This is a genomic window from Larkinella punicea (assembly GCF_003334855.1).
In the GTDB taxonomy this organism is placed as follows: domain Bacteria; phylum Bacteroidota; class Bacteroidia; order Cytophagales; family Spirosomataceae; genus Larkinella; species Larkinella punicea.
In genome coordinates, this window is sequence record NZ_QOWE01000032.1 from 1 (window position 1) to 104,978 (window position 104,978).

Here is a 104,978-nt window from a genome sequence, read left to right on the forward strand (position 1 = left end):
CTTCAATGCCAAGATCAAAGCCTTCCGGGCTCAGTTCAGAGGGGTAAGAAACGTCGAGTTTTTCCTTTATCGATTAACGCAGTTATATGCTTAAACCAAGATGCTCCACAACTTTTGCTCTTGATCCGACGTAAGTCCTAAACGAAAACGAATTGGGAAGCGTTTTAACCGCCAATCAAGACGGTGGAGAGGCCGAGCACGATGGTGCCGCCGTGGGCCGTCGTATCGCCTACGCGGGCGGCTGGTTTTCCGGCAATCAAAACCGTTGCCGATCCTTTGATGATGGAATCCGGCGGGCCTGCGCAGGTACACAAATCACCGACACCGGCTGCGGGCTGGCCGCCAATCAGAACGACAGCCTGACCGGGCGGCAAAATGGGGCCACCCACGTGGGGTACGGTGCCCGTTACCATCGGGCAAACGTGCAGATCTCCGACCCGGGCGGCTGGCAATCCCATGGTGTGATTAAATCACTTTGATCAGTTTGAGAACCATGTATACACCACTGGGGCTGGCAGCGCCTTTTTTGTGGCTGAAGATGGTTTTGGAGTTGATGACGCCCAGATTTTTAGAACGCACCTGTTCCCGGCCCAGGGTGGTGAGCCCCAGTCCAACCAGCAGGTAAAAAGCGGCCAACATCAATCGATTTCTGAATAGCTTTTTCATCGTATCAGGTCAACTATTTGCTCCCCATTCCCTGAAAGACCAGGATCAAAACCGGTGGAGAGCGGACAATTCGTTTCGATGCCCAAAAGTACACGGTTGTTTGGAAAGAATAGTGCGTAGTTTCCCCTGTTTTGCGAAGTGAAAAGTACCTTTTTTACGCCATCAGGAAATGCGGCCGGGGTTTTCGTTGGCAAAAGCCGACCAGGCTCCTTTCTTCGACTTCTTACCCGTCGATTTTGTTCCCGGCAGCGCATTTTTGTGGAAATGGTGGCAAATCGCAATCGCCAGGGCATCGGTCGCGTCGAAAAACTCGGGGTTCAGTTCGGCATGCAACAGGTGTCCAACCATGTGGGAGACCTGCTCTTTGGACGCGTTGCCATTGCCCGTCACCGACTGCTTCACCTTCCGGGGGGAATATTCCACGATCGGAATGCCGCGTGACAGCGCAGCGGCCATAGCCACTCCCTGCGCGCGCCCCAGTTTCAGCATCGCCTGGACATTTTTTCCAAAAAATGGATCTTCAATCGCCATTTCATCGGGCAGGTGTTCCTCGATGAGCTGAATCATGCGATCAAAGAGTTTCTTCAATTTCAGTTCGTGGGTGCTATATTTGCTCAGGTGAATGACGCCGTATTGCAGCATACTCATCTGGTCTTTCTGGATTCGGATGACGCCATAACCCGCAATCTGCGTTCCGGGATCGACCCCCAGAATAATTTTGTCGTACGCTTCAAGTTCGGTAGCAGCAAGTGGAATGGGCATGGAAGGTCGTACGGATTTTTAGCAAGGAAACTATGCAAAGTAACGGGTTCGTCCCTCAAAGAACATATTCCAGGACCAAAAAAATCGTTTTTTGGTCGAAAATCGGCATTCTTACCCTGATCGTCAGTTACATCGGTATTACCCTGAATCGCCAGCAACACGACCTGCAATCCGTCTTCACCTACTGGAAAACCGCCAACTGGCTCAGCATTCCGGCTTTGCTGTTGCTATTGCTCACGCCCGCCAACTGGCTGCTCGAAGCCCTGAAATGGAAAATCCTGGTTCAACGGGTCGAACCCATTACGGTAAAAGAAGCGACCCAGGGCGTGCTGGCCGGTCTGGCAATGGGGTTTGCCCTGCCCGCCCAACTGGGCGACACCGCTGGCCGGCTGCTGTCGCTCCGCTCCGACCAACGCTGGCAGGGCATCGGTGCGGCTCTTGTTTCGGGCGGAATGCAGTTTCTGGCCGCCGTCTTTTTCGGAACCATCGCTCTGTTCGTCCAGCTTCAGTTCGAGACGGAAGCGTGGCCCGTTGCGCAGGGCGTGCTGTTCTGGCTCCTGGTGCTGACGATGGGGCTGGCGGTTTTGGCGGCCCGGCAGCGGCACCGCCTGGTTCATCTGCCCATTCGCTGGCTGCAACGCTGGGAAAAATACTGGTCGGTCGCTTCCTATTATACAACGACAGAATTGGTCCTGGCTTTCAGTGCGGCCTCGCTCCGCTACCTGACTTTCTCGCTGCAATTTTATTTTGCCTTGCTCATTTTCGGCATTCAGTTACCGCTTCGGGAAACCGCTACGGGGATCGGGCTGGTGTATCTGGGAAAAACGATTATTCCGGCCTTTAACCTGCTCAGTGATCTGGGTGTTCGGGAAGCTACATCCATGTGGGTGTTCGGCCAATGGCAGGTTCCGGCTCCGCAAATTCTGTCGGCGACGCTCACGCTCTGGTTGTTCAATATTCTGGCTCCGGTGTTGGTCGGGCTGTTTTGGGTCTGGAAACTAAAGCTATCAACGAACTGACCGACAATGGTTTACACTCTTCTTTTTATTTCTATCAGTTACGCTTTCTTCACGCTTATTCTGGCCGTTACCTGGTGGCGGATGACCGTGTTTACGGTTCCCGCAATGTCCCAAAACGCCAGTTCACCCCGAATCAGTGTCATCATTCCGGTTCGCAACGAAGAACATACCTTGCCCCTGCTGCTTCGTGATTTGCAAAACCAGACCTATTCTCCCGACGGTTTTGAAGTCATTGTCGCGGACGACTCATCAACGGATAACACGCTGAAAATCACGCAGTCGCTGGTTGGACAGATGCCGTATTCCCTCCGTCCGCTGCCACTGGCCAACGAACCGACCACGTCGCCGAAAAAACGGGCGATTCGGCAAAGCATCGCGATGGCCACCGGCGATCTGATTGTAACGACCGACGGCGACTGCCGCATTGGACCAAAGTGGCTCGAAACGATTGCGGCTTTTTACCAGCAAACCGGCGCCCAACTCATCAGTGGCCCGATCAGTTTCAACACCGATCATTCCGCTTTTGGCAACCTGCAAACCGTTGAAAGCAGCAGCCTCATCGGTGCAGGGGCCTGCACGATGGCGCTGGGCTTTCCGACGATGTGCAACGGAGCCAATCTGACTTACGAAAAACGGGCTTTTGAAGCCGTAGACGGTTTTGACGGCATCGACCATGTGGCTTCCGGCGACGATGAACTGCTCATGCACAAGATTGCCAGCCGCTATCCAGCGGGCGTAAAATTCCTGAAAAGCCCGGATGCGATTGTCCACACTGCTCCGCAGCCGACGCTGGGAGCATTCTACCACCAGCGGAAGCGGTGGGCCAGCAAATGGCGCGCGTACCAGAGTGTGTTGCCGTCGGTTTTGGCGGTTTTTATCTTTGCCAGCAACCTGGCGTTGCCCGTCGCCCTGCTCGCTTATGGCTTCGGGAATCTGTCGGCGCCCCAACTTATCGGTATCGTGGCCTTGAAAGCTGTGCCGGAGTGGCTATTTTTGGGCTCCGTATTGGTGTTCCTGAAAAAAAAGCCGGTACTTTTCTGGATTCCGGTCACGCAACTAGTTTATCCGTTGTACGTGGTATTTTTCGGGCTGGCGGCTCAACAAAAGGGATTCCGCTGGAAAGACCGGACGTTGCGTTAATCCCACCAAAAACCGCATCAGCGAACTGATTCTATGTTTTTACATAAAACAAATTTTCTGCTTCGGGCCCTCTACCCCCGGTTTGAGTGGCGCGTTCCGACTCAGGAGAAGGTGATTTACCTGACGTTTGACGACGGCCCTATCCCGGACGTCACCGAATTTGTGCTGGAAACGCTGCAAAACCACCAGGCCAAAGCGACGTTTTTCTGCATTGGCGACAACGTCAAAAAGCATCCCGGGATTTTTCAGCAGGTACACCAGGCAGGCCATTCCATTGGCAATCACACCTTTAACCATTTGAATGGTTGGAAAACCGAGGACGAACCGTATCTGGAAAATGTTCGACAGTGTCAGCAGCAGTTGGACCTGCCAACCCGGCTTTTTCGTCCGCCCTACGGCCGTATGAAACGCAGCCAGGGGCACGAAGTCCTCAAAACGCATGATGTCATCATGTGGGATGTGCTGACGGGCGATTTTTCGCTGTCGCTGCAGCCGGAAGTGGTTTTGCAGAAAACGCTGAAATACACCGAACCCGGTTCCATCATCCTGTTTCACGACAGCCTGAAAGCCTGGCCCCGCATGAGTTACGCCCTTCCGCGGGTCCTGTCCCATTTTTCAGAACGGGGGTATCGCTTTGACGGTTTACCCCAAACGTCCGGTTTCAGGACTTTGGTGGCGTGAATATCGACGTCAGCATTCTGATTGCCGCCCGCAATGAGGAGGACACGATTCTCCGCTGTCTTCAGGCCGTCGGGCAACTTCGGTATCCGCCGGATCGCTACGAAGTGCTGATTGGCAATGACCAGTCGGAAGACCAAACCGGGGAACTGGTGGCCGGTTTTATTCGCAACAAACCGCAATACCGTCTTTTTACCATCAAGGGAAAAATAGGAAAACAGGCCGGAAAAGCCAATGTGCTGGCGCAGTTAGCCCAACACGCGCAGGGCCGGATTCTGTTGTTTACCGACGCCGATTGCGAAGTTTCGCCCGACTGGCTTTCCGGGATGCTACAACCGTTTGAACAGGAACGACTCGGGATTTTGACGGGCTGCACGCAGATTGTCGGACAAACGGTTTTTCAGAAACTACAGGCCGTCGACTGGTTTTATGGTCAGTACCTGATCAAGCAATTGACCGATCTGAACATTCCGGTGACGGCAATGGGCAACAACATGGCGGTGCGTCGAACGGCTTACGATGCGGTGGGCGGGTACGAAAATCTGCCTTTTTCGGTGGTGGAAGATTACCAACTGTTTACGGAGATTGTTCATCACGGTTTTTCGTTTGGTAACCTTTTCCATCGGGAAGTCCTGGCAACCACATTGCCGTTACCGGATTGGCGAAGCTGGTTGCACCAACGAAAACGCTGGATGGTCGGGGCGTTGCAGTTACCGCCGTACTTCATCGTTCTTTTTCTCCTGCAATTGCTTTTTTATCCCTTGCTGATCGTTCTGGCGTTCTGGTTTCCGACCGCAGCGGCAACGATCTGGCTGATTAAGTTTGTTACCCAGACGGCCCAGTTGCTCTGGATTCTGAACCGGTTTCGCCGGTGGGACCTGTTACCGTATTTGATCGGCTTCGAGTTTTATCTGCACATCGGCTATTTTATTTCACTGATTTATTATTGGTTACCCACGAAGCTGGTCTGGAAAGGCCGAACGTATTCATGATCGACACCCACGCCCATATTTACGATTTACAGTTTGAGAACAAGGAAGCCATGCTGTCGGCGGCTGAAGCCCAGGGCGTTGCCCAAATCTGGATGCCCAATTGCGCCACCGAAACCATCGACGCCATGATGGCCCTGGCCGGGCGGTTTCCCGACCGTTGTCTGCCCATGATGGGACTGCACCCCTGCTATGTTACTGAAACCGTCGAGGACGAACTGGCGACCGTCGAAAGTTGGCTAAACCGCTATCCATTTTTTGCCATCGGCGAAATTGGTCTGGATTTTTATTGGGATCTGACCCACGTCGACCGCCAGTTTGAAGCCTTCACGGTTCAGTTGCAATGGGCCTCGCAGCGAAATTTGCCGATTTCCATTCACAGCCGTTCTGCCGCTAATGGCGGTCGAAATGCCTTTGCCGAAGCCGCCGATCTCATCGAAAAACTGGCTTTGCCCAACCTGAACGGCATTTTCCACTGTTTTGTCGGAACCGTTGAGGAAGCGCACCGCGCCATTGAACTGGGTTTCAAATTGGGTATCGGTGGCGTTTCGACTTTTAAAAATGGCGGTTTGGATAAAGTGCTTCCGTTCATCGACCTGGAGCATCTGGTGCTCGAAACCGATGCGCCGTATCTGGCTCCCGTCCCCTACCGGGGCAAACGAAACGAACCGGCGTACCTAAAGCTGATTGCCCAGCGGGTCGCCGATTTGAAGCAGATTCCGCTCGCCCAGGTCGATGCGCAAACCACCAAAAATGCCCAACAGCTTTTGATCCGCTAACATGTATCGCACCATTCATATCAATCCGGTCATGCCCGGTCAGTCCCGTTCTTCGGTTTTGGTCATCTACACTGGCGGCACGCTGGGCATGGTTTACGACCGCCAGAATGATCAGCTCGTCCCGTTCGATTTTGAGCAGATTCTGGATCGGGTTCCCGAAATCCGGCGGCTCGATTTTGAAGTAACGGTCATTGTGCTGAGCGAACTGATCGACTCTTCGAATATGAAACCGGGAAACTGGATTCATCTGGCCCGCATCATTCGGGACAACTACGATGCTTACGACAGTTTTGTCATCCTGCACGGAACGGACACGATGGCCTACACGGCCTCAGCCCTCAGCTTTTTGCTCGAAGGATTGAACAAACCGGTGATTCTGACGGGCGCGCAACTGCCCATTGGTGTGGCCCGGTCGGATGCACGGGAAAATTTTATTACGGCGATGGAAATTGCCGCTGCGCAGGAAAACGATCGGCCGATGGTGCCGGAAGTCTGTATCTACTTCAATTCGATGCTGCTCCGGGGAAACCGGGCGAAGAAAAAGGAAAGCGTGCATTTCAACGCGTTTCATTCCGAAAACTACCCACATCTGGCGATGGCCGGCGTCAACATCGAATACAATACGCCGTTTATTCGCCCCTATGTACCGGAATCAAAGCTGACGGTTTACGAGGAAATGGACACGAACGTGGTGGTTCTGCCGTTGTTTCCCGGCATCAACCACCAGATTATCAGCGCCATTCTGGGCATTCCGGGTTTAAAAGGGCTGGTACTGGAAAGTTACGGTTCCGGAAATGCCCCCACGGAAACCTGGTTTCTGAATGCGCTGGAAAGTGCCATCGAACGCGGTTTGGTCATTTTCAACGTTTCCCAGTGCGACGGCGGCCGGGTGACGCAGGGCCGGTATCAAACCAGCAAAGCCCTGGACCGCATCGGTGTGTTGAGCGGCAGCGACAGTACCGTCGAAGCCGCGATCACCAAATTGATGTTCCTGCTCGCCAACGAGCCGGACCCGGACCGGCTGAAAAAACGCCTGGTTACGCCGATTTGTGGAGAAATGAGCCTGTAAGGATCAAAAACCGGTTGTAAGTTTCAGGAATTACCCGCATCTTTGCATCCCGTTTCGACCCAGAGAGATGTCCGAGTGGTTGAAGGAGCACGCCTGGAAAGTGTGTATACGTCTAAAGCGTATCGCGGGTTCGAATCCCGCTCTCTCTGCGAAAATAACCCACTCATTCTGAGCGGGTTATTTTATTTTACGACCACCTGAATTTGCTACCGGATTGTTTGGCTATCAATTCGGATAATGTCTGCTGTGATTTTGCGAATCTGACTCTGGCAGGTTTCGGTTGGCAGTTCAATTTTTCTCCCAAAATTGACAGGATCATTCCCAAATTGGACAGCTTTGATCCAGAGGGGCCCGTACTTTTAGCCTATACATTAGGTTAATGAATTGGAAAGTCATTGTCTGGTTAGGCAGTGACTTTTTTGTTGGTACAATCGTTCTAATTTTACGATTCACAAAGTCTGTTCAATACCGCACAAAATGTGTGATAACGAACCGATATCGCTGCTTACCATTTCAGCAATCTATTGTATTTTAACCACTTAGTATATGGTATGATTTTCGATATAATTCGATTTAACAAGATTATTTTCACCTAAAACCCTAACCCCATATGACTTATTTCCGGACTGTAATGGCCCTAATCCTCATTTTATCGGGTTCCTTACAAGCGCAGACGACTGCGTCGTATTTGAATCAGAATCCGCCCGGCAGGACACCCATCTTATTTGCCCCGGATGTGGTTTCATTGAAAGATCATTACGAATACGGGTCGGTTTTTTCGAGCGATGGTACGGAATTTTATTACGCGGTTATTATCAATAAGAAGCCACAAATTCGGTGCATACGGTTTGAAAACAATACCTGGACCGCGCCGAAAACCGTCATGGGCAGCGATCAATACGAGTACAATGATCCTTTTCTGTCGCCGGATGAAAAGCGGTTGTATTTTATTTCGGATCGGGCGAACGACGGACAGGGTGAGAAGAAGGATTTTGACATCTGGTATATCGAGCGAAAGAAAGACGGTTGGTCGGCAGTGCCGGTGAATGCCGGACCGGGCATCAATACCAGCAAAAATGAGTATTACATGTCCTTCACGAAAGCAGGTACGATGTACTTTTCGTCGAATGGCGGCACGGATCAATCTACCGATAACAACTATGACATCCGGTTTTCCCGGTATGCCAGGGGGAAATTTCAGCCTTCCCAGCCCTTACCTCCTGGCGTCAATACCGCACATTACGAAGCCGATGTTTTCGTGTCACCGGATGAGCAATACCTCATTTTCTGCGCCGAGCGACCGGAAGGGTTTGGAAAAGGCGATTTATACATCAGCTTCAAAAGCAAAACCGGTGAGTGGCAAAAAGCAAAAAACATGGGTTCTGTAATCAATACCGATGCCTATGAGTTTTGCCCCTTCATGACCAGCGATGGCAAATACCTGTTCTTTTCCCGAGACGGCGATATTTTTTGGGTGGAAACAGCGGTAATCGACGGATTGAAGGATGCGCGTTGACTCTTCGGTTAAGATTAAATTCACTCTACAGCCAGAATAAAAATAGATTGATTCAGGATAGTCGAGAACACAAAGAATCCGAAGGATGCGCTCGACAGCGGTGTTCAAAGCGTAAAAGCAGGGATCTTTACCGTTTGCTAAATACAAGGCATAATCCTTTAAAAAGTTTTTGTACGTTTAGTCATGATCATCAAACGATCAGGAATTATGAAGTACCTAAGTGGTCATTATTCCGCTTATAATAGTTTAAAATACCGTGAATAAAAGAAAAAATCAGATACCGGTTAACTACAGCTACCTTATTGTTGGTAATTTTTAACGTATACCGTAAAACTGTTCATTCCTCTTAAAAGGAGCTGCATTTACTCAACGTTATTTTTACTTCATTCCTTTTCGGTACACTATTGCTGACTACGCACGTCCAAACCGGGCCATTTTCCATCTACATGGAATCCCATTTGCAAAAAAGTATATTTCTTCTTCCAACGCACCGTACCCATGCAAGTTCTCAAACAAAACAGCAAAGGAGCCGACGTTAAAAAATGGCAATTATTCCTGATCGGGCAGGGTTTTGAACTCGGTGTGGCCGATGGTAAGTTTGGCCTGCGGACGCACGAAGCGACGGTGGCTTTCCAAAAGAAAAATAACCTGCTGGACGATGGCGTTGTCGGCAACAAAACCGTCGGTGTTGCCATGCAACTGGGCTTCCCGGTTTTGACCAACCCCGACCCGGCGAAAGAAGGCCCCAACTGGCCGCTGAAACCCGATTTCTCCCCACTAGCTGGCATTGCCGCCCGTCAGGCCCTGTTCGGGAAGTTTAAATTTGCGGCTGCGCCCGTTCCCGGAAACCCGGAAAACATCAAGATTCTGGACGACTGGGAATCTAAAAACATTGTCAAAGTGACCATTCCGCAACTGATCGGAAAAACCGGTGCCCCTGCCAGTGGCACCATTCGATTCCACCATCTGGCTACTCCCCAACTGGTGTCTATGTGGGCCGAATGGGAGAACGAGGGCTTGCTCGATCTGGTGTTGAGCTATGCCGGGTCGTTCGTCCCCCGCTTCGTTCGCGGTAGTCGCACCGAATTGAGCAACCACGCTTTCGGTACGGCTTTCGACATCAACGTACCCCAGAACATGCTTTCGACCATGCCCGCGCTCGTCGGGAAAAAAGGGAGTGTGCGCGAACTGGTGCCGATTGCCAACAAACATGGTTTCTACTGGGGCGGCCACTTCACCCGGCTCGATGGCATGCACTTCGAAGTGGCCAGGGTGATGTAAGAACCAACACTCTCCAGACGTTATTTCCGGTAATCCAGCGGTGGTTTCCGATCCCCGGCCAGCGATTTATACACAAATCCTTCGCCCCGCGCTTTGATTAGTTCAACTTTAGCCTGCTCGATGACAGCCGGTTGCTGAAAAAGATCGATGGCCGTCAGCGAAATAGTTTTGGCCGCCACCAACATGCCTTTGAAACCGATCGACATGCCGTCGCAGGCCACCGCCTGCCAGCTATGCGCCGGAACGCCCGGCACCCAGGTAGCCGCCGACAGTCCGACCGTTGGCAGCACCCAACTGACATCCCCGACATCCGTGGACGCCGAACCTACGCCATTCAGGGCATACGGCTGAATGTCGGAAGCGCGACTTAAGGGCGGCAGACTTTCCGAATTGACGGTTTTCCGGATTTTGTTGGCAAATTCCGTTTCGGCGGGCGTATACTTGTTACCCCCCACCTGCTCCAGATTCTTTTGCATCAGTTTCGCCAGGGTTTCATTCGGCAGCAGATTATAGAGCCCCGCCATCACTTCGTGGGTCATCGTCGTTTCGGTGCCGAGCGCAGCCGCCTGAGCGGTTTTCATCAACCGCGCCCAGACTTCTTCCAGGCCTTTTGCCGACGGGTGACGAATGGTGTATTCCACCTCGGCGTAGTCGGGAACGATGTTGGACGTCAGACCGCCCTTCTTGATGACGTAGTGAATCCGGGTGCTGGACGTCACGTGTTCGCGCATCATGTTGACCATGTAGTTCATCGCTTCGACGGCATCGAGGGCCGACCGGCCTTTTTCGGGAGCAGCCGCAGCGTGGGCCGCCAGTCCGTTGAACTGAAACGTGGCGACGCGGTAGGCCAGAGAGGACGACGGACTCGCGCTGTTGTTATCGCCCGGATGCCAGTGCAAAACCGCATCGACTTTATCGAATAGACCCGCCTTCACCAGATACGTTTTACCACCGCCCGCGCCTTCTTCGGCCGGGGTGCCGACCAACTGAATCGTACCGGATTTGCCGGACTGCTGCAGGTAGTTTTTGGCCGCAATGGCCGCAGCCACCGAACCTACCCCGAACAGATTGTGCCCACAGGCATGACCATAGGCATTCGGCACGAGCGGTTTGCGAACCGGCACGGAATCCTGTGACAAACCCGGCAGGGCATCCATTTCGGCCAGGATGCTGATCACCGGTGCGCCTTTCCCGAAACTGGCAACGAATGCCGTGGGCATATCCGCCACGCCCGTCGTGATGCTGAAACCCTGATCCTGTAGTTCTTTTTGAAGCAGTTTACTGGTCTCATTTTCCATGTAACCGGGTTCAGCCAGTTCCCAGATTCGCTGCGCGAGAGCCGAATAATGGGAATATTGTTTGTCTAATTGAGAAATTGCCGCAGCTTTTTCTTTTTGAGCGAGTACAGTTTGCCCAAATAATACGACCACCAACAGCGCAAATACTGGCTTTACCTGAAACATAAATAGAAATTTTAGACGTAAAATTTGGAAATATTGCTAAAAATCAAAATTATCAATTGAATTAGGCTCAATATAAACGGTTGCGGTAACAATGGCAACAATTCCATTCCTGCCTCAGCCACCTCCAGAGGGTTTTAGGGGCATTCTGGACCTGCCTTTTTTCACTTTCAATTCAAACCGGGCATTTTCAATAGAAGAATGACAAAAAATCATTGCACTATTTACCTATTACTTTATATTATTCTGCAAAACTTAAACTTAATATAATTAAATTCTGCATAATCTTGAAATCGCAGGCTTTGCTTGCCATATTTAACGGCTATTTTACAATTGCTCTCCTCCATCTCTACGTCCTTTTTAAATTCCTTCCATGCGTTTAACCCTACTTGTATGAAATGCCCCAGATCGCTCCCTTTGATTCTGCTGATTGGTTTGGCAGTTACCTCTTTCAAAACCGCCCTGCGCGCCCAGTCGATTGATGAGACGTATAACCAGAAGATCAGGGAGTACACAACCGACCCCAAATTCTTACCGTCTTCGGTGCTCAACCTGGTCGATGACCCGAAGATCACCTCGCCCCGTAAGCATTTCGGCCAGATTATCGGCACACCCGGTATTCTTCATCACACGAAAGAGATTTACGCGTATTACCAGAAACTGACCCAGCTCTCGCCGAATATCACAATGCAACAGGTGGGAACCAGTGAGGAAGGTCGCCCGATTCACCTCATTGCCATTGGCAGCGAGGATGCCATGAAACGGCTCGATCATTACAAAAAACAACTCGCAACCCTGGCCGATCCCCGCAAAGTGGGCAGTCAGGATGTCAGCAAAATCATTGGCGACTCGAAGCTGGTGTATTACCTGAACGGCGGTTTACACTCTCCCGAAATGGGCTCGCCGGAAATGCTGATGGAACTGGCATACCGGCTCATTACCGGCCCATCGGAAGAAATCAAGGCGGTTCGGGACAACATCATTGTGCTGATCAACCCGGTTTCGGAACCCGACGGCTGGGACAAGCAGGTGGACTGGTATAACCGCTACAGCAAAAACCGCAAAGAGTTTGACGACGGTTTTCCGCGCGTGCCGTACTGGGGAAAATATACCTACCACGACAACAACCGCGACGGCTTGCAGGTCTCGCAGGAGTTGACGAAAGCGATTTTTAAAATCTATTACGACTGGCACCCCACGGCCATGCTCGACCTGCACGAGTCAGTGCCGCTCCTCTACATCTCGACCGGAACCGGGCCTTACAACGAAACGATCGATCCAATTACGATTGGCGAATGGCAGATTATGGCCAACCACGAAATCACGAGTCTGGCGGCTCAGGGGCTGCCGGGCGTGTTCGACTGGGCATTTTACGACGGCTGGTATCCCGGTTATGCCCTCTGGATTGCCAACAACCACAACTCCATCGGGCGGTTTTACGAAACCTTCGGCAATGGCGGGGCAACGACGTATCTGCGCGATCTTTCCAACCAGAAATACGCCGGTGATCCGGCTACAAGCAAGGAATGGTATCGTCCCAATCCACCTACCGAAAAAGTCTACTGGTCGTATCGGAACGGGATCAATTACATGCAGGCCGGGGTTTTGGCCGCGCTTTCGTATGCCGCCGACAACAGCAAACAGTTGCTGAAAAACTTCTACCAGAAGGGCGTCAACAACATCCGGAAAGGCATGGAAGAGTCGCCCAGGGCGTTTGTGATTCCGAAAAGCCAGCGCGACCCGGTGATGGCGACCTACCTGGTCAACCAACTCCGGGCGCAGGGCATTGAAGTTCACAAGGCCGAAACCGGCACCAACCAGGGCGATTATGTGGTGCTGCTGAACCAGCCGTATCGCAACCTGGCGGTGTCGTTACTGACCAAGCAGAACTACCCGAAAGAGGCCAAATTTCCGCCCTACGATGACATTGCCTGGACACTGGGCTATCTGTATGGCGTGGAGGTAAAGGCCGAAGACAGTGTGAAATACGTCATGAACGACCTGAAAATGTTGCAGGCCGACGCGAAGTATGCCGGTAGTCTGGCGGGTGAAGGCGCGAATTACGTCCTGCATTACAAAGCGCAGAATACCGTGTTACCGGCTCTGTACTGGCTCAAGGCACAGAACAAAAATGCCAAAGTGGTGGTGCTGGACGAGAAGCTTGCCTTGTCGGGCATCAGGGATACGCTGTCGGCCGGGTCGCTGGTGATAAAAGGTGCAACAGCCGATCAGGTGAAGAAAATGATGGCGCAGTTTGGGCTGGACTTACAACAGACGGCCGCCAATCCGACCGGCAAACAGCACGAAGTCAGTTTGCCGCGCGTGGCCATTTACCACAGTTGGTTCAACACGCAGGATGAAGGCTGGGCGCGGTTTACGTTCGACCAACGCGGTATTCCGTATACGTCGATCAACAAAGATCATTTGAAAGCCGGTGAATTGCGGAAGAAGTTCGACGTCATTCTGATTCCGCGGATGCGCGGTACGGCCAGCAATTTCATTCACGAACTGGACAAGAAATTTGGCCCGCTGCCCTACACCAAAACCGCCGAATTTCCGTCGCACGGTTTTCCCGATGCCACGGCGGATATGACCGGCGGCCCCGGTTTCGACGGGGTCAATCACCTCAAATTGTTCGTCGAAGCTGGTGGTGTGCTGGTGACGCTGGATAATACGTCGTCGATGATTGCCGAAGCCGGAATTGCCCGCGAACTCCGACCCGCCGAAGTACCGGGACTGTTCCACCCCGGTTCGGTGGTGCAGGTGAAAGTTCGCAAGGCCGACAGCCCGGTTCTGTACGGTTTTCCGGAAACGTTCCCGATTTTCCGGGGCATTGCTCCGCTGTTGCAGACCGACAAATACGACCGCGATATGATGTTACTTCAATATGGCACCAAGCCGTTGAAAGATGAGGTCGAATACAAAGGCCCGATCATGGGAATGCCCAACCGGAAACCGGTGAAAGAACCGGAAACCAAAACCGCTCCGAAAGAAACGCCCTATGTCATTTCGGGCATGGTGCGGAACGAGCAGGTGATTATCGGTCACGGCACGGTTTTCAATGTTCCGGTGGGTTCCGGGCGGGTCATTGCATTCACGTTCGATCCCCTGCACCGGTATTTGAACCACCACGATGCGCCGATGGTCTGGAATACCCTTATCAACTGGAATCACCTGCAATCCGGAACGGCAGAAACCGCTGCGGCTGGTGCAGGAAATGGGGCGACGGGGAAATAAGAGGGGAATTTTAAATTTCAAATGATGAATGTTGAAGGTAAAGCGTCCGGATGTAATGCCGTCACCTATGACGACTCCCGGCCACTCTCCTGTTTACCAAAAATCAGTCCTGATTTTACACATGCAAAAGGCCGGCTCCGGACAGGGTCGGCTTTTTGCATAAGCAAGATTGAATTTATATCCCTAAGTTGTACACTACCTATATTTCGTTTTAATATCTTTATAATCAAAGGATTAACCATCTAATTCAACACTAATTCAAGCAGCAATTAATACATCATATTTAACGTTAAAAATAACGGTATTTCTTACCAGCTATTCATGTAACCTACCCCATTAACAGAATAAGTCAAACAGCCAATCGACGGTAGCCGCAACGTTTACAACGGATAGCCCCATCCTGCATTTGACGTTAAATAAGACGTTTTTTATAAGGTGATTCTTTACAGTATATTTGACGTTTTAATCAACGTTAACCGGAATAGTATGATTTTTACTTTAGGCGGAATCAAGGGGGGAAGCGGGAAGTCTACCATTGCTACGAACCTTACCGTATGGTTGTCCAAACAGGGTTTTGATGTGTTGCTGGTGGATGCCGATGAACAGCAAACAGCCACCAAATTCACCAAATGGCGGGAAGTGAACACCGACGGAAACAGCGGTTATACCGCAACGGTTTTGACCGGTGATGCCGTCCGTCAGCAAGTGGCAAAATTCAAACCCAAGTTCGATCACATTGTCATCGACTCCGGGGGCCGCGATACGATGAGCCAGCGGGCGGCCCTGTTCGTGTCGGATGCGCTGCTGGTTCCTTTTAACCCGCGCAGTTTCGATTTGTGGACCATCGCCGACGTCGAGACGCTGGTGAAAGAAGTCCGTGCGCTGAAACCCACCGACCTTCACGCGTTTGCCCTTCTGAACCGGGCCGATCCGAAAGGCACCGACAACAAAGACTCGGCGGAGTTGCTCCAGGAAAGCAGCGTCATCGAATACGTGGGGCCGCCCATCGTTTCACGCAAGAGTTTTGCCAATGCCTCCAGCAATGGTCTTGGCGTCATCGAAAACCAGCCTGCCGACCAGAAAGCCATTCACGAAATCACTATGGTTTTCAAGATAATCATGGAAAAATTAGGCGCAGAAATAAACGTCTGAAATAACGTTGAAATATACGTTATTTTTAACCTCTAAAAAAACGTCTTTTATGGCCATATCGAAAGCACCGGAGCCGCCAAAACCGGAACAAACAACCCGAAAAGTATCCGAGAAAAAGATCCAGCAATTCATTAGCCAGGGGGGCAGTCCAACCGCAAAAAACCGCATGGGTCAGGACGAACCGGAGGAGATGAAGAGTATTAAACTCATTATGACTGCCACCGAAATGGAGACCATCAAACAACTCCGAGACAAACGCCCCCGGAGCCGCAGCCGGAAAATTACGATCTCCGTTCACGACTGGGTGATTGAAGCTATTCAGGAAAAGATCGAACGCGAAAAGAAGAAGTATAATTTGACGTCATTTTAGATGTCTTTTTTAGCGTTGAGAACGACGTTATTTTTGGGATTAAAACAACGTCATTCTCAACGCTAAGTTTACGGTTATACCATACAGGCCAGTAAATTTCTGATAGTTTCAGGCGGCTTTAAGCCGCTCGGCCCAGTTCGCCTGGCACAAAATGAGATCGCCATTTGCTAGTTTTATAAGCCCTCCATCCTCTGCCTTCCTCGCTGCTGCTCTCGCCCAAAAGCAAAAAAGATCGATTTCCAGGCGCCTGCCTGATCAGATGTTATAGCTAACCATCGCTTGATAGCTTCCTTTTTCGGGTGAATTCATCGTATGACGGGCTTGTTAAGATTTCTGCCAGATTTAATAGGATTAAACCAAAGGCGAAAGGTTGATACCGTGTTGGAGCGGTCTTTTGTAGTGCACTCCTCCGTGACCTTATGTCTGGTATTTATTTAGAATTTGCAGAGGTCGACCGTGATTGTTATGAGGAAAAATACTTAATTTGTTGAAAATAATTTACAAGTAATCGTGCGAATTATTTTAATTACTATTTAATTTGCATTCTCATCGTTTTTTTAATAGATGAAACCATGCAATCTGCTTAAGATTGCCACCATCGTACCGTCTTACTTGAGAAAAAGTCTTTTTTTAATACAAGCACATCGCATGTCACAACAAACCCAAGGGTTTGTATGTGCATCTCATTTCCGTACTACTATTTAACGATTAAAAGGTTTATTCGGGATTATATCCGTTCACGTTACTGTCTTTTTCGCAATACTAAAAAGTACGATTGTACCTTCATCCGGGACGAATTCTGTACATTCCTGAACGTTTTAAAATCAATATTGAATGGAACGATATGATACTGATACCATCGAGATTGTTTTACAGCAACAGGCTGGCATCCGGCAGGCAATCGTACTAAAGCGGAAAAATCAACTAGTTCAGACAACGTTAGTTGCTTACCTGATTGCCACCGAAACGGAGCTGGAAACCTCCGCCTTTCGGTCTGCTTTGGCACAGCATTTACCCGATTCTATGATTCCTTCCCATTTTATCTGGCTGAAAGATTTCCCCCGAACCAGCACGGGAGAAATTGACAAATCGGCTTTGCCAATCCCTGATTTTATGATTCCATTTCCAGAAAATAAAACTGTGGTAACCTTATTTCGTGAACAGGTCGAAAGAACGCCGGATAAGGTAGCCATGACTTTTAATGATAAACAAATAACGTATCAACAACTGGATGATAAATCCAGTCAACTGGCTAATTATCTCAAAAAAAAGAACATAAAAGCCGGAACCCTCGTCCCCATCTGCCTGAATCGCTCGCTGGAGTTGCTTGTGGGGATTCTGGGGATTCTGAAGGCCGGCGGGGCCTATGTACCTATCGATCCGGAATACCCGCAGGACCGGGTCGCCTACATGCTTTCCGACAGTGATAGCTGTCTGGCAGTTACGGATGTTCCCGCCAGTGTTCTACTGAAGGGCCGGGAAAAATTGGAACCGGTGTTTATCGATCGGGACTGGGAACTGATTGCCCGGGAGTCGACCCAGCCCCCTTCCGATGCGTTCACGCCCCAGGATCTGGCCTACGTCCTCTACACCTCAGGCTCCACCGGCAAACCCAAAGGCGTGCTTATCGAGCACCACAACCTTGTGAATTTCCTCTGGAGCATGATCGATAAGCCCGGCATCACGCCCAGCGATACCATTCTGGCGGTTACCACCATTTCGTTCGACATTGCCGGCCTCGATCTGTTCCTGCCGCTGATCGTGGGAGCCTCCGTCCGACTGACTGACCTGGCTACCTCCCGCGATGGCCGGGCGTTACTCAACCTGATTGAGAACCACAACATCACCATCATGCAGGCCACCCCGTTCACCTGGCGGATGATGCTCGATTCGGGCTGGAAAAAATCCCTGCCACTGAAAGTCCTCTGCGGGGGCGAACCAATGGCGCAAGACCTGGTGGAAAAGCTCACCGGCAAAGCGGCTGAAATATGGAACTTGTACGGACCTACGGAAACAACGGTTTGGGCCACTGTGAAACAAATCCGGCTGGGCGAAACGATCACCGTGGGCCGTCCCATCCACAACGCCCTGGTCTACATCCTGGATGAACAGCAACAACCGGTAGCGGCCGGCGAGGTCGGGGAATTGTGGATTGGAGGGGCTGGCGTCGCCCGGGGCTATCTGAACCGTCCCGAGTTGACGCAGGAACGCTTTGTGGCCGATCCGTTTGCCGGAACACCAGGAGGGCGAATGTACGGCACGGGTGATCTGGGGCGGTTTCTGGAGAACGGCGAGATCCTCTGCCTGGGACGCATCGATCATCAGGTAAAAATCAGAGGCTATCGGATTGAACTCGGCGAGATTGACAACGTCCTGCATCAGTTTCCCGGCGTCAAACAGTGTGTCGTCGATGCCAAGGAAGGACCGGGCGGAGACAAACGACTGATCGGATACATTATTCCCGAAGGCGAATTTAATAAACAGGAAGCGATCCAGTTTTTGCAATCCAAATTGCCGGACTACATGGTTCCGCAATTGTTGATGGAACTGGCCGAAATTCCGTTGACCAGCAACGGCAAGGTCGACCGCAAGGCGTTACCCAACCCCGATGCCTCCGAACTCCTAACGAGGGAATTCATATCGCCGGGCACGAAAGTTGAAAACAACCTGGTGGACCTCTGGAAAGAACTCCTGAAGGTAAGCCACGTCAGCATTCAGGATAACTTTTTCGAGTTAGGCGGCAATTCGTTTCTGGCATTGCGGATGGTGCTCAGCCTGAAAGAAAAGTATGCTTATGAGTTGCCCGTTACGACCATCTATCAATACCCGACGGTGGCCGGGTTGGCCGGTTTTCTGGAAGGTAAAAAAGGAAATTCCGCCCCAAAACGAAAGACCGTAAACCGGTCGGGCAGTACGGGTGACATCGCCGTCATTGGCATGGCCGGGCGTTTTCCCGGCGCCAATACGATTGAAGAGTTGTGGACGGTTTTGAAGGAAGGCCGGGAAACCATTTCCTTTTTTACCGACGAAGAACTGGACCAATCGTTGCCCGCCGAACTGACGCAGGACGAAAACTACGTGAAAGCCCGGGGCGTCGTTTCAGGTGCCAGTCAGTTCGACCCCCGCTTTTTTGGCCTGAATCCGAAACTGGTAGAACTCATGGATCCCCAGCAACGGATTTTCCTTGAAATTGCCTGGGAGGCCCTGGAACATGGCGGTTATTTACCCCAAAAATATGACGGATTGATTGGGGTTTATGCGGGCTGTGGCAACAACACCTATTACTACAACCATGTGCTGACCAATCCATTCCTGATGAATCAGGTCGGTAGCTATCAGGTGATGACCGCGAATGAAAAAGATTACATCGCCACCCGGACGGCCTACCAACTGAATTTGACGGGGCCGGCGGTCAGCGTTCATTCCGCCTGTTCAACGTCCCTGTTGGCGATCGCGCAGGCCGTCGACAGCCTTCGCAACGGCCAGTGTGATGTTGCTTTAGCAGGCGGGTCCAGTATTCGGGCTCCGTTGAACAGTGGTCATCTCTACGAAGAAGGGTCCATTTACAGCCGCGACGGGCATTGCCGCTCGTTCGATTCGGATGCGCAGGGTACGGTTTTCAGCGATGGTGCAGGCGTGGTGTTGTTGAAAAATGCCGAAGCCGCCCGACAGGATGGGGACACCATCTACGCCATCATCAAAGGAACCGGTGTCAACAACGATGGAAGCGGCAAGGGAAGTTTTACGGCCCCCAGTGCCGAAGGACAGGCGGGGGCCATCCGAATGGCGATCGACGATGCCCGCATCGATCCGGCGACCATCAGCTACATTGAAGCCCACGGAACGGCCACCCCAATTGGCGATCCCATCGAAATTGAAGGATTAAAAATGGCTTTCGGGAATCAGGTTCCCACCCAATATTGCGCCATCGGTTCCATCAAAAGCAACATGGGGCACCTGGACGCTGCCGCCGGGGTTGCCGGATTTATCAAAACGACCCTGGCACTGCATCACAAACAGATCCCGGCCACGCTCCATTTCTCGACGCCAAATCCGGCCATTGATTTTGCCAACAGCCCGTTTTTTGTCAACACCGGGTTTGGGGCCTGGCCAGCGTCGGTTTCAAATCCTGATCAACCCCGCCGGGCGGGTGTTAGCTCTTTTGGAGTGGGTGGAACGAATGTTCATATCGTATTGGAGGAGTTTGTCAGTGACGTTCCAGTGCCCGCTACCGATCCGGCAGAACCGCAACGCCCGGTTCAATTGATTACCTGGTCGGCCAAATCGACGGCCAGCCGGGACGCGTATGGGCCGTTTCTGGCAGCGCACCTGCAGCAAAACCGGGCCTTGAATTTGGCGGATGTGGCGTATACCCTGCAAACCGCCCGGGCCGATTTTAACCACCGGCGATTTGTAACCGCTACGTCAACGGAGGCACTGGTCGGGCAATTAAAAAATGAAAATATCCCGGCATCGAGCCAGAAAACGCTGCAGGAACCACCGGGCGATGTGGTCTTTCTTTTTCCGGGCCAGGGCGCGCAATATCTCAACATGGGCCGCGACCTGTATGAGAACGAGCCGGTTTACAAACAGGCCGTAGACCACTGTGCCGACCTGCTTGGGGAACACCTGGGAGTCGATATCCGCCAGGTTCTTTTTCCCGACGAAACCAACCGCGAATCGGAAGAACGACTCAAAAATACGCGGTTTACGCAGCCCGCCATTTTTGTCACCGAATATGCCCTGGCGAGGGTATGGCTGAGTTGGGGCATCGAACCCACGGTTTTCTGTGGCCACAGCATTGGTGAATTTGTCGGTGCCCATCTGGCCGGTATTTTTTCGCTGGAAGATGCCATCCGGCTGATTGCGGTTCGCGGCCGGTTGGTGAGCGAACTTCCTGCGGGCAGTATGCTTTCGGTACGGGCCGGCGCGGAGCAGATGACCGCCCTGATGCCCGAAACGTTATCCGTGGCGGCTTTCAACAGCCATTCCCTGTGTGTTGTTGCCGGTGAAGATGAAGAAATCGCCTGCTTTGCCAAACTCCTGGATCAAAAAGAAATACCGAATCGGGTGCTGGCAACGAGCCACGCTTTTCACTCAAGCATGATGGATTCGGTCGTTCCCGTCTTTGAAAAAACCGTTCAGCAGGTTCGTTTACACCATCCCCGAAAACCGGTTATCTCGACCGTGAGCGGCACCTGGTTGACGGATGCGCAGGCGACGGACCCGGCCTACTGGGCCACCCACCTGCGCCTGCCCGTGCGCTTCGCCGATGCCCTGGACTCTGTTTTTGAATTGAACCGGCCGGTTCTGCTGGAAGTGGGCCCCGGCAGCGGCTTGACAACCCTGGCCCGCCAGCAGGCAGGTTCCAAACCGGCCGCACTGGCCACCAGCCTGGACCGAAAAGGCGTGTCAACCGATTATCAGGCGTTGCTAAATGGTCTGGGTCAGGTGTGGCTCCACGGCCTGGAACCCGACTGGGATGCTTTCTACCGCCATCAAAACCGGGCAAAAGCAGACCTGCCCACGTACGCTTTCGATCGAAAACGGTATTGGGTCGATCCACCAAAACCGGCTGCGTCCGCGATCAGTCCATCGCTGGTTTCGGGGGAGCAATCGCAACTGACGGCCAACCGGCCTGAGGTCGCCCGGCCCCAAACCACCAGCCGCAAAGAGGTTCTTCTCCAAATCGTGCGGGAAAAGCTGAAAAACGCATCCGGCATTGCGGTGGACCAGATGCGACCGGAACTGAGCTTCTATGAAATTGGGCTCGATTCGCTGCTGCTGACCCAGATCTCCTCTACCCTGAAAAAAGAGTTTGGATTGCCCATTACATTCCGCCAACTGAACGAGGAATACAGCACACTGAATGGCCTGGTTTCTTACCTCGACCGGGACTTGCCCGCGGGAGCCTACGAGCCGCAGCCGCCCGCCCGGGAACCCCAAACCGCCTTGGCTCCCTCCCATCCGGGAACTCCCGTCGTGAGTCCCGATCCGGCCCTGGCTCAGATGGCCAGGCAGTTGCAGCTACTGACCGAAAAAATTGAGTCCCTGCAAAATACCCTTCAGAACCTGCCATCCCTGGCAACTCAGGCCGTGCTTCCGGGCCTGAACGGAGCCGGTAAAGCCAATTCCGTCACTCCCCCGGAAGCGGTCTTGGAAAGGCCGAAATCCGTACTGAAAATGCCCCGATCCGATCGGGCTGTCCCGGACTATGCGTTTACCGAACCGCCCGTTCCGGGAGCCCGTCTGGGCAAAGACCGGGATGGAAATCCAGCGTGGTTCATTTCAGATCCCGAGAAACCCGGGAGCTATTTACAGATCATACTCTAACCAGAATGGTAGCAAATTTTACGATGCCTAAAACGATAGCGGTTGATTTTGACCCTTTTGCCGGTCCCGAAATTGCGCAAACAGCACCGTCTACCGGGCCGCAAACCGAGATTTGGATCGCTTGTCTGCTGGGGGGGGATAATGCCAACCGATCCTATAATCTAACGAACTCGCTGCGGTTGGAAGGGGCATTGGATCGCCGGGCCATGACCCAGGCGGTTCAGGCGGTGGTTGACCGACATGACTCTTTACGGTCCGTCGTCAGTCCCAATGGCGAACACATCTACGTCTATAAAGAGCTGAGAATTGAAATTCCCTATCAGGATCTTTCCCGCAACCCGGCCGCCCAGAAAGACCGCTTGCTCGCTGACTATCTGGAGCAGGACACGATGCATGTATTTGACCTGTTGCAGGGTCCCTTACTGAAAGTGGGTCTGTTCAAGGTATCGGAAAATGTACATGAACTGGTGCTGACCACGCACCACATCATCAGCGATGGCTGGTCGATGGGCGTCATTCTGAACGATTTGAGCGTATTTTATTCGAGTTTTGTCAACGGCACCCTTCCCGATTTACCCGAAGCGCCTTCGTTTGCGGAATATGCCACCCGGCAGTTTCAGTATCTGAGCAGTGATGACTACCTCCGGACGGAAGCGTTCTGGGTGAATCTGTACAAAAAGAAGATACCGGTTTTTGACCTGCCCACCGATTTCCCCAGACCAGCCTCCCGCACCTTCGACTGCCACCGCCTGGATTATACGCTCGAACCGGCCCTGGTGACCGCCGTCCGGAAAGTGGCCGCAAAAGCCGGGTGCAGCTTTGCCACCACCCTGCTGGCGGCTTTTGAGGTATTGATTCACCGGTTGACCGGGCAGAATGATGTGATCATCGGTTTACCGACGGCCGGCCAATCCATCACGGATTATCAGCAATTGGCGGGACATTGTGTCAATTTGTTGCCCTTGCGCAGCCAGATCGAAACGGGCCTCGGTTTTTCTGACTTTTTAAAACAGTGTAAAAAATCGGTTCTCGATGCGCATGAGCACCAGCGCCTGACGTTTGGCAGTCTATTGAGAAAGCTGAACGTTCCCAGAGATATTTCCAGGGTGCCGCTGGTGCCGATCATCTTTAATTTTAATCGAAAAGACGGCGATTTTAGCTTTGTCGGCCTCTCCCACCGGGTCGTTTACCAACCCAAAAAGTACGAAAATTTCGAGCTGTTTCTGGATGTCAGTGGCGACGATCAGGCACTCATGCTGAATTGGACGTATAACACCGGGTTGTACAAGGCGGAGACCATCGATCAGATGATGAGCGGATTGGTTCGGATTCTGGAAACCGTGGTGGCCGATGCATCCATTGCCATTCGTGACATCGATTACAAAGCCGGGAAACCGCTGAAAAAAAATTGGGTTCCATTAAACTATACCAAAACCGATTACCCCTATCATACACCGACACAGACCCTGATTGCCCAAACCGCCCGACAGCAGCCGGATAAAATAGCACTCGTCTTTAACCGGCAAAAAATAAGCTACCGGCTGTTGAACGAAACGGCCAACCAGCTTGCCCGCTACCTGACCCAACAAGGCGTTCAGCGCGGAGACATCGTTGGCATTATGCTCGATCGGTCGCCGGAAATGGTCATGATTCTGCTGGCGGTTCTGAAAGCTGGTGCCGCCTATCTGCCGCTGGACCCCGACTACCCCGCGGATCGTCTGCAGTTTATGCTGGAAGACGCGTCGGCCAAAACGCTGATTACCTCTGAAAAATACCACCACTACCTGAATACGGACACCCCGGAAATTCACCTGGAGACCGCGTTACGGGAGTCAAAAAACCATTCAAAAGAGGAGCCGGAACAAGTTGTGGAAGGGAACGACCTGGCGTATGTTCTCTATACCTCCGGCTCTACGGGCAAACCCAAGGGCGTGCTCATCGAACACCACAACCTGGTGAATTTCCTCTGGAGTATGATCCAGCAGCCCGGCATCACGCCGAACGATACCGTTCTGGCGATCACCACCATTTCCTTCGATATTGCCGGCCTTGAACTGTTTCTGCCCCTGATTGTGGGTGCTTCCATCCGGCTGGCCGATCAAGCCACCGCCCGCGATGGCCGGGCCTTACGCGAACTGATCGAAACCCAGACCGTCACCATCATGCAGGCCACCCCCGCCACCTGGCGGATGGTGCTCGATTCGGGTTGGGACAAACCCCTGCCGCTGAAAGTGCTGTGTGGGGGCGAACCGCTGGCACCGGACCTGGCCGATAAGCTCATCGAAAAAACCGATGAGCTCTGGAACGTATACGGGCCAACAGAAACCACGGTCTGGGGCACCCTGAAGCACGTCCGGAAGGGCGAACCGATTACGATCGGCCATCCCATCCACAACACCTGGGTCTACATCCTGGATGAACAGCAGCAGCCGGTTGCCGACGGCGAAATAGGGGAACTGTGGATTGGTGGCGCGGGGGTAGCGCGGGGGTATCTGAACCGCCCCGAGTTGACGCAGGAGCGGTTTGTGGCCGATCCGTTTGTGGGAACGCCGGGAGGCCGGATGTACCGCACCGGCGATCTGGGGCGGTTACTGGAAAACGGCGAAATCCTCTGCCTGGGCCGCATCGACCATCAGGTAAAAATCCGAGGACACCGCATCGAACTCGGCGAAATTGAGAATACCATCCATCAAATCCCGGAAATAAAAGAAGTGGTGGTCATTGCCAGGGAAGACCGCCCTGGCGACCAGCAGTTGGTGGCTTATGTCGTCTCCGAATCTCCGGAAATTAACCACGCCCTCCCGAAGGAACTGGTTCAGCAGTGGAAACAGCAGGTCCGGCAGCAGCTTCCCGACTACATGGTTCCCCGCGCATTTGTGGCACTCTCGAAATTCCCGATCACCGCCAACGGCAAAATTGACCGGAAATTACTACCCGCGCCCGCGCTGAGCGAACGGGATAATGAAACCGGTTTTATGGGTCCGCGAACGGATGTAGAAAAACTGGTGGCCGAAATCTGGACCGAGTGTTTGAAAATTGAAAACATCAGTGTGTTTGATAACTTTTTTGAACTGGGTGGCCATTCGCTGACGGCCGTACAGGTGATGAGCCTTCTGGAGAAAAAAACCGGCAAAAACCTGCCGCTGGCAACCCTCTTCGAATATTCAACGATCGAAAAACTGGCGTCGATCCTGCACATGAATGGCCGGTCGGTCACCTGGGATTCGCTGGTACCGATCAAACCGCACGGATCCAAAATTCCCCTGTACATTGTCCACGGCGCGGGCCTGCACGTGCTGCTGTTCAACACCCTGGCCTTGAGCATGGACCCCGATCAACCGGTTTATGGCTTGCAGGCCAAAGGAATCAACAGCGAGGATCAGCCGCTTGAAAGTATCGAAGAAATTGCGGCCTATTACATCGATGCCATCAGGGCCCAGAATCCGGAAGGCCCATATGCCTTAGCCGGTTATTCGTTCGGGGGGATCATCGCGTATGAAATGAGCAAACAACTCCGCAAAATGGGGAAAGAAGTAAAAATGCTCGCGATGTTCGATACATATGCCTATCAGTCCAATTTTTTCGACCCCTGGCCCGCGAAAGCCTGGCAGAACACCATCACCGCGATCAGAGAGCGGCTGTATGTGCTGACGTTACTGAAAGAAAATCCCCGGGAAACCGTAGTCAATGTAACCAAATCTATACAGAAAAAAGCAAACCGGTTTTATCGAAAAATTCGCTACAACGAAGACCATCTCAAAGTGTTCCATGGCAATTACTATAAAGTAAATGAAGCCAACGAAATCGCGTCCCGCAAGTACCGGCTGGAACCCCAGGAGATTACGGTAACCTTGTTTCGGGCTAAAAAACACAGCTATTATGTAGACGATTTTGAATACCTGGGCTGGAAACCGTTCGCTTTGAAAGGGATTACCATTCACGAAGTTCCCGGCGACCATTTCAATTTGTTTACGTCGCCCAACGACAAAGAATTTGCCCGGATCTTGCAGGAAGTTCTGGATCGCTTAACCTAACACCCGGTTTTTACCTTTTCACTTCGGTAGACGATGGCCATCATTACGAATCTTGATCCCGAACGAAGAATTCTACCCCACGGAACCCTCTTGGTCGAAGAAGTTTCGATGGACGAGGAGGTTTGGTGTGCGGTGGAAGAATTTCTGGAGAAAAACGGGAAAGTCAATGAACTGTATTTAAATACGAATTTCCACATCAACACCGAAGGCAAGTGTATCGTGCATTTGTCGAAGAAAGCCTCGGCTTGAGGGCGGAGATGCGGGCGGTTTGGCGTTCAGACTCCGGCCTTAACGCCACTGCATCAGGGCCGAATTCAGTGCTTCTTCGACCCGTCGGCGGGGTTTGTGAAAATAGATCATGCCGTGACCAGGCAGCATCAGATCGGTGTCCACTTTGGCAAACCGGCGCAGCGACTCCGTGTAGCTCTTTTTGTCGAAATCAATGGAGCCACTCCAGCCAAAATCTCCGCTCAACAGCGTCCCGATCACGTCGCCACTGATGACGACCCGCTTCTGCTCCCAGTTGAAGAGATAGGCCGTGCAACCCCGGCTGTGGCCGGGCAGGTGCATCACGTCGATTTCTACGCCCAGTAGCGGTAGTTTCTGGCCGTCGGCCACCCGTCGATCCACCGCAAAAGGCTGGAATGTTTTGTGGTAAAGATACCCGCAGCAGCGTTCGTCGCCGGAAGCAACGGCATCCGCCGTTTCGCCCAGGGCGATGAAGTGAACACCCCGCTTCTTCAGAAGGTGGCCCCCACCGGCGTGGTCGAAATGGGCATGCGTCAGGAGGCAGTACCGAATGTCGTCCGGCGAAAGATCCCAATAGCGCATGTTGGCAAAAATCTGCTCCATCGTATTCCCGCAGCCACAATCGAACAGAATCAACCCCTGCTCTGTCTTTAAAACGTACGAATTGGCATCGTTCCACAGCGCCCCCGGCTGGTCGTAGGTGATGCCGTTCAGGTCACCGCCGACCTGAAACAGATTTTTTAGGATTTGCATAGCAATTGGTTTGTCGTGGGTGAACCCGCCAGGATGTAATACGGTTTTGCCCTGCCATTCGGGCTATTCAGGATGTTTGAAAAACGAAGCATTCGCCACAATTCCACTTTGCCTTGTGAAGTCAGTATTATTTTTAGACCAAATCCTAAGTAAGTTGCCGGGCTGTCCGCAACATTTCTTACTTTTCCGGCTTAAACACAAACATCCACTTTATGGAAATCAAACGCAATGCCACCGCCCATTGGGAAGGTTCAGGCAAAGATGGTAAAGGTACCGTCAGCACCGCCAGCACCGTTCTGGACGGAACCCAATATTCTTTCAACACCCGTTTTGCCGATGGCGTAGGGACCAATCCCGAAGAACTGGCGGCTGCGGCCCACGCCGGCTGTTTTGCCATGCAACTCGCTTTTAACATCCAGGGAGCCGGTTTTACGGCCACGTTCATCGACGCCAAAGCCGTTGTTTCGCTCGACACCGCCAGCAGCAGCATCAGCAGCTCGAAGCTGACCGTGAAGGCCAGTGTTCCGGGTCTTGAGAAAGATAAATTTGACGAACTCGTCGAGCATGCCGAAAAGAACTGCCCGATTTCGAAGTTATTCAATACGGCCATCAGCGTAGACGCGACGCTGGAATAAGGTCATCTGTTTATTGCCAAACCGCCTTCTTGATTGGAATAAGAACGTTTCTTATTCCAATCAAGAAGGCGGTTTGCTTTTCGGGGCCACATAAGCGGATTAACAACCAATTAATACAATTATTATCATTTTTAATTTTATTTATAACACATTCCAACGATTACGAATAAAAACATGTCTATCTGTAAAAATCTATATCTATCCCTTACTTAATCTTTTTGTCCTATGCACTCCATGTACCGCTTCCTACTGCCCACTTGTTTTATCTTCCTGCTTGGATCCTGCACCGTTCAGGATCACCTGAATCCCGAAGAGTCGAACCCGTGCCGGGTTAGTTATACGCTGAATCGACTGGATACCTACCTGATACCACCCGGAGAAACCGTCACCCTGGGGCAGCAAGTAACCGGCATTTCCGGAAGTTATTTTATAGTAGCTGATATTCTGGATCTCAATGGTCAGCAATATGCCGTAAATGGTAAATCCGAAGATTTACGATCGGGTGGTGAAGAAAGCAATGCTGCCTTTGAGTATGATTCGCAGGGAAGGCTTTCAAAGGCCGTCATTCGCTACCGGAGACCGACCGCTACCATCACCACCGCCTACGAGTACCTTTCACCTACGGAACTCCAGATAACCCAAACCGATGATTACGGGCATTATCCGGTTCCCCCTTCCTTTACCAAAATAGTGCCCCTGAATAGCCTGGGCCTGGTAATCGACCCTAACGTAACCTACGATGCCGAAGGATATGTTATCCGGCGGGGCTCCACCAACTACAACATCGTGAACGGAAACAATGTTGGCAACGATGCCGAGCGGTATGAATACGATCTGACCAAACCCAACCCGATCCCAAATCCATTTTTTTTCTACGGTAAAAAAGATAAAAATCTTCGCACTGATATCATTTCACTCGACACCAGCACAAAAATCGAGTTCGATCTGAAGTATATTTATGACGAGCAGGGAAATCTAAAGTATGACATTCTGATGTTTAATTATCCCGATACCGATCCCCGGGTGCGCGTTCATATCAACAAATACGAATGGAGTTGCCCGCAATAGCGCTGGCGCAGTATCCCCCCTCCCCGTCGTCTTTGGCGGATACCTGGAACACGATTAATTTTCATTGAATATTCCCATTTCTGGCGTATCATTTGTGGTAGAATATATTAGACAGGCCATCGATTTCGTTCTATAGCGAAATGACCTATTATCTATGTATTTTCAACCATTGAAAAACCTAAAGGGCACAATGAGACTCATCGTCGTTTTTTTCATCCTCGTAGTGGGTATATCTTCCTGTAAAAAAAGCGATTCTGAAGCGGATAATGTCGATCCAAGAGAACAGTATTACGGAACCTACGACATTGATTATTCGTCAAAAACCATCATCGGATCCATCGATTTTAATGAAGACAGCGGCAAGGGCGTCCTGACCTTCAGCAAGGGAGACGCTTCGAATGAATTGAAAATGACCACCGAATTTCCGGGTTTCAGCACGGCAACGGATGTCGTTAAACTGGATGGAACCAAGTTTACAGTTAACCGAACCCGCGACCAGATGACGCTGGGCAACAAACAATATGATGCCGAATTCCTCGGTTCAGGCCTGTTTGAAGGCAAGTTGGTCACCGTCACCTCAGTTACGACCCTGAACCAAAATGGCACCGTAGCCAAATGGACGCGTTCGTATAAAGGAATGAGACGATAATCCCGCTTCATTTTACAGAAAGTCCACCCGGTATAAATCGAACCGGGTGGACTTTTTTGTTTACCGACGTTTTTAGCGGTATTTTTACTTCCATCACAACCTTAACCTCACCGACTCAGTGGCTGTCTATACCGACCATATCCGCCTGCTTTTTGGACTGAAATTAAAACAGATTCGGTTGGATAAAGGGTTATCGATCAGTGAACTGGGACAAATTTCCGGGCTTTCGGTTTCATATCTGACCGAAATCGAAAAAGGCCGAAAATACCCCAAAACGGACAAAATTGCCGCCCTCGCCAAGGCGATGGACGTGGACTACGACACGCTGGTTTCGCTCAAACTCAGCAAGAAACTCGAACCCATTTCCGAACTGCTTCGCTCCCGGTTTTTAACCGAAATCCCGCTCGAACTCCTGGGCATCGACCCCTCCGATCTGCTGGAATTGCTGGCAGAAGCCCCCGCCAAAGTCAGTGCCATGATTTCGACGGTGATGAACATCGGGCGGAGTTACCACGTCAGTGTCGAAAGGCTTTACATGGCGGTGTTGCGGTCGTACCAGGAAATGCACGATAACTATTTTGAAGACATCGAGCAGGATGGCGACCGGTTTTTGACGGAGTTTGCCTCAAGCCATTCGCTGGTCGATGAGAGCCTGTTAAGCAGCCTGTTACGAACCCGGTATAATTATAAAATCGTGAATTTTAGCCGGGAAAGCCACCCGGAACTGGCGGCCCTGCGCTCCGTTTTTCGCCCGGAATCCGGCACGCTATACCTCAACAGCCATTTGTCGATTGAACAAAAAACGTTCATTCTGGCCCGCGAAGTGGGATTTCAATACCTCAATCTGAAAATCCGGCCCTATACCTACTCATACGTGGAAGTGGAGTCGTTTGAGCAGATTCTCAACAACTACAAAGCGTCTTATTTTGCCGGAACGATTCTGATTCGGCGGACGGATCTGATCACGCGGTTACAGGCCATTTTCGACCAGACCAACTGGAGCAACGAAGCCTTTCTCAACCTGATTCAGTCCTTCAACGCCACACCCGAGCGGTTTTTCTACCGGCTCAGCAATCTGCTTCCCAAATACTTCGGCATCGATCAGTTGTTTTTTTACCGGTTTAACAATACCGCCGGGCAAACCAATTTCCACCTGACCAAAGAAATGCACCTGACCCGCCAACAGGGGCCGAAAAGCATGGTCGATGAGCATTACTGCCGCCGTTGGGTGGCCCTGACCATTCTGCAGGAACTGGCATTTCTGCAAAAAAACAAAAACCACGTGGGGGCCTTGTGCCAGGCCCAGCTTTCGACCTACGCCGATACGGGCAACACCTTCCTGATTGTGTCGGTCGCCCAGCCCTATCAGCCTCACCAGCAGCAGAATATGAGTGTGTCGATGTGTTTTAAAATGACCGACACGCTCAAAAGTAAAATGCGGTTTTTAAATCCCACATCCCCCAATATCTCCCAGCGCATCGTCAACGAAGCCTGCGAACGCTGCGGTATTTTCGACTGCCGCGAACGCGTGGCCGCCCCCACCGGATTGCAGAAAAAGCGCCAGGTCGATGCGATGAAAAAGGCGCTGGAGGAGTTGAAATAGTTATGAGTTAAGAATTAAAAGTAGAATGCGTCAGCCAACTCATAACTCTTCACTCATAACTCTTCACTTAAAAGCCGCTATGCCTGTGATTTCGTTGCCCAGAATCAAGAGGTGAATGTCGTGCGTTCCCTCGTAGGTGACCACGGATTCCAGGTTCATGAGGTGGCGCATGATGGGATAGTCGCCCGAAATGCCCATGGCTCCGTGAATCTGCCGGGCTTCCCGAACCACGTTCAGGGCCATTTCGACGTTGTTCCGCTTGGCCATCGAAATCTGCGCCGTAGTCGCTTTTCCTTCGTTTTTCAACACGCCTAGCCGCCAGCAGATCAACTGCGCCTTCGTGATTTCGGTGAGCATCTCGGCCAGTTTTTTCTGCACCAGTTGAAAAGCCGCAATGGGTTTTCCAAACTGCTGCCGTTCCAGCGCATACCGCCGGGCGGAGTCGTAACAATCCATAGCCGCGCCAACCACGCCCCAGGCAATTCCGTACCGCGCCTGATCGAGGCATCGCAGCGGACTTTTCATGCCGTTGCTGTCGGGCAGCAGGTTTTCCTTCGGCACTTTCACATCCTGAAACACCAGTTCACCCGTCGCACTGGCTCGCAGCGACCATTTGTGGTGAATTTCGGGCGTCGAAAAGCCTTCCATTCCGCGTTCGACCAGCAGACCCCGAACGCGGCCCTGCTCGTTTTTCGCCCAGACCACGGCCAGATCAGCCACCGGCGAATTGGTGATCCACAATTTGGAACCGTTGAGCAAATAATGGTCGCTGTGTTCCGTGAAGGCAGTTTGCATACCGGCGGGGTTGGAACCGTGGTCGGGTTCGGTCAGGCCAAAACAGCCCAGCCATTCACCCGTCGCCAGTTTCGGCAGATACTTCCGTTTTTGTTCCTCGGAGCCAAACGCATGAATCGGCCACATCACCAGCGAGCTTTGCACCGAAACGCAGGAGCGCATGCCCGAATCACCCCGCTCGATTTCCTGCATCATCAGACCGTACGAAATGGCATCGAGCCCGCCCCCGCCGTATTCCGCCGGAATGGTGGGTCCAAACGCACCGATTTCGCCAAACTTTCGGGGCATCTCGGCCGGAAAAACCGCCCGCTGGGCGCACTCTTCGATAATCGGACTGATTTCCCGGTTCACGAAAGCCCGCATGGCCGACCGGACCAGCTTCTGATCGTCCGTCAGCAGTTCGTCGATCCCGTAAAAATCCGGTGCTTCAAAATCGGTGGTGTTGTGAATTGCTGGCATAGTGTGTCTTGCCCCATAAACCTGTCAGGTCTTGAAGACCTGACAGGTTTATGGGTGGTTTATGGCTCCAAACAGGTTTTACGTTTTCGATTTCGTCACCTTACCTGACGATGACCCCAACCTCAGCCGCCGACGCCCAGTGTTCGTTTTCATTCACCGATGAAAGTGCCACCAGTTTGATGAATTTTGCGGTCTGAGGAGCCGGAAAAGCCACCTCCTGTTTTACCGGATTGTTTTTAATGTTGGCAAAAGAACGATTTTCCAACACCGGTTTCCAGTAGGTTCCGTTTTCGCTTACGTAAAAACTATACTGGTAAATCGTGCCGCCCGATTGGCCATCCTGCCGGGGGGTGTAGGTAAACCCTTTCAAATTCAGACTTTCGCCCAGATTGACGACCAACTCGTGCGGATGTTTCCTGCTGCCCTCCTGCCGGGCGGTTTGCCAGACAGTGCCGGGGTTCGAATCAATGGCCCGGCTGGCTGAATTCCGGCTGCTTTCATCACCAACAACCGACCAGTTGGCGGGAGCCAGATCGAACGAAGCCGGGATGGTTTCCGACGCTTCCGCGCCATTTTTGATAAAAGCTTTTGCCTTGATTGTACCACCTTTGGCGTAGTTGAATGGGGCCGAATAGCGCGCTGATGCCAGCGTTGGCTCCGTTCCGTCCGTGGTGTACCGAATAACGGGATCGGCAACTTCCGACGTGATCGTCACCAAACCCTGTTTGCTCCGGGCAATTTCGGGGTTCGACAACAGCTCCGGTGCTTTGTAAATACCGACCGACGACAGCACCGGGCAGGCGTTGGCGTCGAGAATCGTGACCCGCACTTTGGCGGTTTTCAGCGTCGGGAAAACCAGAATCCGTTTGTAGCCAATGGTCGTTTGCTGGTCGATGGTTTCGAACCGGTTGCCATTCCAGGCTTCCACTTTGAACGACTTGACGCGTTGCCCGAGCGGGATGTATTCCTGCAACACCACGCGGTTGATTTCGGTCGGTTTTCCCAGGTCAACCACAAACGAAGCCTGCCGAACGGCGTCATCCGTCGTCCAGTAGGTGTCGTAGTTGCCATCCAGCAAATTACCGGCCGCAAACTGTTTATCTTTTCCCCGGACTGTAGACGCCGTCACGGTTTTTCCAAGAGCCAGGTTCGTCTTGAAGGAAGCATCGACGGTTTTCCGGAATTCCATCAGCCGCGTCGAGTCGTTGGGATGAATCAGGCCTTCGCGCGAAACCGGCACATTCAGCAGTAGATTGCCGTTGCGGCCCACCGACGAATAATAAATCTTCATCAGGTGCGTCAGGGTTTTCACGCGGTCGTCGGTGTCAGGACTGTAAAACCAGCCCGGCCGAATCGACACATCCACCTCCGCCGGAATCCAGTATTTGCCGTTTTCATTGCCGGTATTCAACACCTGCGTGGAGGGCGCGGCACTGCCCATGCCAAAACCGTCGGTGTTCAGCGTCGACCAGTTGGTTTCACCGGCGATACCGGATTCGTTCCCCATCCACCGGCAACCCGGACCTATATCACTGAAAATGATGGCCTTCGGCTGGTGTTTGAACACCACGCCCCGGAACAGATCCCAGTCGTATTCGTGGCGTTTTCCGTTCGGCCCTTCGCCGTTGGCCCCATCGAACCACTGTTCAAACACGTCGCCATAGCTGCTCAGTACCTCATCGAGCGTGTTGGCAAAAATCTGATTGTACTCCGGTGTGCCATAAGCGGGGTGGTTGCGGTCCCAGGGCGAGAGGTAGACGCCAAATTTCAACCCGTATTCTTTGCAGGCAGCGGACAACTCGCGCAGGACATCGCCCTGGCCGTTTTTCCAGGCACTTTCCCGCACCGTATGTTTGCTGAATTTGCTCGGCCACAGGCAAAAACCGTCGTGGTGTTTGGCCGTGATGATGATGGCCTTCATGCCAGCCGCCTTGGCGGTTTTGGCCCATTGGCGGGCATCCAGACGCGATGGATTGAAGACTTTCGGATCTTCGTCGCCGTGTCCCCATTCCTTGTTGGTAAACGTGTTCGGACCAAAATGGATGAACATGTAATATTCCATTTGCTGCCACTGCACCTGCTGGGGAGTCGGCAGGGCACCGTAGGGCGCGGGGGGCGCAGTCTTTTGCGCATTGACGCTTAACGCACTGAGTAATCCTAAATAAAGAATTTTTTTCATTGATAAGAGATTGACATCATGCCCACCGCTGTCAGCGCCGGGCCGACGAATCGGTCGAAGACCCTGACCGCGGTGGCAAACCGGGTTACTTGTTTTTCAAACACTCATGGAGCTTTTGACTGATCAAACACTCCTGAAAGGTTGGTAAAAGTAGTGCGGTTTTTATCAATTCATTACTTAGGTGACTGGTTTTTTCAATGCGGCATTTTGGATCGCAAAAGCCACCACGGTCAGGATCTTCGACCGCTGACCGGGTTACATTCGCTTATTTGACTAATTTTACCAAAAAATACCTAAATAATATAAGAAATACCTGCGAACCCGGAACACGGTGGTGTTGTTGATAAAGCAGGAATTTTCATGTATGATTCATTCGCTTTCGTTAACCCTCGAACCCGATATTGCCCTGGATGATGCGGCTTTCGAGCGGGAAGTCTATAACCGTTTATTGATTCCGTCGGATCTGCTGACCGGAGCGGAACCCGAACGTCCTGTTGTTCGGAAACTGCGCCAGTCCATCGACGCCCGATCCCGGCACGTCAAAGTTCATATCGATGCCGAAGTGTACGTCGGCGAAAAACCGCATCCCCTGATTGCCTACCAACGCACGTATCCGAACGTCAGCAATGCCCGGCAGGTGGTGGTGGTTGGGGCCGGTCCGGCGGGGCTTTTTGCGGCACTGCGGCTGGTCGAACTCGGGATCAAACCGGTGGTGCTGGAACGCGGCAGCGATGTCCGGACCCGTCGGCGCGACCTGGCAGCCATCAACAAAGAGCACGTTGTCAATCCCGAATCCAATTACTGCTTTGGCGAAGGCGGTGCCGGAACCTATTCCGACGGCAAGCTCTATACCCGCTCCAAAAAACGGGGCGATGTTCGCCGGATTCTCGAAATTCTGGTCGCCCACGGGGCCACGGAACAGATTCTGGTCGATGCCCATCCGCACATTGGTACCAACAAACTGCCCGATGTGGTGATGGCGCTGCGGCAAAGCATTCTCGATGCGGGGGGCGAAATCCGGTTTGATACCCGCATGGTCGATTTGCTGGTTGAACAAAATGAAATCAAGGGCGTTGTTACTGACCGGGGCGAGGAAGTAACCGGCCTGGGGGTCATTCTGGCCACCGGCCATTCTGCGCGGGATGTGTTTGCCCTGTTGCAGCAGAAAGGTATCACCATCGAAAGCAAACCGTTTGCGATGGGCGTCCGGATCGAGCACCAGCAGTCATTCATCGACCAGGTGCAGTACCACCGCCCGAATCGGGGAGATTACCTGCCGGCGGCATCGTACAGTCTGGTCACACAAACCCGGCACAAAGGCATCGAGCGGGGCGTTTTTTCGTTCTGCATGTGTCCGGGTGGCTTCATTGTGCCAGCCGCCACCGCACCGGGCGAACTGGTGGTCAATGGCATGTCGCCTTCGCGCCGGGATTCTAAATTTGCGAATTCGGGCCTGGTGGTAGCCATTCACGAAAACGATTTGAAAAAATACCGGGAATACGGCCCGCTGGCCGGTTTGCAATACCAGAAAGAACTCGAACAACGCGCCTGTCAGTTGGCCGGGGGCGATCAAACCGCTCCGGCCCAACGGGTTTCGGATTTTGTCAACGGGCGTGTTTCCAACAGTCTGTTGCCAACGTCCTACCAACCCGGTCTGAAAGCGGCCGATATGAGTACGGTGTTGCCGGAAGCCATTGCCGGCCCTCTGAAAGCCGGTTTGAAACAGTTCGGCCTGTCGATGCGTGGATATGTTACGAATGACGCCCAATTGATTGGAGTGGAAAGCCGGACGTCGTCGCCCGTTCGGATTCCGCGGCAACCCGACACGCTCGAACACGTGCAGATTGGGCGGCTGTTTCCGTGTAGTGAAGGAGCCGGGTACGCGGGCGGCATTGTGTCGGCGGCTATGGACGGTGAAAAATGTGCTGAACAACTGATTAAACGCTATGGTTGATCCTTCGTTTCATAGCTTCGCCAGCGCCCTGCGGGAACGACTGGCCGAACCACTGCCCGGCCCGGATGCCCACCTGAAAATGGCAGCCCGGTCGCGTTTGCGAATGGCCATGCAACCGAACGAACGGACCCGGCGGAGTGCCGTCCTGATTGTCTTTTATCCCTACCAGAATTCAATTTTTTTACCCCTGATTTTGCGACCCCAGTACGATGGTGTTCACGCCGGGCAAATGGCCTTTCCCGGAGGCCGCATGGAACGTACCGACGAAAGTCTGATTCGGACGGCCCTGCGGGAAGCTCAGGAAGAAGTCGGCATTCGGGTGACGGATGTGAAGGTGTTGGGCAAACTGACCGAGATCTACATTCCCCCCAGCAATTTCTACGTCCAGCCCGTGGTGGGCATCCTCCCCTACCGCCCGGATTTCTACCCCGACCCGCGCGAAGTCGAACACGTTGTCGAGGTATCGTTAGACGAACTGATGGACGAAAGCATCATCGGCGAAAACGGTATTGAAATCAAAGGCACCCTCATCGACGCTCCTTTTTACCAGATTCAGGGTTTCAAAGTATGGGGCGCAACCGCCATGATGATCAGCGAATTGCTGACGGTTATTCATTCCGTTCCGAAGTAAAATAGTGAAATCCGATCTGGAATTCTATTTGAAAATTATTATATTTGTGATATAAGTATCATATACCCTGGATCGCCAAATGAATACGACCGAAACCTTTGCAAAACCGGGAATTGTGCCTTTCTAGGCCTGACTGAAAAACCGGCACCTCTTTTGTTCTTTTTTGCCCGGCGACGTAAAGACACGTCTCGAAAACGGCCTAAATCCCGCATTTTGCTTCAATCGGGCCTGTTTTCTTGAAAACTATTGTATCTTTATGAAGCTATCGACGGAGCCATTCCACCCGCCGACCCAATCAAAACGATAGCATTTACCATTGATTTTTATCTGTATCCATTCGAATGAGCGAAATTCTGGACCCAACTGATTTACCGGAAGATCAAAATGAAAACACCCTCCACCAGCAAACCGTGGTGTCGGGCCTTTACGAAAACTGGTTTTTAGAGTACGCATCCTACGTCATCCTGGAGCGGGCCGTTCCGGCCGTTGAAGACGGTCTGAAGCCGGTGCAACGCCGGATTCTGCACGCCCTGAAAGAAATGGACGACGGGCGCTTCAACAAAGTGGCCAACGTCATCGGCCAAACCATGCAGTATCACCCGCACGGTGATGCCTCGATTGGTGATGCGCTGACGACCATCGGCCAGAAAAATCTGGTGTTCGACACGCAGGGCAACTGGGGCGACATCCGCACCGGCGACGGCGCGGCAGCTCCCCGCTACATCGAAGTCCGGCTCTCGAAGTTCGGTAACGACGTCATTTTTAATCCGCAGACCACTGAATGGCAATTGTCTTATGACGGCCGGAAAAAAGAACCGGTTACGCTGCCCGTTAAATTCCCGCTGCTGCTGGCGATGGGCGTGGAAGGGATTGCCGTAGGGCTTTCGACCAAAATTCTGCCCCATAACTTCATTGAACTGGTTGAAGCGTCGATCAACATTCTGAAAGACAAACCGGTCACGTTATATCCTGACTTTCTAACCGGCGGTTACATCGACGTCAGCAATTACAACGACGGTGGCCGTGGTGGCAAAGCCCGCATCCGGGCGAAAATTGAGGAATTTGACAAGAAAACGCTGATCATCCGCGAAATACCGTTCGGAACCACGACGACGTCGATCAAGGATTCGATCATCAAAGCCAACGACGACGGAAAGATCAAGATCAAGAAAGTGGAAGATCTGACGTCGAAAGATGTCGAAATTCACGTTCACCTCGCCCCCGGCGTTTCCCCCGATATTACCATCGACGCGCTCTATGCCTTCACCGAGTGTGAGGTGTCGGCGTCGCCCAATGCCTGCGTCATTATCAAGGACAAACCGCACTTTGTGACGGTGACCGACATTCTGCGGGTGAACACCCTCCAGACGGTCGACTTGCTGGAACGGGAGCTGCAAATCCGGCGGGCGGAATTGCTGGAAAAACTACTGTACAGTTCCCTCGAAAAGATTTTTATCGAAAACCGGATTTACCGCAAAATCGAAGAGTGCGAAACCTTTGAGGCCGTACTGGAAACCATCGACAAAGGGCTGAAACCGTTTAAGAAGCAATTTTACCGCGAAATTACGCAGGACGACCTGCTGCGTCTAACCGAAATCCGGATCAAGCGGATTTCGAAATACGACGGTTTCAAAGCCGAGGAATTGATGCGGAGACTGGAGCAGGAACTGGCCGAAGTGGACGACAACCTGGCGAACCTGACCCGCTACGCCATCAACTATTACCGGGATCTGCTGAAAAAATACGGCAAAGGCCGCGAGCGAAAAACTGAAATCCGGGCTTTCAACACCATTTCGGCCAACGTCGTGGCGGCTGCCAATGCCAAACTGTATGTCGACCGCGAAGGCGGTTTTGTGGGCTCCGGTCTGAAAAAGGATGAGTTTGTTTCCGACTGTTCCGACATCGACGACATCATCGTTTTCCGGCGCGATGGCAAATGTCTCGTGACCAAAATTCAGGATAAAACCTTCGTCGGCAAGGACATCATTTACTGCGCGGTTTTCAAAAAGAATGACGAGCGCAAGGTCTATAACCTGCTTTACCTCGACGGGAAATCGGGGATTACGATGGCCAAACGGTTCAGCGTCACCGCCGTCACCCGCGACCGGGAATACGACCTGACGATGGGCAATCCGAAGTCGAAAGTGCTGTGGTTTACGGCCAACGACAACGGCGAAGCCGAGGTGGTGACGATCAACCTGACGGCGCAGAGTACGGCCAAAATCAAGCAGTTCGACTACAATTTTGCGGAAGTTGGCATCAAAAACCGCTCGGCGCAGGGCAATATCCTGACCAAGTATCCGGTGCGGAAAGTAAGCCTGAAATCGGGCGGGGTTTCCACCCTCGGGGGCGTCGACATCTGGTATGACGAGCACCTCGGCCGGTTGAACCGCGACGAGCGGGGAAAATATTTAGGGAATTTCGACAACGGCATGAGCATTTTGGTGGTCTATAAAGATGGGCAGTACGAACTGACCAACTACAACCTGACCAACCGCTACGAACCGTCCGAGATTGCGGTTCTGGAGAAGTTCGACAGCGAGCGGATTCTGTCGGCCATCTATTACGAAGTCAACCAGAAATCGCATTACGTGAAGCGGTTTAAGGTTGAAACCACGACGCAGGACAAGAAATTCAGCTTCATTGGCGACACAAAAGGCTCGAAGCTGTTGGCGGTTACGGCCGACCGGTTTCCGCGTTTCGAAATTGCCCACCAGTTGAAAGACAAGGGGCCGCTCGAAAAAATGGTGCTGGAGCCCGAAGGCTTCATCGACGTGCGGGGTTGGAAGGCTTTGGGAGCGAAATTGCCGTTTGCCAAGGTGAAAGAAGTGAAATTGCTCCCTCCCCGGCGCAATAATGAGCGGGATATAGCGGAAAATACCGCGATAACGCCTAACTTAATCGTCGTGGAAGCGGAAACGGACGAACCGGTGGATGAAACACCCGAAACGGAAGACAACGGAACCGAGCCATCCGCCAAACAATTAGGCTTGTTTTCATGATATGAATCCAATGTCGTACACGACTGACCGGGAATCCGGCAATTACAAAGGAGTCAGACCCCGGGTTCGGGTGTCGCGGATGAAGCGTCTCGTTAAGGGTAGCATCACCCTGGCGTTTGTGGGCGTGACCATCGTGCTCCTTTGTAATTTCTGGGTTGTCTACAGTACCCGGAGTCAGGTCTATTTCGACATGGATTCCCTGCCTTCCAATGAAGTTGGTCTGGTGCTGGGCACCAGCAAATCCGTAAAAAGCGGGAATGAGAATCTGTTTTTCCGTTACCGGATGGAAGCCACCGCCCGGCTCTGGAAAGTGGGCAAAATCAAACACATCATCCTGAGCGGCAACAACGACTCGGAATACTACAACGAACCGTCCGACATGAAAAAAGCCCTGCTGCGGATGGGCATTCCGGAGGCCGACATGACCCTCGATTACGCCGGCTACCGCACCTTCGACTCGGTGGTTCGCTGCAAACAGGTGTTCAATCAGGACAAAATCACGATTATCTCCCAGAATTTTCACAACGCCCGCGCCCTCTACATCGGCAATCACCAGGACATCGACGCCATTGCCTTTGCCGCCCAGGACATTCCCGGCGGTTATTCGTTCCGCACCCTGATTCGCGAATACCTGGCCCGCCCCCTGGCCGTTCTGGATGTATACGTCGTGCATCCAAAACCCCAAATGGAGAATATAGAGATTCGATAGCGTCATCAATTTCTCTGGAATACGGTTAAAAACCGCGAGTTATGCGCTCAATCCCACCGGCTATTCATTTCAAATAGGTGATCGCTGAAGGCTTCTTTACCTTTGAAGTGCTTTCAAATACGCACACCAAACATGAAATTCGTCTATTTAATCCTATCGGTTCTGGGCTTCAGTTTCCTGCTCTCGTGTAAGAAATCCGGCTATGAAACGAAGAATGGCGCCGTCTACTACAAAGGCAACAAGGTCAATCTGGAAGACCTCGATTCGTTTGAGGAATTAAACTCCGTTTTTGCCCGGGATGCCGTGGCAGCTTATTACCGGGGAAGCTACATCGAAGCTCACGGAGCCAGTTTTGAAGCGCTGGACGAACATTATGCCAAAGACAAATCTACGGTTTATTACTGCGATAATTCCCTGGATGGCCAAACCTATTTTACCTCCCGGAAGAATAGCATCAAACGATTACCAAAAGCCGATGCGGCTTCTTTCGAATTGTTGTCGAATGGGTATGCCAAAGATAAATTACATGGGTATTCGAATGGCGTGCTGTTTCCGGTTCATGATATTGCTTCTCTCCAGCCCCTTGACTACAGCTTCTGCAAGGATAAAATAACCGGTTATTACGCCCTCACCATGATTCCGAACAGTGACGGGCCTTCGTTTGAAGTCGTGGGAAATAGCTTTGCCAAAGACCGAAACCAGGTTTTTTATTGCTGGATCAATTACGCCGATCCGAAGGTCCGCAACTTGCCGGTAGCTCAGGTTATTCCCGGAGCAGACCCCCAAACGTTTGCGGTTTTGGATCTTGCGTATTCCAAAGATAAAAACCGGGTATACTACAAAAATCAACCGCTAAACGGTGCCGACCCGCTCACGGCCCGGCTGGTTGAACCCAACTACCAAGACTATCTATCGGATACGACACAGGTTTTTTACCAGAACACCCTCATTTCCGAAGCGGACGGGGCCTCTTTTGAGTTGCTGAATGACTTTTATGCCCAGGATCACAAAACCGTCTTTTACCAGGATAAGCCGCTAAAAAACAGTGACCGGGCGACCTTCACCGTCCTGGAATCCGGTTACGCAAAAGACAACAAGCACGTTTATTTCGAGGGAAAAGAGGTAAAAGGAGCCGATTCGGCCAGCTTTAAATTGGTTGAAAACGTGTATAACCAGGATGCCGCTGATGCAAAACACGCATACCATGCGGGCAAAATTAAAAAACCGGGCGATGATAATTTATGAGTTGGATCCCTTCGCTACTTTTTTCTTTTTATAACCCAACTTAACCTTATACGTTACGCCAATTACCGCCCCACTGCTTTCTTCCGATCCGCTCAGGGCGGCATCTTTAAAAACCGTTACATCCAGGCTCTGTGATTTCGTTAAGTCGGCACTCACACCCGCTTTATAGCGGATTTGATCAAATTCGACGCCGACCAGATAAAATAAATCAGCGGAGATAAAAGGAGTCAGTCGGGAGGAGCTTTTATACGATAATTCGACTTTATTCCGCAAATAACTCCCGGCCGCCAACAGCCCGTCAACATCATCTTTAAACTGGTTCTGGTACCGAAGCCGGTAATCCAGTTTCAGGTTTCGCCAGATTTTATGATCGTACGTAATCTGCCCGTAAAACCGGTGGTAGGGACGGTAGTAGTAGGCATCGGTTTCCTTGTTCCACTTCCGGCGGCCCGTATAACGGTAAAAACCGCTGATTTCCCAGGATTTGTTGAGCTTGTAGGATAGCCCCGCTTCGCCGAGGAATGCCCGGGTGACCGATACATTTTCGCTGAAACGAAGCTGTGTGCTGATTTGCAGGGCAAACTTCTTGCTGAATTTTTTCTCCACACTCACCCCCGACCAGAGTCCCAAACCGGTGGTTTGTGACCAGCCCAACACGGGCAACATGATCAGCCAGACGATCAGGCCGGCCTGAAGTCGGTTAGCGGAGAAGCGAAGCGGCTGCTTTTTGAACGGATTCGTGTTTTGCATCGTCCTGGTAATAATAGATGGTGATTTGAGCGGAATCTTTGAGAAAGTCAATACCCTGAATGTCAACCCGGTGAATATCCAACCCCGTCCGGTTTTCCAGGTCCAGCAACAGATCCGGTCGCCGACCCGGCACGATCAGATCCACCCGGTCGTAGAAGACGGTTTTGCTGAATTCGCGCCGGAAAAGCCAGTTTCCCTCCAGGAGTTGCACACAAAGCAGAATCAACCCGTTGATGATCGCCAGTTGGTACCCGCTTCCCTGGCTAACCGCCGAAATCAGACCGACGGCAATCACCACGAACAGGTACGTCATGTCTTTGGCCGAAAGCCCCTCGGTCCGGTAGCGGAGCATCGAAAAAACCGCAAATAGCCCAAAAGCCGCCCCAATCGACATCTGGACCTGATTCAGCAGAAAAGTGATCAGGAAAATGATGAGGTTGAACGTAAAAAAAGTCAGGAACAGATCGGTTTTTCGGTAAATGCGGTAGTAGACCAGCCGGATCAGGACAACCACCGTAAACAGATCGAGGCCCAATCGGGTGAACACGCCATCCGGCAGGTTGGCAAATCCCGAACTGTCAGGCGTAGAGAGGTGTTGCAACAGGAGCGTCATCGGCAAGGAGTTTGTGTAATTGTTTTAATTTAGGTTTGAAAAGATTTTGCTTCAGGGTGTGGTCGAGGCTGATCAGGCCGAGGCAGTATTTGCTCAGCGAGCCTTCCCGCAGTCGGTATTGCTTCATCAGCTTCAGAAATTCCGACGCTTTCAGCGCATCCTGTTTCAGTTCGGCAATCACGACCTGCGGATAGCCGCGCTGCTGCGTTCCATTCCGAAAGCGGACATCCAGATCAATCGTCAGGCGCTCAGCCGTCGTCTGGCTGACGAGCGTCAGACGGGTATAATTCACCCACAAAACCGGCCTCAGATGGGCGGTTTCATACCCGGTATTTTGCATCAGAAAAGCCGCACTGGCTTCGTCGAAACCCATGCCGGGGCGGCTGGCGTTCGGAATGCGGGTTTTGATGGTTCGTCCCTTGTTATTTTTCAGCTTGACTTCCGTGAACGTGAGGTTCGACTGCACATAATGCCGTTGCCGGATTTTGTAGCGGTTGAGCCGCCGGGTGCGGTGATCATGGTAAAACCGCAACTCATCGGTGTCGAAATACAGCGTTTCGTAGGTGCAAAGCCGGTTGCCATCAATCTCCAGCCAGGCATAATGGGGCTGCAACGCCGTCAGCAAGTGGGGCAACTGGTGCAGGGGCAGCATGAATTTGGTATCCGTGCGGTTCATCAGCCGGACGCCCTCCATGTCGGCCAGCGCAATGGGTGCAAACGAACTCGCCTGGGCTTCGATTTCCCGGACATCGACTTGAAAAAGGGTTCGCATGGACACGGTTATTTTAAAAACGTACTGACTTCCTGGTTGCGGGTGACCACGTGGGCTTTCAGGACACCCAGCGCACTGGTAAAGTTGGCCGAACTGCTCAGATTCGAGTATTTTCCGGTCTCGGTAGCCTGCGGACCAATGACATACGGCGAAATGAGATTGGTATTTTTCTCAAAAAGCGCGTTCATGTTGGCGGTTGTAAACACGGTTTCCAGAAACGTTTTGGCGTGTTCTTTGTAGCGGGCGTAATACACCGGATCGTTGGCCACGTAGCGGAGCAGCGGCCAGCTACCCGTCACTTCGGACATGGAAATCGAAACCGCCCGCATACCGCCCCCGCCATTGCCCGGGTTGCCACCCCCGCCCGCTGTGCTGGTCATCGACATGTTGTGATCCCACGGAATCCAGGTCAACTTGCCCGCCGGGGCGTTGTAGAGGTAATAATTGTGCGCCATCGCGCCGTAGGTGTCCCAGTTGACGATGGTGTTGTTGACCGCCAGAAACTTCAGGTAGTGGTCGACGTTGAACGTTTTTTCGAGATTGGCCCGCCATTCGGCGGCATTGGTGGTGCGGGTGGTGGCATTGAGGGCCGTTACGAAAGCCTGGGCATCGGACCAATCGGCCGCCGTTTCGTTGTTTTTCTTTTCAAACTGGCTTTGCGTAAACTGCTGAAAGGTCGATTCCGGTTTATAGATATTGCCGTCGTCTTCGCCAAACTGGTCTTTCACCATTGTATCGTCGATCACTTCGACCATCGTATACACCCCACAGTATTTCTGACCTTCGCCGAAATCGATGTATACTTTGTAAAAAGCCGTTTGGGCCGCCGGAACACCGGCACTGCGAAATATATCCGCCACCACTTTCTCCCGAATCAATGAATTATCACTGTAGGCCGGCGACATTGACAGTTCCTTAAAACCGTAGAACCGCTGGTTTTTGATGTCGGGGAAGTCGTCTTCAAATTTATCGAAGTGCAACCGGAACGGGAGTTTGTAGATGCCGGATCGCCAGGTCGACGATAAACTGGAGTTCCCTTTCAGCCGAAAACCGACCTTGTTCCAGACTTTTCCGTTAAATTTGACCGGCAGGGCGACATAATCGGGGTCATCGGAGCCAAAACCGCCTGCCCCTCCCATGCCTCCGCCGGTTGTGCCACTGCCGCCAAAATCGCTGCCGAACTTGGTTTTCATGTCCGCCCGGATCGCGGTCCAGTCGGCGGCAGTCATGGTTATTTCCAGCGTGTTAACCTGTTCCTGCGGAAAAACGACGGCATAATTCGGATCGACCTCGTTGCTGTGCGACTCGGTGGTCCAATCCGAATTGGTCGAACCCGGATCGATGTCGATGGCTTTTTGCTGGCAGGAAAAACCGGTACCAACCAAAGCGAGGATTAAAAGTAGGCGAGATGGTGTCATGCACATGTACGGTTGGGAATCATTATTTGACCGTACGTACAAATTTCTGAAAGCGTTGCAAGGGTATTTCGCTAATTTTGTCCGCTCACGAAACTACTTTGGTGGTTCACTCCCCTCGTTCGTCGCTTCGTAGGGTTGGACTGGGAACCGTGTTCTGATGGAATTAAATTGCGGGCAGCATTGTCATGTTAACCAATCCAGTACCGTGACGCTATGACCTTTGTTTACCACAAAAAAGAGAAGCCTGAAATCAGCCCGTATTTTCACCTGGCTTTTGCACAGGAAAACCTACGGCGCGAAAAACAACGGGCGGGTTTGCTGGCCAGTGTTTTCGGTGTCGGCGTTCTGATTGCCTCGTTTTTTCACTCGTTCATTCCCGAGTCGGCCTTTCCACACCAGGCCAAGATGGACGTCCTGCGGGTGGTTTTCAGCTTTATGCTCTTCATGGGCCTCTATGAACTGAGTATCTGGAATCTGTTCCGCCGATGGCTGCAAAAAGGCATTCACATGCCGCAATTCACCAAATTCCTGAACGCGACGTTTGAAGTGACCTCCATATCGCTGTTGATGTATTTGATTTCGGACAAATTCGACCACCCGATTCTGGTCATGCTGTCGCCCTTCGCCACGCTCTATTACTTTTTCATTATCCTTTCCACCCTCCGGCTCAACTTCTGGATTTCATTTTATACGGGTCTGGTAGCTGGTTTCGAATATCTGCTGCTGAGTGTGTATTTGCTCGAACAGCCGTCGCTGGTGGCCGACTCGCTGGATCTGTACATGTCCGTAGCGTTTGCCTACGGGGTGAAAGCGGGCATTCTGGTGTTGTGCGGGGCCTGTGCCGGTTTTGTTTCCCGACAAATTCAGAAAAGTATTAAAACCTCCATCGAAGGCAACGAAACGCACAATCAGTTGATTACCTTCTTCGGCCAACAGGTTTCCCCCGAAATCGCGGATCTGATCATCAAGGAAAAGGGGATGCTGAAAAGCCAGCACATGAAAGTAAGCGTGCTGTTTCTGGACATTCGGAATTTTACCAAATACGCCGATAAACATACCGCCGATGAGGTCGTAGCCTATCAAAATTCGTTTTTCAGAATTATTGTCGACGTGGTCAACCGTCACGGCGGCATTGTCAACCAGTTTCTGGGCGACGGCTGCATGATTACGTTTGGCGCTCCAATTCCGCTGGACAATCCCGCCGAAAACGCGGTCAAAGCCGGTCTGGAAATCATCGATGAAATCAAAAAAGCGGTATTTGCGAACCTCATTATTCCCACCAGCGTCGGCATTGGGGTTCACGTGGGCGATGCCGTGATCGGCAACATTGGCACCGAAACCCGGCAACAATTTTCCATTACCGGCAACGTGGTCATTCTGGCCGCCCGCATCGAACAACTCAACAAAGTCTATGGCACCAACATGCTGGTGTCGCAGGATGTGATCAACGAACTGTCCGAATACCCGGCCCTGACCGAACTGCTGGGTGTGGTCGATGTCAAAGGCATGGAAGATGGCGTCGAATTGTATAAACTATCCTGACCTCAAAACAGGAACCCAACCCGCAGCATCGGGAGTCTTTCTTCTTCCGAAAGGGCATACAGAAACGAGATAACGGTTTGTTTATACGGCGACAGCCAGACGCCCCCGCCGTAGCCGTGGTGCCAGGTGTTCGACTTTTCGCCCTTTACCCACACCCGGCCCACGTCGTTGAAGGCCAGCACGCCCAGATAAGCCGGGAACAGGTACGTGCGGATCGTGGCCACTTTCAGCCGCAGTTCCGTGTTGTTATAGAGTGTGCTGCCCCCTGCAAAACGCGTTCGCCGAAAACCGCGCAGGTTCGACAGACCGCCGAGCGTGTTGGCCTGAAAAAATTCGTAGTCCGAAAAATTCACCCCGCCCCCCACGCGCGAAGCGATGGTCAGCGTGGTTGGTAGCCGCAGACTGGCATAAAATGCCAGATCCGACTGAAGCCGCGTGAGCCCCTGGGAGTGGGTTGAAATGCCTTCGTACAGGCGTAGTTCCGTTTTCCAGTAGGTTCCGCGGGTTGGCAGGATTTTGCTGTCGCGATTGTCGATCAGAAAACCGGCTTTCAACCCGGCATACCACCGGCGACTGAACAGATTCTGACCGTCGGGCAGGGTATTGGCAAACTGATTGATAAACCGCTTTTCATTTTCCTCCACCTCGATACTCTCCACCGCCGGGCCATAATACACGTTCAAGCTGCCTACTTTGTGTTGCAATAAGGCGCTGACCGCCATGTTTTCAAACCGCGTTCGGTAGTATTTAATGCCTTTCTCTTTATCAAAAACCGTGTTGTTGCCCAGTCCGAAAAAGTTATAAACGTAGTTGGGAGCCTGTAAATCGGCGTCCAGCCGCAGGTCGGCTTTGCCAATCACATCCGTGAACGTACCGTCATAATTGAAATTGTAGGCTTCGGTGGCAAAGGCATGGTTGACCACAAACCGGTGTTGCTGGGCAAACGGCTCTTTCCGAAAACCGTGTTTGGTATATAAAAAACCGCCCCCTAGAAAAAGGCCATCGTCGGGGTTGTACTGCACCGAAACCTGCGGAAACAAAACGTCGTACTTGAACGATTTCCGGTCGTAGGCATTGATTTTCGATTTTCCCGACAGCCGCACCCGCGTTTCGGAGCCGGGGTCCACCACCGTTTTTTTCGAATCATAGACCACCGTTTCCCGCCGAAGCCCCGACGCCGAGGAGCTATCCGTCACCTGATCGCGTCCTTTGCCGCCAATGATTCGCAGCAAGATTCCGTCGTTGGTTTTTCCTTTCACGATAAACTCATCGTCGCCCCCTAGGCCAAACAACCGCACCTCGCGGGTTTCGTCCACCTTGAAAACCCGCCGATAGAGTTGCTCCCCGGTTTCTCCGGCTTTTTTCAGTTTAGACACCACCACCGTCATCTGCCCATCCGGCAGCCGCTCCACCTCGAACCGTTCTTTTTTGTCGCTGCCGGTAACCTCGACGGTTTTGGCCAGAAAGCGGTAAAGTTCACCCGCATAATGCGCCAGATCGGCCCGGCGGCTTTGCAGTTTGGCTTTGATGGTAGCCGCCGTTTCCTGATAGGCAGCTTCCGGCAGTTGCTTCAGAGCTTCATCGATGACGGCATCCGTGAGTTGCCGCGATAAACTGTCAGCGGTTTGCAACCATTCTTCCAGCGACGGTTCGGTCAGGAAACTGCGGTCGAAATACCGGGCGTTGAAAGCCAGACCGGGAACATCCCGGATGGTGTTGCTGAATCCCTGGAACTTGGGCATGGCCCATTTCCGGCTGACAACCTTCGGAATGATGCCCATATTCACGAAAAAAGCCTGGTCGCGGTCGCGCGGAATGGGTTTGAACTGCAATCCCTTATTGGTTTTGAAACTCGCCCAGCGCCACTGGTCATCATGACGATCCCAGTCGCCCAGCCAGATGTCGAAGAGTCGCGCCTTCAAAACCGCCTGCTGGTCTACCTGATTGTCGTTGTCGTCCGCCAGTTTATCGAGTAACTTGGTGGTGCTGAGTATTTTTTTGGTCCCGCCAAACTGCGAGCTATTGGCATAATTGCCATCTACCCGTTCTTCAAACAGTGCCAGCGACCGGGCGAACGTCCGGCGATACGGCCCCAGCAGCGAGTCGTCGGGAACAATGACCAGTTTGGGATTCGTATGAAAAACACCCACGGCATCGGCCAGCGGTGGCACCACCAGGGCGGCAAACGGGTGCGAAGCCGAAATTTGATCCTGCACCAGGTCATTGACAAAACCACTGCGTAACGCTTTCGGAATGGCATTTTCGGCGTACTTTTCAACGGATCGCAGCACGTATTCCTTGCCGTCCTGCCCGGCCATCCGCAAAGAAAACGTTTGCATCCCGCCCCCGCGCTGCAAGGGTTTCAACCCGCCGGCTTCCTGCCGCAGGTTCAATACCGGAACCGAAACCGGACTCTGCCAGACATCCCGGTAATTTTCGCCTAAAAGCATCCGGTGCAACGGCGATGCGGCATATTGGCCACTGGCAATGACATTCTGCTCCGTGGGTGCCGTCGTAGACTCGGGCGTTGGCAGGGGCTTGACGGGCAAGGTGAAGGCCGTTTCGAACAGGAGTTTACCGGTTTCCGATCCGCCGTCGGGTGCAAAAAACCGGACCCGCGTCTTTCCATTTTCCTCAAAATCGAGCCGGGCAAATCCTTTCGCCGACGATGCAAATAAACTGTGTCGCCCCTTTTTAACCGGTACCGATTTGGAACCGCTGCCGCTGGTGACGTAATAGATCGAATCGCGAAGAATCAACTGCTCGTTGTGGTCATGCCCGTTGACATACACGACATTCCGGTATTTTTTCAGCAGCGAAACCATGCCGTTTCGCATCAATTTGTACTTCGGATGCTGAATATCCTGAATATTACCAATCAACGATCGATAAACCGGGTAGATCGACCCCAAAACCGGCAAGGGAATGTAGAGGGAAGGATTGAGGTCCGTTAACGGAAAAAGATGGTCTTTGAGTGTAAAATACCCGCCGTGTTCGCCGTGGCTATACATTGGGTGATGGCCGGCCAGCACCACTTTTTTGTTCTGATTTCGGGCCAGCACATCGTCCAGCAGCAGCAGAAAAGAAGGCAGATCTTTCGCTTCACAATCCGATTCTTCACCCGGTTTGTCCCAGGGATGAAGCCACCATTGGGTATCGATCAAAACCAGGGTAATCTCGTCATTCAAAGCCACTTCGACCGGCCCCGGACAGCCGTCTTTCGGAAAAAACACGTCTTCACGACCCAGTTCGGCGGTTACGAAGGCGGCCTGGTTCCGCACCCGGTCCCAGCCTTCGCGTTTGCCCTGCTGCCAGTCGTGGTTGCCCGGAATGACGAAGGCGCGTCCTTTAAAACCGGACAGAATGGCGAGTTGATCCCGCATCCGGCGTTCGGCATCGGCGCGGTCGGCATGGGAAGAGTCGGGCAAGCCCCGGGGATAGATGTTGTCGCCGAGGTAAATCAGGCTGCTGTTGGCACCGCTGGTTTGCAACTGGCTTAGAACGGTTTTCAAAACCACATCCCCTTCCGGCTGGGGTTCGCCCGCGTCGCCCAACAAAAAAACCGTGTAGGGTTTCGACTGGGCGACAATCCGGAAGGGAAGGCATACAAGCAAAAGAAAGGCCGTGTAGAGTATCTTCATACGCCTATTACAAATCGAAATTACGGCTGGTTCGCAAACTCGAGAATATAACCGGGTTTTCCGTCCCCTTCGCTGGCGATGTAAAGCGTTCCATCGGGCGCAAAGCAAATGCCTTCGGGCTGGCGGTACAGTTTCGGGTCAAGGGCTTCGGTGGCAACGACCTTCCCTTTCCGGTTGAGCACGACGACCATTTTTCCAACCGAAGTCAGGAAATACAGGTCGCCGGTTTTTGGATGAACAGCCAAACCCGACGGTTTGAATTTGTTGAATGGCACGCCAGCCTGGGTTAGCAGGTCATCCTTGATGGTCAAGCCTTTATAAACCACCTTCGTTTTAATGTCGTACGTATAAACCGCCTTCTCGTTCTTCTTGGGGTTTTCTTTCACCGCAATCAGCAGCCGTTCGGTTTCGGCATCATACGCCAGGCCTTCCACCTCCGTTTTGGCCGGCAAATCCGTGGGCGTGCGGGCGATTTCCTTCGAAAACGGTTTAAAATGGTACAGATCGCCGTTGCTTTTCAGGGTATAAATCTCACCTTTGGCCCATTCGATGCCTTCATAATCGCCGTAGCCCCCAAAAACCGACGAGTCGGTCACGGCTTCTTTTTTCAGATCGTAGATGTAAGCAACCGCCTTTTCGTCCTGCACACAGAGCAGTTGGTTGTCTTTGTAATACGATAGTCCGGAGATTTCTTCCAGATCGGGCGGAAGTGTAAAGCGACGGGTGGGTGTAGTCAGGTCGTAGGCCAACGGCTGTTTTTCAGCCGTAGCCTCTCCGTTAACAGCCTGATTTCCGGTATCATCCTTGCTTTTTTTGCCCGTACATGCTCCTAAAAAACAGAGCAGGGCGAGAACAACAACTTGCGATTTTTTCATTCAAAGAAGTTTCAATTTACTTGACCGGGAAATAATAGGCCGCCAGGCCAAACGCCAGGACGGAGGCTGCAAACCCGAACATAAAAGTGGTGTAGGAAATTCGGAGCAGGCGGTATTTTTTACCCAGTACTTTTCCCAGAAAATAAATATCCCGGGTCATGCTGCTGTAGAGAAAGTCGCTGTCGTTCATCATTTCCCGCATTCCCCACTCGTAATCGGCCAGATCCATTTTGTGAAAATTACCAAAAAACAGCAGATTCGCCTGTTTCTGGTGAATGTCTTCTTTGGAAAACCGCCCGCTGGTGATGGTGGGACGGGTGGCCAGAATGGCAAAAATGGTCGCCACCAGGCAACTGGCGGTCAGCATAATGGTGGGAACAACCAACTGTGGCCACTCTTCCAGTTTCCGAATCAGAATACTGATGATCAGCGAGACAATGATCGTATTGACCGAAATCATGATGTTGGCCTTGTTGTCGGCCATGGCGCTGAGCTGGAAGTGGTTTTGGGAAGTCACGCGGAACATGGTTTCGATGCCGCGTCCCGGTTTTTTAACCTTATCGGTCTCCTCTTCCGATTTGTGTTTATCCGAGGGTTTCCCGTCTTTCTCGTTTTCTTCGGCTTCCAGTTCGGCCAGTTTGCGACGGGCTTTTTTCAGATTTTTTTCTTTCTGCGGGGTTAAAACTAGTTTCCCGTATTCGGTAAAATAATGGTGTTTTTCCATGAGGACGATGGAGCCCTGCATCCACTTCCGTTTGCCTACTTTCCCGTAGATACTTTTCACTTCCTGCCGCAGCATCTCGCTCCGCTCAAAAAAACGGTCGGAACTCAGGTGAAACAGATCGGCATCGCAGAGCACTTCAGCCATTTTTGACCTCGGATTCTGGGGCATCCGGGTGGCCAGAATGTTGTCGACAACCACCTGAACCCGCTCTGGCCCCAGGGAAAGTGATTCCAAAAACGGCTTGACCATTTCGGCACCGATCGTTTCGTGTTCCTGACAGGCTTTCGCATAACCGAGATCATGTAACCAGGCTGAAATCAGCACGTTTTCCAATTCTTCCGGGCTCAGGTCACTTTCTTTTCCAATCAATTCGGCGGCTTCAACCACCTCGCGGGTGTGTGTCAGGTTGTGGTAAACCAACGCAGCCGGCATTTCGTGAAGCAACGTTTCAGCGTATTCCCGCGTACGGGTAACTGACGATCGATCGGTAGGCATAATCAAGTTTCTGAGTTTAACGGAAAAAGTGGTTGCAGATTGTGACAAAAAATGGGATATAAAGTCTAAGTGATACCGGTAAATGAATCCAACGCGGACAATTTATAGGATTATTCTGATGATTCATCTATACATTTCGGCGATTCGTCTTCAAATGAAATAAAATCAATTTACTTGGTAAACTCTGTTGACTAGATTTGTGTTAAACCGGTATGATTCATACCACTTGCCTTTCCGAATGAAGCACGTTATACGGGAGCGGTTCAGTATAGTTTTCGTTATTCTGAATACACTCTTTTTTCCTGTTCTTGCACAAACAGCCTACAAGATCAGTGGTCGCGTCACCGACGCTGGTACCGGAGAAGGCATTCCGTTCGCCAATATAGCCATTAAAGGCAAAACCGTTGGAACAACGTCGGATGAAAATGGCAAGTTTTCACTGACCTCCACCCAAACCGGTGATTCTCTCCTTTTCTCCAGTCTGGGTTATCAGAACCGGGCCTACCGCATCATTCCGGTGGCTACTCAGACCATCGACGCCGTTCTGACCTCCTCTGCCACCAAACTTCAGGAAGTAAAAATATACGCCAAAGGCGGGGATCCGGCCTACCGCATCATCAGGGAAGCAATCCGACGGCGCGACCAGTTCGACCCCGACCAACTGACGGCTTTCCAATACGAAAGTTATTCCAAAGTGGAAGCCTACGTCAACAATTTTGCCAACGAGCGCAAAAATGGCCGCAAAGGAGGCCCGGTTGGCCGATTGCTCTCCAAACTCCCGGCCATATACGACAGCCAGGGGAAACCGGCGGTTCCGGTGTTTGTTTCGGAAACTTTTTCGGAATACTACCAGCGGGCGAACCCCCGTAAAGTGAAAGAACGGATTTTGAAAAGCCGCGCTTCGGGTGTGGGCATCAGCGACGGCGGGGTTTCGGCCCAGTTAACCGGTTCGTCGTTTCAACAATACAATTTTTACCAGAATTACATCAGCCTGTTGCGGAAAGACCTGCCTTCTCCGCTGGGACAGGCCTGGCAAACCATTTATAAATTCCGGCTGATCGATACGATTACCGTTGGCGGACTCGTCTGTTATCAGGTCGACTTTGAACCCAAACGGCCTACCGATCTGGCGTTTTCCGGAACGGCCTGGATCGATACCACCCGCATGGGTCTCACGCAGATCGACGCCAAAATCGACCAGCGCGCCAACATCAATTTTGTCGATGAAATCCGGATTGAACAGGAATGGGAAGATGTGGGCGACAGCACCCAGACTTCTATGGTTCGGTTGCCGGTTTTAACGCAACTGTTGATCGATACCGACGAGCCGACGCCCAATGCGCCCGGTGCATTGGTCCGAATGTATGTAGCAGCCCGGAATGTAAAAGTCAATGTGCCCAGGGAGTCGAAATTTTACGAACCGCCCCTGGAACTGGCCGAAAACTACAGCGAAAAATCCCCGGCTTTCTGGCAAACGATTCGCCCCGAAGGACTAGATCCGAACGAACTGCGGGCTTTTACCATTGTCGATTCCGTCCGGAACGTGCCTTTCATGAAATTTCTGGGGGAAGTCGTGAATCTGACGGCTGTGGGTTATTACCCACTCGGATCCCTGCACCTCGACGCCGGTCCGCTGCTGAACAGCTACGCCTTTAACAACGTCGAAGGGCATCGCCTGCGACTGGGCTTGCGAACCAATTCGGGGTTTAGCCGCCGGTGGATTCTGGGCGGTTATCTGGCCTACGGAACACGCGACCAGCAGTTCAAATACGGTATGAACATCGACTACGTGGTTAGTAAAAAACCGTATACGATTGTCGGTATTCAGAAAAGTTATGACATCGAACGATTGGGGACATCGTCGGAAAACCTGGGCGGCAACACGATTTTTGCGGCTTATACCCGTTTCGGAACGCTGCGCCGTCCCTACATGCAGGAATTTCACAATACCTACCTCCGAAGTGAACTGGGCAAGGGAATAACGCAAACGATCAGTTTACGAAACCGGTCATTCGAGCCGCTCTTTCCGTTCGCCTACAACACCAATGATCGGGAAACGATTACGGCCAGTCAGTATCGCACCACTGAATTGCTGTTCGAAACCCGGTTTGCTCCTGGTTCGCTGATGATTCAAAGCGACAACGACCGGTTCAGCGTGGAAGGTAACAACAATCCGGTGTTTACCTTTCGCTACCAGTTGGGGATGCAGGACGTTCTGCACGGCGATTTTTCTTACCACCGGTTTAGCCTGAATGTGCGCCATTCGTTCCGGATGGGCGTTCTGGGCCGAACCCGTTATCAGGTCAATGCCGGTTACATTCCGTCCACGATTCCGTATCCGCTGCTGTATATGCCGCTGGGCAACGAGACATTTTTCCGGGTCGAAAACTCGTATAACCTGATGAATTTCTTTGAATTTGTCACCGATCGGTATGTGGGCGTGATGGCCGAGCATAATTTTGAAGGCTTGTTTTTCAACCGGATTCCGGCGATTCGGCGGCTAAAATGGCGGTTTCTGGCTACCGGAAACATCCTGATGGGCGGAGTCAGCCAGGCCAATACGGCACTTATTCCAGCCACCAACCAGTTGGGCGAACCGGTTTTGGGCTTCCAGTCACTGAGCCGGGCGCCGTATGTAGAAGTCGGTTACGGCATCGACAATATCTTTAAGGTGTTCCGCGTCGATGCGATTCACCGCCTGACCTACCGGAACAATCCCAATATTTCGACCTTTGGAATCAAAGTTTCGGCCTGGGTAAATTTATAACGGTTATCTTGCAGCCGTAAACGATTTCTGATTAACCAGACATTCTTATGGCGAAAGCACCAGAGGCCGAAGTAGCGACCTTAAAAGAATTTATTGAGGCCAGTGGCATCTCCGCCACGGCCGATGACCGTGGTTTTTATTACACCATTCAGGCTCCGGGTTCGGGCGAAAAACCAACCGTTCGCTCCAATGTGACGGTGAATTATGAGGGCTCGCTGACCAACGGCAAAGTTTTTGACAGCAATAAAAACATCAGCTTTGGACTGTATCAGCTTATTCTGGGCTGGCAGGAAGGCATTCCGCTGATAGCACCGGGTGGCAGTATTACGCTGTATTTGCCCCCAAGTCTGGCCTATGGTTCACGCGCGCAGGGTGGCATTCCGGCCAATTCCATTCTGATTTTCAAGATTGATCTGATCCGGATTAACTAACCAGGAATGATAAATGTAAAATGAGTAATGTCGAATGTAAAAGTGAACAGCGCCTGGCTACTTTTACATTCGACATTACTCATTTTACATTTATCATTCCCTTGGTAACTCTTACTTACAGGATCAACTTGGAAGGATTGATTCCCACCAGTTCGATGTCAAAGATCAGTTCTTCGCCCGCCAGCGGATGGTTGGCGTCCAGCGTTACCGACGTGGCCGTCACATTCCGAACCACCACCGGAACCGCCTGCGGGTTACCGTCCTGATGCATGTTGAGGGTTAATCCAATTTCCAGCTCAATATCATCCGGTATCAGCGAGCGGTCAAACTCAAAAATCATATCTTCGCTCGACGGACCGTAGGCATCTTCCACCGGAATCCGAACGGTTTTTGCCTGCCCTATCTCCATTCCTTTTACGCCTTCGTCGAAACCCCGGATGACCATGCCGCTTCCTACCTGAAACTGCAATGGCGACCGGCCACTGGAGGAATCAAACACGGTACCATCGTTTTTTCTGCCGGTATAGTGCACTTGCACCGTATCCCCAGCCTTTGCTTCTGCCATAATACGAGTTGAATTGTGTAGCGGCAAAACTACCCAAACCCGCCGAAAGTCAGGCACAATTTGCCGATTATTTGAGCCAATGTTCTTCGGGGTTGATGAATGATGAGCGATGAATGATGCCAGAAATCCGTCAACAACCCATCATTCATCATCCATCATTATTCTCAATAAGCCCTTGCAAAGACTACCCGTTGCTTCGACGGTTTTCCACTGTAAATACAGGTTCCTTCTTCCAGCTCAGCATCCAGCGGAATACAGCGGATGGTAGCTTTGGTTTCTTCCTTGATGGCTTCTTCAGTCTCGGAGGTGCCGTCCCAATGGGCCATCAGAAAACCGCCTTTTTCGATTTGTTCTTTAAATGCCTCATACGTATCGACCCGGAACGTATGCTCCTGCCGGAACTGCGCGGCTTTATTGTATATGTTTACCTGAATCTCTTCCAGCAGATTCTGGATGTGCGCCACCAGGCCGTCGGCCGAAATGGTTTCTTTCGTTTTCAGATCCCGCCGGGCAATTTCAACGGTATTATTTTCAAAGTCCCGCATCCCCATCGCCAGCCGAACGGGCACCCCCCGTAGTTCGTATTCGGCGAATTTCCAGCCCGGTTTGTTTGCATCACTGGTATCGTATTTAACCGAAATGCCGACCTTCTTCAGTTCCTTGATCAGCGGATTAATTTTTTCCGATAACTGCGCCAGTTGCTCATCGTTGCGGAAAATAGGAATAATCACCACCTGAATCGGGGCCAGTTTGGGCGGCAAAACCAGGCCGTCGTCGTCGGAATGGGCCATAATCAGAGCGCCCATCAAGCGGGTGCTGACGCCCCAGGAAGTTCCCCAGACGTAATCCTGCTGGTTGTCTTTGGTCAGGAATTTCACATCAAAGGCTTTGGCAAAATTCTGTCCCAGAAAGTGGGATGTTCCCGCCTGCAGGGCCTTGCCGTCCTGCATCATGGCCTCGATGCAAAGCGTATCATCGGCCCCCGCAAACCGTTCATTGGCGGTTTTGGTCCCCCGGATCACCGGCATCGCCATCCATTCTTCCGCAAACGTGGCGTAGACGTTCAGCATTTGGGTTGTTTCTTCCATCGCTTCCTTCGCCGTCGAATGGGCGGTGTGCCCCTCCTGCCAGAGGAATTCGGAAGTCCGCAGAAAAATCCGGGTTCGCATTTCCCAGCGAACGACGTTGGCCCACTGATTGATCAGCAGCGGCAGATCCCGGTAAGACTGAATCCAGTTTTTATACGAACTCCAGATGACGGTTTCCGACGTAGGACGCACGATCAGTTCCTCTTCCAGTTTTGCTTCCGGATCCACGATGACACCAGAGCCATCTTCCGCATTTTTCAGCCGGTAGTGGGTCACTACGGCACATTCTTTCGCGAAACCTTCCACGTGGGAGGCTTCTTTACTCAAAAACGATTTCGGAATGAACAACGGGAAATAAGCATTGCTGTGGCCGGTTTCCTTGAACATATCGTCCAAAGCCCGCTGCATTTTTTCCCAGATCGAAAAACCGTACGGTTTGATCACCATACAGCCACGAACCGCCGAATTTTCGGCCAGGTCCGCCCTTTTAATTAACTCGTTATACCACTCGGAATAATTCTCGGAACGCGAAGGAATTGCTTTTGCCATGGGTAACTAAACTTTTTTTTGATCACGGTTAAACCCTACGGTACAAATGTGGGTCTAATGTTATGAGAAGCTTGCAAAGATAGGTTTTTCTCCTATATTTGTAATCAAACAGCTTATTTGTAATCAATTTGCCAGGTTCTGCGTTTTAGCAATATAATCGGTCCCTAAAACCTTTTATCAAAACAACACCATGAAAGTGCTTCATACCTTCAAATACCTGAGTTTACTGGCCGTGGTTGGCTTCTGGGGCTGTAGCTCCACGAAACAAACCGCCCAGAACGCGGGCGAATTTGATGACCTCTACGGGTCTTCCTCCGATGCGGCCGTCATTTCATCGCCCCAAAAAGAGAAGCGATTGGCGAGTCGTCAACCGACGCAACGGTTTAACAACGGTACGTTAAACTCCGACCCGGAGTATTACAACGAGCAGACAGCCGCGCAGTATTCCGACGACGAATACTACAGCGAGATTTCGGCCCGCAAGGTAACCCGAGGCATTTCGGCCGATCCAGGGTGGAATACCGATAACGCTTATACCGACGGATTTTCTAATGGCTACAACATGGCCATGATGAATTCGGGCTGGAATCGCTGGGGCTGGAACAGTCCTTTCTATGGTGGTTTGAGCCTGGGCATTGGCATGGGAATGATGTCGCCCTGGGGTTTCAACCGGTTTTACAGCCCGTTCTACAGTCCATTTGGCTACAGCCCCTTCGGCTTTGGTGGTGGGTATGCTTACAGTCCTTTTGGCTACGGTGGTGGTTTCTATGATTCGTTTTACTCCCCGTTCGGTTATGGCTACAACAGCTTTTACAGCCCGTATTCGTATGGCTACGGCGGTTATGGCCGTAATGTGGTTGTCGTAAACAATTACAACAACATTGGAGCCAGCCGCAATGCAACGTATGGAGCCCGTGGTGGATCGAGCCGGGATCGCTACAACGGCGATTTCGTTAACACCCCCCGGAGTTACAACAACAACAACGGCGGTCGTCGGTCCGGTGAGTTGAATGCAGCGAACAACAACACCTACTACAGCCGTCCAAACGCGTCAGGTTCGACCAACAATGGTACCTACGGTGCCGGTCGTGCCAACAGCCGGGGCAGTGATTATTACTACGGAGGATCCAGCACCAGTGGCCGGGCCAGTGCCAACAACGCTGCCACGCCCAGCTACAGTGCTCCGAGCAACTCGGACTACTACGCAGCACCGCGTTCCAACAGCCGGGGCAGCTACACGCCTTCCCCTTCATCTTCGGTCAACAGCGGATCACGGTACAGTGCGCCCCAGCAAAGCCGAAGCTACCAGGCACCAACCCGGAGCTATCAGTCTGCACCGACCCGGTCTTATGAAGCTCCGACACAACGGAGCTATAGCCCGCCTGTGCAACGGAGCTACAGTCCACCTTCACAACCCAGCTACAGCGCTCCCAGTGGTGGTGGCAGCCGGGGTGGATCAAGTGGTGGCGGTGGTGGCTACTCAGGTGGTGGCGGATCACGGGGTCCCCGGTAATCCTGATACCTTTCAACACGGTTAGCCGTGGACATTGAAAATAAAAAGCCCGTCGATGTTACAATCGACGGGCTTTTTCGTTGTATAATCGTGACGGAATTGTAACCTGTAGGTATTTTTCGCGGTTGTTTTTAAACCAAACGGCTCCATAATGCATCTATAGTTACAAATAGATTTACACACAAGTCCGGAACCTGTTTTCACTTTTAGCACACAACCTTTATGAAAAATAGCATCTGCATCGTGGGTTTGCTCCTGTACGCAGGCACAGCCTGGAGCCAGGCTGATATTTACGCCGGTGACGCGTTTCGGTATTCAGAACTAACGCAAACCGGAACCGCCCGGATGCGTGGATTGGGGGGCAATCACGTCAGCATTGGTGGTGATCCCAGTTCGACCTTCGGCAATCCGGCTGGTCTGGGCTTCTATAACCGTTCCGAAATCACGTTTAGCCCTTCGTTCAACATCCTCAATGCCCAGTCGACCTACATCGGCACGCAAACCACCAATACCAAAACAACGCCGAACATCAGTCAATTCGGGGTGGTATTGGCCGGTAACAAACAGAATGAAAACCGGCGCTGGCGCCGGACTGCGCTGGGAATTACCTACAACCGTCAGGTGAGCCTGAGCAACAGTTTTGAATTTCAGGCGCGCAACAACCGCAGTTCTATTGTCGATTCGTATATTGTCGATGCCAATAACCGAAACCTGACCGGTGACCAGATCAATAATCAATACAATCCAAATACCAACGAAGCCAACTTTGCCTCAGCGGCTGCGTATCAGCTTTTTTTGATCAACGGGACACCCTCTTCTACCAACCCCAACGAATCCGGCCCACCCTATTTTCGCTACGATGCCACTGCGCCAACCCAGCAACTGAACACGTTTACCTCAACGGGGGCCAATTCGCAGTGGACGATCGGATACGCCGGCAATCTGGACGATAAATTGTATGTTGGAGCCTCCCTCGGCCTCAGCCGCCTGCGGTATGATTTCGAAAATGTATACCGGGAAACCGTTGTCGGCGGTGCCGTAATGGATAATTACAGCCAGATTGACAACTTTTCCGTTACCGGGAATGGCATCAATTTCTCTCTGGGGTTGATTTATAAACCGGATCGCAACCTGCAACTGGGGGCTTCGTTGACCACCCCAACCTTTACCAGTGTGAAAGAATCGTTTGAACAATCACTTCGGGCCGTTGCCCGGGACCCAAACCTGCCACTGGAAAGAAATGAGGTTTTTGTCGTACCCAATAATTTTGATTACTCCCTGACCACACCCTTCCGCGCATCCGGCGGATTGACGTACTTCCTGGGTTCGGGAAAAATCGGGTTCATCACGGCGTCCGCTGATTATGTAGGCTACTCCGGCATGCGCGTCACCACCAATGTATACGATGCGCAGGACAACAATGCCTTTAAAAACGATGTTCGAAGAGAGGTTCAGAATACCTACCAGAATGTGGTGAATCTACGGGCCGGTGCCGAAATCCGGGCGGGCTTGCTCCGTATCCGGGGTGGGGTTGCCTACCTGCCTGATCCTTATAAAGTGCAATTGAATAACATTGATCGCAGCCGGTTGCTGGTGTCCGGAGGGCTTGGCTTCCGCACCGATCGCTTCTTTTTGGATGGTAGCGCCACCTACAATACCTTTAAATCGGCCTATACCCCGTATACGCTGCCCAATACATCGGATTTTGCATCTGCCCAGATTGATTCGAAGCTGACGACAATTACCCTGACAGCCGGCGTATTTTTTTAAAACAGAAGTGTGATCATGAAAAAAGCTTCCTGCTATCGGGAAGCTTTTTTCGTTTGTTTGCAACTCTAATTTTTAGGTATTTCCCGTTGGTAACGGTTTTTTAATATGCCAATTAATCACAAGCAGAACAATTTTAGCCCACTTGAGTTAAGTAGTATAATTAGCCTTACTGAGTAGCTGGTGCGGAGAACAGGAATGGGGCAACTGGCTACAAATCTAAGTAATCAATCACCTTACTTTTCTTTTGTACCTTTTGAAAAAGCCCTTTACTACCACTTGTGAAACGGATCTGATCGAGGGCCTTAAATCGCACAGTCGGGTTGCTTTCAGCGAATTGTATGACCGGTATGCCGCAACGCTGCTTGGTGTCATCACCAAAATCGTCAAGAACGAAACGGAAGCCGAAGATTTGTTGCAGGATACCTTCGTGAAAGTGTGGAAAAACATTCACCGGCACGATCCAGCGAAAGGCCGGCTTTTCACCTGGCTTCTCAATGTGGCCCGAAATACCGCATTGGATCACCTGCGGGCCAATAGAAAAGGCCCTCACGTTGAAATCCCGCTGGATGGCTATTTGCCAGGCATGAGTTCAACACTGAACCATGTCGGTTACATCGGATTCAGCGACGCAGTAAACACCACGCTGGAACCAAAACATTGGCAAATCATCGAACTCGTTTACTTTCAGGGATACACCCAGCAGGAAGTGTCTGAACACCTCAACTTACCCCTGGGAACGGTCAAAACCTGGACCCGCCTGGCTCTCATTCAGCTTCGGCAAACGTTCCGTCGGGATCAGTTCGCCTTTCAATAGCTTACAAGGTTACACCGTCATTTTCCTGAAGTTGCAATTCCGGTTTTTTCGCCATTTCTTTCAATTCTTCCAGTTTTTTCTTGCCATACGCAAACCGGGTAATCGTCACAAATAAAACCGGTACAAAGAAGATCGCAAGCGAGGTTGCCGCCAACATCCCACCAAAAACCGTCCAGCCGATGGTTTTCCGCGCCACGGCACCCGCCCCACTGGCAAAAACCAAGGGCAACACGCCCAGAATAAAGGCCAGCGACGTCATGATAATCGGTCGAAGCCGCAGCTTGACCGCTTCGAGCGTTGCCTCCAGCAAATCCACCCCTTTATCGACGCGCTCCTTTGCAAATTCTACAATCAGAATGGCGTTTTTGGCCGCCAGACCAATCAGGGTAATCAATCCGATTTGGGCATACACGTTGTTGCTCAGGTAGGGAATCAGCGTTAGCGTCAGGATAGCACCAAAGGCACCAACCGGAACCGACAGCAAAACCGCAAAAGGAACCGACCAACTTTCGTAGAGTGCGGCCAGGAACAAAAACACAAACAGGATGGACAATCCGAAGATATAAACCGTGCTGGAGCCGGAACTGATTTCTTCCCGACTCAAGCCGGAAAAGTCGTAGCCGTAGCCCGCCGGAAGCACTTTGTCGGCCACCTCACGCAGCGCATCAATGGCTTGGCCGCTACTATAGCCCGGTTTTGGACTCCCGTTAATTTCAACCGAACGGAACAGGTTGTAGTGGGAAATCAGGGGCGCATTTTCAATGACCTGCGTTTTGATAACCGTGCTGAGGGGCACCATAGCCCCGGATCGGTTCCGGACAAAATACCGGTTTAGTTGCTGAATATCAGCCCGGTAGGCCGTGTCGGCCTGCGCCACGACCCGGAATTTCCGACCGTAAACGATGAAATCATTGACGTAGATACTCCCCAGGTAGGTCTGCATGGTGGTGTAGACCTCGTTGACGTTAATGCCCAGCTTCTTGCATTTTTCCCGGTCCACATCGACCCGGAAAGCGGGTGTTTTGGATGTAAAATAGGTGAAGGCCCGCGCGATTTCCGGCCGCTTGTTGGCTTCGGCAACGAACGTCTGTACCACTTTATCAAATTCCCGCACATCGTCGGTAGTTTCACGCTGCTCGATTTCGAATGTAAATCCGGCGGTTTGCCCTAAACCGGGAATGGCCGGCGGCTGTATCACCACCACACTCGCTTCTTTAATGGGCGCAAATGCCCGCTGTAACTTGGCAACAACCGAGTCGATTTGCACCGATTTGTCCTGTCGCTCATCCCACGGTTTCAGCTTCGTAAAAACCGTACCGCTGTTCGACTTGCTGGCGAAGGTAACGGCGTTCAAACCTCCCAAAGCGGCAAAGTGATCGATATAGGGTTGCGTTTTCAACGTTTCCATAATCTTGTTCAATACTTCAAGACTGCGGGACGTGGAAGCGGCTTCCGGAATTTCGTAGGTGATGATGACCCGTCCTTCGTCTTCGGTGGGAATAAAACCGGTCGGTTTGCTTTTGAACAAAAACCCGGTTCCGACAAACAGGCAGGCCAGCACGACCAGTACCAGGGGCGTTACTTTGATTAACCGGTTTACACCACTGCTGTACGAATTGCTCGTCCGTTCAAACCAGTTGTTAAACCGGAAGAACAGCCAGTTCAGTCCTTTCGACTTCTCCGTTATCTCGGTTGGTTTCAACATCAGGGCACACAGGGCCGGCGTCAGCGAGAGGGCCACAAAGGCCGATATCAATACAGAAACGGCAATGGTAATGGCAAACTGCTGGTAGAGCCGCCCAACAATACCGGGAATGAACCCGACCGGCACGAAAACGGCCGCCAGAATCAGGGCGATGGCGACGACAGGCCCGGATATATCACGCATGGCTTTTCGGGTCGCTTCTTTCGCCGAGATTCGCTCATGATCGATGTAATGCTGCACCGCTTCCACCACCACGATGGCGTCATCGACGACGATGCCGATGGCCAACACAAAGCCGAACATGGTTAGCGTATTGATCGTAAAACCGAGCGGAATAAAAAAGGCAAACGTACCCAAAATCGAAACCGGAATGGCCAGAACCGGAATGAGGGTTGCCCGCCAGTTTTGCAGAAACAGAAACACGACGATAATGACCAAAGCCAATGCTTCCAGCAGGGTTTTGACCACCTCATCGACGGAAACCTGAACCACGGAAACCGACTCGAAAGGCACCACATAATCAACGTCTTTCGGAAACGATTTTTTCAATTCTTCCATGGCCGAATACACGCCCTCTGCCGTAGAAAGGGCATTGCTACCCGGTAATTGATACAGCAAAAGGTAGGATGCCCGGTTGCCATCGACGAAGGAATTGCTGACGTAACTGAATTTTCCTAACTGCACGCGAGCCACATCTTTCAGATACACCACGGAACCGGTTTCGGGCTTGCTGCGCACGACGATGTTCCGAAAATCCTCTTCTTTGCTCAGTCGGCTGTTCGTAAAAACCGTGTATTCAAACGCCTGGGAAGATTGCTGTGGCGGTGCGCCGATCGACCCGGCCGCAACCTGAAGATTTTGTTCCTGCAAAGCCGCCACCACATCGGCGGGTGTCATGCCCAACTGCGCGATTTTGTCCGGTTGCAGCCAGATTCGCATACTGAAGTCATCCGCGCGGGAGAAAATATCACCGACGCCTTCCACCCGCAGCAGCGCATCCCGAATGAAAATGTTGGCGTAGTTATCCAGAAAAGAAACCCCGTGGGTTTTATTGGGCGAATAAATCGCGACCAGCATGAACAAACTCGGATTCCGCTTGCGAACCGTCAGACCGAGTCGGGTTACTTCGGATGGCAATTGCGGCTGGGCAATGCCGACCCGGTTTTGGACGTCGAGCGCGGCAATGTTCACATCCGTTCCAACGTCGAACGTGACGTTCATCGTCATCCGGCCGTCGCTGGTGCTGTTGCTTTGCAGATACAGCATGTTGGGCGTTCCGTTGACCTGTGTTTCGATGGGTGTCGCCACGGTTTGCTCCACCGTCTGGGCATCGGCACCGGTGTAGGTTCCTGTCACCTGCACCACCGGGGGCGTAATATCCGGATACTGCCCGATCGGCAGATTCAGAATCGCCAGGATTCCCAGCAAAACGATGACAATGGAAATAACGATGGCCATTACGGGCCGGTTGATGAACGTATTGGCAAACATGTTTTAAAGCTGATTAACGGGTTTGACCGGTTGTTGAAGAGGATGCCGTGGGTGCTTTCGCAACCGCTGCGGAATCGCCTACGACTTTGACAACCGCCCCTTCCCGCAGTTTCTGAATTCCTTCTGTCACAATTTTATCACCTGCACGAATTCCGTCCTTGACAACGATGTTGGCTCCGATGCGGTTGCCCAGCGAAACTTTCCGTTGGGACACTTTGCTGCTGTCGCCGACCACATACACAAAATACTCGCTCATCTGCTCCGTCACGGCTTTGTACGGAATCAGCAGCCGCTGGCCCGATTCGCTGTTTAAAACGCGGATGTTGCCGTTCATGCCCGATTTCAGCATTTTCTGTTTGTTGGCAAAAAACAAGCGAACTTTCAGGGTGCCGGTTTGCGGGTCGATGGCCCGGTCGATGATTCCGATCTTTCCCGAAGCCTGATACGGTGTTCCGTCGGGCAGCACAAAAACGAAGGTGGAGTCGGTAATTTTCCGGTTTTGAAAACGCACGAAGCGGGCAATTTCCGTTTCATCGACCGAAATATCGACGGCAATCGGATCATCGGACGATATGGTGTTCAGCAAGGTCTGACCCGGCGAAACGGCGGCTCCCAGCTTCACCTGCGAGATGCCGATGGTTCCGGTCAGGGGTGCTTTGATGGTCGAATAATTCAGGTTGGTAGAAACCCGCGAGACATTCGCCCGGGCAGCCGCCACCTGCATCTTGGCTGATTCGAGGGCTGCTTCGGCATTGTCGACCACCTGCCGGGCAATGGCGTCTTCTTTTGCCAGCGTGTTGTAGCGATCCGCATCTTTCTGCGCCCGGTTCAGGTTGGCCAGTGCTACATTGACATTGGCAACGGCTTCATCGTAATTCGCCTGGTATTGCTGTTTGTCGATTTCGTAGAGTTTCTGCCCCTTCGTAACAACTTGCCCTTCCGTAAAAAAAACACCGGTAATGTATCCCGTAATCTGCGGGTAGATTTCCACCTGGTTGAGGGGCGTTACCGTCGCGGGATATTCGTCGTAATAGGTGGCGGTTCCCTCACTGGCGACGACCACGCCAACCGCTGTTGGCGGAGGTGGCCCCTGCTGAGCTTGTTTTTTATCGCCCCCGCAGGCCGTCAAAAAAACCAGCAAAACAACGGGTATGGAAAGCTTGAGTAAGCGACGGTTCATTCGAAATGAGGTATAAAGACTGCGTTTCATATTTTCTGATTACTAGTTCGGCACCGTGCCCAACGCCCGCTGAACATCCAGTTTACTGACCAATACCTGGTATAGGGCATTGAAATACGTCAGTTGGGTGGTTCGAAGATCGTTTTGGGCGATGATCACATCCAGATAGGCCCGAACGCCCGAACGGTATTGCAACTGAATCACCCGGTAGACGTCATTGGCCAGATCGAGGTTTTCCTGCAACGCCCGGTAAGTGGCCAGATTACCTTTGTAATTTGCCATCGCCTGCCGGTATTCGGTCGTAACGGTATTTGAAAGATTCGTCAGATCCCACTGGGAACGCTGAAGCTGCAATTCGGCAATCCGGGATTCCTGCACCCGTCGACCACCCTGGAAAATCGGCAGGGCAATGGTCAGTCCAATGAGTGAATTTGGAAAATTCCGGCTGTATAATTGGGCAAACTCGCTGTTCTGAAACACGAAATTGTAGTTGGCCGAGGCCGAAACCGACGGCAGATACGCCCAACGGTTATACAATACGTTGGCCTTCAGCAACGCCTGCTGGGTCCGCAGCAATTGGAACTCAATCCGGCTTTCGGGTTTGATCAGTTGGGTCGTGTCGATATACACTTCGTTGGCGAGTTGCAGCGTATCGTAGGTCACTTTTAAATCGCCATTGGGCGGATAACCCATCAACTGCTTCAAAAGCTGGGCTTTCCCGCCGATTTGTTCCTGCGCCTGTTTCCGCTGCGCCCGTGAATTGTTCAGCGCAATAGCCGCCCGTTTGTAGTCCGTCCGATCCACCAAACCGCTCTTGTACTGATTCGTGGCATCCTGCAAACTCCGCTCCAGCCGGACAATGTCTCCGTCCAGAATATCCACCTGCTTTTGGGTCAGGATCAGATCGTAGAAGGCTTTGCTGACGTTGACGGTTACATCGATCTTGTTGTTAATCAGATTCTGGCGGGCCTGATCGCGGTAGGTATCGGCGGTGCGGCTGGCCAGCAACACATCCCGGTTAAAGAGATTCTGGCTGAGGGAAAACTGGATATTCGAGAGATTGGCAACGCCCACAGTGACGGGAACCCGTTCGGGAGAGGTGGGGTTGCTGAAATTTGGAAAGAGCGAAACGGGCAATTTGAGATACCGCTGCAGGCTGTAATTCCCCGAAATCTGCGGCAACCAGCTCGACAACGCACTGCGAATCGTTCGCTCGGCGATCAACTGATCCAGTTCAGATTGCTTGATAACCGGCTGATGCTGCAGAGCATACTGAATACAGCTTTCCAGCGTAGCCTGTTGTAATGTAGAATCAGTGGATGGTTGCGAATACGAAAGATAAGACCCAAAACAAAGCAGGCAGGCAATCAGGTACTTTTTCGCTACGATCATATCAATATACGGCGCATTTCACCATTTAAAACCGCACTGGGGCAGTGCAAACTGTATAGAATACACATTGATTGTTTTAAATGGTTCCTGGAACCGGAAAAGATTATTGAACCGTCCGCTGCCTGACAACTTTATAAATACCCTTCAATCTGCTTACTGAGTTCTTCTACAGCGATTTCTCCGGGAACAATTAAATCCGCCTGCGTATAATAAATCCGGCGGTCGTTGTATTTCTGACGCAAATTTTTGAGTAAGGTTGGGTCCTGTCGGTTGAAAAGCGGGCGGTCGTCCTGGGCGTGGCGCAACATGCGATCGAGCAGGTGTTCCGGCGAAACATCCAGAAAAATACTGAATCCATTCGCCTTGATAAATGCCATGTTCTCAAAAAAACAGGGCATTCCGCCCCCTGTTGCCACCACCAGCCGGCTGTTGGGCTGAATGGTGTGCAAAACCCGGCTTTCGACTTCCCGAAAATAGGGCTCACCATCGCTCTGAAAAATGGCGTTGATACTCCGTCCGTTTTCCTCCCGAACAATCAGTTTATCCGTGTCAACGAACCGGTAGGCTAAATGCCGGGCCAGCCGTTTTCCGAGGGTGCTTTTTCCCGACGACGGCATTCCGACCAAAAAGATATTCTTCATGTACTACGCCCTGCCGGGCAATCACTTAGTTTTTAGTCAACAGCGCCAGCGCTTCCTCGGGAGTTGGCGTATCGGAATGGTGCCACTTGCCTTTCACCACCCCGCCACTGATCAGCCACAAACCGGGGTTGGAGCGAACGATGGTTTTCAAAACCGTCGCATCGGCTTTATAAACCGGGACAGAAAGCTGGTATTCGTGCCGGAAATCGTTGATTTCCTTGTCACTTACCGACGTCAGAATCATCGGCATCACGTTTTTGTCCTCAACGCCTTTCATTAATTTCCGGATGGCGGGCATATCGCCAATGCTCAGATCGTCCAGTTCCCGGATAATCAGCATGAGTTTAGTGCCTTCAAAGGTGGACTGTGTAAAGTCGCCTTCGTCGTTCCAGACCCGGTAATCGGTGATTTTTGGCTTGGCCGATTCGTTCAGCAAAACCATTTCCTTGAATTTGTACGTCGTGTCTGTGGGGTATTTTTCCAGTTCCACTTCCTTCCCGTCTTTCTCCATTTTGTACGAAAACCGCAACGGTTCCGAGGGTTGCATCTGGGTCGGAATGCTTTTCCCTACGGCATAAGGCAGTAAATCGAGTGGGGGCAAATGCTGAATGGCAAAAACACCAATCCCGATTGAAACCACGGTGGCCATGCCGACCAGAAAACCGGTGGGCGTGTTGCGGAAAACTTTCCGTTGCCAGATAATGACCAAAATCAGCACCAGCAGGAAAATGTCTTTGCTGAACGAGGTCCACGGTTTTAGTTTAATCGCATCACCGAAGCATCCGCAATCCGTCACTTTGTTGAAATAGGCCGAATAGAAGGTCAGAAAGGTGAAAAACACGATCAGGGCCAGCAGTACCCAGGAGGTGAACTTAATCCGATACGAAAGCAACAACGCTACCCCCAGCACCACTTCGGCCGCACAAAACATGACCGACAGAATGAGCGTGAAAGGAATCAGACCATGAAAAAAGCCTGCCAGCGACGGCACATCCAGCGCAAAAACTTCGAAATATTCAGTGAATTTAATCTGGGTGCCAACCGGGTCGTTGATCTTGATCAATCCCGAAAAAATAAAGATGGCTCCCACAATGAAACGGGCGGTTTGGGCCAGAATACGCTGCCAGAGCGCGGTTTTTCGGACGGGTGTGGCCCGGACTTTACTGGTGTTCATCGAGGTACAGAGGTTTCTACTACGTCTAATTTTATCAAACAGAACACGGCATAATTAATCATGTCCATGTAGTTGGCGTCGACACCTTCCGAAATCAGGGTTTGTCCCTGGTTGTCTTCAATTTGCTTCGTACGAAGCAGTTTCATTAGGATAATATCAGTCATCGAGCTTACCCGCATTTCCCGCCAGGCTTCGCCGTAATCGTGGTTTTTGGCAAACAGCAACGCCATCACATTACTCACCTGCCGGTCATACAGTGCCATGAGTTCGTCTACCGGAACTTCCATCTGATCGCTGTCGGCCAGCTCCAGTTGAATCAGGGCCATGACACAATAATTGATGATGCCCATAAATTCCGGAACCACCCCTTCCGCGACGCGCTGCGTCTGAAGTTCCTGCAAGGTGCGAATCCGTTGCGCTTTGATGTAAATCTGATCCGTGATGGAGGGCAGTCGCAGAATGCGCCAGGCCGTACCGTAGTCTTTATTCTTTTTCTGGAAAACCTCTTTGCAGAGTTGAATGACTTGCCGATATTGAGCTTCGGTTTGCAACATACGCTGGAATCTTCAGTTATCAGTCTTCAGGAGCCACTCGTTTTCTACAGATGACTGAAGAAAGGCAACCGATGACTACCCACTAATTTCATGCCGAAAGTTAAGAAAAAAACGCTCAATCTCCGGGGAAATGTTCTGGACCTGACCACACCCGTCGTCATGGGAATCCTGAACATCAACGCCGATTCGTTCTACGCCGGCAGCCGTATTCTCTCTGTCGATCAGGCGGTTGAGCGGGCAGGGATCATGCTTTCAGAAGGGGCCTCCCTGCTCGATATTGGCGGTTATTCGACCCGGCCGGGTGCGGCAGATATTAGTGAAGCGGAAGAAACAAACCGGATTTTACCCATCATCGAAGCCCTGATTCATCATTTCCCGGATGTCTGGATTTCGGTCGATACGTTCCGCTCTGCGGTGGCACGGCAGGCGGTTGAAGCGGGTGCGGTACTGATTAACGATGTTTCGGGGGGCACCCTGGATCCGCAGATGTTCGAAACCGTCGCCCGGTTGGGTGTTCCGTACGTCCTGATGCACATGCGCGGAACCCCGCAGACGATGATGACCCAACACACGGTTTACAACAATCTGGTGCCGGATGTACTGTTCGAGTTGCAGCAACAATTGGCGACGCTGCGGGCCCTGGGGCAGAAAGACGTGCTGATCGACCCCGGTTTTGGATTCGCCAAAACACCGCAGCAAAACTTCCAGCTTCTGAACCAGTTGGAAGCGTTTCAGATGTTCGACGCGCCGGTTTTGGTCGGACTGTCGCGCAAATCGACCATCTGGCGAACCCTGAACATTCAGCCCGAGGATGCCTTGAACGGAACAACGGTTTTAAATACGCTGGCCCTGACCAAAGGTGCCGATATTTTACGGGTCCATGACGTGCGGGAAGCAATGGAAGCCATTACGCTGGTTACAAACTGTCAGCCAGCCTGATTGAAACGACCGCTTGTACCCAACTAAAAAAAGAGACGCGCTAGTATGAAAATTGGTTTTCTCGATATCGAATGGTTTGATGTGCTGGACGTTCTGTTGCTGGCCTTTCTGCTCTATCAGATTTATTTTCTGGTCAAAGGCACCATTGCAAGCCGGATTTTCCTGGGCTATCTGCTCGTCTATCTGCTTTATCTGGTGGCGAAAGCCATTGGGCTGGAGTTGCTGACCACCATTTTGGGGTATTTCATTAGCGTGGGGGCGCTGGCGTTGATTATCATTTTTCAGCAGGAAATCCGGCGGTTTTTGCTCATCATTGGCAAATCGACCAATATTGCCAACAGCCGGTTTGTGATGCGGTGGTTTCGCCAGCCTTCGGTGACCGAACCCACGACGCCCCTGAAACCGATCATCGATGCCTGCAAATCCATGTCATCGGAATTTACCGGCGGGCTGATCGTCATTGCCAAAAATGACGATCTGGACAAATTCATTCAAACCGGCGACGAGCTGGATGCTTTGGTTTCGAAGCGGCTGCTGCTCTCCATTGCCGGGCAGTATAGTCCGCTGCGCGACGGAGCCGTCATCATTTCCGAAGACCGGATTCGGGCCGCCCGCTGTATTTTGCCCATTTCTGAAAACGACGAAATCCCGACGACGACGGGATTCCGCCACCGGGCTGCCCTCGGTATTAGTGAAGTGACGGATGCCGCAGCCATTGCCGTCTCCGAAGAAACCGGTCGCATTTCTCTGGCCATCGACGGCGAATTGTACCCCAACATTGCCTCCGCCGAACTGGAAGAAAAGCTCCAGCAGTATCTGATCGACCTCAACCGGATCAAGCGACGGGAGAACGGGAAAGACGCTTCCGTGGAATAATCAAATGTTACTCATATTTTATTTTAATTAACTACCAATCAACCAACTAAAAAATACGAATACTTAAAAAACCGCTAGCTAACTTTGCCCATTTTATTGGGTGCTTTTGCATACAATTATAAATCCGGGGACGTAAACTGCATCGTAAATACGACGAATCAAATCATCAACTGCAGCTTATGCTAACTCGAATTGAATATAACCAGCTCCCGCTACCCAAGAAAGCAGATTTACTTTGGCGTTACGGACACCACCTGATGAATCGTTCCTCCCCTCCGTTTACGGTTCGTTTGTATGCCGTCGGCGATTTTTTCGTTGAAGCGTATTTTAGTAAGAGTCCGTATTACGAAGGCAACCATGAACTACAGCATGTTTTCTCGCTCCGTAGCCAGAATCTACGAAAATCAAGAAGCCAGCATCCTTTTGAACCTTACTTAGATCAGATCGATCTGCATCAGCTACTCCGGAGCTAATGGCTGGCGGTGTTTTGGAGAATGGGCCTGCCAGTTTTTCCGAAGACTGGCGTAGAAACCCATGCTGTTGGTGTAGAGTTTCCCCAGGTCACTGGCCATCGAAAGGGTGGCTTGCACACCATCCAGCCAGCTAACCGGAAAGCTGACCGAAATCAGGGACGAAAACTGACGGACTCGTTCAGGAAATGGCTCGATATAGGTTCCATAATTATCACTTAACGATCCTTTTAGCTGAAAAATATAACTTGATCGGAAGCTACCTACCAACCCTGCGTGTATGACCCGCACGCGGTTATTGTTGGAATAAATCAGCAACTGGTCTTTGTAGAAACGCGGTAAGGTTGGGCCGGCATCCATCGCGGGGGTGATAAAAGGTGTTCCGATGGTTCGGCCCTCATACGACCAGCCATCGACGTACTGCCCGTGGTTAAAATAATTATCGGCGCCCCGTTTTTTATTTTCCGTGCTGAATACCGAGCCCCCCTGGCTTTTCGTAAACAAAAACTCGACAACGGCCGTCTGGATCTGCCAGGTGCGGGTGGCCGGTTTTAAATTCCGAAAGCGCAGACCATTCAGGCCGTCGGCAAGGTTGGTCAAATAATACAGTGAACCGTCTTCGTAGATGCTCTGGCGATATAACAGCAGCGTAAATGATTTCCTGATGATCTCCAGCCCGACATCCACAGTACCAAGGTGATTCCCTACCCGGTTTCCCCGGTCGTTTTTGCTGTATTCGGTGGTATCGATGTCGTCGCCTTTGGCCGCCAGCGACAGGCCGGTAATGACATTCAAATAATTGGAAAAACCGGTGGGAAAACGCCCGTTTTTGATCACATCATCCCCGGTAATAACCGTACTTCGACCAGCCCATTGCACCTGATGATTCAGCCCGCCATAGAACCGGACCGGCCAGTTTGGTTTTCCAATTCGACCGTAAAGGGCCTTTTGATGGAGATACGAATGGGTCACCGATCCCTTGTTGTCAAACCAGCCGTGGGCATACAATCCCCGGAACGCAATCAGACCTTTGGTAAAACCGATGGGCGTATAATTCGCCAGCGAAAGCTGGATTTTAGGCATTGGCAGGGCATTCCCCGACCAACTGTATGAGCCTGAACCGACAGCCGTAGAATCCGCCAGCCCAATGATTTCCCGACGCCGACCGACGAGAAGTTCAAAAGCACCCCATTTTCCTTTGACATACGCTTCGGGAACCAGCAAGGCCGATTTTGCCGCAACAATACCAACTCCTTCAAAACCGTACCCCCAGGCCGTCCTGCGGTTTTTACCGGTATACTCGGCCTGGATGCCGGCACGTGTTGTCAGGAAAGGAGCGGTGTTCGGAACAATTCCGGATTGGTTGGTGCGGAGCCAGAAGGGCGTTCGGTGTGACGAACTTCCGGATGCGCCCAACTCGGCAAACAGTCGGATGGGCGGTTTTCTGATACCGGTTTCAATTCGCGAAGAATCCTGGCTAAAAACAGAGGATACCCTAAAAAAGAGACTAAACGTGATCAGAAAAAGTATCCTCATACAGCATCGTCTAAAATAAACCCACCGGTTTACTTTAGACGATGTTTCGATTCAGAAGTAATCGTCATTGGACGAACATTCTCAAATAAATATAAAAAAGCCACTTCCAGCCTTGTCGCCTACTAGGAAGCGTACAAAAACCGGAAATGGCTACTGATGGGGTACGTGTTTATTTTATTTCGTTGGCACTTTGCCTGCGGCAACTTCCGCCAGCGAATCGGCTCCTACCAGTTTCTTATACAAGGTCAACGCCTGCGCAACGACCTGGTCCATGTTGTAGTACCGGTATGTTCCCAAACGTCCCACGAAATACACATTCTGCTGTTGGTCAGCCAGTTGTTTGTATTTTCGATAAAGCTCGGCATTTTCCGGCATCGGCACCGGGTAATACGGATCGCCCTCCGATTGGGGGTATTCGAAGGTGATGCTGGTTTTGGTGGGGTGTTCCTGACCCGTCAAATGCTTGTACTCCGTGATGCGGGTATAAGCATTGTCATTCGGGTAGTTGACGACGGCCACCGGCTGGTGCCACTCTTCATTGAGGGTTTTGTGCTCAAATTGGAGGGAGCGATACGGGAGTTTACCGAAACAATGGTCGAAATATTCGTCAACCGGGCCGGTGTAAATCAACTGATCGTAGGACAAAGTGTCTTTAACGTCTTTAAAATCCGTCGCCAGCATCAGCGTAATATTCGGATGATCGACCATTTTTTCGAACATCTTCGTAAAACCGTGCAGTGGCATCGACTGAAATTCATCCGAGAAATACCGGTCGTCCTGGTTGGTCCGGGTCGGAATCCGGGACGTTACGGATTTGTCGAGTTCGGAGGGATAAACCCCCCATTGCTTTTTGGTATAGAACTTGAAAAATTTCTCGTACAGATCGCGTCCCACCTGGCTCACCACCACATCTTCCGACGTTTTGATATCATCGACGGGCTCACCGACGGTTTTGAAGTACTCACCGAGTTCTTCGGACGTAAAATTCTTGCCGTAGAGTTTATTGACAGTATCCAGGTTGATCGGGATGGGCAACAACTGGCCCTCGACCGACGCCAGCACCCGGTGTTCATACGGACGCCATTCCGTAAAATTAGACAGATAACCAAACACTTCCGGCGAATTGGTGTGGAAAATATGCGGGCCGTAAAGGTGGATTAAAATACCGTCTTCGTTGTAATAATCGTAAGCGTTTCCGCCGATGTGGGGGCGTTTGTCGAGAACCAGAACTTTCTTTCCGGACTGGCTGGCCAGGCGTTCGGCCAGCACACTACCGGCATATCCGGCTCCAACAATTGCAAAATCGTAATGCTGCATAAACAGACAAAAAGGGTGGTTTTTACGAGGTTAAAAGTAGTAATTTTTCTCCAATCGACCGTTGCAGGACGATTTTCCTTATTTAACGTACCAAATACTTGCGCCGAACCTGGTTGATGAGAAACTTTTTCTGGGTGGTGAAGCTCTCCGGATGCTGCTGTTCAAACTCCGCCTTCCAGGTCGAATACCGCACGGGCTCCTGCTGTTTGAATTGATTTTCGTCAATCTTCTTGCTGCTCAGGTATTCTTCAAAAGTCATGGTGGAGATGAAAGGGGTTAGAAATGAGATACTGGACAAAACCGGGTAGACTGACAATTTGACGCAAATTCGTGCTTACCCGGAATTGGTTGTTTCCATAAAAAAAACTGGTCCGAAATCCCGACCAGCGACAAAGCTAAACAGGATTCCGGACCGGTTTTTATTGATGGGCTATTTCTTTTTAAGTTGCTCGAAAACGTGAACGCCTTTTTTGTTGCCCACGGCGATGTCCGGCAATCGGTCGCCGTTCATATCTTCCACCACAACGTGTAGTCCCGCGCCGGAGTTGTTGTCGATCTCGTGCGGAATCCAGGAGGGGTTTTTACCGGGTTTGAACTCAAACCAGTACAAAACCGCCGGCTCTTCCCGACCCGGATCATTGTCCGTTTTGTTGTGGGCATAATACCGTTTTCCGGTTACCAGATCAGGCTTTTTGTCGCCATTCATATCGACCAGGGCCAGATTATGGGTTTGGGAAATCGTCTTGTGAATCTCATGCGTGGTCCAGGTGGGATTCCCTTCTGTATCTTTCCCCTGTTCATGCCACCAGATGCCGTATTTGTGGGCGGAGGAACTGATGACATCGTTCAAACCGTCGCCGTTCACGTCCGTGATGTACATCTGCGCGCACTCTTCACCCAGTTTAGCGGGATGGAACGTCCAGTTGGAACGCTTCGGATCGGTCTGCCCTTCCCACCAACCGGTATGAATCACGACGTCCATTTTTTTGTCGCCATTGACGTCGCCAAAACCCAAGCCGTGGGTGTACATATGCGTTCCGGGCGTATTTTCACCTTTGCTGATCACAAACCGTTCCCACTCATCCGTAAAATTGTTGTCGGGTGAGCGCAGCCAGATGATTTCCTTGGCCGTCGGATCGTTGCAAATGATGTCGGCCCGGCCATTGCCATCGACATCCACAAACAGGGGCGACTCGTTGCCCACCGAGGAGTGGATGGGATGTACTTTCCACAGACCGGGCTGGTTTTTCGGATTTTCGTGCCAAACCGCCGATTTACCAGGGAAATCGATCCGAATCATATCCACCCAGCCGTCCTTGTTGACGTCCAGCGCGAAGTTCAGAAAGGAGTTGCTGTAGCCCGTGCTGTATGAGAATTTTTCCGGTTTAGCCAGCTCGTGGGGCGTCCAGTTGGGGGCTTCAAACCAGTAAGCACCGGCCATGACATCCTTTTTCCCATCTTTGTTGACATCTCCGATGGTGGCACCCTCGGCAATGAAATCGCTGGTCAGTACGCTTTTTTTGAACTGAAGCTCGGTTCCTTTCTGGGCGTGGCCGGTCAGCACTCCCAGCGCCAGACAACTGCTCAGAAGCCAGCCTTTCCGGATAAACGACGCCGTGGTAATCGCTATACTCTTCATTTTATATCGCGGTTGAAATACGATGCTCTACTACCGTAGTAAGCAAACAAGCGGTTTTTTGTTCAATTCTACTCGGTTTCTTCGCCTGACCGGCAAATCCTGCCCCAAAGAATTCAGCCCAAACCGGTTGAAAGCGCCCTCCTACTTTTCGTTGAAAAAAATCTCCAAACCGTCTTTGCCGGCAACCACAATGTCCAAACGCCCGGTGCCGCGCAGGTCGGCGAGGGCGAAGTAAATGCCGGTCCCTTTGCCTTTGCCCGGCTGCCCATAGGCAATGGTGTGCTTGCTAAATTCCTTGCCGTTCCAGGTAAAATAATAGAGACCCACGTCGTCATACGCTCCGGCATCGCCATCGTTGTGGGCGCGATAGCGTTTGCCGGTAATGAGTTCCGGTTTTTTATCGCCGTCGAGATCAGCCCACTCCAGAACGTGGTATTGCGATGCTTTTTCATCGATGCTGTGCTTTTTCCAGCCGCGTTTGCCGCCTTCCAGTGTTTGTTCGTACCAGTGCAACCCGTAGCCATGTGCCTGCCCCACAATTAGATCGTTGCGTTTGTCGCCGTTGACATCGACCACCAGAATTGGAACGCTGGCTTGTTTGCCCAGATCAAATTCAGGATGGAGCGTCCAGGGGCCTTTTTCACGGTCGGCGGGGGCTTCGAGCCAGCCTTTGCTCACGATAAAATCGCTGCGACCGTCGCCGTTCACATCGCCCAGACCCAGGCCGTGATCCTGCGTCGGCGCAACGTTGACCTGCTTGAACGTGCCTCCTTTTTCCAGTTTGAAATATTTCAGCGGATGCTTCGGATTGTTGGGGACGATTTCGATGACGCCATCGCCGTCGACATCCCAGGCACGGGTGGTTTCCACATTGCCAACTTTGCCGATGTCGTGAACCGCCCACAAGTCCTTTTTCCCAATACCGGGGTTTTCGAGCCATTTCAGGTTCTCACCAAACCAGCCGCCGGTTACAATGTCGGCATTGCCGTCGCCATTGACATCCAGCGGAATGGTAGAAAAGTCATCATAATATTGGTCGAACCGTTTCTGGTTACCAATCAAATACCGTTTGCGAAAAAGTGCCTTCGGATCAGCGGAGTTCTCATACCAGAAATCCCCCGAAACCAAATCCGGGCGACCATCCTTATTGATATCGACGACACCAACGGTTTCGTAGCTTTCGGCAGCCACGAAATAGCGGCTAAACTGAATCTCTTTCGAGTCGGTTGCCAGCGAAACCCAACCTGCCAGGGCAATGGATATAACACTTATCTTCATGCCTGCAAGTTTATAAATAATCTTGGTTTGTTACTCAACCCATAAAACCAATCCCTTCAAATAACCGCCTTCCGGGTGAAATAAATTGACCGGATGATCGGCGGGTTGGCTCAGGTGGTGTAAAACGCGCACCTGCCGCCCGGCTTCGATGGCAGCAGCCACCACGGTATTGTAGAACAACTCCCGGTCGATCACCTGCGAACACGAAAACGTGAAGAGAATCCCGCCTTTTGCCACCCGGCGCAACCCCTCGGCATTCAGCCGTTTGTAGCCCTGGACGGCCCGGTGCCGCGCCGACAAACTCTTGGCGTAGGCGGGCGGGTCCAACACGACCACATCGTACTGATCATCGTGGGCGTGGAGGTATTTCATCACATCATCCGCATACGCTTCGTGCCGGTTTGCCACCTCGGTTTCACCAAAATTCAGGGCCACGTTGCGGTTGGTCAGGTCGATGGCTTTCTGGGAAGCATCGACGGAATGCACCAGGGTTGCGCCAGCTTTTAGTGCATATACGGAAAAACCGCCCGAATAACAGAAGGCGTTCAACACCTTTTTCCCGGCGGAATAATGCGCCAGTAACTTCCGGTTGTCGCGCTGATCAAGGAAAAAACCGGTTTTTTGTCCGGTGATCCAATCAACCAGAAACCGGTGGCCGTTTTCCTGGACTTCATGCGGCACCTCCGCCCGGCCAAACCGGTAAGCATTCTGAATGGTGGCCGCATAGTCGTCGGGCAACGTTTCGGCACTTTTGTCATAGACCGCCAGCAGTTGATCTCCATACACATTTTTCAGCGCTTCCGTAATCAGGTTTCGCTCGCGGTGCATCCCGATGGAGTGAGCCTGCAAAACGGCTACTCCATTATAGATGTCGATAATCAGGCCCGTGCAACCGTCGCCCTCGCCGTGAACCAGTCGGTAACAATTGGTATCCGGCGGCAAAATGGCCGTTCGGATGTTTCGAATGGCAGTCAGTTTAGTGGTCCAGTACGCCACATCCGGAATAACGGGCTGAAAAGAGAAAATGCGAACCAGAATGCTTCCGTTGTGAAAATGGCCGGTCGCCAGGTAAGTCCCTTTTTTATCCAGCACTTCCACCACATCGCCGTCCTCCGGTTCGCCTTCGGTCCGGACCACGGCTCCGGAAAACACCCAGGGATGAAACCGCCGGATGGCTTCCTCACGTCCGGAACGCAGGTATATTTTGGGTAAATTCATTTTTGTTGACTCGTTGAACGGGCGAAACTACAAAATTCACGGCCCATTGGCATTACGTCCCCGCGGACTTTCGTCAGCATCGGCCCTAAATCAGGCTTACTCTTCCGGTCGGACATTGAACAGGCGTTTCCACCAGCTCTTTTTTTCTTCGATCTCTTCTTTCCCGTCGACCGTCGTTGCGGCATCCCTGGCCAGTTTGTCCAGATCGGGTTGTCCGGCATCCACCCAGCAGGTATACCAGAAATCGCCGACCATTTTAACCGACGCCCGCATCTGTCGCTCCACCTGCCCGCGCAGACGTTCGTGGTATTTTCGGGAAAAATCGTCGGTATAAACCTTCACGGTTTGGCCATTGCGCTCTTCAAAACCGTATTTCCGGGTTTCGCCTACCTGACCGGTGAGTTCTTTTTCAAACCGCAAGACCGTGTCCAGCGCGGCATGGGCGTCGAAAACCGCCCGCCAGGCCGCTTTCTGGGGCGAGGGCACATAGGTGGCCGAACCGGTAAAAAAGTCATATTCCGTGCTGAACAATTCCGGCAGTCTCGATTCCCAGAAACCGTGGATCCCCTGCTGCCCCGTCATCTGCCCGTTGTAGTTGCGCGTGGTATGCAACGGCACATTCGCATCGGCAATGTAATGGCCCAGGTCGGCCGAAATTTTCAGGATGCGTTTCGCATCACGGGCCTTGAAGGCTTCGGTCAATTGAAATTTGGCCAGTTGAATGTGCCAGGGCACAATCCCGTGCAGGGCCAGGGTATCTTCTCCATAGCGTTCGGTTGCCTGCTTCCACGAACGCGGCAAAGTCGCCTTCGTGGTGTCTGGATACGCATCCAGGTCGATGAAATGCCGGGGGGCTTCCCCCACGACGGCATACCGCCTTTTGTCGGGATTGACGGCGTTCTCGGTCAGGTAGTCGATGTGCTTCTTATAAAAAGCCAGCATCTCCGGCGGTAAGGTAAACACCGCCAGCCGGTTGATGCGTTTGTGGGCGTAAAACCCCCACTGCGGTTTTCCAGCCGGCAGTGAATAAGCGACCGTTGCGAAAAAAAAGAACACAAATACTTGATTCGAAATATTTATACGATACCTTTGTTCAAACATAGCACTTTAACAAGAAAAGTTTCCACTTTATTTATAAAAGACTGTGTTGTTCAGAATAATATTTGGAATAACATCAATTTCACAATCATCATGAAACGCAAATCCATTGGCTACAGCCTAATTCTTTTCTTCTTCGGAGTTTTTGGCCTTGTTATCTACGGTGCCTACTCACCTGCCAGAAAAGCCCAAAAACAGCAAATTGTCTGCTTTAAATTCAAAGAAGGCACTAAAAATGAAGCGATTGAGCAACATATGCGTGAGTTTGCCGCTTTGAAGCATGAAATTCCTCAGATCATTTCTTACACCTCCGGGAAGACCTTAAACGGGGTTAGCGGCAGTTCTTCCGACTATGATGTGATGCACTACCTCACTTTCCAAAGCGAAGCTGATATTGAGACGTTCAACAAGAACCAAAAGCAACAGGAGTTCGTAAAAAATAATCGGGCCAGTTGGGACAAGGTATTCACCATCAATTCGGATATCCGCCAGTAAAACCTTTTGAAGTCGCCCTGGTGATTCAAGAATAATTTGCATTGTTTCTCGTAAATCCCTACTTTTGCGGATATTTCTGAGAAACTGTATACTGTACTAATAAGCAATGGCAAATCATAAGTCGGCATTGAAGCGGGTCCGGGCAAACGAAAAGAAACGTTTGTTGAACCGTTTCCAACACAAAACGACCCGTTCACTGATCAAGCGTTTGCGGCTGACTACCGACAAGGTGGCTGCAACTGAATTGTATAAAACGGTGTCATCGCTGCTGGACAAACTGGCAAAGCGGAATATTATTCACAAAAACAAAGCGTCTAACAACAAGTCGAAACTGGCGAAACTCGTCAACGGACTGGCTGTTGCTGCTTAATTAACTCCGTATCGATAACTGCCCGGGCGGTTTATTGATGCGTGCAAAACGTTAGAAAAACCTTATCTGATTTCGTTCAGGTAAGGTTTTTTTTTGCCCATCCACACCCACCGAACCATGACTTACGAAAGCTCCCGCAAAATCCGGAGTTGGGCGGAAGAAGACCGCCCCCGCGAAAAACTGATGCTCAAAGGCCGGGCCGCGCTCTCCGACGCCGAACTCATTGCCATCCTCATCGGTTCCGGCACCCGCGATTTGTCCGCCGTTGACGTAGCGAAGATAATTCTGCAAAGTGTGGGCCATAACCTCAACGATTTGGCCCGACTGAGTGTCAAGGATTTGTCGAAATTCAAAGGCATTGGCGAAGCCAAAGCCATCAGCATCGTTGCGGCACTCGAACTGGGCCGACGGCGGAAAGAACAGGACCGTCCGCTTCGCTTGCGCATCACCAGTTCCCGGGATGCCTACGAAGAAATAAAACCGCATCTGCTGGACAAGCAACACGAAGAGTTCTGGATTTTGCTGCTAAACCGCGCGAACGAAGTGATCCGACCCGTTCAGATCAGCTCCGGCGGGGTTTCGGGCACGGTGGCTGATCCGAAGCTGATTTTCAAACATGCGCTCGAACAACTGGCCAGCGCCCTGATTTTGGTTCACAATCACCCCTCCGGCAATTTGGCAGCCTCCCAGGCTGATCGGGACTTGACCAAAAAACTGAAAGAAGCCGGGCGATTACTCGACATTCCCATCCTCGATCATCTGATTTTTACGGATCAATCGTATCTGAGCTTTGCCGATCAGGGAATTTTATAAGGCCGCTGTGAGGGAAATGAGGCAAAAAAAGACCGGCACGATTTATAAAATCGCACCGGTCAACATCTAACTACTCGATCCTATCAGGTTATTTTTTCAGATTTACCGTAATGACGGCCTCCTTGGGGGTACCATCCGGTTTGGTACCCGGAAAGGGTTGAACATCCGACAACGTTACTTCATAGCTTTCGGTCCCCAACTGAACCGTAATTACATCGCGGTTTTTCAATTGGGTTCCGCACTGCCCGATGCACAATTCGCCGGATTGTGACTGCGTTTCGCTTTTCAGCGTAAACTTCACCTGCGCGTTCCCGTACCACACACAAGTGGCATTATAGGGGCAACGGCTGTCGGAAATACTGTCGACATTCAGGGTAATATCCTGTTTTACCCGCGCTAACTGGTTCACTTTCACCGTTACGGCCTGAGCGTCTTCGGTGGGCGTTGGCGCTACTTTATTCTCTTTTTCGCAACCGACTGCCAGCAAGCCGACCAGCAGAAATCCATACAAATTTTTAAATGGTGTCATTTGTTGTTATCGTTTGCCTGAATGACCCCATTCAAAGAAAGACGGTTGGAACCGTTTTGATTTTTTTACAACTTTTCTGCCCTTCTCTGATGTTACAAAAACCGTTAACCTACACTTCTGGCCAATAAAAAAGGGCCTGGCAGGCCCTTTATACAATTAAATATGGATGATGTTACCAGCCGACCATGATACGGGTCAAGCCTGCAACATACGTTTGCGAACTGAGTCTTAGTACTTCCGTTCTTTGTTTTCCAGCCAGCGACCCGTAATGAATGCCGCAGTTAACAAAACAATATAAAAAACGATGGTTACGATAGTCATGAACATAGTAGTACCGGTTTATGGATTGTTGACGCAAAAATAGTAAAAACTGAATGGGAAGCTCACAAAGTCGCCGATTATTCGATCACTTTATCTCAAATAATCATTCCCCGCTTCGGCTAGAGCACTCCCTTGGTACTCGGTAAGGTATCCAATTCTTTCAGATCGCGTTTTACAGCCATCTTGATCGATTTGGCAAAGGCTTTAAAGATCGATTCGATTTTATGGTGCTCGTTCTCTCCTTCCACTTTGATGTTCAGGTTGCAGAGAGCCGCGTCGGAAAACGATTTGAAGAAATGAAAGAACATTTCCGTCGGCATTTCCCCGATTTTCTCCCGTTTGAAATCGGCTTCCCACACCAGCCACGGGCGTCCCGAGAAATCGATGCCGACCTGAGCGAGTGCTTCATCCATCGGCAGCAAAAAACCGTACCGGCTAATGCCCCGTTTATCGCCCAGCGCCTTGCGATAGGCTTCGCCCAGTGCCAGGGCGGTGTCTTCAATCGTGTGATGTTCGTCAATGTGCAGATCCCCCTTCACCCGAATCACCAGATCGGAACCGGAGTGCCGGGCAACCTGATCGAGCATGTGATCGAAGAACCCAATACCGGTTTCGATGGTGGACCGACCGCGCCCGTCCAGATTCAATTCAACATGGATTTGGGTTTCGTTGGTATTACGGTCCACGACGGCCGTCCGGGCCGGTAACTTCAGCAGTTCATAAATCAGATCCCAGTTGTCGGTAGACAGGGCCAATGCCTTCTGCATGTCGTCGGTCATGCCTTCGGTGGGGTCCTGCGGAGCAATCAGAATCGCTTTGGCACCCAGATTGACCGCCATTTGAATATCGGTCAGCCGGTCACCGATCACGTAACTTTCCGGCAGATTATACGCATCCGTCAGGTATTCCGTCAACATACCGATTCCGGGTTTGCGGGTCGATGCGCCTTCGTGGGGATAGGTTTTGTCAATATGAACGGCTTTGAAATGGATATTTTCCCCTTCCAGGGTTTTCATCATTTTGTAGTGGGCAGGCCAGAACGTATCTTCCGGAAAAACCGCCGTTCCCAAACCGTCCTGGTTGGTAACCATCACCAATTCGAAGTCGGTTTCTTCGGCAATTTTGCGCAGATTGGAAAGCACTTTCGGAATGTATTCCAGTTTTTCCAGCGAATCTACCTGCTGGTCGGGCTGTGGTTCGAAGATGATGGTACCATCCCGATCAATGAACAAAACTTTCTTCATAAGGCTTTTTAGTGGAATACAAAGGTAGCGAATGCATCAAATGGATCGGCATTTCTGTATTTTTTTACTACTATTGTACCCAAATACACTCCCCTACCTATTTTATCTAAAGTAAATATCAAAAATTAAATACGTAAGTATCACACTTACAGACCAGTACAGGAATAATATACACGATACTTGCAAGCCAATCCCTGCCTTTTTATCCAGATCGTAGTTTTATATTGTTTATTTTTCCCATTCCGTAAAAAAAATGCACCCAGAAAAATCCACTAAACTAACCCGTATTGCAGTAATTTATGATGGCAACTATTTTCTTCACGTAAGCAATTATTACAATTACTCCCACGAAAGACGGAGCCGCATCAGCATATCGGGATTACATGAATTTATACGAGCGCAGGTGGCCCAGGAAGAGGAGACGGATTTTCGCCTGTGCCAGATCGTCGATGCGCACTATTTCCGGGGTCGTCTGAACGCCCACGAAGCCAGCCAACGCGGAAACCAATTATTTTATGATCGTTTGTTCGATGACATTTTGATGTCCGAAGGGGTCGTAACGCACTATTTGCCGGTTAAAACCTTTCAGGGCTCGCGGCAGGAAAAAGGCATCGACGTCTGGCTCGCCCTCGAAACGTTCGAACTGACGATTTCCAAAAAATTCGACGTGGTGGTGCTCATCACGGCCGACGGCGATTATGTACCGCTGATCCGGAAGCTCAACACGCTCGGAACGCGCCTGATGGTGCTAAGCTGGGATTTTGAGTACTACAATGACGAGGGCGAGAAAATGGTGACCCGCACCTCCCAGGATCTGCTCGCCGAGGTTTCGTATCCCGTCGCCATGCACGAAATGATCGATACGCGGCTTCGGAAAAACGACCCGCTGATTCAGAACCTGTTTGTCAAGCAATCGGCGCGGGTATTGCTGGGGAACGCAGCCGCCGTACCGGCAGGCAATGGATTTGACAGTTATACCGACAGCTCGGACGATGATTCTGACCCTTCCGAATTTAAAATCAGTACCATTCGCAGCCTGAAAAACGGATACGGTTTTATCAATTATCCGCCCAATAACCTATTTTTTCACTATACGAGTTTGAATGACATCGATTTTAACGAATTGCAGGTCGACGACGAGGTAAAATTCCGCATCGGAAAAAATGCCGAAAGCAAAGACATTGCCATCGATGTGCATCTGGAGAGTAACTAATGCCAACGACTGCCGGAACCATTCGTCAGGAACGCACCATACTGCTTGAATCAACGGGCTCCCGGCCCGTTGATTTCTGGCAAAAAAAAGCCCTGGGCTGGGCCATGAGCCAGTATGACCACGTTGTGTTGTTCAACAACAATCAGGCGTCAATTTCGAATGCAGCCCTTCCTTACCCCGGTTTCCCGAACCGATTGGCCGCCGGGATGTATCAACCGGTTGCGTTCTCCCCCGACGTCGATCCGTTCCAAACGCTGTTTCGACACCACCTGCAACACCCGGATTTTCTGGTTGGCTATTTTGGCTACGATCTAAAAAACCGGATCGAACCGCTGGTCAGTCGGCATGAAAATACGTTCGGATTTCCGGAAATCTATTTTTTCCAGCCCCTCCACCTCATCGATTTTGACGACGATCGCCTGACCGTTCGCTCGTGGGGAAACCCGGATGCGGTGATCGACGCGATTCTGGCCGATTCAGCGACAGCATCGCCCTTTACACCGAAGTACCAAACGGAAAATCAGGTACAAAACCGGGTTTCACCGGACGAATACCGCCAAACCGTTCGCCAGATTCAACAGGACATTATCGACGGTACAGTTTACGAATTGAATTATTGCATCGAGTTTTTCATTGAAAACACCGTAATTGATCCGCTAACGGTATATGACGACTTGACGAAACGCTCGCCGATGCCTTTTTCGCATTTCCAGCGAATCCGAAACCAGTACGTCATCGGCGCATCACCCGAGCGGTTTTTGAAAAAAGAAGGCACGCGGCTCATTTCCCAACCCATCAAAGGCACCATCCGGCGCGGAACGACACCCGACGAAGATGCGCAGTTCCGGCAGCAACTCCGCAGCAGTGAAAAAGAGCAGGCCGAAAACCTAATGATTGTCGATCTGGTCCGCAACGACCTGGCGCGCAGTGCCGAAACCGGCAGCGTTCAGGTGGACGAGTTATTCGGCATCTACCCGTTTCAGCAGTTGTTTCAGATGATTTCGACAGTCTCCGCCACCATCCGAAGCGACTTGCCCTTCACCGAAGCCATCCGCCACGCCTTTCCGATGGGCAGCATGACGGGTGCGCCCAAAGTCCGGGCCATGGAGTTGATCGATCAATACGAAGCAAGTCGGCGAGGCCTGTATTCAGGGGCCGCCGGTTTCATTACACCGGAGGGCGACTTTGACTTTAACGTCATGATTCGGAGTATTTTCTACAACGCCGACACCGGCACAGTTTCGTTTTCTGTCGGAAGCGCCATCACCTACGACGCTGATCCTCAGCAAGAGTATGAGGAGTGTCTGCTGAAAGCAGAAGCCATGAGGTCAGTTTTCCAGGGGTAGTTTCGTAAAATAATACAATTAAGTACAGATCAGGCTTGTATTTATCAAAAATTCGCCTTACTTTTGCAACAGTTTTCAAGCGGACATCCGTCCGATCTCTGTAAAAGATACTCTTCATGGGATTTTTTCTATTACCACAGAGCTGCACGGATGTCAACCGGTTAGGGGTTTAACATTCGTTGGGCGCATCTGTTGGGGCAATTGCATTGGTGAATCAAGTTTCACTTTGGGCTAAGCTGGGCATTTTCGGGGGTTCCTTCACGTTTGTATCTCAAATTTTCACGTATCGTACGCCGATTTTTCGCAATCGGATCTGCATGGCCGTGCAGCACGAGCACTTCTGCCGATAAACGCTTGTATCAGTTTCATTTTTAAAAACTCTTACAAGTTATGACTCCTGAAATCATTGAACAGGAAATTATTGTTACGCCGGGAATTCCACAGCGGACATTCGCCGATCTGAACCTTTCAGATGAAATTTTACAAGCGGTTACTGAAATGGGATTCGTACATCCCTCTCCCATTCAGGCCGAAGCCATCCCTCCCATTCTTGCCGGTCGCGACGTGATTGGTCAGGCGCAGACGGGAACCGGAAAAACCGCAGCCTTTGGTATTCCAGCCATCAACATGATTGATGTGGCCGAACGCCATCCGCAGGTGCTGATTCTGTGTCCAACCCGCGAACTGGCCGTCCAGGTTTCGGAAGAGATCCGGAAATTATCGAAATTTAAAAGAGGAATCCGCATCGAAGCCATCTACGGTGGTGATTCGATCGATCGCCAGATCAAGTCGCTGAAAACCGGTGTTCACATCGTGATCGGTACGCCGGGTCGCGTCATGGACCACATGGAGCGCCGGACGCTGAAACTGGACAACGTCCGGATGATGATTCTGGATGAAGCCGACGAAATGCTCGACATGGGCTTCCGCGACGACATCGAAAGCATTCTGGAAGACATGCCGGAAGAACGTCAGACGATTCTGTTCTCGGCCACGATGTCGAAACCGATCATGACGATCACCCAGCGTTTCCAGAAAGAGCCCGTTCTGGTGAAAGTGGTTCGGAACGAGTTGACCGCCCAGAACATCGAGCAGGTTTTCTTCGAAGTGAAACCTAAAGCGAAAGTGGAAGTGATGTGCCGTCTGATCGACATGCACAACCTGAACCTGCTGCTGGTTTTCTGTAACCAGAAGAAACGCGTCGACGAAATCGTTGAAGATCTGCAAGTCCGTGGGTATCAGGCTGAAGGCTTGCACGGTGACTTGCGTCAGGCCCAACGGAATAACGTAATGTCGAAATTCCGGTCGGGTGTTACCAACATTCTGGTTGCCACCGACGTAGCCGCCCGCGGTATTGACGTTGACAATGTGGACGCCGTTATTAACTACGACATTCCCCTGGACGAAGAATATTACGTACACCGGATTGGCCGGACCGGCCGCGCCGGCAAGTCGGGTAAAGCTTTCTCGCTGGTGGGTAAAGACGAAAAATACCGTCTGCGCGAAATCCAGAACTACACCAAAGTTCGGATCGAAAAAGGGGTTATTCCTTCCTTCGAAGACATCGTTGGACTGCGTAAAGCCCGTTTTATTGAGCAGGTAAAACAAAGCATCGAAAGCAGCACCGATCTGAATCTGTATGACGATCTGCTAACGGCTCTGCATCATTCCGGTTTTTCCACCGAACAAATCGTTTCGGCCCTGGTGAAACGCGGGATGGGGATCGAGAAAAATGAATTCTCAGACCAGAATCTGGGCCATGACGATGATCGTCGGGAACGGAAAGAAGGCGGATCACGCTTTGGTGATCGCGGTGGACGGGGCGAAAGCACTGGACGCTTCGGTGATCGGAGTCGCGGAGAAAGCGGTTCCCGTTTTGGTGATCGCGGTGGCCGCAGCGAAGGCCCCGGCCGGTTCAGCGAACGCGGCACCCGCGGTGAAAGCCGTTTCGGTGACCGGGAACGTACCCCCCGTTTTGGTGCCCGGGAAGAAGGTCGCAAATTCGAGCGCGATGATAACCGCGCCCCCCGCGAGCAGGAAGCGAACATGACCCGGCTGTTTGTCAGCGTCGGTCGTCGTGATTTCATCCGTCCGGGCGACATCGTTGGTGCCATTGCCGGCGAAGCCAACATTCCGGGCAGCAGCATCGGTCACATCGACATTTTCGACAAACATACCTACGTTGACGTTCCCCGCGATGTAGCCAATCGGGTGGTGGATGTCATGGAAGGAAATACGATCAAAGGCAAACGCGTTCAGATTGAAGTCGCACGCTAAGCTGTCTGACTACTAACTATAAAAAAGCCGCTCTGGATTCAGAGCGGCTTTTTTATAGTCGAGAAAAGAAGAAAGAAAATGAAGAACAGTACAGTACTCTTTCTTCTCTATTCTTTCTTCTTTCTTCTCGAAAAAACTAATCTTCCAGATAATACCCAAAAATAATCCCCATTTCATCCTCGCTGGTTAGCCCGAAGCTGACGTCTTTGGCGGTGGTATTATTGTAGGTAATTTCTGAAATAAGTCCTTCTCCTTTGGCCAGTAAAATGGGGGTAGTAAAGGTTTTAATTTCAGGGTGTTCCCAGTTCGTGGACGTATAAATCACTTCGCCGTCCCGCGCTCCGCCCTTAATCTTGATCACAAATTTCTCAGCTAGTTTGTGCGTGTGTGAGGTTAAAACCAGTACTTTGACCGGTTTGGTCATCAAAAAAGTTTTGGAAAGTGTAACGCGCTTATTGGCCGGAATAGACAAATCATTGTTGGTGAAATCCATGGTCTTCACCACATTCTTCACTTTGGCTTTATCGGTCGTATATAGGTTTACAAACACTTCGCCGGTAATGGAAGTGTTGGATTTATTAACGTAATGCGAGTTAAAATCCATCGTCGTATTAGCCGGTATTAACAAGGCCGTTCCTTCGGGAAAAGCGTAGTCGATATAAGGCGCCTGAATACCGATGAAATAGACATGATTCTGCATCGAGAGCGCCGTCAGCAGGTTGTACGAATTGTCCGGATTTCGAAGATCCCGAATCTGATTCAGAGCAGGCAGGTTCTGGTTATTCCGGAAATTGTACATCACAAAATGGTGGCTGTTGTTCCGCATCTTCACCTCGAACCGGTTTACGTAGACATCCTGCGTATTGCCAATCGACTTCCGCATAAACAACTCCCGCTCGAAATTCGGAATGATGGTAAACGGATCCAGTTTGAGCTGGAATCCCTCAGTAGCCGATGGCACCTTTAACCCTTCAAAATCTTCCGCAGCCGGCGTACTGGGCGTCTTGTCGTCCAGCAAAGTGGAATCGACGACGCTTCCTTCCCGGGGCGCACCGGCTTCGATCCAGCGACGCACAAACTCGATCTGACCCACCGTCAACAATTCTTTACCCAATGGCATGGGATTGCCGTAATTGGCTCCGCTGTGGTGACTTGCGGCCGCATTGATTTTGTGGTAGAGCAGACTCTCCAGAGCCGCAAACGGTTTCACACGAAGCAAACCGTTGGCTTTGGCCGTTGCATTGGTCGACGCAACCCCAACCAGGTTTTTGTAGGCCACATCGGCCGCCAGCACCAGTTTATGCTGCGCAAACGTCGGGTCGGCTTCCGAAGAATGGCAGCCGGAAACCGCACAGGTAGGCGTCAAAATCCGTCGTTGCAGTTGGTCAAAACTCGTCACCACCGGTGTCGGTTCGGGGTCATCAGCGGGATTATCACCCGATTTTTCGCAGGAGGCAATCAGCAGGCTAAGGCCAACAGCGCCGAGCAAACTCAGTTTGAAGGGATGGAAATGGTGTTGCATAAGTCAGTTAAAACTTCAGAACAAAATCCTGTTTGGGCTGCTGGCTCCGGAAAAAGACCAACCCGACATAAAAAAGATCGATGGAAATGGTCACCGCCGGATGCGCCTTGATCGTCTCCCAGGCCTGCTCCATCTCGTCCGACCAGTGAATATCGTCAAAAATAAAACAGGAATCGTTATGTGCTTTCGCAAGACAGGTTTCAAAATACCGAACGGTGGGTTCAAACCGGTGGTTGGCATCGAAAAAGGCGAAGTCGATGGCAGAAACCGTCTTCAACCGTTCCGGCAGGGTCGTATCGATGTTACCGGTTATGATTTCAATAGCCGGTTGGTTCAATTGCTGGAAGTTGCGTCGAGCCACGGCCGCGGTTTGCGGACACCCTTCGAAGGTCAGGATTTGTGCCGTGGGAGCCGCCACGGCCTCATACAGCGTTGTGATGCCGAGTGATGTGCCGAGATCGACAATCGTCTGCGAATGGAACCGTTGAATCAGCCGGTAGATCAACCGTCCGAAACGCGCCGGTTTCTGCGAATTTTTAGCAATATCCCGAATGGCCCGTTCGCGCGACGCATTGATGCGGGAACCCGCCCCAAAATCCGTGATTTGAATTCGGGTGGTATCCTTCAACAACTGCTGCTGCAACGCCCGAATGGGCGCAAATTGCGGCTCATCAGGGTTATCACGACGAATGAGACTGGAATATAGATCAAATACAAACGGCGAATGCAGGGAATGCGCATCGCCAGCCTTCAGGAGAAATTTCAGATAAGCACGAATCAAGAAACAAAAACCGCTATCACGGATTTAAAACAGACTATTAATTAATTCAACCGATAAGGAACCACCATCGTGAATTCAGGAATATTGACCCGAAACTGTTTTCCGTCAATAATCCGTTCCATCAGATAGGTTCCTCCCATTTTGCCAAGACTCGACCGCAGATTGCAGCCCGAAACATACTCGTGCGTTTCGCCCGGCTCCAGAATGGGCTGCTGTCCAACCACGCCCTCGCCTTCCACTTCCCGCGCCATGCCGTGGGCATCGTAAATAATCCAGTGGCGTCGCAGCAGTTGCACGGTCGATGGCCCTTCGTTTTCGATGGTAATTCGGTATGTAAACACATAATGCGCCTGTGACGGACTGGAATATTCCGGTTGGTATTCGGTCATCACACTGACCTTGACGCCGTCGGTAACTGCCGATATCATTTTAGTTACGTGTTGGTAAACACCCTTAAAACGAAAATTAAATTTAAGAGTTTATAATTCCAATTAGCTCACCGATTATTTTCGGTTTCATCTACTTTTGTCAGGATAACGCATGAAATGTTTCGAACGCGTCCATCCTTTACCGAATCTCAAACACCATTTGCATGAAGGTTGTCATTGAACCCTCCTGGCAGCAGCGGCTGCAAGCTGAATTTGAAAAACCGTATTTCCCCCAGTTGGCCGAATTCGTCCGCCTGGAATACACCACGCACCGGTGCTATCCGCCGGGCAAACTGATTTTCAACGCTTTCGACAAATGTCCGTTCGATCAGACCAAGGTCGTTATTTTAGGGCAGGACCCGTATCACGGCGAAGGGCAGGCCAACGGATTATCGTTTTCGGTCAATGACGGTATCACCAAACCACCCTCACTCGTCAATATTTTTAAAGAAATTCAGGAAGATCTGGGTATACCCGTTCCGAAATCCGGCAATCTGGAACGCTGGGCGGTTCAGGGCGTTTTGCTCCTCAACGCCACCCTGACGGTGCGGGCCAATCAGGCTGGTTCTCATCAGAACAAAGGCTGGGAAACTTTTACCGATGCCGCCATTCAGCACCTGTCTGATGAAAAAGAAAACCTGGTTTTTATGCTCTGGGGTGCCTATGCCCAGAAGAAAGGGGCCATTATCGATGGCAGCAAACACCTGGTTCTGAAAGCCAAACACCCCTCGCCAATGGCAGCCAATTATGGCGGCTGGTTTGGCACCCGGCATTTTAGCCAGGCCAATGCTTACTTACAAAGCAAAGGACTTGAGGAAATCGAGTGGTGATCGACTGTTCAAGTTGAAGGAATGTTAAATGTAAAATGATGAATGTTAAATGTAAAAGTAGTTTCCAATCCAGCACTTTTACATTTAACATTCATCATTTTACATTTAACATTCCTTTGTAAACCCTGAACCCGCTTCGGTTAGTCAATAATGCGGAACAGGCGATTCCAGCGGATTTTATTCAAAACGCTTTCCGGATTGGGGTCGATCGACATCCAGATGAAAACCGCTTTACCCACAATGTGATCGGCCGGCACAAAGCCCCAATACCGCGAGTCGGCGGAGTTGTGGCGGTTATCGCCCATCATAAAGTAGTAATCCTGCTTGAACGTATACGAAGTAATGGCTTTGCCATCGATTTTAATGGAATTTTCGGCCAGTTCAACTTTCTCGTTGCCCTCGTATTTTTGAATCACCGGGCCGTACAAAGCAATATTTTTTTCGTCCAGTTGGATCGTCGCGCCTTCTTTCGGGATCGTAATCGGGCCGTAATTATCGACATTCCAGGGAAATAGAGACGACTGCGGATACACCGGCTGGAAGGGGTTGACCGATCCTTTCGGCGAACTCAGGGCTTCGATGCCCTGCACAAAATCCTGTTGCTTCAATAAAGCTGCGGTTTCCGGGGTGGTATGAATCCGGTAGCCGGAGGCATCGTTGGCGGCAATCGTGTCATTAAACGTTTCCGTACTTTGCTCAAAATCAGTAATATCATACCGCTTGAAGACTTTGGCGCTGATCACCGAGCCGGTCTTCAGAAAATACTCCGTTTCGGATTTCACCGGATCGGGAAACGCCTGACCGTTGACGAAAACCTTGCGGTCGCGCACTTCCAGCACATCACCCGCAACGCCGATGCAGCGTTTGATATAATTGGTTTTCAAATCGGTCGGATAGTCTTCGGGCGGGTAGTTGAACACCACGACGTCGCCTTGCTTGACGGATGAGAAACCGGGCAGACGGTATTGGGGCAGTTGAATCCAGTCGAGGTACGACGGTATGTCGGTCCCCCAGATTTTCTGGTGCGTCAACGGAACCTGCAAAGGCGTTTTCGGTGTCCGGGTTCCGTAATGCAGTTTACTGACAAACAAAAAATCGCCGACCAGCAGACTTTTTTCCATCGAAGGTGTCGGAATCGTGAACGCTTCCATGAATAGCCAGCGAATCAGCGTAGCCGCAACCACCGCAAAGACAATGGAATCAATCCACTCACGGAACGGCGATTTATTCTTGACAGTGCGCCGGGTGGCGGTTTCCTGGTTTTTAACGACAGACATGATAAATGAATTTCAAATAGTACATGATGACGGGGCCGCCCGCGCGGTGTCAAATGTAAAAGTTATGGAATCCAATAACTTTTACATTTGACATTCATCATTCAACATTTATTATTAAACATTACTAATTTCTCCCAACAGATCTTCCATTCCAAAAACGCCTTCTTTCCCCACCAGCCATTCCCCGGCAGTGAGGGCGCCGAGCGCGAAGCCCTGACGGCTATAGGCGACGTGTTTGATTTCGATGGTATCGACCTCCGAATCGTACCGAACCACGTGGGTTCCGGGCACCGTACCTTCCCGAAGAGATTCAATCATAACCGCATCCGGCTGACTATCAGCGTCATTGACCCAACGTTTTTTGGTCGGGATCTGTTCAATGATGCCTTCCGCCAGCGTGATGGCCGTTCCACTCGGTGCATCCTTTTTCTCGGTATGGTGCACTTCGGTCATCGAAACGTGGTAAGACGGATAGCCCTTCATAAACCGGGCCAGCATCTTGTTGAGCCGAAAAAACAGATTGACGCCAATGCTGTAGTTCGATGCGTAAAAAAACGCCCCGTGTTGCTGCCGACACAGTTCTTCAATTTCCGTCCGGTGTTCGAGCCAGCCGGTTGTGCCACAAACCACCGGCCAACCGCGTTTCAAACAATCCCGCACGTTATCCAGCGCGGCTTCCGGCGAACTGAATTCAATGGCAACATCGACGTCTTCCTTTCCTAAAGCATCCAGATCGGCGCGGTTATTCACATCAATCCGACCCGCAATTTCGTGCCCCCGGTTCAGCGCAATCTGCTCGATGGTTTTACCCATTTTGCCGTATCCGAGTAATAAAATCTTCATTCAGGTAATCGTTCTGGCTTCAATTTTTAAACTGGAAAGCAATCCGGATTCCCGGAACCGGCATAATGCCAATGACGGGCATCAGCAAACCGGGCTTCACTTTCATCGTCAGGTCTTCCGAAATATCGAATGTTTTCAAGTGGGCCGTCACGTTGGCTTCAATGACGTTCACACCCCACAACAGTCCGATTCCCAGGTAGTTATAATCCCGATACCGCGCAACGGAACGGGCGGCCCGTTCCAGTTCGGCCACGGTTATTTTTCGCGAATAGCCCGGAACTTCGATTTCCTGACCCGTGGCATAATTGGCCTTAATTCCATAGTCCCGATACATGCGGTATTCACCACTGTAGTATTGGGAAAAATACAGCATGGTCCCAAAACCGGCGTAAATGATCGGTACTTTCCACCAGTGGCCATTGTGAATCTGGCCGAGACCCGGCAAAATGGCCGAGCGAATCGTGGCGGTTCTCGGTACAATTTTTCGGATTTTGGCATTCTGTTTCGGCGTCAGCGAAATCGTATCGGCCGTGGCCAGTTTGCGAACGGAATCCACCAAAACCGGCTGTACGTTAGGAACCGCACCAGCCGGGGTTTGCCCTTGTGCCGCTGCGCCCAGCATGATCAACATGCCAACCCAAACGTATTTCTTCCACTTCATTCTTACAAATACCGGGTATTCGGTTTCCATCTTCCAGGGGTTATGAGTGCAGATTGTCCGTATACTAACGTTGTACGCACCCGACCCGCCACCGGATTTCAGGAAATTAACTTTTTTTATGCCTTGTAATTCAGCACTTCCAGAATCCGGTTCATTTCGTCCTGGGAGGTAAACGGAATTTTGATCTCGCCTTTGTGCTTTTCATCGGCCTTGATGGACACTTTCGTTCCAAACATGGATGAGAGTTTGAACTGTAACCCCCGGATCTCCTGCTTGTAGGGTGTCGACCGGCGTTCGGGTTCGCTTTCGGGCGTGGTGGAAAGGCCGCGTACGGCTTCCTCCACCCGGCGAACTGACCAGTCTTCCTCAATCAGCCGGTTGAAAAGTTTAATCTGAATATCCGGATTGTCGACGTTGATAATGGCCCGGGCGTGTCCCATCTGAATTTTGGTGTCGCGCAAAGCCGCCTGAATCACCGGCGGTAATTTCAGCAACCGAATGTAGTTATTGACCGTGGTCCGGTTTTTTCCGACCCGGGCACCCAGTTCTTCCTGTTTCAGGTTACATTCCGTGATGAGCCGTTGGTAGCTCAGGGCAATTTCGATCGAATTCAGGTTTTCACGCTGAATGTTCTCAATCAATGCCATTTCCAGCATCTGCTGGTCGTTGGCCTGCCGAACGTAGGCCGGCACGTGCGTCAGCCCGATCAGCCGGGATGCCTGCAACCGCCGTTCACCGGCAATCAACTGGTACTGGTCGCGGCCCAGTTGCCGAACCGTAATGGGCTGGATAATTCCCTGGACCCGGATCGACTCCGCCAGTTCCATCAAAGCCTCTTCATCGAACCGGGTTCGGGGCTGAAAGGGATTGGTTTCAACGTGGTTGACGCTGATTTCCGTCATCGTTGAGATCGACTCATACGGCGACGGTTTACTGGGACGATTTACCTGGTCACTGTCATGCAATAAGGCTCCTAACCCACGCCCCAGACCTATCATTTTCTTCGGATTACTTTTTGCGTTCGTATTATCCATGGCTGCTAAATTCGGGTTGGATATTATACGGTCTGATCCTGCGGCAACCGGCCATTTTTAATCAGAATTTCGCGGGCGAGATTCAGATAGCTGATGGCTCCTTTGCTGTCGGCATCCTGCGCCAGAACCGGTAATCCGAAGCTGGGTGATTCACTCAGCCGAATGTTGCGCGGGATAATGGTGTTGAACACCATTTGCTGGAAGTGGGCCGTGACTTCACCAACCACCTGATTGGACAGGCGAACCCGCAAATCGTACATGGTGAGCAGAATGCCTTCAATGGCCAGCGACGTGTTAAGCCGTGATTGAATGATCTTGATGGTATTCAGCAATTTACCGAGTCCTTCCAACGCAAAATATTCGCACTGAACCGGAATAATGACGGAGTCAGCGGCTGTCAGGCTGTTGATGGTAATCAGACCCAGGGATGGCGAGCAGTCGATGATGACAAAATCATACTCATCTTTTACATCATACAAAGCCTCCTTCATTTTCTCCTCCCGGTTTTTGAGATTGATCATCTCAATTTCGGCCCCGACTAAATCGATGTGCGATGGCAGCAGGTCAAGATTCGGAAAATCGGTTTGAATGATGGCATCCCGGGTGCGAATATCTTCAATCATGCACTCGTAGATGCTGTTCTCAATTTCTTTCGGATTATAACCAAGACCCGACGTGGAATTGGCCTGTGGGTCGGCATCGACAATCAGTGTTCGAAACTCGAGAGCCGCCAGACTGGCTGCCAGATTGATCGTAGTGGTGGTTTTTCCGACGCCCCCCTTTTGGTTGGCAATAGCAATAACTTTACCCATGGGTTTGTTCGTTACAGACCCAAATATCTATAGATGGTTATTCTAAAGCAAGGAACGTTTCACGGATTTTTTGAAAATGTTTCACGGATGAAAAAATGACGGGCCAGCAAACCGGATCAATCCATACGCTAATCGTCTGACTGTCTAGCCCCTTATCCATTCCGGTTTCCGGTCGTATTATTTTATTGTGATCAAGCCCAGACCTGCGTCCCTTCCGTGCAATTCTTACACATTTCAATGCCGGAGCGCGACTGAATGAGTGTCTGCCGGAATTGACGGTACGGTTCGCTGCTCCACAATTGCGTAAACGTCTGTTCCTTCAGGTCACCCAGCCGGTAATGGGCGTCTTTGTCGAAACAGCAGGGCACCACCAGACCGTCCCAGGTAATGACGCAGGAGTGCCACATTTTCCAGCAATGTCCGTCCAACGCGTTTTTGATGGCATAGGTACCATCGTTCGTCTTTTCGTACCGGGAATATTTATCGATGGTCGGCATCAGATCGGAGCCGTGTTCAAAGTCATAAATCTGGGCGGTTTTCAATCCCACCTCGTCAACCCCCAGTTCTTTCGCCAGTTGATACACTTCCCCAATCTGGTGTTCATTCGGCTTGACGACCAGAAACTGGAAAATCACATGGGGCGTTTTCGACTTCAGTTCCTTTTTCCATTTGATGATGTTCTTCGTGCCTTCGATCACCTTGTGTAGCTTCCCGCCTACCCGGTATTGCTGGTACGTTTCCTGGGTGGTACCATCGATGGAAATGATCAGCCGGTCCAAACCGGATTCGACGGTTTTTCTGGCATTAGCATCGGTCAGGTAATGCGCATTGGTCGAGGTTCCGGTATAAATTCCTTTCTGCGATGCGTAGCCCACCAGTTTCAGAAAATCGGGATGCAGGTACGGTTCGCCCTGAAAATAGAACGTCAGGTACAACAGCGTATCGGCAATTTCGTCAATGGTTTGCTTGAAGAGATCGGCTGGTAACATGCCCGTCGGCCTTGTAAACGACCGCAAACCGCTCGGACATTCGGGGCAGCGGAGGTTACACGAGGTGGTGGGTTCAAACGAAATGGCAATCGGCGAACCCCGGTGAACCGCTTTACCGGTCCACTTCGATTCGTAATAACTCGACAATACTTTCAGTGCGTTCCAGGCACGTTTGGGGGTTACTTTCGAGAAAAAATTTAAGCCGTCGGAAATATTACGATTCATGCGGATTCATCAAGATGTGGAACAAAGGTAGGCCATCAGCCACGACGGTACTACTTTATAGAATATGAAAACAAATTTATTTAGAATTGTTTCAAATAAACTTGACACGTCTGCAATCCAATTGTACTTTTACGGAGTCAAACGCATAGCAATCTGTTTTTCACCGAATTTCTTTTTGTATCATCCGTGTCGAATACCCTTCCATTAACTGAATTGTTTGCCAGCTCAAAAGGCGCAACCTATCAATGCGATACAACCAATCGGATCATCATTCAGTTCGGTGAAGCGCGCGTTTCGCTCCGGATTTCCGATTTTTTGACGTTCAAGAAGCGGGTTGATTCGGTGGATATTCACACGATGATCTTCAATACCGACGATGCCTACGACGTCGAAATCATCGATGCGCCCCGCACCGGCCATCTTTTTGTCCTGAGTCTCTGTGACCTCATTGCCCTCCGCGACCTGCTGGCCGGCACCCGTTTCGTCCTCGACCTCAACACGCTGCTAAACGAACGCATTTACAGCTCGCTGGTCTATTGACCGATCATCACCGGGTTGGTTTGCCAGACAACAGTTCCGTTACACCGCACCTTTTTCCCTAAAGTGCTCAATCACTGCAATTAGACTGTTTCCAAATTTTACAGACTCAAAACTTTTTCCGGTTGAAATCAGTATTCTTGTAACAGAAAAGGCAAATCCATCCATCTGGTCAAGAACCAAAAACTGATACAACGATGAAAGATTTAGTGAGAATGAGAACGTCGCTGAAAGAAGAAATTGAGCGCATTCTCAACGAACAAATAAAAATGGAAGCACACTCCTCGGCCATCTATTTGTCAATGGCTGCCTGGTGTGATCGCAACGGTTTTGACTTTAGCGCCGGTTATTTTTATAAGCAATCCAATGAAGAACGGAATCATATGCTGAAGCTTTTCAACTATGTTTCTGATATGGGCGGTCACGCCATTTCTCCCGAAGTAACCAATGTTCCGCAGGAATTCGACGGTTTCCGGGATGTTTTCGAACTGGCTCTGCAACAGGAAATTGCGGTTAGCAACGCCATCAACCGCATCGTGGGCCAGGCCCGCCAGTTGAACGATTTTGCTACCGATCAATTCATGCAGTGGTTTGTAAAAGAACAAATCGAAGAGGAATATGTAGCGCGTCGGGCGGTCGAATTATTCGATGTCATTGGCGAAGAAGGCGTGGGTCGTTATATGATCGACAAAGCCATTCCGAAAATCACGTATGGCGACGTTGAAGCGCAATAAATTGAACGCATTGCTTTCTTCCTATAGCTTCTTACTGAATTGTATAAACCCGGATTTAAACCATCCGGGTTTTCTTTTTATCTACGTGATAAACGCGGCATGAACTTGGATTTAGCGAAGGCAATGCGTACCGATAACCCTTGTTGTAGCTACCCGGTTTTGCTCGTTTGTTGAATTAGTTTGGTTAACTTTATCCTTTCCATCAACACCTGCATCGCATAAAAACCAGCCTCAAGCATGGATGTCATCATTATCGGAGGTGGGCTGGCCGGATTGGTCAGCGGGCTGGAACTGGCCCGGAGGGGCTATCAGGTTGCGATTGTCGAGCGAAAAACGTACCCTTTTCACAAAGTTTGTGGCGAATACGTCTCCAACGAAGTCCGTCCCTACCTCGAGTCGCTGGGAGTCGATTTGAAAGCCCTGGGGGCTACCCACATCAACCGGTTTCAGTTCAGCTCGCCTTCGGGCCGTTTGCTGGAAACTACGCTGGATTTGGGCGGTTTTGGCCTGAGCCGCTATGTCCTCGACCATTCTCTTTATCAGTTAGGCCAATCGGCCGGCATCCGGTTTCTAGTGGGCAAACAGGTTGAAAACGTCACCTTTGCAGCCGATCAGTTTACTGTCGAAATAAACGACGGGCAGGTTTTAACCAGTCGGCTGGTGATTGGTGCGTATGGCAAACGAACCAAAATCGACAAGCAATTGCAGCGGCTGTTTATGCAAAAACCGTCGCCGTACCTCGGCGTGAAATATCACATCCGGACCGAATTTCCGCTCGACACCATTGCGCTGCATAATTTCCAGAACGGGTATTGCGGTTTGTCGGCCATTGAAGACGGGAAATATTGCCTTTGCTACCTGACGACGCGCGAGAACCTCCGCCCTTTCGGCAACATACCGGCGATGGAGCGGGCGGTTTTGTTTCAGAACCCCCATTTGAAACGGATTTATGAAAACGCCGAGTTTCTGTACGATAAGCCGGAAGTCATCAACGAATTCTCGTTTGCCCCCAAACGCGCCGTCGAGCAGCACATCCTGATGGCGGGTGACTCGGCAGGACTCATTACGCCCCTCTGTGGCAACGGCATGGCGCTGGCCATTCACAGCGGGAAGCTGGTCAGTGCGTTATCATCAACCTATTTAAACGGGCAATTCACACGTAACGAACTGGAACAGCGGTATCAATCAGAATGGTCGACCCGGTTTGCCCGGCGGCTGTGGGTGGGCCGAACCGTGCAGCGACTTTTCGGCGATCGATGGCTTTCGGAGGCAGCGGTTTCGGTTTTTGGCACATTCAAACCGTTGTTGCGGGGTATCATTCGACAGACGCACGGGGAGGTTATCGCTGTCGAAAAATAGTCACACCGGAATCACCGTCGTATTTTTCACCTCCGACATCACGAAAAAGCTGCTGATGTTCAGAATCCCGGGAATCACCGAAAGCCGTTCCTGATAAAACCGGTTGTAGGTCTCCATGTCGTGAACCACCACTTTCAGCAGATAATCGAAAGTTCCCGACACCAGGTTGCATTCCATGATTTCCGGGAGCTGGGCAATGGCCAGATTAAATTCCACGAACGTGTCGCGGGTTTGCTTGTCGAGCGTGACGTGGCAGAAAACCACCAGCAGATGACCCAGTTTTTTCTTGTTCAGAAGCGTCACGTATTTTTCAATAATCCCTTCACGTTCAAGCCGTTTAATTCGTTCGTGAATGGGCGATTTCGAGAGGTTGATCCGCTGGCCGATCTCCTGAATCGTGAGTTGGGCGTTATCCTGTAGAAGAGACAATATCTGCCGGTCAATCTTGTCTACCTGCGTCATGACGGAATTTTTTCTTTACAAAGCCGTTCGAAAGGCTCGTCACCAAATTATTTCCTTCTATACTACGAAAAGTAAACAGTATTTCCCAAAAAGAGTTATAGAATCAGAAATCTGTTTGGCAATTCATACCTTTGTGTATCCAATCAATACCAACCACAACCGCAGAATACGATGGTAATCGGTGTTCCTAAAGAAATAAAAAACAATGAAAACCGGGTGGCGCTGACCCCCGCGGGTGTTGCTGAATTTCGTCGATTTGGCCACACCGTTTATGTGCAGGTCAATGCGGGGGTGGAGAGTGGTTTTGAGGACGAAGAATACATTGACGCCGGGGCCGTGATGCTGCCTACCATCGAGGATGTCTACGGCATTTCCGAGATGATTATGAAGGTGAAAGAGCCGATTGCGTCGGAATATAACCTGATTAAAGAAGACCAACTGCTGTTTACCTATTTCCACTTTGCATCGTCGGAAGAACTGACGCACGCCATGATCGAACGCAAAGCCGTTTGTCTGGCTTATGAAACCGTGGAAAAAACCGATCGCAGCCTGCCGTTGCTGATTCCGATGTCGGAAGCAGCCGGACGGATGGCGGTTCAGGAAGGCGCCAAATACCTGGAAAAACCGCAAAAAGGCCGGGGAATCCTGCTGGGCGGTGTTCCGGGGGTAAAACCGGCCCATGTGCTGATTCTGGGTGGCGGAATCGTGGGAACACAGGCGGCCAAAATGGCGGCTGGTCTGGGCGCTCATGTCACCATCATGGACATCAGTCTGCCGCGTCTGCGGTATTTGTCGGACATCATGCCCGAGAACGTCGATACACTGATGTCGAACGAATACAGCATTCGGGAAGCCGTCAAACATTCCGATCTGATTATTGGCGCGGTGTTGATTCCGGGCGCGAAAGCCCCCCACCTCATCACCCGCGAGATGCTGAAACTGATGCGTCCCGGAACGGTTCTGGTTGATGTCGCGGTCGATCAGGGTGGCTGCATCGAAACCTGTATACCGACCACGCACGAAAATCCGACGTATGTCATCGACAACGTGGTTCACTACTGCGTGGCCAACATGCCGGGTGCCGTTCCTTACACCTCAACCGTGGCACTGACCAATGCCACGCTCACTTACGCCCTGCAACTGGCCAACAAAGGCTGGCAAAAAGCGTGTCGCGACAATGAAGAACTGAAACGCGGGTTGAATGTCGTTAACGGCAAAATCGTTTACAAAGGCGTAGCCGATGCGTTCGGTTTGCCGATGGACGATGTCAACGAATTGTTGAAACGCGAAGAAGAGGAAATCGACTTTTAAGACAATGCCGTATATATTCCAACCTGGTTAAGCTTGCACTTCATCAACGAATTATCAGTACAACTTCATCAACAATTTTTTAAGGGTTTAGGAATAGAAATAGCAAAGACACGACCACCATGAGTCGTGTCTTTTTTTATTGAATCGATAGTGTCAATTCCGTTACGACCGGCACATTGGACGCGTTTTTCCCACTTATGTACAGCTTTTGGCCATTCGAGAACAGATTACCGTAGGCAGGAACATTATCCAGTTTAAGCGGCTCGGCTGCCCAGGTATCCTTCACGAGATCATAGACATATACCGACTGGTTCTGGAGGAGAAACAGGTAGTCGCCCAGGACGGCCGAATAGACACTCTGGTAGTTACTTGAAACCTCAAAAGTCAAATCCTTCAGCGCAGTCCAGGTGTTGGTCGCGGTTGAAAAATACGCCATCTTTTGCTTCGCTCCCTGTCCGCCCAGCGCATAAATCCGGTCTTTATATGACACCAGTTCGGTGCTGGTGGTCGGAAACAGGTAATTCGGTGCCGTAAACCATTTATCCTGACCAATGCTATAAAATTTAAACAGGGTGCTGGGTGTCCGCCCGCCAACGAAATAGATGTTGCCGTTATAATACGTAACTCCCGCTTCTCCGGCATTGTCTTTCGCAGTGGCCGGATAGGTGATGTTTTGCCAGTTGTTCGCTGAAGCCGTGTATTTGGTGGCATCATTGGCAATAAAAAAGATGTTGGTTCCATCCGACACCAGTTTGCTGGAATAGCCACACCCGCACACATTGGCTGACTTGGCTAAAGCCGTCGAAAAACTGTTGCTGCCCAGATCGAACCGGACAAAAAACTGCGACTTGGCGGTATTGGAATAATTACCGAAATAAATCGCATTTCCGACCAGGACCGACTGCATCGGGTAAGGGCCGGCATCGTACGTGCTGAGCGGCATATTGAGTTGTTTTGCCGTTAACGCAACGTCATTCACCGTTTTTTCAGGAGCTGCGGTCGAGTCATCGGTCTTTTTACAACCGGTCAGTCCCATCAGAAAAAGGAAAATAAGAAAAAGCTTCATGGTCCAGTTCCGTTAAGTTTGATTCGTTCGTGCTAATCAAAACTAAGGATTGTGACCGGTTGGTTTTAGCGTATAAGTACGGGTTTTAGCCAGCGTAAAAGTGGCGGGCCTACGCACAGAATGGATCAAGAGCAAAAGTTGTGGAGCATCTTGGTTTAAGCATATAACTGCGTTAATCGATAAAGGAAAAACTCGACGTTTCTTACCCCTCTGAACTGAGCCCGGAAGGCTTTGATCTTGGCATTGAA

85 protein-coding genes and 1 tRNA gene are annotated in these 104,978 nt (G+C 51.3%); 44 read left to right on the top strand and 42 right to left on the bottom strand.

What is annotated here, in order from left to right:
• Positions 1 to 164: 164 nt before the first annotated feature.
• From DUE52_RS28765 to ruvC, 3 genes are all read right to left on the bottom strand, one after another.
• On the bottom strand, positions 165 to 458 hold the full coding sequence (locus DUE52_RS28765) for a PAAR domain-containing contractile injection system baseplate protein (RefSeq protein ID WP_114409551.1): 294 nt from the start codon (positions 456 to 458) through the stop codon (positions 165 to 167).
• A 7-nt stretch (positions 459 to 465) separates the two neighbouring features.
• Positions 466 to 666 carry a hypothetical protein gene (locus tag DUE52_RS32235; protein WP_133299972.1) on the bottom strand — a complete coding sequence of 67 codons (201 nt, stop codon included), beginning with the start codon at positions 664 to 666 and terminating at the stop codon, positions 466 to 468.
• 162 nt (positions 667 to 828) lie between these two features.
• Complete coding sequence (ruvC, locus tag DUE52_RS28770) at positions 829 to 1,428, bottom strand: crossover junction endodeoxyribonuclease RuvC (protein WP_114409552.1); 600 nt, start codon at positions 1,426 to 1,428, stop codon at positions 829 to 831.
• Positions 1,429 to 1,460: 32 nt separating this feature from the next.
• On the opposite strand from ruvC, the gene DUE52_RS28775 reads away from it, so the two are divergent.
• The 9 genes from DUE52_RS28775 (at position 1,461) to DUE52_RS28815 (ending at position 9,899) form a co-directional block, all read left to right on the top strand.
• On the top strand, positions 1,461 to 2,447 hold the full coding sequence (locus DUE52_RS28775) for a lysylphosphatidylglycerol synthase transmembrane domain-containing protein (protein WP_114409553.1): 987 nt from the start codon (positions 1,461 to 1,463) through the stop codon (positions 2,445 to 2,447).
• A gap of 6 nt (positions 2,448 to 2,453) precedes the next feature.
• Complete coding sequence (locus DUE52_RS28780; RefSeq protein WP_114409554.1) at positions 2,454 to 3,587, top strand: glycosyltransferase; 1,134 nt, start codon at positions 2,454 to 2,456, stop codon at positions 3,585 to 3,587.
• 33 nt (positions 3,588 to 3,620) lie between these two features.
• Entirely contained in the window at positions 3,621 to 4,268 is a 648-nt protein-coding gene (locus DUE52_RS28785; protein WP_114409555.1) for a polysaccharide deacetylase family protein, read from the top strand.
• Entirely contained in the window at positions 4,265 to 5,257 is a 993-nt protein-coding gene (locus tag DUE52_RS28790; RefSeq protein ID WP_114409556.1) for a glycosyltransferase, read from the top strand. Before DUE52_RS28785 ends, DUE52_RS28790 begins: the two co-directional genes overlap by 4 nt.
• Complete coding sequence (locus DUE52_RS28795) at positions 5,254 to 6,033, top strand: TatD family hydrolase (protein ID WP_114409557.1); 780 nt, start codon at positions 5,254 to 5,256, stop codon at positions 6,031 to 6,033. The genes DUE52_RS28790 and DUE52_RS28795 overlap by 4 nt, the downstream gene beginning before the upstream one ends.
• 1 nt (position 6,034) lies before the next feature.
• Complete coding sequence (locus DUE52_RS28800) at positions 6,035 to 7,102, top strand: asparaginase (protein ID WP_114409558.1); 1,068 nt, start codon at positions 6,035 to 6,037, stop codon at positions 7,100 to 7,102.
• Between the two features lie 61 nt (positions 7,103 to 7,163).
• A tRNA-Ser gene (locus DUE52_RS28805) sits at positions 7,164 to 7,251 on the top strand.
• 482 nt (positions 7,252 to 7,733) lie between these two features.
• Positions 7,734 to 8,618, top strand: coding sequence for a TolB-like translocation protein (locus tag DUE52_RS28810; protein ID WP_222930340.1), 885 nt, complete (start codon positions 7,734 to 7,736; stop codon positions 8,616 to 8,618).
• Positions 8,619 to 9,116: 498 nt separating this feature from the next.
• Positions 9,117 to 9,899, top strand: coding sequence for a M15 family metallopeptidase (locus tag DUE52_RS28815; protein ID WP_114409560.1), 783 nt, complete (start codon positions 9,117 to 9,119; stop codon positions 9,897 to 9,899).
• Between the two features lie 20 nt (positions 9,900 to 9,919).
• Here DUE52_RS28815 and DUE52_RS28820 read toward each other — a convergent pair whose 3' ends face one another.
• Positions 9,920 to 11,362 carry an amidohydrolase gene (locus DUE52_RS28820; RefSeq protein WP_114409561.1) on the bottom strand — a complete coding sequence of 481 codons (1,443 nt, stop codon included), beginning with the start codon at positions 11,360 to 11,362 and terminating at the stop codon, positions 9,920 to 9,922.
• A gap of 390 nt (positions 11,363 to 11,752) precedes the next feature.
• On the opposite strand from DUE52_RS28820, the gene DUE52_RS28825 reads away from it, so the two are divergent.
• From DUE52_RS28825 to DUE52_RS28850, 6 genes are all read left to right on the top strand, one after another.
• Positions 11,753 to 14,596, top strand: coding sequence for a M14 family zinc carboxypeptidase (locus DUE52_RS28825; protein ID WP_114409562.1), 2,844 nt, complete (start codon positions 11,753 to 11,755; stop codon positions 14,594 to 14,596).
• 486 nt (positions 14,597 to 15,082) lie between these two features.
• Positions 15,083 to 15,748 (top strand): AAA family ATPase, encoded by a 666-nt coding sequence (locus tag DUE52_RS28830; protein ID WP_114409563.1) that lies wholly within the window; start codon positions 15,083 to 15,085, stop codon positions 15,746 to 15,748.
• 49 nt (positions 15,749 to 15,797) lie between these two features.
• Positions 15,798 to 16,118: a hypothetical protein gene (locus DUE52_RS28835; RefSeq protein WP_133299973.1), complete on the top strand. Its 321-nt coding sequence runs from the start codon at positions 15,798 to 15,800 to the stop codon at positions 16,116 to 16,118.
• 834 nt (positions 16,119 to 16,952) lie between these two features.
• Positions 16,953 to 22,451 carry a polyketide synthase gene (locus DUE52_RS28840; protein WP_114409565.1) on the top strand — a complete coding sequence of 1,833 codons (5,499 nt, stop codon included), beginning with the start codon at positions 16,953 to 16,955 and terminating at the stop codon, positions 22,449 to 22,451.
• Positions 22,452 to 22,474: 23 nt separating this feature from the next.
• Positions 22,475 to 26,485 carry a non-ribosomal peptide synthetase gene (locus DUE52_RS28845; protein ID WP_229312345.1) on the top strand — a complete coding sequence of 1,337 codons (4,011 nt, stop codon included), beginning with the start codon at positions 22,475 to 22,477 and terminating at the stop codon, positions 26,483 to 26,485.
• Between the two features lie 33 nt (positions 26,486 to 26,518).
• Positions 26,519 to 26,734: a hypothetical protein gene (locus tag DUE52_RS28850; RefSeq protein ID WP_114409567.1), complete on the top strand. Its 216-nt coding sequence runs from the start codon at positions 26,519 to 26,521 to the stop codon at positions 26,732 to 26,734.
• A gap of 39 nt (positions 26,735 to 26,773) precedes the next feature.
• On the opposite strand, the gene DUE52_RS28855 is transcribed toward DUE52_RS28850, so the two are convergent.
• Positions 26,774 to 27,487, bottom strand: coding sequence for an MBL fold metallo-hydrolase (locus tag DUE52_RS28855; RefSeq protein ID WP_114409568.1), 714 nt, complete (start codon positions 27,485 to 27,487; stop codon positions 26,774 to 26,776).
• Between the two features lie 212 nt (positions 27,488 to 27,699).
• Here DUE52_RS28855 and DUE52_RS28860 point away from each other — a divergent pair, with 212 nt between their 5' ends.
• The 4 genes from DUE52_RS28860 (at position 27,700) to DUE52_RS28875 (ending at position 31,442) form a co-directional block, all read left to right on the top strand.
• Complete coding sequence (locus DUE52_RS28860; protein WP_114409569.1) at positions 27,700 to 28,122, top strand: OsmC family peroxiredoxin; 423 nt, start codon at positions 27,700 to 27,702, stop codon at positions 28,120 to 28,122.
• Between the two features lie 234 nt (positions 28,123 to 28,356).
• Positions 28,357 to 29,190 (top strand): hypothetical protein, encoded by an 834-nt coding sequence (locus DUE52_RS28865; protein WP_133299974.1) that lies wholly within the window; start codon positions 28,357 to 28,359, stop codon positions 29,188 to 29,190.
• A gap of 190 nt (positions 29,191 to 29,380) precedes the next feature.
• A complete protein-coding gene (locus DUE52_RS28870; protein WP_114409571.1) occupies positions 29,381 to 29,839 on the top strand; it encodes a hypothetical protein in 459 nt (152 codons plus the stop codon).
• 118 nt (positions 29,840 to 29,957) lie between these two features.
• The gene (locus tag DUE52_RS28875; RefSeq protein ID WP_114409572.1) at positions 29,958 to 31,442 is read left to right on the top strand and encodes a helix-turn-helix domain-containing protein; all 1,485 of its coding nucleotides are present in this window, start codon (positions 29,958 to 29,960) and stop codon (positions 31,440 to 31,442) included.
• Between the two features lie 63 nt (positions 31,443 to 31,505).
• Here DUE52_RS28875 and DUE52_RS28880 read toward each other — a convergent pair whose 3' ends face one another.
• Complete coding sequence (locus DUE52_RS28880) at positions 31,506 to 32,696, bottom strand: acyl-CoA dehydrogenase family protein (RefSeq protein ID WP_114409573.1); 1,191 nt, start codon at positions 32,694 to 32,696, stop codon at positions 31,506 to 31,508.
• 100 nt (positions 32,697 to 32,796) lie between these two features.
• The gene (locus DUE52_RS28885) at positions 32,797 to 34,875 is read right to left on the bottom strand and encodes a discoidin domain-containing protein (RefSeq protein ID WP_114409574.1); all 2,079 of its coding nucleotides are present in this window, start codon (positions 34,873 to 34,875) and stop codon (positions 32,797 to 32,799) included.
• A 364-nt stretch (positions 34,876 to 35,239) separates the two neighbouring features.
• On the opposite strand from DUE52_RS28885, the gene DUE52_RS28890 reads away from it, so the two are divergent.
• From DUE52_RS28890 to DUE52_RS28910, 5 genes are all read left to right on the top strand, one after another.
• A complete protein-coding gene (locus DUE52_RS28890) occupies positions 35,240 to 36,829 on the top strand; it encodes an NAD(P)/FAD-dependent oxidoreductase (protein WP_114409575.1) in 1,590 nt (529 codons plus the stop codon).
• Positions 36,822 to 37,460, top strand: a complete 639-nt coding sequence (locus DUE52_RS28895) for an NUDIX hydrolase (RefSeq protein ID WP_114409576.1) — start codon at positions 36,822 to 36,824, stop codon at positions 37,458 to 37,460. Before DUE52_RS28890 ends, DUE52_RS28895 begins: the two co-directional genes overlap by 8 nt.
• Positions 37,461 to 37,801: 341 nt before the next feature.
• On the top strand, positions 37,802 to 40,462 hold the full coding sequence (locus DUE52_RS28900; RefSeq protein WP_114409577.1) for a DNA gyrase/topoisomerase IV subunit A: 2,661 nt from the start codon (positions 37,802 to 37,804) through the stop codon (positions 40,460 to 40,462).
• A gap of 1 nt (position 40,463) precedes the next feature.
• Entirely contained in the window at positions 40,464 to 41,171 is a 708-nt protein-coding gene (locus tag DUE52_RS28905; RefSeq protein WP_170315713.1) for a SanA/YdcF family protein, read from the top strand.
• A gap of 132 nt (positions 41,172 to 41,303) precedes the next feature.
• The gene (locus DUE52_RS28910) at positions 41,304 to 42,416 is read left to right on the top strand and encodes a DKNYY domain-containing protein (RefSeq protein WP_114409578.1); all 1,113 of its coding nucleotides are present in this window, start codon (positions 41,304 to 41,306) and stop codon (positions 42,414 to 42,416) included.
• Here the strand turns inward: DUE52_RS28910 and DUE52_RS28915 are convergent.
• Genes DUE52_RS28915 through DUE52_RS28930 form a run of 4 tightly spaced genes read right to left on the bottom strand, consistent with a single transcriptional unit; the run spans position 42,411 to position 45,969 of the window.
• The gene (locus DUE52_RS28915) at positions 42,411 to 43,166 is read right to left on the bottom strand and encodes a DUF2490 domain-containing protein (protein ID WP_229312347.1); all 756 of its coding nucleotides are present in this window, start codon (positions 43,164 to 43,166) and stop codon (positions 42,411 to 42,413) included. The genes DUE52_RS28910 and DUE52_RS28915 overlap by 6 nt on opposite strands.
• Positions 43,117 to 43,779 carry a DUF4956 domain-containing protein gene (locus DUE52_RS28920; protein WP_114409579.1) on the bottom strand — a complete coding sequence of 221 codons (663 nt, stop codon included), beginning with the start codon at positions 43,777 to 43,779 and terminating at the stop codon, positions 43,117 to 43,119. Before DUE52_RS28920 ends, DUE52_RS28915 begins: the two co-directional genes overlap by 50 nt.
• The gene (locus DUE52_RS28925; RefSeq protein ID WP_114409580.1) at positions 43,745 to 44,551 is read right to left on the bottom strand and encodes a polyphosphate polymerase domain-containing protein; all 807 of its coding nucleotides are present in this window, start codon (positions 44,549 to 44,551) and stop codon (positions 43,745 to 43,747) included. The genes DUE52_RS28920 and DUE52_RS28925 overlap by 35 nt, the downstream gene beginning before the upstream one ends.
• Positions 44,552 to 44,559: 8 nt before the next feature.
• On the bottom strand, positions 44,560 to 45,969 hold the full coding sequence (locus tag DUE52_RS28930; RefSeq protein ID WP_229312348.1) for a CotH kinase family protein: 1,410 nt from the start codon (positions 45,967 to 45,969) through the stop codon (positions 44,560 to 44,562).
• Between the two features lie 213 nt (positions 45,970 to 46,182).
• Between DUE52_RS28930 and DUE52_RS28935 the strand changes: the two genes are divergently transcribed.
• The gene (locus DUE52_RS28935) at positions 46,183 to 47,511 is read left to right on the top strand and encodes an adenylate/guanylate cyclase domain-containing protein (RefSeq protein WP_114409582.1); all 1,329 of its coding nucleotides are present in this window, start codon (positions 46,183 to 46,185) and stop codon (positions 47,509 to 47,511) included.
• 2 nt (positions 47,512 to 47,513) lie between these two features.
• Here DUE52_RS28935 and DUE52_RS28940 read toward each other — a convergent pair whose 3' ends face one another.
• The 3 genes from DUE52_RS28940 to DUE52_RS28950 are packed head-to-tail and all read right to left on the bottom strand — an operon-like array spanning position 47,514 to position 53,246.
• Positions 47,514 to 51,152, bottom strand: coding sequence for a BamA/TamA family outer membrane protein (locus DUE52_RS28940; protein ID WP_114409583.1), 3,639 nt, complete (start codon positions 51,150 to 51,152; stop codon positions 47,514 to 47,516).
• Between the two features lie 20 nt (positions 51,153 to 51,172).
• Positions 51,173 to 52,027: an SdiA-regulated domain-containing protein gene (locus DUE52_RS28945; protein WP_114409584.1), complete on the bottom strand. Its 855-nt coding sequence runs from the start codon at positions 52,025 to 52,027 to the stop codon at positions 51,173 to 51,175.
• A 16-nt stretch (positions 52,028 to 52,043) separates the two neighbouring features.
• Positions 52,044 to 53,246, bottom strand: coding sequence for a Pycsar system effector family protein (locus tag DUE52_RS28950; protein WP_229312349.1), 1,203 nt, complete (start codon positions 53,244 to 53,246; stop codon positions 52,044 to 52,046).
• Positions 53,247 to 53,484: 238 nt separating this feature from the next.
• Here DUE52_RS28950 and DUE52_RS28955 point away from each other — a divergent pair, with 238 nt between their 5' ends.
• Positions 53,485 to 56,013 (top strand): DUF5686 and carboxypeptidase-like regulatory domain-containing protein, encoded by a 2,529-nt coding sequence (locus DUE52_RS28955; RefSeq protein ID WP_114409585.1) that lies wholly within the window; start codon positions 53,485 to 53,487, stop codon positions 56,011 to 56,013.
• A gap of 47 nt (positions 56,014 to 56,060) precedes the next feature.
• Positions 56,061 to 56,444, top strand: coding sequence for an FKBP-type peptidyl-prolyl cis-trans isomerase (locus DUE52_RS28960; protein ID WP_114409586.1), 384 nt, complete (start codon positions 56,061 to 56,063; stop codon positions 56,442 to 56,444).
• A 115-nt stretch (positions 56,445 to 56,559) separates the two neighbouring features.
• On the opposite strand, the gene DUE52_RS28965 is transcribed toward DUE52_RS28960, so the two are convergent.
• Together DUE52_RS28965 and proS are read right to left on the bottom strand one after the other, a co-directional pair.
• The gene (locus DUE52_RS28965; protein WP_114409587.1) at positions 56,560 to 57,009 is read right to left on the bottom strand and encodes an FKBP-type peptidyl-prolyl cis-trans isomerase; all 450 of its coding nucleotides are present in this window, start codon (positions 57,007 to 57,009) and stop codon (positions 56,560 to 56,562) included.
• A 164-nt stretch (positions 57,010 to 57,173) separates the two neighbouring features.
• A complete protein-coding gene (proS, locus tag DUE52_RS28970) occupies positions 57,174 to 58,646 on the bottom strand; it encodes a proline--tRNA ligase (protein ID WP_114409588.1) in 1,473 nt (490 codons plus the stop codon).
• 190 nt (positions 58,647 to 58,836) lie between these two features.
• Here proS and DUE52_RS28975 point away from each other — a divergent pair, with 190 nt between their 5' ends.
• The 3 genes from DUE52_RS28975 (at position 58,837) to DUE52_RS28985 (ending at position 62,743) form a co-directional block, all read left to right on the top strand.
• Complete coding sequence (locus tag DUE52_RS28975; RefSeq protein WP_114409589.1) at positions 58,837 to 60,159, top strand: pilus assembly protein; 1,323 nt, start codon at positions 58,837 to 58,839, stop codon at positions 60,157 to 60,159.
• A 222-nt stretch (positions 60,160 to 60,381) separates the two neighbouring features.
• The gene (locus tag DUE52_RS28980; RefSeq protein WP_114409590.1) at positions 60,382 to 61,929 is read left to right on the top strand and encodes a hypothetical protein; all 1,548 of its coding nucleotides are present in this window, start codon (positions 60,382 to 60,384) and stop codon (positions 61,927 to 61,929) included.
• A gap of 253 nt (positions 61,930 to 62,182) precedes the next feature.
• A complete protein-coding gene (locus DUE52_RS28985) occupies positions 62,183 to 62,743 on the top strand; it encodes an RNA polymerase sigma factor (protein ID WP_114409629.1) in 561 nt (186 codons plus the stop codon).
• Position 62,744: 1 nt separating this feature from the next.
• On the opposite strand, the gene DUE52_RS28990 is transcribed toward DUE52_RS28985, so the two are convergent.
• The 6 genes from DUE52_RS28990 to DUE52_RS29015 all read right to left on the bottom strand — a co-directional run bounded on the left by DUE52_RS28990 (position 62,745) and on the right by DUE52_RS29015 (position 70,880).
• Positions 62,745 to 65,939: an efflux RND transporter permease subunit gene (locus DUE52_RS28990; RefSeq protein WP_114409591.1), complete on the bottom strand. Its 3,195-nt coding sequence runs from the start codon at positions 65,937 to 65,939 to the stop codon at positions 62,745 to 62,747.
• A gap of 13 nt (positions 65,940 to 65,952) precedes the next feature.
• Complete coding sequence (locus DUE52_RS28995) at positions 65,953 to 67,119, bottom strand: efflux RND transporter periplasmic adaptor subunit (RefSeq protein ID WP_114409592.1); 1,167 nt, start codon at positions 67,117 to 67,119, stop codon at positions 65,953 to 65,955.
• A gap of 42 nt (positions 67,120 to 67,161) precedes the next feature.
• Entirely contained in the window at positions 67,162 to 68,511 is a 1,350-nt protein-coding gene (locus tag DUE52_RS29000; RefSeq protein WP_114409593.1) for a TolC family protein, read from the bottom strand.
• Positions 68,512 to 68,642: 131 nt separating this feature from the next.
• Positions 68,643 to 69,152, bottom strand: coding sequence for a shikimate kinase (locus DUE52_RS29005; protein WP_114409594.1), 510 nt, complete (start codon positions 69,150 to 69,152; stop codon positions 68,643 to 68,645).
• A gap of 25 nt (positions 69,153 to 69,177) precedes the next feature.
• Entirely contained in the window at positions 69,178 to 70,326 is a 1,149-nt protein-coding gene (locus DUE52_RS29010; RefSeq protein ID WP_114409595.1) for a BT_3928 family protein, read from the bottom strand.
• The gene (locus DUE52_RS29015; protein ID WP_114409596.1) at positions 70,323 to 70,880 is read right to left on the bottom strand and encodes a DUF1599 domain-containing protein; all 558 of its coding nucleotides are present in this window, start codon (positions 70,878 to 70,880) and stop codon (positions 70,323 to 70,325) included. Before DUE52_RS29015 ends, DUE52_RS29010 begins: the two co-directional genes overlap by 4 nt.
• Positions 70,881 to 70,970: 90 nt before the next feature.
• On the opposite strand from DUE52_RS29015, the gene folP reads away from it, so the two are divergent.
• The 3 genes from folP to DUE52_RS32240 all read left to right on the top strand — a co-directional run bounded on the left by folP (position 70,971) and on the right by DUE52_RS32240 (position 73,168).
• Complete coding sequence (gene folP / locus DUE52_RS29020; protein WP_114409597.1) at positions 70,971 to 71,819, top strand: dihydropteroate synthase; 849 nt, start codon at positions 70,971 to 70,973, stop codon at positions 71,817 to 71,819.
• Between the two features lie 45 nt (positions 71,820 to 71,864).
• On the top strand, positions 71,865 to 72,695 hold the full coding sequence (cdaA, locus tag DUE52_RS29025) for a diadenylate cyclase CdaA (RefSeq protein WP_114409598.1): 831 nt from the start codon (positions 71,865 to 71,867) through the stop codon (positions 72,693 to 72,695).
• Positions 72,696 to 72,952: 257 nt separating this feature from the next.
• The gene (locus DUE52_RS32240; RefSeq protein ID WP_133299975.1) at positions 72,953 to 73,168 is read left to right on the top strand and encodes a hypothetical protein; all 216 of its coding nucleotides are present in this window, start codon (positions 72,953 to 72,955) and stop codon (positions 73,166 to 73,168) included.
• Here the strand turns inward: DUE52_RS32240 and DUE52_RS29030 are convergent.
• The 7 genes from DUE52_RS29030 to DUE52_RS29055 all read right to left on the bottom strand — a co-directional run bounded on the left by DUE52_RS29030 (position 73,154) and on the right by DUE52_RS29055 (position 81,209).
• Positions 73,154 to 74,701, bottom strand: coding sequence for a capsule assembly Wzi family protein (locus DUE52_RS29030; RefSeq protein ID WP_114409599.1), 1,548 nt, complete (start codon positions 74,699 to 74,701; stop codon positions 73,154 to 73,156). The genes DUE52_RS32240 and DUE52_RS29030 overlap by 15 nt on opposite strands.
• 174 nt (positions 74,702 to 74,875) lie before the next feature.
• Positions 74,876 to 76,018: a UDP-galactopyranose mutase gene (glf, locus tag DUE52_RS29035; RefSeq protein WP_114409600.1), complete on the bottom strand. Its 1,143-nt coding sequence runs from the start codon at positions 76,016 to 76,018 to the stop codon at positions 74,876 to 74,878.
• An 82-nt stretch (positions 76,019 to 76,100) separates the two neighbouring features.
• Positions 76,101 to 76,277 carry a hypothetical protein gene (locus DUE52_RS32545; protein WP_165841056.1) on the bottom strand — a complete coding sequence of 59 codons (177 nt, stop codon included), beginning with the start codon at positions 76,275 to 76,277 and terminating at the stop codon, positions 76,101 to 76,103.
• Between the two features lie 171 nt (positions 76,278 to 76,448).
• On the bottom strand, positions 76,449 to 77,657 hold the full coding sequence (locus DUE52_RS29040) for an FG-GAP repeat domain-containing protein (protein WP_114409601.1): 1,209 nt from the start codon (positions 77,655 to 77,657) through the stop codon (positions 76,449 to 76,451).
• Positions 77,658 to 77,798: 141 nt separating this feature from the next.
• Entirely contained in the window at positions 77,799 to 78,935 is a 1,137-nt protein-coding gene (locus DUE52_RS29045; protein ID WP_114409602.1) for an FG-GAP repeat domain-containing protein, read from the bottom strand.
• A 30-nt stretch (positions 78,936 to 78,965) separates the two neighbouring features.
• Positions 78,966 to 80,153, bottom strand: coding sequence for a class I SAM-dependent rRNA methyltransferase (locus DUE52_RS29050; RefSeq protein WP_114409603.1), 1,188 nt, complete (start codon positions 80,151 to 80,153; stop codon positions 78,966 to 78,968).
• Between the two features lie 96 nt (positions 80,154 to 80,249).
• Complete coding sequence (locus DUE52_RS29055) at positions 80,250 to 81,209, bottom strand: zinc dependent phospholipase C family protein (RefSeq protein WP_229312350.1); 960 nt, start codon at positions 81,207 to 81,209, stop codon at positions 80,250 to 80,252.
• Between the two features lie 135 nt (positions 81,210 to 81,344).
• Between DUE52_RS29055 and DUE52_RS29060 the strand changes: the two genes are divergently transcribed.
• The 3 genes from DUE52_RS29060 (at position 81,345) to radC (ending at position 82,929) form a co-directional block, all read left to right on the top strand.
• Positions 81,345 to 81,746 (top strand): Dabb family protein, encoded by a 402-nt coding sequence (locus tag DUE52_RS29060; protein WP_114409630.1) that lies wholly within the window; start codon positions 81,345 to 81,347, stop codon positions 81,744 to 81,746.
• Positions 81,747 to 81,852: 106 nt separating this feature from the next.
• Positions 81,853 to 82,116 carry a 30S ribosomal protein S20 gene (gene rpsT / locus DUE52_RS29065; RefSeq protein WP_114409604.1) on the top strand — a complete coding sequence of 88 codons (264 nt, stop codon included), beginning with the start codon at positions 81,853 to 81,855 and terminating at the stop codon, positions 82,114 to 82,116.
• A 117-nt stretch (positions 82,117 to 82,233) separates the two neighbouring features.
• Positions 82,234 to 82,929 carry a RadC family protein gene (gene radC, locus DUE52_RS29070; protein WP_114409631.1) on the top strand — a complete coding sequence of 232 codons (696 nt, stop codon included), beginning with the start codon at positions 82,234 to 82,236 and terminating at the stop codon, positions 82,927 to 82,929.
• Between the two features lie 88 nt (positions 82,930 to 83,017).
• Here radC and DUE52_RS29075 read toward each other — a convergent pair whose 3' ends face one another.
• Together DUE52_RS29075 and hisB are read right to left on the bottom strand one after the other, a co-directional pair.
• Entirely contained in the window at positions 83,018 to 83,458 is a 441-nt protein-coding gene (locus tag DUE52_RS29075) for a hypothetical protein (protein WP_114409605.1), read from the bottom strand.
• Between the two features lie 440 nt (positions 83,459 to 83,898).
• On the bottom strand, positions 83,899 to 85,023 hold the full coding sequence (gene hisB, locus DUE52_RS29080) for a bifunctional histidinol-phosphatase/imidazoleglycerol-phosphate dehydratase HisB (protein WP_114409606.1): 1,125 nt from the start codon (positions 85,021 to 85,023) through the stop codon (positions 83,899 to 83,901).
• A gap of 253 nt (positions 85,024 to 85,276) precedes the next feature.
• On the opposite strand from hisB, the gene DUE52_RS29085 reads away from it, so the two are divergent.
• From DUE52_RS29085 to DUE52_RS29095, 3 genes are all read left to right on the top strand, one after another.
• On the top strand, positions 85,277 to 86,236 hold the full coding sequence (locus DUE52_RS29085; protein WP_114409607.1) for an NYN domain-containing protein: 960 nt from the start codon (positions 85,277 to 85,279) through the stop codon (positions 86,234 to 86,236).
• The gene (locus DUE52_RS29090) at positions 86,236 to 87,582 is read left to right on the top strand and encodes an anthranilate synthase component I family protein (RefSeq protein ID WP_114409608.1); all 1,347 of its coding nucleotides are present in this window, start codon (positions 86,236 to 86,238) and stop codon (positions 87,580 to 87,582) included. Before DUE52_RS29085 ends, DUE52_RS29090 begins: the two co-directional genes overlap by 1 nt.
• A gap of 390 nt (positions 87,583 to 87,972) precedes the next feature.
• The gene (locus tag DUE52_RS29095) at positions 87,973 to 89,859 is read left to right on the top strand and encodes a DEAD/DEAH box helicase (RefSeq protein ID WP_114409609.1); all 1,887 of its coding nucleotides are present in this window, start codon (positions 87,973 to 87,975) and stop codon (positions 89,857 to 89,859) included.
• Positions 89,860 to 89,995: 136 nt separating this feature from the next.
• On the opposite strand, the gene DUE52_RS29100 is transcribed toward DUE52_RS29095, so the two are convergent.
• From DUE52_RS29100 to apaG, 3 genes are read right to left on the bottom strand one after another with little or no spacing between them, the layout of a single operon-like run.
• The gene (locus DUE52_RS29100; protein WP_114409610.1) at positions 89,996 to 91,381 is read right to left on the bottom strand and encodes a monooxygenase; all 1,386 of its coding nucleotides are present in this window, start codon (positions 91,379 to 91,381) and stop codon (positions 89,996 to 89,998) included.
• A gap of 7 nt (positions 91,382 to 91,388) precedes the next feature.
• The gene (locus DUE52_RS29105; protein ID WP_114409611.1) at positions 91,389 to 92,162 is read right to left on the bottom strand and encodes an O-methyltransferase; all 774 of its coding nucleotides are present in this window, start codon (positions 92,160 to 92,162) and stop codon (positions 91,389 to 91,391) included.
• A gap of 41 nt (positions 92,163 to 92,203) precedes the next feature.
• Complete coding sequence (gene apaG / locus DUE52_RS29110) at positions 92,204 to 92,590, bottom strand: Co2+/Mg2+ efflux facilitator ApaG/CorD (RefSeq protein WP_114409612.1); 387 nt, start codon at positions 92,588 to 92,590, stop codon at positions 92,204 to 92,206.
• A 164-nt stretch (positions 92,591 to 92,754) separates the two neighbouring features.
• Between apaG and ung the strand changes: the two genes are divergently transcribed.
• Complete coding sequence (gene ung, locus DUE52_RS29115; protein WP_114409613.1) at positions 92,755 to 93,420, top strand: uracil-DNA glycosylase; 666 nt, start codon at positions 92,755 to 92,757, stop codon at positions 93,418 to 93,420.
• Positions 93,421 to 93,560: 140 nt separating this feature from the next.
• Here the strand turns inward: ung and lepB are convergent, their stop codons facing one another.
• From lepB to DUE52_RS29145, 6 genes are all read right to left on the bottom strand, one after another.
• Positions 93,561 to 94,697, bottom strand: a complete 1,137-nt coding sequence (lepB, locus tag DUE52_RS29120; protein ID WP_114409614.1) for a signal peptidase I — start codon at positions 94,695 to 94,697, stop codon at positions 93,561 to 93,563.
• A 114-nt stretch (positions 94,698 to 94,811) separates the two neighbouring features.
• Positions 94,812 to 95,540 carry a 4-hydroxy-tetrahydrodipicolinate reductase gene (gene dapB, locus DUE52_RS29125; RefSeq protein WP_114409615.1) on the bottom strand — a complete coding sequence of 243 codons (729 nt, stop codon included), beginning with the start codon at positions 95,538 to 95,540 and terminating at the stop codon, positions 94,812 to 94,814.
• Between the two features lie 19 nt (positions 95,541 to 95,559).
• Positions 95,560 to 96,231, bottom strand: a complete 672-nt coding sequence (locus tag DUE52_RS29130; RefSeq protein WP_114409616.1) for a DUF5683 domain-containing protein — start codon at positions 96,229 to 96,231, stop codon at positions 95,560 to 95,562.
• Positions 96,232 to 96,317: 86 nt separating this feature from the next.
• Positions 96,318 to 97,235, bottom strand: coding sequence for a ParB/RepB/Spo0J family partition protein (locus DUE52_RS29135; protein WP_114409617.1), 918 nt, complete (start codon positions 97,233 to 97,235; stop codon positions 96,318 to 96,320).
• Positions 97,236 to 97,258: 23 nt separating this feature from the next.
• Positions 97,259 to 98,047 carry a ParA family protein gene (locus tag DUE52_RS29140; protein ID WP_114409618.1) on the bottom strand — a complete coding sequence of 263 codons (789 nt, stop codon included), beginning with the start codon at positions 98,045 to 98,047 and terminating at the stop codon, positions 97,259 to 97,261.
• 191 nt (positions 98,048 to 98,238) lie between these two features.
• Positions 98,239 to 99,261, bottom strand: coding sequence for an SPASM domain-containing protein (locus tag DUE52_RS29145; protein WP_114409619.1), 1,023 nt, complete (start codon positions 99,259 to 99,261; stop codon positions 98,239 to 98,241).
• A 213-nt stretch (positions 99,262 to 99,474) separates the two neighbouring features.
• On the opposite strand from DUE52_RS29145, the gene DUE52_RS29150 reads away from it, so the two are divergent.
• From DUE52_RS29150 to DUE52_RS29160, 3 genes are all read left to right on the top strand, one after another.
• Positions 99,475 to 99,801: a hypothetical protein gene (locus DUE52_RS29150; RefSeq protein WP_229312351.1), complete on the top strand. Its 327-nt coding sequence runs from the start codon at positions 99,475 to 99,477 to the stop codon at positions 99,799 to 99,801.
• Between the two features lie 194 nt (positions 99,802 to 99,995).
• Positions 99,996 to 100,532 (top strand): ferritin, encoded by a 537-nt coding sequence (locus tag DUE52_RS29155; protein ID WP_114409621.1) that lies wholly within the window; start codon positions 99,996 to 99,998, stop codon positions 100,530 to 100,532.
• A gap of 237 nt (positions 100,533 to 100,769) precedes the next feature.
• Positions 100,770 to 101,891: an NAD(P)/FAD-dependent oxidoreductase gene (locus DUE52_RS29160; RefSeq protein WP_114409622.1), complete on the top strand. Its 1,122-nt coding sequence runs from the start codon at positions 100,770 to 100,772 to the stop codon at positions 101,889 to 101,891.
• Here DUE52_RS29160 and DUE52_RS29165 read toward each other — a convergent pair whose 3' ends face one another.
• Positions 101,892 to 102,353, bottom strand: a complete 462-nt coding sequence (locus tag DUE52_RS29165; RefSeq protein ID WP_114409623.1) for an Lrp/AsnC family transcriptional regulator — start codon at positions 102,351 to 102,353, stop codon at positions 101,892 to 101,894.
• A gap of 171 nt (positions 102,354 to 102,524) precedes the next feature.
• Here DUE52_RS29165 and ald point away from each other — a divergent pair, with 171 nt between their 5' ends.
• Complete coding sequence (gene ald / locus DUE52_RS29170) at positions 102,525 to 103,664, top strand: alanine dehydrogenase (protein ID WP_114409624.1); 1,140 nt, start codon at positions 102,525 to 102,527, stop codon at positions 103,662 to 103,664.
• Between the two features lie 136 nt (positions 103,665 to 103,800).
• Here the strand turns inward: ald and DUE52_RS29175 are convergent, their stop codons facing one another.
• The gene (locus DUE52_RS29175) at positions 103,801 to 104,730 is read right to left on the bottom strand and encodes a Kelch repeat-containing protein (RefSeq protein ID WP_114409625.1); all 930 of its coding nucleotides are present in this window, start codon (positions 104,728 to 104,730) and stop codon (positions 103,801 to 103,803) included.
• Between the last annotated feature and the right edge of the window lie 248 nt (positions 104,731 to 104,978).

Coding starts and splice junctions, on each gene's coding strand:
- DUE52_RS28765 (WP_114409551.1), bottom strand. CDS start 458: ATGGGATTGCCAGCCGCCCGGGTCGGAGATCTGCACGTTTGCCCGATG.
- DUE52_RS32235 (WP_133299972.1), bottom strand. CDS start 666: ATGAAAAAGCTATTCAGAAATCGATTGATGTTGGCCGCTTTTTACCTG.
- ruvC (WP_114409552.1), bottom strand. CDS start 1,428: ATGCCCATTCCACTTGCTGCTACCGAACTTGAAGCGTACGACAAAATT.
- DUE52_RS28775 (WP_114409553.1), top strand. CDS start 1,461: ATGCAAAGTAACGGGTTCGTCCCTCAAAGAACATATTCCAGGACCAAA.
- DUE52_RS28780 (WP_114409554.1), top strand. CDS start 2,454: ATGGTTTACACTCTTCTTTTTATTTCTATCAGTTACGCTTTCTTCACG.
- DUE52_RS28785 (WP_114409555.1), top strand. CDS start 3,621: ATGTTTTTACATAAAACAAATTTTCTGCTTCGGGCCCTCTACCCCCGG.
- DUE52_RS28795 (WP_114409557.1), top strand. CDS start 5,254: ATGATCGACACCCACGCCCATATTTACGATTTACAGTTTGAGAACAAG.
- DUE52_RS28800 (WP_114409558.1), top strand. CDS start 6,035: ATGTATCGCACCATTCATATCAATCCGGTCATGCCCGGTCAGTCCCGT.
- DUE52_RS28810 (WP_222930340.1), top strand. CDS start 7,734: ATGGCCCTAATCCTCATTTTATCGGGTTCCTTACAAGCGCAGACGACT.
- DUE52_RS28815 (WP_114409560.1), top strand. CDS start 9,117: ATGCAAGTTCTCAAACAAAACAGCAAAGGAGCCGACGTTAAAAAATGG.
- DUE52_RS28820 (WP_114409561.1), bottom strand. CDS start 11,362: ATGTTTCAGGTAAAGCCAGTATTTGCGCTGTTGGTGGTCGTATTATTT.
- DUE52_RS28825 (WP_114409562.1), top strand. CDS start 11,753: ATGAAATGCCCCAGATCGCTCCCTTTGATTCTGCTGATTGGTTTGGCA.
- DUE52_RS28830 (WP_114409563.1), top strand. CDS start 15,083: ATGATTTTTACTTTAGGCGGAATCAAGGGGGGAAGCGGGAAGTCTACC.
- DUE52_RS28835 (WP_133299973.1), top strand. CDS start 15,798: ATGGCCATATCGAAAGCACCGGAGCCGCCAAAACCGGAACAAACAACC.
- DUE52_RS28840 (WP_114409565.1), top strand. CDS start 16,953: ATGGAACGATATGATACTGATACCATCGAGATTGTTTTACAGCAACAG.
- DUE52_RS28845 (WP_229312345.1), top strand. CDS start 22,475: ATGCCTAAAACGATAGCGGTTGATTTTGACCCTTTTGCCGGTCCCGAA.
- DUE52_RS28850 (WP_114409567.1), top strand. CDS start 26,519: ATGGCCATCATTACGAATCTTGATCCCGAACGAAGAATTCTACCCCAC.
- DUE52_RS28855 (WP_114409568.1), bottom strand. CDS start 27,487: ATGCAAATCCTAAAAAATCTGTTTCAGGTCGGCGGTGACCTGAACGGC.
- DUE52_RS28860 (WP_114409569.1), top strand. CDS start 27,700: ATGGAAATCAAACGCAATGCCACCGCCCATTGGGAAGGTTCAGGCAAA.
- DUE52_RS28865 (WP_133299974.1), top strand. CDS start 28,357: ATGTACCGCTTCCTACTGCCCACTTGTTTTATCTTCCTGCTTGGATCC.
- DUE52_RS28870 (WP_114409571.1), top strand. CDS start 29,381: ATGAGACTCATCGTCGTTTTTTTCATCCTCGTAGTGGGTATATCTTCC.
- DUE52_RS28880 (WP_114409573.1), bottom strand. CDS start 32,696: ATGCCAGCAATTCACAACACCACCGATTTTGAAGCACCGGATTTTTAC.
- DUE52_RS28885 (WP_114409574.1), bottom strand. CDS start 34,875: ATGAAAAAAATTCTTTATTTAGGATTACTCAGTGCGTTAAGCGTCAAT.
- DUE52_RS28890 (WP_114409575.1), top strand. CDS start 35,240: ATGATTCATTCGCTTTCGTTAACCCTCGAACCCGATATTGCCCTGGAT.
- DUE52_RS28895 (WP_114409576.1), top strand. CDS start 36,822: ATGGTTGATCCTTCGTTTCATAGCTTCGCCAGCGCCCTGCGGGAACGA.
- DUE52_RS28900 (WP_114409577.1), top strand. CDS start 37,802: ATGAGCGAAATTCTGGACCCAACTGATTTACCGGAAGATCAAAATGAA.
- DUE52_RS28905 (WP_170315713.1), top strand. CDS start 40,464: ATGAATCCAATGTCGTACACGACTGACCGGGAATCCGGCAATTACAAA.
- DUE52_RS28910 (WP_114409578.1), top strand. CDS start 41,304: ATGAAATTCGTCTATTTAATCCTATCGGTTCTGGGCTTCAGTTTCCTG.
- DUE52_RS28915 (WP_229312347.1), bottom strand. CDS start 43,166: ATGCAAAACACGAATCCGTTCAAAAAGCAGCCGCTTCGCTTCTCCGCT.
- DUE52_RS28920 (WP_114409579.1), bottom strand. CDS start 43,779: ATGACGCTCCTGTTGCAACACCTCTCTACGCCTGACAGTTCGGGATTT.
- DUE52_RS28925 (WP_114409580.1), bottom strand. CDS start 44,551: ATGCGAACCCTTTTTCAAGTCGATGTCCGGGAAATCGAAGCCCAGGCG.
- DUE52_RS28930 (WP_229312348.1), bottom strand. CDS start 45,969: ATGACACCATCTCGCCTACTTTTAATCCTCGCTTTGGTTGGTACCGGT.
- DUE52_RS28935 (WP_114409582.1), top strand. CDS start 46,183: ATGACCTTTGTTTACCACAAAAAAGAGAAGCCTGAAATCAGCCCGTAT.
- DUE52_RS28940 (WP_114409583.1), bottom strand. CDS start 51,152: ATGAAGATACTCTACACGGCCTTTCTTTTGCTTGTATGCCTTCCCTTC.
- DUE52_RS28945 (WP_114409584.1), bottom strand. CDS start 52,027: ATGAAAAAATCGCAAGTTGTTGTTCTCGCCCTGCTCTGTTTTTTAGGA.
- DUE52_RS28950 (WP_229312349.1), bottom strand. CDS start 53,246: ATGCCTACCGATCGATCGTCAGTTACCCGTACGCGGGAATACGCTGAA.
- DUE52_RS28955 (WP_114409585.1), top strand. CDS start 53,485: ATGAAGCACGTTATACGGGAGCGGTTCAGTATAGTTTTCGTTATTCTG.
- DUE52_RS28960 (WP_114409586.1), top strand. CDS start 56,061: ATGGCGAAAGCACCAGAGGCCGAAGTAGCGACCTTAAAAGAATTTATT.
- DUE52_RS28965 (WP_114409587.1), bottom strand. CDS start 57,009: ATGGCAGAAGCAAAGGCTGGGGATACGGTGCAAGTGCACTATACCGGC.
- proS (WP_114409588.1), bottom strand. CDS start 58,646: ATGGCAAAAGCAATTCCTTCGCGTTCCGAGAATTATTCCGAGTGGTAT.
- DUE52_RS28975 (WP_114409589.1), top strand. CDS start 58,837: ATGAAAGTGCTTCATACCTTCAAATACCTGAGTTTACTGGCCGTGGTT.
- DUE52_RS28980 (WP_114409590.1), top strand. CDS start 60,382: ATGAAAAATAGCATCTGCATCGTGGGTTTGCTCCTGTACGCAGGCACA.
- DUE52_RS28990 (WP_114409591.1), bottom strand. CDS start 65,939: ATGTTTGCCAATACGTTCATCAACCGGCCCGTAATGGCCATCGTTATT.
- DUE52_RS28995 (WP_114409592.1), bottom strand. CDS start 67,119: ATGAACCGTCGCTTACTCAAGCTTTCCATACCCGTTGTTTTGCTGGTT.
- DUE52_RS29000 (WP_114409593.1), bottom strand. CDS start 68,511: ATGATCGTAGCGAAAAAGTACCTGATTGCCTGCCTGCTTTGTTTTGGG.
- DUE52_RS29005 (WP_114409594.1), bottom strand. CDS start 69,152: ATGAAGAATATCTTTTTGGTCGGAATGCCGTCGTCGGGAAAAAGCACC.
- DUE52_RS29010 (WP_114409595.1), bottom strand. CDS start 70,326: ATGAACACCAGTAAAGTCCGGGCCACACCCGTCCGAAAAACCGCGCTC.
- DUE52_RS29015 (WP_114409596.1), bottom strand. CDS start 70,880: ATGTTGCAAACCGAAGCTCAATATCGGCAAGTCATTCAACTCTGCAAA.
- folP (WP_114409597.1), top strand. CDS start 70,971: ATGCCGAAAGTTAAGAAAAAAACGCTCAATCTCCGGGGAAATGTTCTG.
- cdaA (WP_114409598.1), top strand. CDS start 71,865: ATGAAAATTGGTTTTCTCGATATCGAATGGTTTGATGTGCTGGACGTT.
- DUE52_RS32240 (WP_133299975.1), top strand. CDS start 72,953: ATGAATCGTTCCTCCCCTCCGTTTACGGTTCGTTTGTATGCCGTCGGC.
- DUE52_RS29030 (WP_114409599.1), bottom strand. CDS start 74,701: ATGAGGATACTTTTTCTGATCACGTTTAGTCTCTTTTTTAGGGTATCC.
- glf (WP_114409600.1), bottom strand. CDS start 76,018: ATGCAGCATTACGATTTTGCAATTGTTGGAGCCGGATATGCCGGTAGT.
- DUE52_RS32545 (WP_165841056.1), bottom strand. CDS start 76,277: ATGACTTTTGAAGAATACCTGAGCAGCAAGAAGATTGACGAAAATCAA.
- DUE52_RS29040 (WP_114409601.1), bottom strand. CDS start 77,657: ATGAAGAGTATAGCGATTACCACGGCGTCGTTTATCCGGAAAGGCTGG.
- DUE52_RS29045 (WP_114409602.1), bottom strand. CDS start 78,935: ATGAAGATAAGTGTTATATCCATTGCCCTGGCAGGTTGGGTTTCGCTG.
- DUE52_RS29050 (WP_114409603.1), bottom strand. CDS start 80,153: ATGAATTTACCCAAAATATACCTGCGTTCCGGACGTGAGGAAGCCATC.
- DUE52_RS29060 (WP_114409630.1), top strand. CDS start 81,345: ATGAAACGCAAATCCATTGGCTACAGCCTAATTCTTTTCTTCTTCGGA.
- rpsT (WP_114409604.1), top strand. CDS start 81,853: ATGGCAAATCATAAGTCGGCATTGAAGCGGGTCCGGGCAAACGAAAAG.
- radC (WP_114409631.1), top strand. CDS start 82,234: ATGACTTACGAAAGCTCCCGCAAAATCCGGAGTTGGGCGGAAGAAGAC.
- DUE52_RS29075 (WP_114409605.1), bottom strand. CDS start 83,458: ATGACACCATTTAAAAATTTGTATGGATTTCTGCTGGTCGGCTTGCTG.
- hisB (WP_114409606.1), bottom strand. CDS start 85,023: ATGAAGAAAGTTTTGTTCATTGATCGGGATGGTACCATCATCTTCGAA.
- DUE52_RS29085 (WP_114409607.1), top strand. CDS start 85,277: ATGCACCCAGAAAAATCCACTAAACTAACCCGTATTGCAGTAATTTAT.
- DUE52_RS29090 (WP_114409608.1), top strand. CDS start 86,236: ATGCCAACGACTGCCGGAACCATTCGTCAGGAACGCACCATACTGCTT.
- DUE52_RS29095 (WP_114409609.1), top strand. CDS start 87,973: ATGACTCCTGAAATCATTGAACAGGAAATTATTGTTACGCCGGGAATT.
- DUE52_RS29100 (WP_114409610.1), bottom strand. CDS start 91,381: ATGCAACACCATTTCCATCCCTTCAAACTGAGTTTGCTCGGCGCTGTT.
- apaG (WP_114409612.1), bottom strand. CDS start 92,590: ATGATATCGGCAGTTACCGACGGCGTCAAGGTCAGTGTGATGACCGAA.
- ung (WP_114409613.1), top strand. CDS start 92,755: ATGAAGGTTGTCATTGAACCCTCCTGGCAGCAGCGGCTGCAAGCTGAA.
- lepB (WP_114409614.1), bottom strand. CDS start 94,697: ATGTCTGTCGTTAAAAACCAGGAAACCGCCACCCGGCGCACTGTCAAG.
- dapB (WP_114409615.1), bottom strand. CDS start 95,540: ATGAAGATTTTATTACTCGGATACGGCAAAATGGGTAAAACCATCGAG.
- DUE52_RS29130 (WP_114409616.1), bottom strand. CDS start 96,231: ATGGAAACCGAATACCCGGTATTTGTAAGAATGAAGTGGAAGAAATAC.
- DUE52_RS29135 (WP_114409617.1), bottom strand. CDS start 97,235: ATGGATAATACGAACGCAAAAAGTAATCCGAAGAAAATGATAGGTCTG.
- DUE52_RS29140 (WP_114409618.1), bottom strand. CDS start 98,047: ATGGGTAAAGTTATTGCTATTGCCAACCAAAAGGGGGGCGTCGGAAAA.
- DUE52_RS29145 (WP_114409619.1), bottom strand. CDS start 99,261: ATGAATCGTAATATTTCCGACGGCTTAAATTTTTTCTCGAAAGTAACC.
- DUE52_RS29155 (WP_114409621.1), top strand. CDS start 99,996: ATGAAAGATTTAGTGAGAATGAGAACGTCGCTGAAAGAAGAAATTGAG.
- DUE52_RS29160 (WP_114409622.1), top strand. CDS start 100,770: ATGGATGTCATCATTATCGGAGGTGGGCTGGCCGGATTGGTCAGCGGG.
- DUE52_RS29165 (WP_114409623.1), bottom strand. CDS start 102,353: ATGACGCAGGTAGACAAGATTGACCGGCAGATATTGTCTCTTCTACAG.
- ald (WP_114409624.1), top strand. CDS start 102,525: ATGGTAATCGGTGTTCCTAAAGAAATAAAAAACAATGAAAACCGGGTG.
- DUE52_RS29175 (WP_114409625.1), bottom strand. CDS start 104,730: ATGAAGCTTTTTCTTATTTTCCTTTTTCTGATGGGACTGACCGGTTGT.